Source organism: Bradyrhizobium sp. CCBAU 45321 (genome assembly GCF_028128975.1).
Classification (GTDB): Bacteria; Pseudomonadota; Alphaproteobacteria; order Rhizobiales; family Xanthobacteraceae; genus Bradyrhizobium; species Bradyrhizobium yuanmingense.
This window is the reverse complement of the sequence record NZ_LFKZ01000124.1, coordinates 113,343-221,786: the sequence shown is the minus strand read 5'-3', so window position 1 is coordinate 221,786 and position 108,444 is coordinate 113,343. Positions and strand designations below refer to the sequence as shown.

Annotated in this window: 116 protein-coding genes, 1 tRNA gene, 2 pseudogenes and 1 riboswitch (2 of these 120 running past the window's edge); of the genes and pseudogenes, 62 read left to right on the top strand and 57 right to left on the bottom strand. The window is 65.0% G+C overall.

Annotated features, from left to right (window positions below):
* The 6 genes from ACM43_RS21295 to ACM43_RS21270 form a co-directional block, all read left to right on the top strand.
* Positions 1-508, top strand: the end of a protein-coding gene (locus ACM43_RS21295; protein WP_036028320.1) for an MFS transporter. Its footprint begins 746 nt before the window's first position; the window shows 508 of its 1,254 coding nt (coding positions 747-1,254); its start codon lies beyond the left edge, outside the window; it ends in the stop codon at positions 506-508.
* 42 nt (positions 509-550) lie between these two features.
* On the top strand, positions 551-1,537 hold the full coding sequence (gene acuI / locus ACM43_RS21290) for an acrylyl-CoA reductase (NADPH) (protein ID WP_271542651.1): 987 nt from the start codon (positions 551-553) through the stop codon (positions 1,535-1,537).
* Positions 1,538-1,651: 114 nt separating this feature from the next.
* Complete coding sequence (locus tag ACM43_RS21285) at positions 1,652-2,239, top strand: hypothetical protein (RefSeq protein WP_036003601.1); 588 nt, start codon at positions 1,652-1,654, stop codon at positions 2,237-2,239.
* Between the two features lie 163 nt (positions 2,240-2,402).
* Complete coding sequence (locus ACM43_RS21280) at positions 2,403-2,648, top strand: DUF6894 family protein (RefSeq protein WP_157286918.1); 246 nt, start codon at positions 2,403-2,405, stop codon at positions 2,646-2,648.
* Positions 2,649-2,848: 200 nt separating this feature from the next.
* Positions 2,849-4,585 carry a methyl-accepting chemotaxis protein gene (locus ACM43_RS21275; protein ID WP_271542648.1) on the top strand — a complete coding sequence of 579 codons (1,737 nt, stop codon included), beginning with the start codon at positions 2,849-2,851 and terminating at the stop codon, positions 4,583-4,585.
* A gap of 263 nt (positions 4,586-4,848) precedes the next feature.
* Positions 4,849-6,537, top strand: a complete 1,689-nt coding sequence (locus ACM43_RS21270) for a methyl-accepting chemotaxis protein (protein ID WP_271542646.1) — start codon at positions 4,849-4,851, stop codon at positions 6,535-6,537.
* Between the two features lie 70 nt (positions 6,538-6,607).
* Here the strand turns inward: ACM43_RS21270 and ACM43_RS21265 are convergent, their stop codons facing one another.
* The 6 genes from ACM43_RS21265 to ygfZ form a co-directional block, all read right to left on the bottom strand.
* Positions 6,608-9,319: a DUF2339 domain-containing protein gene (locus ACM43_RS21265; protein ID WP_271542644.1), complete on the bottom strand. Its 2,712-nt coding sequence runs from the start codon at positions 9,317-9,319 to the stop codon at positions 6,608-6,610.
* 130 nt (positions 9,320-9,449) lie between these two features.
* Positions 9,450-10,418, bottom strand: a complete 969-nt coding sequence (locus tag ACM43_RS21260; protein ID WP_271542642.1) for an NUDIX hydrolase — start codon at positions 10,416-10,418, stop codon at positions 9,450-9,452.
* 226 nt (positions 10,419-10,644) lie between these two features.
* Positions 10,645-11,151, bottom strand: a complete 507-nt coding sequence (locus tag ACM43_RS21255) for a tyrosine phosphatase family protein (protein ID WP_036038271.1) — start codon at positions 11,149-11,151, stop codon at positions 10,645-10,647.
* A gap of 129 nt (positions 11,152-11,280) precedes the next feature.
* On the bottom strand, positions 11,281-11,895 hold the full coding sequence (locus ACM43_RS21250) for an HD family hydrolase (protein WP_271542640.1): 615 nt from the start codon (positions 11,893-11,895) through the stop codon (positions 11,281-11,283).
* Positions 11,892-12,518: a DNA-3-methyladenine glycosylase I gene (locus ACM43_RS21245; protein WP_036003631.1), complete on the bottom strand. Its 627-nt coding sequence runs from the start codon at positions 12,516-12,518 to the stop codon at positions 11,892-11,894. Before ACM43_RS21245 ends, ACM43_RS21250 begins: the two co-directional genes overlap by 4 nt.
* Positions 12,515-13,390 (bottom strand): CAF17-like 4Fe-4S cluster assembly/insertion protein YgfZ, encoded by an 876-nt coding sequence (gene ygfZ / locus ACM43_RS21240; protein ID WP_271542637.1) that lies wholly within the window; start codon positions 13,388-13,390, stop codon positions 12,515-12,517. Before ygfZ ends, ACM43_RS21245 begins: the two co-directional genes overlap by 4 nt.
* Positions 13,391-13,486: 96 nt before the next feature.
* Here ygfZ and ACM43_RS21235 point away from each other — a divergent pair, with 96 nt between their 5' ends.
* The 5 genes from ACM43_RS21235 to ACM43_RS21215 all read left to right on the top strand — a co-directional run bounded on the left by ACM43_RS21235 (position 13,487) and on the right by ACM43_RS21215 (position 17,752).
* The gene (locus ACM43_RS21235) at positions 13,487-14,821 is read left to right on the top strand and encodes a dihydroorotase (protein ID WP_271542635.1); all 1,335 of its coding nucleotides are present in this window, start codon (positions 13,487-13,489) and stop codon (positions 14,819-14,821) included.
* A 141-nt stretch (positions 14,822-14,962) separates the two neighbouring features.
* Entirely contained in the window at positions 14,963-15,832 is an 870-nt protein-coding gene (locus ACM43_RS21230) for a sulfurtransferase (RefSeq protein ID WP_271542633.1), read from the top strand.
* A 279-nt stretch (positions 15,833-16,111) separates the two neighbouring features.
* The gene (locus ACM43_RS21225) at positions 16,112-16,801 is read left to right on the top strand and encodes an RNA polymerase sigma factor (RefSeq protein WP_271542631.1); all 690 of its coding nucleotides are present in this window, start codon (positions 16,112-16,114) and stop codon (positions 16,799-16,801) included.
* Positions 16,802-16,888: 87 nt separating this feature from the next.
* Complete coding sequence (locus tag ACM43_RS21220) at positions 16,889-17,422, top strand: DUF4142 domain-containing protein (RefSeq protein ID WP_271542629.1); 534 nt, start codon at positions 16,889-16,891, stop codon at positions 17,420-17,422.
* 9 nt (positions 17,423-17,431) lie between these two features.
* Positions 17,432-17,752 carry a cupredoxin domain-containing protein gene (locus ACM43_RS21215; RefSeq protein ID WP_157286906.1) on the top strand — a complete coding sequence of 107 codons (321 nt, stop codon included), beginning with the start codon at positions 17,432-17,434 and terminating at the stop codon, positions 17,750-17,752.
* Between the two features lie 181 nt (positions 17,753-17,933).
* Here ACM43_RS21215 and ACM43_RS21210 read toward each other — a convergent pair whose 3' ends face one another.
* The 4 genes from ACM43_RS21210 to ACM43_RS21195 form a co-directional block, all read right to left on the bottom strand.
* On the bottom strand, positions 17,934-18,200 hold the full coding sequence (locus tag ACM43_RS21210) for a hypothetical protein (protein ID WP_025034564.1): 267 nt from the start codon (positions 18,198-18,200) through the stop codon (positions 17,934-17,936).
* A 266-nt stretch (positions 18,201-18,466) separates the two neighbouring features.
* Positions 18,467-18,844, bottom strand: coding sequence for a TIGR02301 family protein (locus ACM43_RS21205; RefSeq protein ID WP_036003646.1), 378 nt, complete (start codon positions 18,842-18,844; stop codon positions 18,467-18,469).
* A 45-nt stretch (positions 18,845-18,889) separates the two neighbouring features.
* Complete coding sequence (locus tag ACM43_RS21200) at positions 18,890-19,324, bottom strand: NUDIX hydrolase (RefSeq protein ID WP_271542626.1); 435 nt, start codon at positions 19,322-19,324, stop codon at positions 18,890-18,892.
* Between the two features lie 9 nt (positions 19,325-19,333).
* Positions 19,334-19,843 (bottom strand): hypothetical protein, encoded by a 510-nt coding sequence (locus ACM43_RS21195; protein ID WP_271542624.1) that lies wholly within the window; start codon positions 19,841-19,843, stop codon positions 19,334-19,336.
* A gap of 63 nt (positions 19,844-19,906) precedes the next feature.
* On the opposite strand from ACM43_RS21195, the gene ACM43_RS21190 reads away from it, so the two are divergent.
* Complete coding sequence (locus ACM43_RS21190) at positions 19,907-20,671, top strand: SOS response-associated peptidase (protein ID WP_271542622.1); 765 nt, start codon at positions 19,907-19,909, stop codon at positions 20,669-20,671.
* A 115-nt stretch (positions 20,672-20,786) separates the two neighbouring features.
* On the opposite strand, the gene ACM43_RS21185 is transcribed toward ACM43_RS21190, so the two are convergent.
* The 6 genes from ACM43_RS21185 to ACM43_RS21160 all read right to left on the bottom strand — a co-directional run bounded on the left by ACM43_RS21185 (position 20,787) and on the right by ACM43_RS21160 (position 26,894).
* Positions 20,787-21,980 (bottom strand): CaiB/BaiF CoA transferase family protein, encoded by a 1,194-nt coding sequence (locus ACM43_RS21185; RefSeq protein WP_271542620.1) that lies wholly within the window; start codon positions 21,978-21,980, stop codon positions 20,787-20,789.
* A 35-nt stretch (positions 21,981-22,015) separates the two neighbouring features.
* The gene (locus ACM43_RS21180; RefSeq protein WP_271542618.1) at positions 22,016-22,945 is read right to left on the bottom strand and encodes a glycine reductase; all 930 of its coding nucleotides are present in this window, start codon (positions 22,943-22,945) and stop codon (positions 22,016-22,018) included.
* A gap of 289 nt (positions 22,946-23,234) precedes the next feature.
* A complete protein-coding gene (locus ACM43_RS21175) occupies positions 23,235-23,816 on the bottom strand; it encodes an NUDIX domain-containing protein (protein ID WP_271542616.1) in 582 nt (193 codons plus the stop codon).
* A gap of 183 nt (positions 23,817-23,999) precedes the next feature.
* A complete protein-coding gene (locus tag ACM43_RS21170; RefSeq protein ID WP_271542614.1) occupies positions 24,000-24,446 on the bottom strand; it encodes a GNAT family acetyltransferase in 447 nt (148 codons plus the stop codon).
* Entirely contained in the window at positions 24,443-25,870 is a 1,428-nt protein-coding gene (locus ACM43_RS21165; protein ID WP_271542613.1) for an FAD-binding oxidoreductase, read from the bottom strand. Before ACM43_RS21165 ends, ACM43_RS21170 begins: the two co-directional genes overlap by 4 nt.
* A gap of 16 nt (positions 25,871-25,886) precedes the next feature.
* Positions 25,887-26,894, bottom strand: a complete 1,008-nt coding sequence (locus ACM43_RS21160; protein WP_271542611.1) for an L-threonylcarbamoyladenylate synthase — start codon at positions 26,892-26,894, stop codon at positions 25,887-25,889.
* Between the two features lie 50 nt (positions 26,895-26,944).
* Here ACM43_RS21160 and ACM43_RS21155 point away from each other — a divergent pair.
* Positions 26,945-27,021 (top strand) — tRNA-Pro (locus tag ACM43_RS21155).
* A gap of 275 nt (positions 27,022-27,296) precedes the next feature.
* Here ACM43_RS21155 and ACM43_RS21150 read toward each other — a convergent pair.
* The 3 genes from ACM43_RS21150 to ACM43_RS21140 are packed head-to-tail and all read right to left on the bottom strand — an operon-like array spanning position 27,297 to position 30,030.
* Positions 27,297-28,427: a DSD1 family PLP-dependent enzyme gene (locus ACM43_RS21150; protein WP_271542609.1), complete on the bottom strand. Its 1,131-nt coding sequence runs from the start codon at positions 28,425-28,427 to the stop codon at positions 27,297-27,299.
* A 2-nt stretch (positions 28,428-28,429) separates the two neighbouring features.
* Positions 28,430-29,389 carry a tripartite tricarboxylate transporter substrate-binding protein gene (locus ACM43_RS21145; protein ID WP_271542607.1) on the bottom strand — a complete coding sequence of 320 codons (960 nt, stop codon included), beginning with the start codon at positions 29,387-29,389 and terminating at the stop codon, positions 28,430-28,432.
* A gap of 11 nt (positions 29,390-29,400) precedes the next feature.
* Positions 29,401-30,030, bottom strand: a complete 630-nt coding sequence (locus ACM43_RS21140; protein ID WP_271542605.1) for an HAD-IA family hydrolase — start codon at positions 30,028-30,030, stop codon at positions 29,401-29,403.
* Positions 30,031-30,101: 71 nt separating this feature from the next.
* Here ACM43_RS21140 and ACM43_RS21135 point away from each other — a divergent pair, with 71 nt between their 5' ends.
* A complete protein-coding gene (locus ACM43_RS21135) occupies positions 30,102-31,013 on the top strand; it encodes a LysR family transcriptional regulator (RefSeq protein ID WP_271542604.1) in 912 nt (303 codons plus the stop codon).
* A 140-nt stretch (positions 31,014-31,153) separates the two neighbouring features.
* Here ACM43_RS21135 and ACM43_RS21130 read toward each other — a convergent pair whose 3' ends face one another.
* From ACM43_RS21130 to ACM43_RS21120, 3 genes are all read right to left on the bottom strand, one after another.
* Positions 31,154-31,453: a hypothetical protein gene (locus tag ACM43_RS21130; RefSeq protein WP_271542602.1), complete on the bottom strand. Its 300-nt coding sequence runs from the start codon at positions 31,451-31,453 to the stop codon at positions 31,154-31,156.
* A gap of 156 nt (positions 31,454-31,609) precedes the next feature.
* Positions 31,610-31,936: a hypothetical protein gene (locus tag ACM43_RS21125; RefSeq protein WP_157286989.1), complete on the bottom strand. Its 327-nt coding sequence runs from the start codon at positions 31,934-31,936 to the stop codon at positions 31,610-31,612.
* Between the two features lie 103 nt (positions 31,937-32,039).
* Positions 32,040-32,393, bottom strand: a complete 354-nt coding sequence (locus tag ACM43_RS21120; protein WP_271542600.1) for a hypothetical protein — start codon at positions 32,391-32,393, stop codon at positions 32,040-32,042.
* A gap of 127 nt (positions 32,394-32,520) precedes the next feature.
* On the opposite strand from ACM43_RS21120, the gene ACM43_RS21115 reads away from it, so the two are divergent.
* From ACM43_RS21115 to ACM43_RS21095, 5 genes are all read left to right on the top strand, one after another.
* Positions 32,521-33,480: an N-carbamoyl-D-amino-acid hydrolase gene (locus ACM43_RS21115; RefSeq protein ID WP_271542598.1), complete on the top strand. Its 960-nt coding sequence runs from the start codon at positions 32,521-32,523 to the stop codon at positions 33,478-33,480.
* 77 nt (positions 33,481-33,557) lie between these two features.
* Positions 33,558-34,178 carry a TetR/AcrR family transcriptional regulator gene (locus ACM43_RS21110; protein ID WP_404546287.1) on the top strand — a complete coding sequence of 207 codons (621 nt, stop codon included), beginning with the start codon at positions 33,558-33,560 and terminating at the stop codon, positions 34,176-34,178.
* Positions 34,179-34,260: 82 nt separating this feature from the next.
* On the top strand, positions 34,261-35,454 hold the full coding sequence (locus tag ACM43_RS21105; RefSeq protein WP_271542594.1) for an MFS transporter: 1,194 nt from the start codon (positions 34,261-34,263) through the stop codon (positions 35,452-35,454).
* Between the two features lie 122 nt (positions 35,455-35,576).
* The gene (locus ACM43_RS21100) at positions 35,577-35,996 is read left to right on the top strand and encodes a DUF4118 domain-containing protein (RefSeq protein ID WP_157286987.1); all 420 of its coding nucleotides are present in this window, start codon (positions 35,577-35,579) and stop codon (positions 35,994-35,996) included.
* A gap of 129 nt (positions 35,997-36,125) precedes the next feature.
* On the top strand, positions 36,126-36,323 hold the full coding sequence (locus tag ACM43_RS21095; protein WP_157286986.1) for a hypothetical protein: 198 nt from the start codon (positions 36,126-36,128) through the stop codon (positions 36,321-36,323).
* Between the two features lie 235 nt (positions 36,324-36,558).
* Here ACM43_RS21095 and ACM43_RS21090 read toward each other — a convergent pair whose 3' ends face one another.
* Positions 36,559-37,536: a LysR family transcriptional regulator gene (locus tag ACM43_RS21090; protein WP_036038207.1), complete on the bottom strand. Its 978-nt coding sequence runs from the start codon at positions 37,534-37,536 to the stop codon at positions 36,559-36,561.
* A gap of 118 nt (positions 37,537-37,654) precedes the next feature.
* Here ACM43_RS21090 and ACM43_RS21085 point away from each other — a divergent pair, with 118 nt between their 5' ends.
* From ACM43_RS21085 to ACM43_RS21040, 10 genes and pseudogenes are all read left to right on the top strand, one after another.
* Positions 37,655-38,692 (top strand): class 1 fructose-bisphosphatase, encoded by a 1,038-nt coding sequence (locus ACM43_RS21085; protein WP_271542590.1) that lies wholly within the window; start codon positions 37,655-37,657, stop codon positions 38,690-38,692.
* Positions 38,693-38,703: 11 nt separating this feature from the next.
* Positions 38,704-39,579: a phosphoribulokinase gene (locus ACM43_RS21080; protein WP_036003856.1), complete on the top strand. Its 876-nt coding sequence runs from the start codon at positions 38,704-38,706 to the stop codon at positions 39,577-39,579.
* Positions 39,580-39,595: 16 nt separating this feature from the next.
* Positions 39,596-41,614 carry a transketolase gene (tkt, locus tag ACM43_RS21075; RefSeq protein ID WP_271542588.1) on the top strand — a complete coding sequence of 673 codons (2,019 nt, stop codon included), beginning with the start codon at positions 39,596-39,598 and terminating at the stop codon, positions 41,612-41,614.
* A gap of 12 nt (positions 41,615-41,626) precedes the next feature.
* A complete protein-coding gene (gene fba / locus ACM43_RS21070) occupies positions 41,627-42,712 on the top strand; it encodes a class II fructose-bisphosphate aldolase (protein ID WP_271542586.1) in 1,086 nt (361 codons plus the stop codon).
* 38 nt (positions 42,713-42,750) lie between these two features.
* On the top strand, positions 42,751-44,211 hold the full coding sequence (locus tag ACM43_RS21065; RefSeq protein ID WP_271542584.1) for a form I ribulose bisphosphate carboxylase large subunit: 1,461 nt from the start codon (positions 42,751-42,753) through the stop codon (positions 44,209-44,211).
* Between the two features lie 11 nt (positions 44,212-44,222).
* The gene (locus ACM43_RS21060) at positions 44,223-44,630 is read left to right on the top strand and encodes a ribulose bisphosphate carboxylase small subunit (protein ID WP_271542582.1); all 408 of its coding nucleotides are present in this window, start codon (positions 44,223-44,225) and stop codon (positions 44,628-44,630) included.
* Between the two features lie 100 nt (positions 44,631-44,730).
* Positions 44,731-45,663 carry a CbbX protein gene (gene cbbX, locus ACM43_RS21055; protein WP_271542580.1) on the top strand — a complete coding sequence of 311 codons (933 nt, stop codon included), beginning with the start codon at positions 44,731-44,733 and terminating at the stop codon, positions 45,661-45,663.
* Positions 45,660-46,397 carry a ribulose-phosphate 3-epimerase gene (rpe, locus tag ACM43_RS21050; protein WP_271542578.1) on the top strand — a complete coding sequence of 246 codons (738 nt, stop codon included), beginning with the start codon at positions 45,660-45,662 and terminating at the stop codon, positions 46,395-46,397. The genes cbbX and rpe overlap by 4 nt, the downstream gene beginning before the upstream one ends.
* Positions 46,398-46,555: 158 nt before the next feature.
* Positions 46,556-47,113: pseudogene (locus tag ACM43_RS21045) on the top strand (EAL domain-containing protein); the annotation flags it as partial.
* 168 nt (positions 47,114-47,281) lie between these two features.
* Positions 47,282-47,494, top strand: a complete 213-nt coding sequence (locus ACM43_RS21040; protein WP_271542576.1) for a hypothetical protein — start codon at positions 47,282-47,284, stop codon at positions 47,492-47,494.
* Positions 47,495-47,512: 18 nt separating this feature from the next.
* Here ACM43_RS21040 and ACM43_RS21035 read toward each other — a convergent pair whose 3' ends face one another.
* Complete coding sequence (locus tag ACM43_RS21035; protein WP_271542575.1) at positions 47,513-48,349, bottom strand: universal stress protein; 837 nt, start codon at positions 48,347-48,349, stop codon at positions 47,513-47,515.
* 205 nt (positions 48,350-48,554) lie between these two features.
* Between ACM43_RS21035 and ACM43_RS21030 the strand changes: the two genes are divergently transcribed.
* Together ACM43_RS21030 and ACM43_RS21025 are read left to right on the top strand one after the other, a co-directional pair.
* Entirely contained in the window at positions 48,555-50,102 is a 1,548-nt protein-coding gene (locus ACM43_RS21030; RefSeq protein ID WP_271542573.1) for a Do family serine endopeptidase, read from the top strand.
* A 254-nt stretch (positions 50,103-50,356) separates the two neighbouring features.
* Entirely contained in the window at positions 50,357-50,734 is a 378-nt protein-coding gene (locus tag ACM43_RS21025) for a hypothetical protein (protein ID WP_157286975.1), read from the top strand.
* Positions 50,735-50,740: 6 nt separating this feature from the next.
* Here the strand turns inward: ACM43_RS21025 and ACM43_RS21020 are convergent, their stop codons facing one another.
* Positions 50,741-51,049, bottom strand: coding sequence for a DUF6496 domain-containing protein (locus ACM43_RS21020; protein ID WP_271542570.1), 309 nt, complete (start codon positions 51,047-51,049; stop codon positions 50,741-50,743).
* Positions 51,050-51,139: 90 nt separating this feature from the next.
* Positions 51,140-51,334, bottom strand: a complete 195-nt coding sequence (locus ACM43_RS21015) for a DUF3072 domain-containing protein (protein ID WP_271542569.1) — start codon at positions 51,332-51,334, stop codon at positions 51,140-51,142.
* A 115-nt stretch (positions 51,335-51,449) separates the two neighbouring features.
* Between ACM43_RS21015 and ACM43_RS21010 the strand changes: the two genes are divergently transcribed.
* On the top strand, positions 51,450-51,671 hold the full coding sequence (locus ACM43_RS21010) for a hypothetical protein (protein WP_271542567.1): 222 nt from the start codon (positions 51,450-51,452) through the stop codon (positions 51,669-51,671).
* Between the two features lie 183 nt (positions 51,672-51,854).
* Here ACM43_RS21010 and ACM43_RS21005 read toward each other — a convergent pair whose 3' ends face one another.
* Positions 51,855-52,112, bottom strand: a complete 258-nt coding sequence (locus tag ACM43_RS21005) for a hypothetical protein (RefSeq protein WP_271542565.1) — start codon at positions 52,110-52,112, stop codon at positions 51,855-51,857.
* 160 nt (positions 52,113-52,272) lie between these two features.
* On the opposite strand from ACM43_RS21005, the gene ACM43_RS21000 reads away from it, so the two are divergent.
* A complete protein-coding gene (locus ACM43_RS21000; RefSeq protein ID WP_271542563.1) occupies positions 52,273-52,494 on the top strand; it encodes a hypothetical protein in 222 nt (73 codons plus the stop codon).
* Here the strand turns inward: ACM43_RS21000 and ACM43_RS20995 are convergent.
* On the bottom strand, positions 52,491-53,978 hold the full coding sequence (locus ACM43_RS20995) for an HWE histidine kinase domain-containing protein (protein ID WP_271542561.1): 1,488 nt from the start codon (positions 53,976-53,978) through the stop codon (positions 52,491-52,493). The genes ACM43_RS21000 and ACM43_RS20995 overlap by 4 nt on opposite strands.
* Positions 53,979-53,991: 13 nt before the next feature.
* Positions 53,992-60,285: a HAMP domain-containing protein gene (locus ACM43_RS20990; protein ID WP_271542560.1), complete on the bottom strand. Its 6,294-nt coding sequence runs from the start codon at positions 60,283-60,285 to the stop codon at positions 53,992-53,994.
* Positions 60,286-60,569: 284 nt separating this feature from the next.
* Between ACM43_RS20990 and ACM43_RS20985 the strand changes: the two genes are divergently transcribed.
* Entirely contained in the window at positions 60,570-60,863 is a 294-nt protein-coding gene (locus ACM43_RS20985; RefSeq protein WP_271542558.1) for a hypothetical protein, read from the top strand.
* Positions 60,864-60,865: 2 nt separating this feature from the next.
* Here the strand turns inward: ACM43_RS20985 and ACM43_RS20980 are convergent, their stop codons facing one another.
* Entirely contained in the window at positions 60,866-61,378 is a 513-nt protein-coding gene (locus ACM43_RS20980) for a DUF4142 domain-containing protein (protein ID WP_271542556.1), read from the bottom strand.
* 95 nt (positions 61,379-61,473) lie between these two features.
* On the opposite strand from ACM43_RS20980, the gene ACM43_RS20975 reads away from it, so the two are divergent.
* The 3 genes from ACM43_RS20975 to ACM43_RS20965 all read left to right on the top strand — a co-directional run bounded on the left by ACM43_RS20975 (position 61,474) and on the right by ACM43_RS20965 (position 62,185).
* On the top strand, positions 61,474-61,668 hold the full coding sequence (locus tag ACM43_RS20975) for a hypothetical protein (RefSeq protein WP_074447527.1): 195 nt from the start codon (positions 61,474-61,476) through the stop codon (positions 61,666-61,668).
* 113 nt (positions 61,669-61,781) lie between these two features.
* A complete protein-coding gene (locus tag ACM43_RS20970; RefSeq protein ID WP_271542554.1) occupies positions 61,782-61,910 on the top strand; it encodes a hypothetical protein in 129 nt (42 codons plus the stop codon).
* A gap of 71 nt (positions 61,911-61,981) precedes the next feature.
* A complete protein-coding gene (locus tag ACM43_RS20965) occupies positions 61,982-62,185 on the top strand; it encodes a hypothetical protein (RefSeq protein ID WP_036038118.1) in 204 nt (67 codons plus the stop codon).
* A 147-nt stretch (positions 62,186-62,332) separates the two neighbouring features.
* Here the strand turns inward: ACM43_RS20965 and ACM43_RS20960 are convergent, their stop codons facing one another.
* Positions 62,333-62,578: a hypothetical protein gene (locus ACM43_RS20960; RefSeq protein ID WP_271542552.1), complete on the bottom strand. Its 246-nt coding sequence runs from the start codon at positions 62,576-62,578 to the stop codon at positions 62,333-62,335.
* A gap of 169 nt (positions 62,579-62,747) precedes the next feature.
* On the opposite strand from ACM43_RS20960, the gene ACM43_RS20955 reads away from it, so the two are divergent.
* Complete coding sequence (locus ACM43_RS20955) at positions 62,748-62,915, top strand: hypothetical protein (protein WP_271542546.1); 168 nt, start codon at positions 62,748-62,750, stop codon at positions 62,913-62,915.
* Between the two features lie 95 nt (positions 62,916-63,010).
* Here ACM43_RS20955 and ACM43_RS20950 read toward each other — a convergent pair whose 3' ends face one another.
* The 6 genes from ACM43_RS20950 to ACM43_RS20925 form a co-directional block, all read right to left on the bottom strand.
* Complete coding sequence (locus ACM43_RS20950) at positions 63,011-63,499, bottom strand: DUF3147 family protein (RefSeq protein ID WP_157286965.1); 489 nt, start codon at positions 63,497-63,499, stop codon at positions 63,011-63,013.
* Complete coding sequence (locus ACM43_RS20945; protein ID WP_271542545.1) at positions 63,499-63,846, bottom strand: DUF3147 family protein; 348 nt, start codon at positions 63,844-63,846, stop codon at positions 63,499-63,501. The genes ACM43_RS20950 and ACM43_RS20945 overlap by 1 nt, the downstream gene beginning before the upstream one ends.
* Entirely contained in the window at positions 63,843-64,430 is a 588-nt protein-coding gene (locus ACM43_RS20940) for a phosphatase PAP2 family protein (RefSeq protein ID WP_271542544.1), read from the bottom strand. The genes ACM43_RS20945 and ACM43_RS20940 overlap by 4 nt, the downstream gene beginning before the upstream one ends.
* A 160-nt stretch (positions 64,431-64,590) precedes the next feature.
* Entirely contained in the window at positions 64,591-65,145 is a 555-nt protein-coding gene (locus ACM43_RS20935; RefSeq protein ID WP_271542542.1) for a DUF4142 domain-containing protein, read from the bottom strand.
* Between the two features lie 87 nt (positions 65,146-65,232).
* Complete coding sequence (locus ACM43_RS20930) at positions 65,233-65,460, bottom strand: hypothetical protein (RefSeq protein ID WP_157286961.1); 228 nt, start codon at positions 65,458-65,460, stop codon at positions 65,233-65,235.
* 8 nt (positions 65,461-65,468) lie between these two features.
* Positions 65,469-67,256 carry a thiamine pyrophosphate-requiring protein gene (locus ACM43_RS20925; RefSeq protein WP_271542540.1) on the bottom strand — a complete coding sequence of 596 codons (1,788 nt, stop codon included), beginning with the start codon at positions 67,254-67,256 and terminating at the stop codon, positions 65,469-65,471.
* A 146-nt stretch (positions 67,257-67,402) separates the two neighbouring features.
* On the opposite strand from ACM43_RS20925, the gene ACM43_RS20920 reads away from it, so the two are divergent.
* Complete coding sequence (locus ACM43_RS20920; protein ID WP_157287000.1) at positions 67,403-67,777, top strand: PRC-barrel domain-containing protein; 375 nt, start codon at positions 67,403-67,405, stop codon at positions 67,775-67,777.
* A 24-nt stretch (positions 67,778-67,801) separates the two neighbouring features.
* On the opposite strand, the gene ACM43_RS20915 is transcribed toward ACM43_RS20920, so the two are convergent.
* The gene (locus ACM43_RS20915; RefSeq protein ID WP_271542538.1) at positions 67,802-68,266 is read right to left on the bottom strand and encodes a winged helix-turn-helix transcriptional regulator; all 465 of its coding nucleotides are present in this window, start codon (positions 68,264-68,266) and stop codon (positions 67,802-67,804) included.
* 172 nt (positions 68,267-68,438) lie between these two features.
* Here ACM43_RS20915 and ACM43_RS20910 point away from each other — a divergent pair, with 172 nt between their 5' ends.
* From ACM43_RS20910 to ACM43_RS20890, 5 genes and pseudogenes are all read left to right on the top strand, one after another.
* Entirely contained in the window at positions 68,439-69,176 is a 738-nt protein-coding gene (locus ACM43_RS20910; RefSeq protein WP_271542536.1) for an SDR family oxidoreductase, read from the top strand.
* 62 nt (positions 69,177-69,238) lie between these two features.
* Positions 69,239-70,240, top strand: coding sequence for an NAD(P)H-dependent flavin oxidoreductase (locus ACM43_RS20905; protein ID WP_271542534.1), 1,002 nt, complete (start codon positions 69,239-69,241; stop codon positions 70,238-70,240).
* A gap of 109 nt (positions 70,241-70,349) precedes the next feature.
* Complete coding sequence (locus ACM43_RS20900; protein WP_271542532.1) at positions 70,350-70,769, top strand: hypothetical protein; 420 nt, start codon at positions 70,350-70,352, stop codon at positions 70,767-70,769.
* 112 nt (positions 70,770-70,881) lie between these two features.
* A pseudogene (locus ACM43_RS20895) lies at positions 70,882-72,447 on the top strand (alkaline phosphatase D family protein).
* Between the two features lie 259 nt (positions 72,448-72,706).
* A complete protein-coding gene (locus ACM43_RS20890) occupies positions 72,707-73,525 on the top strand; it encodes an aldo/keto reductase (RefSeq protein WP_271542530.1) in 819 nt (272 codons plus the stop codon).
* 60 nt (positions 73,526-73,585) lie between these two features.
* On the opposite strand, the gene ACM43_RS20885 is transcribed toward ACM43_RS20890, so the two are convergent.
* On the bottom strand, positions 73,586-73,825 hold the full coding sequence (locus tag ACM43_RS20885) for a hypothetical protein (RefSeq protein WP_157286955.1): 240 nt from the start codon (positions 73,823-73,825) through the stop codon (positions 73,586-73,588).
* A 102-nt stretch (positions 73,826-73,927) separates the two neighbouring features.
* Positions 73,928-74,380 carry a hypothetical protein gene (locus ACM43_RS20880; protein ID WP_198399976.1) on the bottom strand — a complete coding sequence of 151 codons (453 nt, stop codon included), beginning with the start codon at positions 74,378-74,380 and terminating at the stop codon, positions 73,928-73,930.
* A 159-nt stretch (positions 74,381-74,539) separates the two neighbouring features.
* Between ACM43_RS20880 and ACM43_RS20875 the strand changes: the two genes are divergently transcribed.
* Positions 74,540-74,812: a helix-turn-helix domain-containing protein gene (locus tag ACM43_RS20875; protein ID WP_036031024.1), complete on the top strand. Its 273-nt coding sequence runs from the start codon at positions 74,540-74,542 to the stop codon at positions 74,810-74,812.
* A 20-nt stretch (positions 74,813-74,832) separates the two neighbouring features.
* On the opposite strand, the gene ACM43_RS20870 is transcribed toward ACM43_RS20875, so the two are convergent.
* Both ACM43_RS20870 and ACM43_RS20865 read right to left on the bottom strand, forming a co-directional pair.
* Positions 74,833-76,065: an aminotransferase-like domain-containing protein gene (locus ACM43_RS20870; RefSeq protein ID WP_271542525.1), complete on the bottom strand. Its 1,233-nt coding sequence runs from the start codon at positions 76,063-76,065 to the stop codon at positions 74,833-74,835.
* A 52-nt stretch (positions 76,066-76,117) separates the two neighbouring features.
* Positions 76,118-76,645: a DUF3124 domain-containing protein gene (locus ACM43_RS20865; protein WP_271542523.1), complete on the bottom strand. Its 528-nt coding sequence runs from the start codon at positions 76,643-76,645 to the stop codon at positions 76,118-76,120.
* Positions 76,646-76,712: 67 nt separating this feature from the next.
* Here ACM43_RS20865 and ACM43_RS20860 point away from each other — a divergent pair, with 67 nt between their 5' ends.
* The 4 genes from ACM43_RS20860 (at position 76,713) to ACM43_RS20845 (ending at position 82,139) form a co-directional block, all read left to right on the top strand.
* Positions 76,713-78,443 (top strand): cation:proton antiporter, encoded by a 1,731-nt coding sequence (locus tag ACM43_RS20860; protein ID WP_271542521.1) that lies wholly within the window; start codon positions 76,713-76,715, stop codon positions 78,441-78,443.
* A 188-nt stretch (positions 78,444-78,631) separates the two neighbouring features.
* Positions 78,632-79,708: a 3,4-dihydroxy-2-butanone-4-phosphate synthase gene (ribB, locus tag ACM43_RS20855; RefSeq protein WP_036004011.1), complete on the top strand. Its 1,077-nt coding sequence runs from the start codon at positions 78,632-78,634 to the stop codon at positions 79,706-79,708.
* Positions 79,709-79,843: 135 nt separating this feature from the next.
* Positions 79,844-81,058, top strand: coding sequence for an acyl-CoA dehydrogenase (locus ACM43_RS20850; RefSeq protein WP_036004014.1), 1,215 nt, complete (start codon positions 79,844-79,846; stop codon positions 81,056-81,058).
* Between the two features lie 163 nt (positions 81,059-81,221).
* Entirely contained in the window at positions 81,222-82,139 is a 918-nt protein-coding gene (locus ACM43_RS20845; RefSeq protein WP_271542516.1) for an MBL fold metallo-hydrolase, read from the top strand.
* 70 nt (positions 82,140-82,209) lie between these two features.
* On the opposite strand, the gene ACM43_RS20840 is transcribed toward ACM43_RS20845, so the two are convergent.
* A complete protein-coding gene (locus tag ACM43_RS20840) occupies positions 82,210-83,064 on the bottom strand; it encodes a DUF1499 domain-containing protein (RefSeq protein ID WP_271542514.1) in 855 nt (284 codons plus the stop codon).
* A 273-nt stretch (positions 83,065-83,337) separates the two neighbouring features.
* Positions 83,338-84,966, bottom strand: coding sequence for a fatty-acid--CoA ligase (locus ACM43_RS20835; protein WP_271542512.1), 1,629 nt, complete (start codon positions 84,964-84,966; stop codon positions 83,338-83,340).
* Between the two features lie 65 nt (positions 84,967-85,031).
* Here ACM43_RS20835 and ACM43_RS20830 point away from each other — a divergent pair, with 65 nt between their 5' ends.
* Positions 85,032-86,129, top strand: coding sequence for an extensin family protein (locus ACM43_RS20830; RefSeq protein WP_271542510.1), 1,098 nt, complete (start codon positions 85,032-85,034; stop codon positions 86,127-86,129).
* Positions 86,130-86,165: 36 nt separating this feature from the next.
* Here the strand turns inward: ACM43_RS20830 and ACM43_RS20825 are convergent, their stop codons facing one another.
* Positions 86,166-86,846, bottom strand: coding sequence for a L,D-transpeptidase (locus ACM43_RS20825; protein WP_157284789.1), 681 nt, complete (start codon positions 86,844-86,846; stop codon positions 86,166-86,168).
* A gap of 339 nt (positions 86,847-87,185) precedes the next feature.
* Here ACM43_RS20825 and ACM43_RS20820 point away from each other — a divergent pair, with 339 nt between their 5' ends.
* Both ACM43_RS20820 and ACM43_RS20815 read left to right on the top strand, forming a co-directional pair.
* On the top strand, positions 87,186-88,163 hold the full coding sequence (locus ACM43_RS20820; protein ID WP_109144626.1) for a magnesium transporter CorA family protein: 978 nt from the start codon (positions 87,186-87,188) through the stop codon (positions 88,161-88,163).
* A 204-nt stretch (positions 88,164-88,367) separates the two neighbouring features.
* The gene (locus ACM43_RS20815) at positions 88,368-88,586 is read left to right on the top strand and encodes a hypothetical protein (protein WP_271542507.1); all 219 of its coding nucleotides are present in this window, start codon (positions 88,368-88,370) and stop codon (positions 88,584-88,586) included.
* Positions 88,587-88,763: 177 nt separating this feature from the next.
* Here the strand turns inward: ACM43_RS20815 and ACM43_RS20810 are convergent, their stop codons facing one another.
* Entirely contained in the window at positions 88,764-89,516 is a 753-nt protein-coding gene (locus ACM43_RS20810; protein ID WP_271542505.1) for an SDR family NAD(P)-dependent oxidoreductase, read from the bottom strand.
* Positions 89,517-89,542: 26 nt separating this feature from the next.
* A complete protein-coding gene (pdxH, locus tag ACM43_RS20805; RefSeq protein WP_271542503.1) occupies positions 89,543-90,184 on the bottom strand; it encodes a pyridoxamine 5'-phosphate oxidase in 642 nt (213 codons plus the stop codon).
* 113 nt (positions 90,185-90,297) lie between these two features.
* Here pdxH and ACM43_RS20800 point away from each other — a divergent pair, with 113 nt between their 5' ends.
* Together ACM43_RS20800 and ACM43_RS20795 are read left to right on the top strand one after the other, a co-directional pair.
* Positions 90,298-90,705 (top strand): RT0821/Lpp0805 family surface protein, encoded by a 408-nt coding sequence (locus tag ACM43_RS20800; protein ID WP_036004044.1) that lies wholly within the window; start codon positions 90,298-90,300, stop codon positions 90,703-90,705.
* A gap of 166 nt (positions 90,706-90,871) precedes the next feature.
* On the top strand, positions 90,872-91,828 hold the full coding sequence (locus ACM43_RS20795) for a J domain-containing protein (RefSeq protein WP_271542501.1): 957 nt from the start codon (positions 90,872-90,874) through the stop codon (positions 91,826-91,828).
* Between the two features lie 317 nt (positions 91,829-92,145).
* Here the strand turns inward: ACM43_RS20795 and ACM43_RS20790 are convergent, their stop codons facing one another.
* Together ACM43_RS20790 and ACM43_RS20785 are read right to left on the bottom strand one after the other, a co-directional pair.
* Complete coding sequence (locus ACM43_RS20790) at positions 92,146-92,916, bottom strand: anti-sigma factor family protein (protein WP_157284796.1); 771 nt, start codon at positions 92,914-92,916, stop codon at positions 92,146-92,148.
* A gap of 106 nt (positions 92,917-93,022) precedes the next feature.
* The gene (locus ACM43_RS20785; protein WP_157284797.1) at positions 93,023-93,511 is read right to left on the bottom strand and encodes an RNA polymerase sigma factor; all 489 of its coding nucleotides are present in this window, start codon (positions 93,509-93,511) and stop codon (positions 93,023-93,025) included.
* Between the two features lie 170 nt (positions 93,512-93,681).
* Between ACM43_RS20785 and fabI the strand changes: the two genes are divergently transcribed.
* The 5 genes from fabI to ACM43_RS20760 all read left to right on the top strand — a co-directional run bounded on the left by fabI (position 93,682) and on the right by ACM43_RS20760 (position 98,095).
* On the top strand, positions 93,682-94,497 hold the full coding sequence (fabI, locus tag ACM43_RS20780; RefSeq protein ID WP_018648668.1) for an enoyl-ACP reductase FabI: 816 nt from the start codon (positions 93,682-93,684) through the stop codon (positions 94,495-94,497).
* A 12-nt stretch (positions 94,498-94,509) separates the two neighbouring features.
* Positions 94,510-95,109, top strand: a complete 600-nt coding sequence (locus tag ACM43_RS20775; protein WP_271542494.1) for a histidine phosphatase family protein — start codon at positions 94,510-94,512, stop codon at positions 95,107-95,109.
* A 205-nt stretch (positions 95,110-95,314) separates the two neighbouring features.
* Positions 95,315-96,403, top strand: coding sequence for a chorismate synthase (aroC, locus tag ACM43_RS20770; protein ID WP_271542492.1), 1,089 nt, complete (start codon positions 95,315-95,317; stop codon positions 96,401-96,403).
* Between the two features lie 62 nt (positions 96,404-96,465).
* Positions 96,466-97,656 (top strand): adenylate/guanylate cyclase domain-containing protein, encoded by a 1,191-nt coding sequence (locus tag ACM43_RS20765; RefSeq protein WP_271542490.1) that lies wholly within the window; start codon positions 96,466-96,468, stop codon positions 97,654-97,656.
* A 40-nt stretch (positions 97,657-97,696) separates the two neighbouring features.
* Positions 97,697-98,095 carry a hypothetical protein gene (locus ACM43_RS20760; protein ID WP_271542488.1) on the top strand — a complete coding sequence of 133 codons (399 nt, stop codon included), beginning with the start codon at positions 97,697-97,699 and terminating at the stop codon, positions 98,093-98,095.
* A gap of 53 nt (positions 98,096-98,148) precedes the next feature.
* Here ACM43_RS20760 and clpS read toward each other — a convergent pair whose 3' ends face one another.
* The 3 genes from clpS to ACM43_RS20745 form a co-directional block, all read right to left on the bottom strand.
* A complete protein-coding gene (clpS, locus tag ACM43_RS20755; protein WP_036004073.1) occupies positions 98,149-98,454 on the bottom strand; it encodes an ATP-dependent Clp protease adapter ClpS in 306 nt (101 codons plus the stop codon).
* A 141-nt stretch (positions 98,455-98,595) separates the two neighbouring features.
* A complete protein-coding gene (gene crcB / locus ACM43_RS20750) occupies positions 98,596-98,979 on the bottom strand; it encodes a fluoride efflux transporter CrcB (RefSeq protein ID WP_271542485.1) in 384 nt (127 codons plus the stop codon).
* Between the two features lie 28 nt (positions 98,980-99,007).
* Complete coding sequence (locus tag ACM43_RS20745; protein WP_271542483.1) at positions 99,008-100,210, bottom strand: MFS transporter; 1,203 nt, start codon at positions 100,208-100,210, stop codon at positions 99,008-99,010.
* Positions 100,211-100,328: 118 nt separating this feature from the next.
* Positions 100,329-100,405: riboswitch (Fluoride riboswitch) on the bottom strand.
* A 219-nt stretch (positions 100,406-100,624) separates the two neighbouring features.
* On the opposite strand from ACM43_RS20745, the gene ACM43_RS20740 reads away from it, so the two are divergent.
* Both ACM43_RS20740 and ACM43_RS20735 read left to right on the top strand, forming a co-directional pair.
* A complete protein-coding gene (locus tag ACM43_RS20740) occupies positions 100,625-101,488 on the top strand; it encodes a DUF1194 domain-containing protein (protein WP_271542481.1) in 864 nt (287 codons plus the stop codon).
* Positions 101,489-101,683: 195 nt separating this feature from the next.
* Complete coding sequence (locus tag ACM43_RS20735) at positions 101,684-102,319, top strand: hypothetical protein (protein ID WP_193760406.1); 636 nt, start codon at positions 101,684-101,686, stop codon at positions 102,317-102,319.
* Positions 102,320-102,323: 4 nt separating this feature from the next.
* On the opposite strand, the gene ACM43_RS20730 is transcribed toward ACM43_RS20735, so the two are convergent.
* Positions 102,324-103,169: a nucleotidyltransferase domain-containing protein gene (locus ACM43_RS20730; RefSeq protein ID WP_271542479.1), complete on the bottom strand. Its 846-nt coding sequence runs from the start codon at positions 103,167-103,169 to the stop codon at positions 102,324-102,326.
* Positions 103,170-103,279: 110 nt separating this feature from the next.
* Between ACM43_RS20730 and ACM43_RS20725 the strand changes: the two genes are divergently transcribed.
* Entirely contained in the window at positions 103,280-103,879 is a 600-nt protein-coding gene (locus tag ACM43_RS20725) for a hypothetical protein (RefSeq protein ID WP_271542477.1), read from the top strand.
* Here ACM43_RS20725 and ACM43_RS20720 read toward each other — a convergent pair.
* From ACM43_RS20720 to dxs, 4 genes are all read right to left on the bottom strand, one after another.
* Positions 103,876-105,123 carry a class I SAM-dependent RNA methyltransferase gene (locus tag ACM43_RS20720; protein WP_271542475.1) on the bottom strand — a complete coding sequence of 416 codons (1,248 nt, stop codon included), beginning with the start codon at positions 105,121-105,123 and terminating at the stop codon, positions 103,876-103,878. The genes ACM43_RS20725 and ACM43_RS20720 overlap by 4 nt on opposite strands.
* The gene (locus ACM43_RS20715) at positions 105,116-105,850 is read right to left on the bottom strand and encodes a TlyA family RNA methyltransferase (protein ID WP_271542473.1); all 735 of its coding nucleotides are present in this window, start codon (positions 105,848-105,850) and stop codon (positions 105,116-105,118) included. The genes ACM43_RS20720 and ACM43_RS20715 overlap by 8 nt, the downstream gene beginning before the upstream one ends.
* 27 nt (positions 105,851-105,877) lie before the next feature.
* Positions 105,878-106,432, bottom strand: coding sequence for a nucleoside 2-deoxyribosyltransferase (locus ACM43_RS20710; RefSeq protein WP_271542471.1), 555 nt, complete (start codon positions 106,430-106,432; stop codon positions 105,878-105,880).
* Between the two features lie 217 nt (positions 106,433-106,649).
* Positions 106,650-108,444: the 3' portion of a 1-deoxy-D-xylulose-5-phosphate synthase gene (gene dxs, locus ACM43_RS20705; protein WP_271542469.1), read on the bottom strand. It continues 134 nt past the right edge of the window; only the last 1,795 of its 1,929 coding nucleotides appear in the window; its start codon lies off the right edge, out of view; its stop codon occupies positions 106,650-106,652.

The window sequence follows — 108,444 nt, the reverse complement described above, 5'->3', positions numbered from 1 at the left end:
GCATCTGCCGGCGTTCCTGGTCGATCGCGGTATCACCGCACAAACCGGCGGCTGGGTGATCGCGGCGATCGGCCTGTTCAACATCATCGGATCGCTGAGCGTGGGGTATCTCCAGAACTATCTTCCCAAGCGCTACATCCTCTCGGCCATCTACTTCACGCGCGCGCTGGCGATCCTCGCTTTCATCTCGTTCCCGATCACGCCGTTCTCGGCGATCGCGTTCGGCGCGATCTCCGGCTTGACCTGGCTGTCGACGGTGCCGCCGACCTCGGCGCTGGTGGCGCTGATGTTCGGAACGCGCTGGCTCGCGACGCTCTACGGCTTTGCCTTCGTCAGCCATCAGGTCGGCGGCTTCCTCGGCGTCTGGCTCGGGGGCATCGTGTTCGAAAAGTTCGGGTCCTACACGCCGATCTGGTGGCTCTCGATCCTGTTCGGCGTGCTCTCGGCGCTGATCAATCTTCCGATCGTGGAGAAACCCGTTCAGCGGGCGGTTGCGCAGCCTGCCTGATCGGCTAAACATCCCCGACAAACAAAGTCAGGGAGTTCAGTCGTGGCCACATTCAAGGCGATCAGGATCGACAAGGCGGACAAGGGTACCACCGCGCAGCTCGCGCAGTTCGACGAAGCCGAGCTGATGGAGGGCGATGTCACCGTCCGCGTCGAATGGTCGACGCTGAACTACAAGGACGGCCTTGCGCTCACCGGCAAGGCGCCGGTGGTGCGTCGCTTCCCGATGATCGCCGGCATCGATTTTGCCGGCACGGTCGAAGCCTCCTCGCATCCGCAGTGGAAGGCGGGCGACAAGGTCGTTTGCACCGGCTGGGGCATGGGCGAGACCCATCTCGGCGCCTATGCCGAGAAGGCGCGGGTGAAGGGCGACTGGCTGGTCGCTCTTCCGCAAGGGCTATCGGCGCGCGACGCCATGGCGATCGGCACCGCCGGCTTCACCGCGATGCTCTCGGTGCTGGCGCTGGAGAAGCATGGCATCTCGCCGAAGAGCGGCCCGGTCGTGGTGACGGGCGCTGCCGGCGGCGTCGGCTCGGTCGCGATCGCCGTGCTCTCGAAGCTCGGCTACCACGTCATCGCTTCGACCGGGCGGGCCTCCGAGGCCGACTACCTGAAGCAGCTGGGGGCTGCCGAGATCATCGACCGCAACGAATTGTCGGCGCCGGCAAAGCCCCTCGCCAAGGAGCGCTGGGCCGGCGGCGTCGACAGCGTCGGCTCGACCACCCTCGCCAACCTGCTTTCGATGACGAAATATGGTGGAGCGATCGCGGCCTGCGGCCTGGCGGCCGGCATGGACCTGCCGTCCTCGGTGGCGCCGTTTATTTTGCGCGGAGTGTGCCTTCTCGGCATCGATTCGGTGATGTGCCCGATCGAGCCCAGGAAAGCCGCCTGGCAGCGCTTGGCCTCCGACCTGGATCGGACAAAACTAACTGAAATTACTGAGGAAATCTCGCTCGACGAGGTTCAGGGCTGGGGCGCGAAAATCCTCGCCGGCCAGGTTCGCGGCCGCGTCGTGGTAAAAATTGTCTGACGGCGTTCAGACTTTACCAACCAAGCTGCTTCAATCTCGCCATGGTTCGTATGGTAAGCAGCGGGTAAAGAGATAAAGGCATCGCCCGCTGCGGGGGTTGGTTCGGAGTTGAGCATGCTTGCGCGTATTGTGTTGGGGGCTGTCACGGCGGCAGCGACGTTTGCGCCGGCCATCGCTGGAAGCATGAACGCCGACGAGGCGCGCCGCTTCGTGGCCGGCAAGGTGTTCGCCTTCACCTGTTTCGACGGCACCCGCGGTGCAGGCCGCATCCTCGACGATCTCGGCGCCGCCGGTGCGGTGCAATTCTCGGGCTCGGGCCCGGTCAAGCACCTCCGACTTCCCGGCAATACGCTCCAGATTCGCGGCCAGAACGTTTGCGCCTCGATCAAGGGCATTCCGTTCGAGCCCTGTTTCAACCTCGAAAAGACCGACGATCGCAGCTTCCGCGGTTCGGTGTCGGGCATGGGCTTCGCCTATTGCGACTTCCGTCACCAGGGCGGCAACCAAATGCTGATGGCGCGCGCTGCGGCGCGGCCGCGCTCGCTGCACAAGCCGGAGCACACCGGCACGGTTGCCGCATCGAACACCGAGGTAGCCGCGCGCGTCGAGACGCCGCGTGTCGAGGGCAGCCGGCTCGAGCCGGTGAAGTCCGAGCCGGCGAAGAACGAGGGACCGCTGGAGCTGCGCCGCTCCACGCAGTGAGCTCGCCTGCGCGGGACAACCCGCGCCATTGATCGTCGAAGGCATGATCGAACACCAAGCCGCCTGCGCCGTAGTCATACGGACGGCGGCTTTCATGCCTTGGTAGCTGTTCGGGCCGCAGTTTGCGCGTGGCCGGGGGGCGGTCCCACGCAAAGGTTCAACGATGTCGCTCTATTTCTTCCGCATCAGCACCGGCCGTTATTCCGGCGCCGCCGACCTGCCGTACGAGTTCGAGGATCGCGCAGCCGCCTGGACCGAGATGACCGAGGTGTGCGCCAATCTGCTCAGCGGTATCGCGCGCAGCCTGAAGCCGAACGCCGAATGGTGCATGGAGCTGCTCGACGAGGACAAGCAGCCGGTCTTTCGAATCAGCCTCGTCGGCGAGGCCATCGGATGTAAAGCGTCCTAGCTCCGACTTGAAGCTGCAATTTACAACTATGACGGGATCATTTCCTTTCGCGCTCAATCATTTAGCGTGCAAAGTCAGTATTTCTGCGAGGGATTTCGTTAACCAAATCGGAATGTGAGAAGCTCACTTTTTGGGCAATGGCGCAGTCAGGGGAAGCCGACAATGACTCGGCTGCGCGTTCCTTCGGGGGAAGCATGCCCATGTTGAGCCTAGTTCAGAATCTGAGGATCGGGACCAAGCTGGCGATTGCGTCGGCGCTCGGTGTGCTCCTGGTTGGGGCCATGATTGCAAGCCAGATGCTCGGCAATGCGGACATTCGCGAGAGCAGCCAGAGCGCGCTTGCGCAGCAGCAGATCGCGCGCGACGCAGTCAAGGCCGAGGCTGCGGTTCGCGGCATGCAGCTCGCGGTACGAGACCTTCGCCTTGCCAATAGCCAGGCTGACATTCAGAAGGCCGTCCAGAACCTGGGCGACCAGCAAAAATCGACGAACGCGCTGGTCGATGGAATGCTGAAGCTTTCTCACGAGGTGGAGAACCGCGCTCGGATGGAGAAACTGAGATCGCTGGCTGCGAATTACGAAAAGGCCGCGCAGCAGATCGCCGGCGTGCGCGGCGAAGCCCTGGCCGCCAGCGGTGCAGACGGAGCGGCCCGCGCTGCGAAGCTCAATGAAGACGTCGTTCGCATCGCGCGCGAGGTGACCCTGCCGATTGCCGGCGAGCTCGACGTGCTGATCGGCCAGATCGCCGACTACGCAAGGCACAAATCCGAGGAAAAGAATGCCGCGGCCGCGGCACAAATGAGATCGAGCGAGCAGCTTGCGATCCTGGTCGGCGCACTCGCCATGCTCGTCCTCGTCGGCTCCTGGCTGATGTCGTTCCTGACCATCGGGCGGCCGATCCGTGCACTCACGGTCGCCATGGACAAGCTCGCCGGCGGCGATTTCTCCGTGGTTCTGCCCGGTCTCGGCCGCAAGGACGAGGTCGGCGGCGTCGCGGCGGCCGTTGAAAAGTTCAAGGTCGTGTCGGAGCAGAAGGCGCGCGAGGACGCCGAAGCCAAGATCAGGCAGGACCAGATTGCGGCCGCGCAGCGCAAGGCCGAGATGCACAAGCTGGCTGACAGCTTCGAAGCCGCGATCGGTGAGATCGTCGATACCGTGTCCTCGGCCGCGACCGAGCTGGAAGCTTCCGCCTCGACGCTGACCGCGACCGCGGCGCGCGGCCAGGAGCTCACGACCATGGTTGCTGCCGCTTCCGAGGAAGCGTCCACCAACGTGCAGTCGGTCGCGTCGGCGACCGAAGAGCTGTCGTCGTCGATCACCGAGATCAGCCGGCAGGTGCAGGAATCCGCCCGCGTCGCCGGCGATGCGGTGAACCAGGCTCGCACCACGACCGATCGCGTCGGGGAGCTCTCCGCTGCTGCGGCGCGGATCGGCGACGTGGTCGAGCTGATCAACACCATCGCCGGCCAGACCAACCTCCTGGCGCTCAATGCAACCATCGAGGCCGCGCGCGCCGGCGAGGCAGGCCGCGGCTTTGCCGTCGTCGCTTCGGAGGTCAAGGCGCTTGCCGAGCAGACGGCGAAGGCGACCGGCGAGATCGGCCAGCAGATCGCCAGCATCCAGACCGCCACCGAGCATTCGGTCGGCGCGATCAAGGACATCAGCCACACCATCGAGAAGCTGTCGGAGATCTCCTCGACCATCGCAGCCGCGGTGGAAGAGCAGGGCGCCGCAACGCAGGAGATCTCCCGCAACGTGCAGCAGGCGGCGACGGGCACCCATCAGGTGTCGTCCAACATCACCGACGTGCAGCGCGGCGCGAGCGAGACCGGTTCGGCATCCTCGCAGGTGTTGGGGGCCGCGCAATCGCTGTCCGGCGACAGCAACCGGCTGAAGCTCGAAGTCGGAAAGTTCCTCGATACCGTGCGCGCGGCCTGACACGTGCCTTTTCGCGAGCGTCCGCATCGTAACGGGAGATGCCGGTGCGGCTGCAACAAAGAGTTGCAGCGAAACCACGATCGCTGCGCACGAGCCGTATTTTTACGTAGCCTCCTGTTAACGCCTGTTTGCGATTATGCGCGCAATCCTTCGGGAAAAGAACCAGCCAGCATTGTTGAACTGACCTTCGCCCGGGTCGTCCGTTGTGACGTCTGCGGCGCAGGTGATGTGCGCGTTGCCGGGTAATCATCGGGATTGTCGTGATGTCGAAGTTGTCGATCGTCTTCAAGCTGCTGACCGTGCTGTCGGTCCTCGTGCTCTCGCTCGCCGGCGTCGGCGTGATGGCGATCGGCACGATGCAGAACATCAACGCCCACACCGTCGAGATCGCGGAGAGCTGGTTGCCGAGCGTGCGAGCCCTCGGCTCGATGCGCGCCGACATCAACGAGCTGCGCGTCGCGCTGCGCCTGCACCTGATGCAGGACACCGCCGAAGGCAAGGAGGCCGCCGAAAAGCGCCTCGCCAATTTGCGCGAGCGCATCGAGAAGACCCGCAAGGTCTACGAACCGCTGATCAATGCGGCCGAGGAGCGCGCGCTCTACCAGCAATGGTCCAAGGCGTGGGCCGAGTACCTGAATGGTGTGCAGGACGTCATGGCGCTGTCCCGCAAGAGCGTTGGGCGCTTCCCGACCGACGCCAACGAGATGTTGCAGACCAAGGTGGCAAAGATGGCCCAGGCGGCCGATCCGCTGCTTCAGAAGGGCATCGAACTCAACAACAGCGGTGCCGAGCTGGAGACGAAGCAGGCGGCGGAGAGCTACGCGGCGGTCTTCCGCGTGCTGGTCGGCGTCATCGTCGCGGCTGTCGTGATCGCGATCGCCGCCGCCTATTACCTCGTGCGCGACGTTTCTCGCGGCATTGCCTCGATCATCCGTCCGATGCAGTCGCTCGGCGAAGGCGACCTCTCGGCCGAGGTGCCGCATCGCGGCGAGAAGACCGAGATCGGCTCGATGGCGGATGCACTCCAGATTTTCAAGGAGGCGCTGATCGCCAAGAAGGCCGCCGACGAAGCGGCGGCGCGCGAAGCCGAGGCCAAGATCGAACGCGGCCGCCGCGTCGATGCCATCACCCGCAATTTCGAGGTCATGATCGGCGAGGTCGTCGAGACCGTATCGTCGGCTTCGACCGAGCTCGAGGCGTCTGCGGCAACGCTGAGCGGCACAGCGCAGCGCGGCCAGGAGCTCGCAACCGTCGTTGCGGCTGCATCGGAGGAAGCTTCCACCAACGTCCAGGCGGTGGCCTCTGCTTCCGAGGAGCTGTCGTCCTCCATCACCGAAATCAGCCGCCGCGTGCAGGATTCGGCGCGGATGGCGGCGGAAGCGGTCGAGCAGGCGGCGCGGACCAACGAGCGCGTCAACGCGCTGTCTCAGGCGGCCGCCCGCATCGGCGACGTCGTCGAGCTCATCAACACCATCGCGGGCCAAACCAACCTGCTCGCGCTGAACGCGACCATCGAGGCGGCGCGCGCAGGCGAAGCCGGCCGCGGCTTTGCCGTCGTCGCCTCCGAAGTCAAGGCACTGGCCGAGCAGACCGCGAAAGCGACCGGCGAAATCGGGGCGCAGGTCTCGGGCATCCAGGCGGCGACGCAAGAATCCGTCAACGCCATCCAGGAGATCGGCGGCACCATCGAGCGGCTGTCGGAGGTGTCCGCGGCGATCGCCGCCGCCGTCGAGGAGCAGGGCGCGGCCACGCAGGAGATCTCGCGCAACGTTCAGCAGGCCTCGCTCGGCACGCAGGAAGTGTCGTCCAACATCACCAACGTGCAGCGCGGTGCGATCGAGACCGGCTCGGCCTCGAGTGAAGTGCTGTCGGCGGCGAAGTCGCTGGCGACCGACAGCACCCGCCTGAAGGTCGAGGTCGCGCAGTTCCTGGAATCGGTCCGCGCGGCTTAGAGGCACCCGCTCGATCGTTGTTGACCTCTCCCCGCTGGGGAGAGGTGGAGTGCCCGCCCGACGATCCAGTCTAGCTGCCCGTCTGCGGCGCGGCCGGCGGCGGTGCGATCTGCCGCCGGAACAGGATACGCTGGTAGAGCCAGCCGATCGCGACCAGCACGACGCCGAGGCACATGAACGAGAGCGCCCGATAGACGCCCGTCAGCGTCCACACGTCGACGGCGAACGCCTTGAAGATCGTCAGCGCGATGACGGCGGCAGAAGCCAGCCGCGCACGCTCCGAATTGACCAGGATACCGACGCCGAGCAGCGCCACGCCGAAGGCGAGCCAGCCGATCGAATAGGTGTATTGCTCGGCACTCGTGGTGCCGCCGTAGAGCAGGACCGGGCCGTGATAGAAACGGCGGATCTCCAGCGTCACATAGGTGAGCGCGAACACCAGGGCACCACCCGCAATCGTGTTTGCATATGCGACACTGCGGTGTCCTGCGACCGCGTAGGAGAGCAGCAGCATCAGCACGGCCGGCAACGCATAGCCAAGCAGCAGCAGATTGAACACGAGGCCGCCGACATTGACGCTGGAGAGCAGCAGCGGGTTCTCCAGGATCAGGAGACCGATCACGCTGATGAGGCCGGCGATCGCCGTCAGCACGACCGCGCCGACATTGTGCACGATGCTGTGGGTGCGCAGCCGAAGGCGCTCCAGGCCGATTGCCATGGCGAGCGTGACACAGACTTGCAGCGCGAACTCGAGCAGTGAGGGGGCCGCGGTCATGCGACCGCCAGTCGCGAAGTGCCGGATCTCCATGAAAGCGAGCAGGGCCGTGAACAGGATGGCGGCGGTCTCGACCACGCGCAGCGGCGCATCGTCGGCGCGGCGGCGCAGGAAGATGCTCGCGCCCCAGAACGAGGCGGCCGGCAGGCCATAGCCCCACAACAGCCAGTTGAAGATCGGCGTGGTGCCGACGGCATCGCCGACGATGCGCGGATCATAGACGATGCGCGCGGTGACGATCGCAGCGAAGATGGCAGCCAACCGCCGCAGCACCGGAATCGGCCGCTGCAACGAGATCCAGGCGGTGCCGAGCGACATCAGCGCGAGCGCGATGGTGAGCCAGCCCTTCTCCAGGGCGAAGGTCAGCGCCAGCGCCAGCGCGCCGAGTGTACCGGTCGCGAACAGCGCGACCGAGGTTGCAACGCCGGGCCGCTCTTCGCGGCGCATCAGCGCTTCGGTCGCAGCGCCAAAGGCCGCAGCGAGCAGCACGGCAAGGATCGCAAACGGGATCGAGCGGTCGAGATGGGCAATGCGCGCATAGAGCGCAACCAGGATGGCGATGGGCGTTGCGACGCCCGCCGCAGACCACACCACGGGAATGATCGCCGAGTTCGAGCGGCCTTGCGCGAAAAAGCCCGTGACGCCGAAGCCGGCGGCGAAGATCGCGGCCGTCACCAGATGCAGCGTCACCGCGCTGTCGGTCGCGACCGGGCCGACGCCCGGCATCGGGCCGCCCGGCAGCACCAGCATGTCGGGGTTAGCGCGCACCGCCCATTCGGCAAACACGATGAAAACGGTCGCCGCGGCCGCGCCCAGCGCGCCGGTCGCCGCCGGTGCGCGCCAGGCGACGAACAGCGTGCCGCCGACGAGGAGCGTGAACGCGATCAGCGCGAGATCCGCATGCGCGCTCGACAGCACGACCAGCATCGCGCCGAACAAATAGGCGCCGAGCGCGCCCGATGAGACCGGCTCGATTTCGCCGTCCTCCATGCTGGGTCCGAACATGAAGCCGCAGACGACGAGCAGTGCGGCGAGCACGAAGCCGGCGATGGCATGGAAGGCGTGCGGCGCGACCTGCACCTGTTCGATATCGAGACCCGGGAATATCCAGAGCACCGCGAAGGCAATGGTCGTGACCGCAAGCCAGCGCCATAGCCTGATGCGGGCGAGCCCGAAACTCGCGGCCGTCACGACCGCAAGATAGATGTAGAGCGCCCAATAATCCGGCTTGCCCGAGGAGACGAGGATCGGCGTCACGAAGGCGCCGACGACGCCGAGCCCGGCGAGCGCGGGGCCGTGCAGGAGCGCTGCGGCCAGCGTGCCCATCGCAACGATGCCGAGCAGCACGAAGGCTGTCGCAGGCACGAGGAAGTCGTAGAGCGCGTACGCCGCGTAGATGGTCGCGAACGCCACCGCCGTGCCAGCCGCGGTGAGGATCGCGGGAATGTTGGCGATAGGCAGCGCCGCGATGCTCGAGATGCTCTCCTTGCGCCGCGTCCATTCGCCGGCGCCGAGCAGCGCAGCGGCGAACAGGCCGCCGAGGAACACGCGCACGCCGGGGCCGAGCAGACCGGCCTCGATCGAATAGCGCACCATGAAGAAGCCGCCGAGCGCGAGCGCCAGGCCGCCGATCCACACCACCCAGCGCGTGCCGAGCCGCTCCTCCAAGCCGGGTGCGGGCGCCGGCAGCGGCGGCGGTGCGCCGGGCTCCGTGTCGGCCTCGAGCGGGGGAGAGGAAGCATCCTCGGTTAGGGGCGGAGGCGGCGTCTCGGGTTCGGGCGCAAGCGGCGGCGGCTCTGGGGCGGCCGTTGTGGTGGCGGCTGCGGGCGCCTGCTCCCAAACAGGCATCAACGGCGGCGGCTGGACCGGACGTTGCGCGGAAAACATCTCTTCAAGCGAGTTCAGCCGCCGGCGCAGCTCGGTCGCCTGGTTGGAGGACTTGATCGCGATCAGGAAGGCGATGATCGCAATGATCAGCGCGAAGACGTCAAACGGGCCGTCGAACATGAAGCCTCCAGGCAACCGGCGGGGCAGGGGCCGGTCGCGCATATCAGGATCTTAATTTCTTGAGCATGATCTTACCGGAAAACCGCTACGCACTTTGCGCTAACGCGGCCGTTCGGGTCCGGATCATGCTCTAGCGCCGGGAGCGTACGCGCAAGCCCGGCGCGGGCCGCTCCTGGAGCACCTCGCGGCGGAAGCGGTAGAGCGCTGCCGGCCGTCCGCCCGTCTGTGTCGACATCACCCCGGTCGGTTCGACCAGGGCCTCCATTTCGACCAGGCGGCGGAAGTTCTGCTTGTGCAGGTGCCGGCCGGAGATCGCCTCCACCGTATGCTGCAGTTCAGTGAGTGTGAATTCAGCCGGCAAAAGTTCAAAGACGACAGGACGATACTTCAACTTTGCGCGCAGCCGCGCGATTGCCGTGGCGAGAATCCGGCGGTGGTCGAACCGCATCGAGGTCCCGAGCGGGGGAAGCGTCTTGCGCGCCAGTGCCGCAGGACGTCCGTCGCGGCGGGCCTCCTCGATCAGCCCGGCCTCGTAGAGCAGCTCGTAGCGGTCGAGCACGCGCTCCTCGTCCCAGGGCGCGCCGTCGAGACCGAAATAGAACCGCACGCGATCCTTCCGCGGCAGCGCGCGAACAGTCTCCGGCGTCTCCGCCTCGGCCCATTCGCTCAGCGCAGGGATGATGTCGCGGGCGATCATCGCCGGCGGCTGCTCGCGCCAGTCTTCCCAGGGGAAGAAGCGATACCAGGGCGCGAAGCTCGCCGTGTTGGTCGCGAGCTCGCCGCCCGCAGGGCGCGTCAGCGCGAGATAGCCGATCGAAACGATATGGGCGCCGGTGTCGCCGGCCTCGGCATGACGGCCGCGGTCGCCGAACGTGTAGAGCTGCTCGACATAGCCGAGCCGCAGCCCCGCCTGTTGCTCGACCCAGGCGCGCAGGCCGATCTCGAACGTGCGATGGCTCACCGCGTCGAACGGACCGAACGGCAGGCCGGCAAGCCCGTCGGCACCGTGTGCGGTCAGGATCAGCGGCTCGTGGTTCTCGATCGCGACGATAGCGGCGGTGAGGCCGATTTCGATTGGCGTCAGCAGCGTCTCGCTCATACGGCTGCCGTGTCGTTGAATTGAACGGAATGCCGCATGGTTAAGACGGCCCATCCGCGGACTCGGTGCACCTTTCCCGCTTGCGGGAGAGGTCGCGTCGCATCGACAGATGCGAGGCGGGAGAGGGCTCTATCCTCTGGGGGAGTCTTCGTCGCCGAGATACCCTCTCCCCAACCCTCTCCCGCAGGCGGGAGAGGGGGCGCACCTCCATCGTGACAACCAGCTGTCATTCGAGCTCGATCGCGAAGGGGCGGCCTTCCACCATCATCGCGCCGGGGCCCATCTCGTCGAGCGCGCGCAGCATGCGGCCGTTGCGTCCGAGCGCATGATCGGCGAGGCTGACGATGCGCCGGTTCGGCGAGGCGATCGGCGAGGCCGCGCGAATCTTCCTGGCGATCTCGATCTCGTCGCGATTCGGATTAAGCGCGCAAACGGCCGCGAACGCACTGGCAGTGGAGCGGCTGATCCCGGCATAGCAATGCACCACCAGCGGGGCGCTGCGGTCCCAGCCGCGCACGAAGTTGAGCACCTGCTCGATATGCGTCTCCGACGGCGCGACGAAGCCGTCCATCTCCTCAGTGATGTCGTCCATCGACACTTTGAGATGGTTGGCCGGGAGCACCGACACGGGACGCGCCACCTGCTCGACATTGGCCATCACGGTCAGCACGTGGCTGGCCTTGGTGAGGCGGACGGTTTCGGGAAGCGCGGCGAGGGAACAGACGTGGATCATGGCGAACCTTTTTCTTGATTATAGCCGCGGCCGTTGGGTGGGCAAAGCGAGGCGTGCCCACCACTTTTGTCGCAAACGCGAAGTGATGGTGGGCACGGCGCAAGAGCGCCTTTGCCCACCTTACAAGACTCACGCAAACACGGCGCCAAACCGCTCCAGAAACTGCTTCTCGGCCCGCGCCGCGGTCCAGGGCGTCAGATAGTCGCGTCGGACGCTGTCGGAGAGACCCGGATCCTTGCCGAACAGGCGCCGCGCTTCGCTCGCGCTGAAGCCGGCGAGCTCGGTTGCCTCGAGATAGGCCGCGCCGCGATCGGCGGCCTTGATGGCCTGCGTGATGTCATCAGGCAAGACCGGCGGCAAACCGAAGCGGATATGGATGGCGCCGAGCAGCCGCTTCTCGACGACCTTGTAGTGACCGTCGAGCACGGCCTTGAACGGCGAGATCATGTCGCCGATCACATATTCCGGCGCATCATGCAGCAGGGCCGCGAGCCGGACGCGCTGGTCGACGCGGGGTATCTCATGGCGCAGCACGGTCTCTACCAGCAGCGTATGCTGTGCGACCGAAAATATGTGCGCTCCGAGGGTCTGCCCGTTCCAGCGCGCCACCCGCGCCAGGCCGTGCGCGATGTCGCCGATCTCGATGTCGAGCGGGGAAGGATCGAGCAGATCGAGCCGCCGGCCCGACAGCATGCGCTGCCAGGCGCGGACCTCTTCGTTGCGCGCTGCCTTCTTCGCCGTCATTTGGCCTTGAGGCGCAGCTTGCGCTGGGTCTTGCTGCAGGTCGCATGACAGTGGCAGTCGACCAGGTGGTCGTTGACCATGCCGGTCGCCTGCATGAAGGCGTAGACGATGGTCGGGCCGACGAATTTGAAGCCGCGCGAGGACAGCTCCTTGGAGATCTGCACCGACAGCGGCGTCGAGGCCGGCACGCTTGCCGTGGTCTTGAACTGGTTGACCTTCGGCCGTCCGTCCATGAAGTCCCACAGCAGCTTCGAGAAGCCCGGGCCCTTCTCCATGATGTCGAGATAGGACTTTGCGCTCAGGATCGCGCCTTCGATCTTGGCCTTGTTGCGCACGATGCCGGCATCGTTCATCAGCGCGTGAACCTTCTTGGGCGTGTAGCGCGCGATCTTCTCCGGCTGGAAATCGTCGAAGGCTTTGCGGAAATTGTCGCGCTTGCGCAGGATCGTGATCCAGGACAGGCCGGCCTGGAAACCGTCCAGCATCAGCTTCTCGTATAGCGCGCGGTCGTCGTATTCCGGCACGCCCCATTCGGTGTCGTGATAGGCGACATAAAGCGGATCTTCGCCCGGCCAGGGGCAGCGGGTCAGGCCATCGGGATGCAGGCGGGCCGCGCGGCTCATGCGATGGGCTGCTTGGCTGGAATGCGAACGACGTCTGGTTCAGCCAGCGTCAAAGCCAGCCCCCCAGCGGTGAGCGGCTGGCCTGCATCGAGTGCATCGGCGACCCGATCGATGCGCACCAGCGCGATGCCCTTGCCGCCGGCCGTCGAGCCGATGGTGCCGACCGGCTTGTCGCCGGCGAGAATGGTTGTGCCAGGCTCGGGCGAGGCGTCCTCGAGCAGCACCTTCACGCTGCGCGTGCGCGCGGTGCCGCGATGCTGCATGCGCGAGACGACCTCCTGGCCGACATAGCAGCCCTTGTCGAAATCGACGCCGGCGAGGCGATCCATGTTGGTCTCATGCGGGAACGCATCGCTGTACATGAAATCGAGCCCGCCGCGCGGCACGCCGAGCGCAATGCGGTGCGCCTCGTACTCGGCTGCATCGACCAGCTCGGCGCCAATGAGATCGGACAGTTTCTGCTTGAGATCTTCCGGGACCAGGATGCGGTAGCCGAGCCCCTCAGCCCGCGGATCGGCAAAGGCAAGGTCAGGCTGCGCCGCCGGCTCGCCGTCCCACGCCGCGAGCACGCCGAGGTCGAGCTTGTCCACGGTGACCTTGGCGCGCAGCTTGTAGAATTTCAGCTTGGTGGCGAGGGTGTCCGCCAGCGCTTTCGGGCAGTCGATCAGGAACCCGCCGCCGTGGCCCGCGGGCGCTTCCGTGATCAGGAAATCCACGATGATCTTGCCCTGCGGCGTCAGCAATGCGCCGAATCGCCCCAGACCAGGCTTCAGCCTGTCCAGGTCGGTGGTGACGAGGCCATTGAGGAAGCTGCGTGCATCCTCACCCGCGACTTTGATCACGCCCCGGTCGGGAAGAAACGCCGATTTCATGCGAAAATCTCTTGCGACATGTTGCTCCGGAACGTAAGCCCGCAACGCATAAACGACAAGACCTCGAGCCCTGCGCTTGGGGATGAGAGAGGCCCAATGACCCAGCATTTCGATGTGATCCTCAAGGGCGGCACCGTAGTCAACCAGGACGGCGAGGGCGTCCGCGATATCGGCATCACGGGCGGTCGCATCGCCGAGCTCGGTCCGCTATCGCAAGACTCAGCCGCCGAGGTGATCGACTGCAAGGGCCTGCACGTCCTGCCCGGCGTGATGGACACGCAGGTGCATTTCCGCGAGCCCGGGCTGACGCACAAGGAAGACCTCGAGACCGGCTCGCGCAGCGCCGTGATGGGCGGCGTCACCGCCGTGTTCGAGATGCCCAACACCTCGCCGCTGACCGTGACGGAGGCCGAATTCACCGACAAGGTGAAGCGCGCCCATCACCGCATGCATTGCGATTTCGCCTTCTTCATCGGCGGCACCCGCGAGAACGTCCAGGTCCTGCCGGTGCTGGAGCGCGCACCCGGCTGCGCTGGCGTCAAGGTGTTCATCGGCTCGTCCACCGGTGCGCTGCTGGTCGAGGACGACGAGAGCCTGCGCCGCATCTTCCAGGTGATCCGCCGCCGCGCCGCCTTCCACGCCGAGGACGAATACCGCCTCAACGAGCGCAAATCGCTGCGCATCGAGGGCGATGCGCGCTCGCATCCGGTCTGGCGCGACGAGACCGCGGCGCTGTTGGCGACGCAGCGCCTGGTCAAGCTTGCACACGAGACCGGCAAGCGTATCCACGTGCTGCACATCTCGACCAAGGAGGAGATCGAGTTCCTGCGCGACCATAAGGGCGTCGCCTCCTGCGAGGCGACGCCGCACCATCTGACGCTGGTCGCGCCGGAATGCTACGAGCGGCTCGGCACGCTGGCGCAGATGAACCCGCCGGTGCGCGGCGCCGATCATCGCGCCGGCATCTGGCGCGGCATCGAGCAGGGCATCATCGACGTGCTCGGCTCCGATCACGCTCCGCATACGCTGGAGGAGAAGCAGAAGATATACCCGGCTTCGCCCTCAGGCATGACCGGCGTGCAGACGCTGGTGCCTGTTATGCTCGATCACGTTAATGCGGGTCGGCTCTCGCTGGCGCGCTTCGTCGACCTCACCAGCGCCGGCCCTGCGCGCCTCTACAACATGGCCTGCAAGGGCCGCATCGCCGCCGGCTACGACGCCGACTTCACCATCGTCGATCTCAAGCGCAGCGAGACCATTACCAACAAATGGGTGGCGTCCAAGGCCGGCTGGACGCCGTATGATGGCGTTCGCGTCACCGGCTGGCCGGTCGGCACCTTCATTCGCGGCCGCCGCGTGATGTGGCAGGGCGAGCTGGTGACGGCCGCGCAGGGCGAGCCGGTGCGGTTTCTGGAGACGCTGAAGGCGTAGGGGCGGCAAGCTCGTCATTGCGAGGAGCGAAGCTACGAAGCAATCCAGAATCGTTCCTTGGTGGCAGCCTGGATTGCTTCGCTTCGCTCGCAATGACGAGAGGAGAGGTCTACATTTCATTTCGAACGGGAGTGTAGTCCGATGTCCCAGCCATCATCTCTCATCACCACCGAACAGCTTGCCGCTCGCCTCGGCGATCCCGACCTGCGCCTCTACGACTGCACGACCTATCTTGAGCCCGCGCCGGAAGGCGGCGTCGTGCCTTATCGCGCAGTTCCCGGTGACAAGACGTTCGCCGCCGGCCACATCCCGGGCGCCGATTTCCTCGACCTGCAAGGTGAGTTCTCGGACACCTCGTCGCAACACTTCTTCATGATGCCCGATGTCTCCCAGCTGGAGGCCGCCTTCGGCCGCCACGGCCTCGATGCGGGCAAAACAATCGTGCTCTACAGCATCGGGACGATGATGTGGGCGACACGGTTCTGGTGGATGCTGCGCGCCCTCGGCATCGATGCCCACGTGCTCGACGGCGGCTTCGACAAATGGCAGCAGGAGGGGCGGCCGGTCGAGACGGGCGCGCCGAAGGGCTATCCAGCGACGACCTTCAAGGGGGCACCGCGCGCAGGCTGCTTCGTCGACAAGGAAGCCGTGCTGGCGAAGATCGGCGATCCCGCAACCGTCATCGTCAACGCGCTCGGGCCGCAGTTTCACCGCGGCCTCGAGCCGAGCCGCTATGGCCGTCCGGGCCGCGTTCCCGGCAGCGTCAACGTTCCCGCAGCCACACTCGTGAATGCCGACAAGACGGTGACGAATCTTGCGGATGCGCAAGCGAAGTTCGCCGCCCAGGGCGTCACGCGCGAAAAGAACGTGATTCTTTATTGCGGCGGCGGCATCTCGGCGACGATCGACCTCCTGCTGCTGACGCAGCTCGGCTACGACAAGCTGACGCTCTACGACGCTTCGATGGGCGAATGGGCGAGGAATCCGGCGCTGCCGATCGAGACGGATTAGGTTTGCTGACCCTTCCCTCAGTGAAAGATCCCATTTGTCCTGCACAAGAGGTCGTCATGCCCGGGCTTGTCCCGGGCATCCACGTTCTTTCATGCTGGCGGCAAGACGTGGATGGCCGGGACAAGCCCGGCCATGACGATGTGGAGACTATCGTGGCCAACGCGCACTGCTCATATGCGATAGCCCTTCCTCCAGCAGAGGGTAAGATCAGGGCAAGAAATCTCGGAACCTTTGCCCTGGGCCTGCATCCAATGTCCGAAGCCAAGGGAGCTAACCGCCATGCCATGGACCCCAGGCCTGACCGCCCGCGTCAAGACTTCGGAAGCTGCGCTGGTGGACCGCGCGCGGCGCCGCGACGAGGCCGCATTGCGCGAGATTATGCAGGCCAATAACCGCCGGCTCTTCAGGCTCGCCCGCGGCATCCTGCGCAGCGACAGCGACGCGGAGGACGTGGTGCAGGAGACCTATGTCCGCGCCTTCACGCACCTCGATGGATTTCTTGGCGAATCGGCGCTGTCGACGTGGCTATCGCGCATTGCCATCAACGAAGCGCTCGGACGCACACGCGGTCGCAAGCCGCAGGTCGAGCTGGGATCGGTGCCGGAGGCAACGCTCGAAGCGCAAATCATCCAGTTTCCGCTTTCGTCCGCCGCAACTGATCCGGAAAAGTCCATGGCCCAACGCGAGATCCAGCGTGTCGTCGAACGCGCGGTCGATGAACTGCCTGAGACCTTCCGCATGGTCTTCATTGCGCGGGTGATGGAAGGGATGAGCGTGGAGGAGACCGCCCAGCTGCTCGGCATCAAGCCCGAGACCGTGAAGACGCGGTTGCACCGTGCGCGTACGATGCTGCGCGAGAACGTCGAGAAGAAGATCGGTCCGGTCGTGATGGATGCGTTTCCGTTCGCCGGTGAGCGTTGCGAGCGCCTGACGGAGGCCGTGCTCAGGCGCCTTCGCATCGGGGCGTAATTTTTTCGGGAACGTTCGCGCGAAATTGGCATCCAACCTGTGCAAGCAACAGTCCGGAACGTTTCCGGCCCACAGGAGTGTCAAGCCATGTTGATCCGATGGAGCGCGGCGGCCGTTGCGGCGATGATGTTGTCGAGTCCCGTTTTGCTGCAAGGCGCCAGCGCAGCCGACAAGCCCACCGATCCCCAGATCGCGCATATCGCCTACACCGCGGGCGTGATCGACATCAACGCCGCCAAGCAGGCGCAGAAGAAGGCCAAGAACAAGGACGTCAAGGCGTTCGCCGAAGACATGCTGCGCGACCACGAAGCAGTCAACAAGCAGGCCCTCGCGCTCGTCAAGAAACTGAACGTCACGCCGGAGGACAACGACACCAGCAAGGCGCTCTCGAAGCAGGCGGCAGACAAGCTGGCCGAGCTCGAGAAGCTCGATGGCGTGGCGTTCGACAAGGCCTACGTCGCCAACGAGGTCGCCTACCACAAGGCAGTCAACGGCGCCTTGGAGACGCAACTCATTCCGTCTGCGAGCAATGCCGAGCTGAGGAGCCTGCTGCAGACCGGGCTGAAGATCTTCCAAGGCCATCAGCAGCACGCCGAGCATGTTGCGGCCGAGCTGAAATAGGAGCCTCGCATGATGCCGGGACGTCTCGCTTCGATCGCGCTTGCGCTCGTCCTCCTGTCGACGATCGTCCCGGCACGCGCCGCGACGATCGAGATTACGATGGACAATCTCGTGATTGCTCCGGCTGAAGTATCGGCGAAGATCGGCGATACCATCACCTGGGTCAACAAGGACGTCTTCGCCCACACCGCCACCGCCAGGAACGGCGATTTCGACGTGATGCTGCCGCCGATGCAATCGGCGACGTCAGTTCTGAAGAAGGCTGGAATGGTCGAGTATTACTGCCGCTATCATCCCAACATGAAAGCGACGCTCAAGATCGAGCCGTGACCGAGGGAGAGAGCGCGTTCCCGACTCTGTCGGGAACATCTCCCGGTCATCGCGAGATTAATGCTTGTCCGCCGGCAACGGCTTCCATGCGATAAGAGCGGCAGACTTCGCGACCTCTTTCGCAGAGTCATTCATCCGTCAACTGGCCCCGCCCGGGTGGCGGGGTCATTTTCGGGAAGGCTTACTGCCTGGAGATGCCGACCGAGAATTCGCCGTTGCGGATGCGGCCGGGAAAGCCCTCGACGAACTTCGCCACCGCGTCCTCGCCATAAGTGCCGACGAGCTCGGCGAGGGCCGCGAACAGGCTCGCCTGCGCCAGGCAGTCGCCGTCGACGCCGTCATGACGCGCCTCGGCCCAGGCCTCGTTGAGATAGCTCAGTGCGGCCTGTTTCTGCTCGTGATCGGGCAGCGGCGCGCGGGCGGGGGCGTAGGAAATCGGCTGGCTCATGAAACTCGGTCAGGCTGGGGCGCGATCCACGGCGATGCGCTGTGCGAGAGGTGTAGCACGGGCGTTAACGACCGCTAGGCCACATCTTTAAGAACGGTTAACGGCTGTGAACAAAGTCGATGACAGGGTTCCAGTCACGCACATGCGTCGACCGCGCCGTCGTTCCGGGGCGCGCCTCGCGCAAGCCCGGAATCCATCGGGCATCAGAGACGGTGGATGAATGGATTCCGGGCTCTCGCTTCGCGAGCCCCGGAATGACGGGGTAGCTAGTTCGCGTAGCGCGCCGTGAGATCGCGCGAGATCTTCGAGCCTTCCTCGATGTAGCGGCGGATCGCCACCATCGCGGCCGGCGTGCAGCTGCGATAGGTCTGCTGAAAACCGTTATAGCCGCGATTGAAGCCGGCGATCATGCGGGTGCGGCGCTCGCCGGAGGGGGTCTCGGCATCGATCAGCGCCTGCATCTCGTTGCGCCATTTGTTACCCTCATTGGCCCCGCAGATGCCGCGGAGATAGTGCAGGCCGCCGAGGATCTCGGCCAGCCGCTGCAGTTCGCCGTCAAACGGCGCCGCCACGTCCTGGGCCCTCGCAGGCACGGAGGCGCAGGCGAGAATCAGGACAAAAATGGCCAGAAATCGCGACGACATCGGCGGCTGTATGCCCCCTCGGGACGGCTGGCGCAAGGCGGGCCGTCAGGCCCCAAGCAGCCGGTGAGCGGACTGGATGACCTCCTCCAGCCCCCCGGTCAGCTTGAGGTCGCCGAGGCTTGCCAGGGCGCCAGGGGCGATCCAGCGGTAATCGTCGAGTTCGTCGTTCAGCGCCGGCTCCCGGGCCGTCCAGCGCGCGGCAAAGGACATGATCAGGTAATGGCCGGCGCCGGTCGCGGCCGGCAGCACCTCGCGCCAGCCGGCGAGGCCAATGATCTCGATGCGAAGGCCGGTTTCCTCGTCGACCTCGCGGCTCAGGGCCTGATGCAGCGATTCGCCGAACTCGACCCGGCCACCCGGCAGCGAATAGAAGCCCTTGGCCGGCGAGCGGGCGCGGCGGACCAGCAGCACCTTGCCGTCGCGGAAGATCGCCGCGCTGACCGCAAGCTGGGGATGGGCAGGATGGACGATTGCGGCCAATCGCGTCACCTATCCGGATGAATTCGCCATGATGGTGTCGACGTCGGCCTCCGCGCCACCATTGATGATGCCGCCGCAGGCTGCGATCAGCGGCTTGACCCAAAGCGTGGCCTGCTCGGCGAGGCGGACGCGCGTCGTGTCCTTCTCGACCTCGCGCATGGCCGAGCCGACCGCGGTCAGGATCGAGGTCATGGTATCCGTCAAGTGGTCGAACTGGGCACGCACGTTGGGATCGGCTTTCTCATAGGCTTCGATCGCCAAATCCCGCGCCTTGAAATTCGACGCCGTGAAATGCTCGGCATAAGACAGCGGCGTCCAGGTCAGGAAGTCTTCGGCGCATTCCGGCATATCCGGCACTATTTCGAGCAGCATCACGGCTTCATTGAAATGGTTGAGATAGTCGGTGGCAAGCCCGGTCCGCGGATTGATGTTGGCCACGCGCAGCCGCTCGGCCCAGGCGGTCGCCTCAGGGCCCGTCTGTACATGCGTCCGCGCGGGTTGGGAGGCCGTTGAGCTCATCTGCCGCAGTGTTAACGTTCGGGGTTAAAAGGACCTGAACGGACCCTATATAGGCCTCCAAGGATGTGTGGACGCTTCGTCATAACTTCGGCCCCCGCGGCTTTGCGGCAACTGTTCGGCTATGTCGAGCAGCCGAATTTCCCGCCCCGGTACAATGTCGCCCCGACGCAACCGATTCCGGTGGTGCTGCTCGAGAACGGCGCCCGCCATTTCCGCCTGATGCGTTGGGGCTTGTTGCCCGGCTGGGTCAAGGATTCCCGTGGGTTCACGCTCCTGATCAACGCCCGCTCCGAGACGGTGCTGGACAAGCCTGCGTTCAAGAATGCGATTCGCCGCCGGCGCGGCCTGATCCCGGCCGACGGCTATTACGAATGGAAGACGGAAGGCGGCCGCAAGCAGCCGTTCTTCATCCACCGTGCCGACGGCGAGCCGCTCGGCTTTGCCGCTGTGTTCGAGACCTGGGTCGGTCCGAACGGCGAGGAACTCGACACGGTCGCGATCGTCACCGCCGCGGCGGGCGAGGATCTCGCCGCGCTGCATGACCGCGTGCCCGTCACCATCAGCCCGCGCGACTTCGAGCGCTGGCTCGACAGCAAGGGCGACGAGATCGACGCGATCCTGCCCTTGATGAAGCCTCCGCGCGCCGGCGAATTCGCCTGGCACCCAGTCTCCACCCGCGTCAACCGCGTCGCCAATGACGACGAGCAGCTCGTGCTGCCGATCAGCGCGGAGGAGATCGAGGCGGAGGCCGAGGCGGCGAAGCCGAAGAAGCCGACGCGGAAGGTTGCGGCAGCGTCATCAGATGACGGGCAGGGGTCGTTGTTCTAGGTGCGGTGCCGTAGGGTGGGGAAAAGGCGCAACGCGCCGTGCCCACCATCTCTCTGGTCGTCCGCTGCGCGATGGTGGGCACGCTTCGCTTTGCCCACCGTACAGCAGCGGTGTTCTAAACAATCTCCCGCGCCCGCAGCCCCGCGATCTCTGCCGCATCGAACCCCAACTCGCCCAGCACCGCATCCGTATCCGCGCCCAGCTCCGGCGCCATGCGATCCAGCCTGCCGCCGCCATGGGCGAGCTTGAAGCCGCTGCCGGCAAAGCGCAGGCGGCCGTATTCCGTGTCCAGCTCCTGGATCGCGCCGCGCGCCTTGATTTGCGGATGGTCAATGACCTCTTCGACCTTCCAGATGCTGGCGCAGGGCGCGCCGGCGTCCTCCAGAATTGTCTCCCATTCGCGTGCCGGCCGTTTTGCCAGCGCTTGCTCGATGATGGCGCGCAGCGCGCCCTCGTTCTCGTTGCGGGCGAACCAGTCCGCAAAGCGCGGATCTGACAGCGTGTCCTCGCGGCCGAGCGCAGCCATCAATGCGCGGTACTGCTTCTCGTTGTTGACGGCGAGCAGGATATGGCCGTCGCCGCACTTGAACAAATTTGCCGTGGTCCGGCGGCTCACTGCCTGGTTGCCCGACAGCTGCTGCCGATGGCCGGCGACAGACCAGTCCGCAATCTGGCCGGAAAGAAACGCCAGCGTCGCCTCCAGCATGGAGACGTCGATCAGCTGCCCCTTGCCGGTGCGGTCGCGCTGATACAGCGCGCTCGAGACACCAAAAGCAGCGGTGGCGCCCGAGAGCACGTCGCACACGGCAAAGCCCGCGCGCGTCGGCCCCGTCTCGGGGTGGCCGGTGATCGCCATGATGCCCGATAGCGCCTGCATCTTGCCGTCATAGCCGGGCCGCAGGCGGTCCGGGCCCGTCTGGCCGAAGCCCGACACCGCGCAATAGATCAGCTTCGGGTTGACGGCCGACAGCGCCTCGTAGCCGATGCCGAGCTTGTCCATCACGCCGGGGCGGAAATTCTCCATGACCACGTCGACGCGGCCTGCGAGCTTCTTCACGATCGCGATCGCCTCCGGCTTCTGCAGATCGAGCGTCAGGCTGCGCTTGTTGCCGTTGACCGCCTGGAATGCCGGCGCCAGACCGCGCTCGGCCCATTCGCGGCTGAGCGGCGTGCGGCGCATGTCCTCGCCCTCGCGCCGCTCGACCTTGATGACGTCCGCGCCCAGCAGTGCGAGCTGATAGCTCGCATAGGGGCCGGCCAGCACTTGCGTGAAATCCAGGATCTTCACGCCCTCGAACGGTCGCGTCACGTCGCTCTCCCTCGGCTTATTGTTGTTGGAGGACGTCAGGCGGCGCGGTTGCCGCGCGCAATCTCCTTCTGCTTGTCGAAATCGGCGCGGCGCCGCGCCAGCTCTTCGGGCGAGAGCTGCGCGACATTGTTGTAGTCGAGCTTCCAGGAGGCGTCCTCGCTCCAGCGCAGCGGCGATTGCATCGTGGTCTGCGGACCGCTCGCGCTCTCCAGCAGTCGGAGCGCCAGCTCGAGCGTCTGCGCCTGCGAGGCGATGTCGTGCGGCTTGCCGGCGGAATTGCCGAGCGGGAAGTCGGAGAACAGGAAGCGCGGCACGGCCGCGTGCTCGACGATGTCCTTGGCGCAGCCCATGATCACGGTCGGGATGCCATTGCGCTCCAGGTGCCGCGCCACCAGCGCCGTGGTCTGGTGGCAGACCGGGCAGTTCGGCACCAGCACCGCGACGTCCACCTTGTCCGCGAGGCAGCGCGCCAGGATCTCCGGCGCGTCGGTGTCGAGCGTGACGCGATGGCTGCGGTTGGTCGGCGCGCCGAAGAAGCGCGGCGCGACTTCGCCGATGCGGCCGGCGGCGGATGCCTTCAACAGCTGCGGTAGCGGAAACCAGGTGCCGCTGTCGGTGGCCGACGTGTGCTTGCGGTCATAGCCGATGTGCGAGATGCGCAGATCGTGCTCTTTCGACGTGTCGCCGTCATAGACCTGATAAAACTTCGCGCTGCCATTATACGCCGCGCCCGGCCCCTGGTCGCCCTTGGCCGGATCGTAGGGCGCCGCGGTGGTGATGATGGTAACGCGCGACTGAGCCAGCGGTTTCTTCAGCGGCTGGAACGGCGCCTCGGTGTAATGCGCCCAGCGGTACGGCGTGGTGTAGCCGATCGCCGCGTAATAATCGCGGGTGCGCTGCATATAGGGGACGGGGGAATCGTAGTCGGGCGCAAAGCCGAATTCGTCGTCGCGCGGAGCAGACATGGCGCGTCTCCTGGTTCTTGGTTGGGGCCAGACTAGAGATAGTTGCGGGGTTGCTCAACGGGGGAGGGAGAATGCAGGACAGAATTGCAGTTGAGGATAGCGCGGCGCGGACGGTGCCTCTTACCCTCCCCTGGAGGGGGAGGGTCGATCGCGCGTAGCGCGAGCGGGGTGGGGAGATCTCTCCACTCGGGCACTGTTGGAGGTGGAGAGACCGTCACCCCACCCCGGCTCACATTTCGCTGCGCTCAATGTGAGCCGACCTTCCCCCTCCAGGGGAGGGTAAGCACACCTACCTGAACACATGCAGCGCCACATACTGCAGCAGCATGATCGCCTTGGCGTCGATGATGCGGCCGTCGGCGATCATCGCGAGGGCCTCGTCGATGGACAACTCCAGCACCTCGATGTCCTCGCCCTCGTGTTCGAGGCCGCCCCCATCGCTCACCCGCATCTCGGGCTCGTATTCGGCGACGAAGAAATGCAGCTTCTCGGTGATGGCGCCGGGGCTCATGAAGGCCTCGAACACCTTGTGGACGTGGTGCAGGCGATAGCCGGTCTCTTCCTCTGCCTCGGCCCGGATGCGCTCCTCGGGCTCGGCGTTGTCGAGCACACCGGCGGCCGCCTCGATCAAGAGGTCGTCGTAACCGCGGATGAAGGCCGGCAGGCGGAACTGGCGCACCAGGATCACGGTCCGTCGCGCAAGATTATACGGCAGCACGGCGGCGGCATTGTCGCGCTCATAGGTCTCGCGGTGCTGGGTCTGCCACTCGCCGTTGGCGCGCCGGTACTCGAACGTTGTGGTCTTCAGCGTGGTCCAGCCGTCCGAGAGCACGTGGACGTCCTTGATGCGGACGCGGTCGGAAATGGTCATGAGGTCTCTCTCTTCTTCACCTCTCCCCGCTTGCGGGGAGAGGTCGGATCGCCCTTGCGATCCGGGTGAGGGGGTACAGATCCGTCGACGGTCCCACGTGCGGAGAGAGGCCCCTCACCCCAACCCTCTCCCCGTAAGAACGGGGCGAGGGGGCGCAGTTGCGTTCGCGGCCGCATCCCGAACTCAATTGCTTGGCGTTGTCGCGCGGCCGTCGAGCCACTTCTGGAACATCACGGATGTCGACAGTTCGAAACCCAGCGAGCCATAGAACGCGTTGGCCTGCGCGTTCTCGCGCCGGACCAGAAGCTGCAGCTTCGAAATCCCGGCGCTTCGCAGCCAGTCCTCGGCCGCCGCCATGATAATGCGGCCATGGCCACGCTTCTGACAGCTGGGATCGACGGCGACGTAATAGACCCAGCCGCGATGGCCGTCATGGCCGACCATCACGGTGGCGACGATCGCGCCATTGTCGCGGCCGAGCAGCACGGTGGAATTGTCGCGCCGCCGCGCCAGTGCGATGTCGGCATGCGGATCGTTCCAGGGCCGCGTCAGGCCGCAGCGCTGCCACAGCGCGACCACGGCCTCGACATCGGGGTCGGTGATCGCATCGATCGCAAGGGAAGAGCTCACAGCACCTTCCCCGGATTCATGATGCCGAGCGGATCGAGCATGGCCTTGATGGAACGCATCAGCTCGATCGCGGTCTTGTCCTTCACTTGCGGAAGCTCGTCGCGCTTGAGCACGCCGATGCCGTGCTCGGCGGAGATCGAGCCGCCCATGCGCAGCACGATCTCGAAAACCACCGCGTTCACATCATGCCAGCGCGCCAGAAAGTCGGCGGTGTCGGCGCCGATTGGCTGGCTGACGTTGTAGTGCAGATTGCCGTCGCCGAGATGGCCGAACGGCACCGGCCGCGCGCCGGGGATCAGGTTCACCACGGCCGCATCGGCTTCCGCGATGAATTCGGGCACGGCCGCAACCGGGACGGAGATGTCGTGCTTGATCGAGCCGCCTTCCGGCTTCTGCGCCGCCGACATCTCGTCGCGCAGCTTCCAGAACGCGCCGCGCTGGGCGAGGCTCGCCGCGATCACGGCGTCGTCGACGATCTCCTCCTCCATGGCACGGCCGAGGATCATCTCCAGCGGCGTGCGGGCATCCTCGCTCGGCGATGACAATTCCATCAGCACGTACCAGGGATGCTTCTCTGCGAGCGGATCGCGCACGTCGATGCCGTGGCGGACCGAGAAATCCACCGCCAGCTCCGACAGCAGCTCGAAGCTCGTCAGCGCGTTGGCGGCTTCGCCTTGCGCGATGGTGAGCAGCTTCAGCGCCGCCGCCGGCGATTTCAGCCCGACGAAGGCGGTTTCGATCGCCCGTGGCTTCGGAAACAGTTTCAGCGTCGCCGCGGTGATGATGCCGAGCGTGCCTTCGGCGCCGATGAAGAGGTTGTGCAGATTGTAACCGGTGTTGTCCTTCTTCAGCTTCGACAGCGAATTGAGCACGCGCCCGTCGGCGAGCACCACTTCCAGGCCCAGCGCCATCTCGCGCGCGACGCCATAGGCGAGCGCCGCGGTGCCGCCGGCATTGGTCGAGAGATTGCCGCCGATGGTGCAACTGCCTTCGGCCCCTAACGACAGCGGAAACAGCCGGTCGACCTCGGAGGCCTTGGCTTGCGCGATCTGCAGCACCACGCCGGCCTCACACGTCATGGTGTTGGAGGCGGTATCAACTTCGCGGATCTTGTCGAGCCGGCGCAGCGACACCACCACCTCGCCATTGTGCGGCGTCTGGCCGCCGACGAGCCCGGTGTTGCCGCCCTGCGGCACCAGCGCGATGTTGTGCGCGGAGGCGAGCTTGCAGATCGCGGAAACCTCCGCCGTCGAGCCCGGGCGCAGCACCAGCGGTGAGCGGCCGTGGAACAGATTGCGCTCCTCGGTGACGTAAGGCTCGATATCAGTCGGGTCGGTGATGGCGTGGCGGTCGCCGACGATCTTGCGGAATTGCTCGATCAATTCGGGCGCAAGCGGCGGGGTGGCAGGCTTGTTGATGTTCATGTCCTCGTCTCTTGCTTCAACGCGCCACCGCGGCGCGGCGCAGCCGGTCGTTGATCGCCTCGCCCAGACCATCTTCGGGAATCGGCATCACCGCAATCGCCCGCGGCGCTTTCGCGTCGAGGCTGCGAAGATAGCCGAACAGATTGGCGGCGGCTTCATCGAGATCGGCGGTGGGCGACAAATTCATGACGGCCGAGGCGGCGTCAAGCCCGGGCAGGCGCTCCGGGCCGAACGCCAGCAGCGCATCGCCCGGCGCGACCTCGCGTGCGTTGAGCCGCACAAGGGCGCGCGGCGCGTAATGCGAGGCCAGCATGCCCGGGGCCAGCGGCTGGCTGTCGTCGCTGTCAGCCTCCACCGGCGGCCGCGCCAGCTTCGCGCCCAGCACAGCCTCGATCCGCTCGCGCGATAGCCCGCCGGGACGAAGCAGCATCGGCGCGTCGAAGCAGCCGATGATCGTCGATTCCACGCCGACCATAACAGGTCCGGCGTCGATGATCAGGTCGATCCGCCCGGCAAGGTCGCTCTCGACATGGGCGGCCAGCGTCGGCGAGACGTGGCCGGAGATGTTGGCCGAGGGCGCCACCACGGCGCCGCCGAAGGCGCGCAGGATCGCCTGCGCGACGGGATGGGCGGGGATGCGGATCGCCACCGTGTCGAGGCCGGCCGTGGCGAGATCCGCCACCGGGCAGTCCTCGGTCTTGGGCACCACCAGCGTCAGCGGCCCCGGCCAGAACGCCTCCGCGAGCGCCAGCGCGCGCGCATCGAACCGCCCGATCCGCCGCGCGGCTTTGAGGTCCGCGACATGCGCGATCAGCGGATTGAACGCCGGCCGGCCCTTGGCGGCGTAGAGATGGGCGATCGCGACCGCATTGGCAGCATCCGCCCCGAGCCCATAAACCGTCTCGGTCGGGAATGCGACCAGCCCGCCGGCCGCAAGTCGCCGGGCGGCGGCTTCCGCGCCGGCCTCGCCGGCCGGCAATATCAGCGTTTCGACACCCGTTTTCACAGGGATAAAATTCCTCATCTCGGCCGCTTGCAGTGCGTCAAGCCCGACGCTATAAGCCGCCTTCTTGTCGGAGTGTGGCTCAGCCCGGTAGAGCACTGCGTTCGGGACGCAGGGGTCGCAGGTTCGAATCCTGCCACTCCGACCATTCTTCCAAGTACTTATAGTTTCTATGTTTTTCCTGCGCAATGAAATGCGCAATGATTTCAGGCACGGCAGCCATGCCTGTCGCTCCCAAGGCTTATGCCAAGGGCGTCGAGGAGCAGATAAGGCGAACGCCTGCCGCCTCTTCATCCGGATGGTGAAGGCCGTCGTTGGCTTCCAACTTCTCTACGCTCATTCCAAGCCTGCGCGCGGCCTCCCTATCGACACCCGCTTGGGGCCAGGTCGCTGCCACTGCGTGAGGATTCTAGGCAGGCAATGTCACCAGCCATTAAACCTCTGCCATCTTTCAATGCCGTTGTCCGTGGCGGCATAATATTCGGAGAATTGAGCTCCGGTCGCACAGGCGTGATTCGGGAGTATTCGAAGTCGTGTGCCAATCGGAAAGCAATTTTCAAGAGAGATGACAGAACCGTCTCTTACGGCAAGGATTCCGTGTTCCTGATTTGCTGCGATCATCACCAAGTCTTCCTTGAGGGGGCGCCCCCCTAAATCGCATGCGATCCCGTATCCGTAATCATGGCGCTGACGAGCAGTGCCGCGGTCTCGGCTCATCGCCATCCATCCGGCATCGACGATAATCCAGCCTTTCTCCGACTGATGGCCGACCACGGTCGTCAGCACGGAAAGGGCAATATCGTCGAACGCGCAGACGCCGACATTCGTCATGAATAGATCGAAGAACACGTACACGCCGCAGCGCACTTCCGTAACGCCGTCCAAGGCGCGGGCGGACAGCGCTGTCGGGGTCGATCCGACGCTCACGACCGGGCACCGAAGGCCGGCAGCGCGAAGCCGTTCGGCCGCGCGAACGCTCAAGGCACGCTCCTGCTCCGCCAAGCGCTCCAGGGCCCCGGGCTCGTCGAGCTCATAGGAGTTTCCGGCATGAGTCAGCACGCCGCGAAGTGTGGCGCCGCCGGTGTGAAGAATGCGACCGATCTCGATGAGACGCTCATCCTCGGGGCCTACACCCGATCGGTGCCCGTCAGTGTCGACCTCGAGCAGGACGTGGAAAGGATCGCTATGGGACTGCGCCTCGACGACGGCCTGCGCAGCCTCGACCGAGTCGACCAGAATCTTGAGGCGGCAGCCCCGATCACGCAGTCGCTGAGCCCGGCCGAGCCGGTGCGGCGCGATGCAGACGGCGTAGAGGATGTCGTCGTAGCCCGCAGCAAAAAACTCCTCGGCTTCGCGCAGGGTCGAGACGGTGATGCCGTTCGAGCCCGCGGCGCGCTGCCTGTCCGCAACAGCGAAGCATTTGGTCGTCTTGACGTGGGGACGGAAACTGACGCCCAAGGCGCTCATCCGGTCCTGCATGCGGGCGATATTACGCTGCATGCGCACGACGTCGACGATGGCAGCGGGCGTTTCGATGTCGGAGAAAGATGTCATGCTTAGTCCAGATATTCGCCCTTGGCGCGCAGCACTGGCACGTCGTGCTCCAGCCCTTCGGCGATCAGCGCGCTGACGGCGCCGGGCTCGAGATCCGCTCCCCGTGGCAGTTCGACACCAACCGCCGTCATTTGCCGCACGACATCCGGGTCGGCAAGTGCTGCGCGCAAGGCGTCGTTTAGTTTCTGACGCACCGGAACGGGCGTTCCCCTCCGCACGAAGATCGCGTTCCAGGAGCGGAGTTTCACGCCCGGAAAGCCGGCCGCTGCCGCAGTGGATATTTGAGGCGCCTGCGGCAGGGGTTGATCACTCAGCGCCGCGATTGCCTTGATCGTTCCGCCGAGCACTTGAGGTAGCGCCGTGGTGGTCTGGTCACACATGAAGTCGACGTGACCACCCATGAGGTCGTTCATCGCTGGGGCAACGCCGCGATAGGGAACATGGGTGATGTTCAGTTTCAGGTTTGACAGCAGCAGAACGCAGGCATAGTGCGAAATCGATCCGACGCCAGCGCTGCCATAGGTGAGTTTATCGCGGTTGGCACGGGCATAGGTGACGAACTCATGTAGATTGGATGCCGGCAGGTCCGACTTCGCGACAAGAAGTGTGGAAGCCATCCCTGCGAGCCCCACAGGCTCGAAGTCGGCGGTTGGGTCGTAAGGAAGGCGCTTGTAGAACGCGACATTGGCGACATGTGTGCCGATGGTGCCAAACCCGAGCGAATATCCATCCGCAGGCGCCTTTAGCAATTTGGTTAGGCCGATGGTGCCGCTGGCGCCGCCAACATTTTCCACGATGATCGATTGCTTCAAGTGGGCGGCCATGGCTTGAGCCACCGCCCGGCCAAGTGCATCGCTCGGGCCACCGGCGGGAAACGGAACGATCAGCGTCAATTGCCTCTCGGGAAACTCCTGAGCCGTTGCCGCAGAGATGTTCAATCCGACTGCGAAGATGGCGGCCAACGTGCGAGATATCATGAAAAGTCCTCCAGCCACGGAACGAGGTCGTCGAGGTTCGGAGATTCTTTCTCGGCTGCCGGCGCGCCCTCCGGACGAGCCAAGCCCACGCGATTGTGCCAGTAGGTGCGCAGCCCGACGGCTGAGGTGCCGATGAGGTCGTAGCCGGAGCCTGCGACAAACGCTGCGTCCGCGGCCGACACGCCCAGCATGTCCAACGCAAGACGATAGGGGCGGGTGTCGGGCTTATAGAAGCCGGCCTCTTCCGCGGTGATCACGACATCCCATTGTGTGCGGAGGCGGGCGGCGGCCATTCGTCCAAGGCGCGTCGAGCAATTGGTCACGACTGCCAGGCGCGCGCGTCCTGCCAACTGGTCTAGCGCAGCCTGCGCCCCGCTCCAGACCGGGAGGGACATCCAATTTGCTTCGAGGGCGTCTGCCGTCGACGGCGCGAGACCGGTTGCGCGCGCAGCCTGGCGGACCAGACTCTCATACGGAACATACCTCCCGCAACCATACGTCAGGCGGAGATACTCGGCCCTCCAGGCTCGGCCCGATGTTTCGGATCCGGCGGCGGCATTCCAGACGCTCCAAGAATCGAGGAGCGCCGTGAGAAGATCGAAAAGAACGGCGCGGGGCATGGTCATTGTCAAACTTCTATCACTTTCGTGATCAGTTGTATTTAAGTATGATTGTCTCTTCCATTCAGGAAAATTGAATGATTGCGCTTGAGGATTTTCGGTTCGTGGTCGCCCTGAGCCGAACCGGCTCGCTAAGCGGGGCAGCGAGGGCGCTCGATGTCACGCCGCCGGCGCTTTCCATGCGATTGAAAAAACTGGAGGCCGTTCTCGGGATCAATCTTGTCGTCCGCAACTCCCGAGGGCTGCGCTTCACGCCGGAAGGCGAACAACTCGTTCATGAAGCCCAGTCTCTGTTGGCGCGCATCGATGATCTCGGGAACAGTCTCAGCGGCGGCGTATTTGCCGGCCCCCTAAGGGTTGTCGCGCCGTTCGGCTTTGGCAGGATTCATGTCGCGCCCGTCATGGCGGCATTCATTCGCGACTACCCACAGGTGCGTGCAACGCTGGATCTTTCCGAAACGCCGTGGAACAGCAATGTCGAAGCTGACGTCGTCATCCATATTGGGACAGTCCGGGATTCCTCGTGGATCGCTCATCTTCTTGCCCGCAACGCGCGCTGGGTGTGCGCCAGTCCCGACTATCTTCGACGACGCGGAACGCCGTCACATCCTCGCGACCTGGCGCAGCATGCATGTCTCTCCGTTCGCGAAAACGAAGAGGACGTGACGCTGTGGCGCTACAAGAGCAGCCACGCATCATCCAGGCGATCAGAAGCGCTTCGAATAACTCCGGCACTCACGAGCAACAATGGTGAGGTCGTTCGCGAGTGGGCTATTGCAGGGTTGGGCATCGCACTCAGGTCCGAATGGGACGTGGCGCCATCCGTTAAGAGGGGCGAGCTGCGTCGGCTGTTTCGTGAATATGAATTCGAAGGCGCCGATATTCTGGCTTTGGTACCAACGCGTCGCGGGGTCTCAGCTCGTGTTTCGCATTTTGTTGAAAGCCTCAAAGCCCGCTTTCAACCGAGGCCGCCTTGGCGAAGTATTTGACGTGCATGCCACTCGGCAGCGGGACAACCGGCAATGTCCGCTATGGGCGTGGCAGGGCGGGTCATGGCCCAGAGCCGAACCGGGCAGGACAGCGGCGCGGCCGTGCGACCGCGCCGCTGTGACGCTGTTATGTGGAGGCCCTAGTCCTCGTAGGGTGCGTAGGCTGACGTGCCCCAGCGAGGCCCTTCATAGCCGTAACCAGGACCCCAATATCCGTAGGTGTTGGTGGGGTGCCAACTGCTGCCGATGCGCTGGCATTGGCCGACGCCGGCCATCAACTGGCCGCCGCTCATGGCGGGCCCAGCGGCGCCGACTGCTTCTCCAGCTGGTGGGGTGCACGGGCCGGGACCGCGTCCCGCAGCGAGGCTGGGGCTTGCAGTTGCGAGCGGCAAAATCGCGGCCAGAGTTGCGGCGACGCTCACGAGTTTCGTACGTGTCATGGTTGTCTCCATGTTCGGGTTCAACGGGAGATCAATCCCTCCTGCTTCGAGACGTTCCGCGCGGAACGGTCGCGATTTCGCGAGCAAGAAGGTTTCCTCCGGTTTCACGGAACGCCGCGATTTCCATTCACGTGAGCGCGTCATCGCGAGCCCGCATCATCTGCGAGCCACCAGCACACCGACCAGAAAGGCCACGAGCAGCGACGGCAGCGGGGCGTCGCGCACCATGCCGCGGACGATGTCTTGCCAGTGCTGCTCCGGGACCAGTTTCGGCGATCGCACCCTAGGCGCGGGATCGATGCTCCATTGTGATGCGAGTTCGGCGATCTCGCTTTGCGCGAGGCGCACGCCGTCGCGGACGCGAAAGATCGCCGCATCGGACCGCTCGCGCGGCGCGAGCAGCATCAAGGTTTCGACGGCGGTGCGCAGCGTCATCTCGCCGTAGCCTTGCAGCCTTACCTGCTCCTCGGGGTCGGACGTCATGCGAAATCCCTCGCAGCGCCAATTCTTCATGACGCGAAGTGCTTTGCATGGAAATGGCCGCCGCCGAGCTTGGTTCCCTGCGCGGCGCGAATCGGCGGGCCGACTATTTCCGCAGCAGCTCGCTCAAGGCCGCCGTCGCTTCGGCGCAGCGGATGTCGTCGATCTCCCGCGACAGGCTGAGCGCGCTCGATCTCAGCTCCTCGAGCTTCCAGCTGTCCGGATGCTGGTTTTCGAGCTGACCGAGACGCTTGTTCAGATCGTCCAGTCTCGATTGAAGCTGCCCGATGCTGGCGGCCCCATTCACTTTCCAAACGCGTTGTGCACGCATCGTCGTTCCCCTGATAGTCTCACGGCCTTGTGAGAGCGGTTCATGGCCGGAATGGGAGTTTGTTTTGTCCGGCTTCAGACGGTGGGGAACCGTTGCAGATCGGCAACGAAGTTCTTGTTTGGTGCTCACCCAGCGCCGCACGATGATACCCGCAGGGACGGAATTTGATTGTGCCCTCAGTAGGGGGCGCCGAGGCGGCCTGTGCGCGCGATGATAGGCTCGGGCCGGACGCACTCGAAAAAGATGAGGATGACGCGTGACGAGAATTGTGACCATTGCAGCCGGCCAGCTCGGACCGATCGCGAGGAGCGAGACCAGGACCGCGGTGGTGGCGCGGCTGATGGCGTTGATGCGCGAGGCGCGGGCCTGCGGCTGCGACCTGATCGTCTATCCCGAGCTGGCCCTGACCACGTTCTTTCCGCGCTGGTACTTCGAGGATCAGGCCGAGATCGACAGCTTCTTCGAGCGCGAGATGCCGGGTCCCGAGACGCAGGCGCTGTTCGATCTCGCCCGCGAGCTCGGCATCGGCTTCTGCCTCGGCTATGCCGAGCTGACGCTCGAGGCCGGGATTGTCAGGCGCTACAACACGTCCATCCTCGTCGACAAGAGTGGCGCGATCGTCCTGAAATATCGCAAGGTGCATCTGCCCGGCCATGCAGAGCACGAACCGTGGCGCGAATTCCAGCATCTGGAGAAGCGCTATTTCGAGCCCGGCAGCGGCTTCGGCGTGGTCGATGCCTTCGGCGGGGTGATGGGCATGGCGATCTGCAACGACCGCCGCTGGAGCGAGACCTATCGCGTGATGGGCCTGCAGGGCGTCGAGATGGTGCTGATCGGCTACAACACGCCCGTGCACAATCCGCCCGCGCCGGAGCATGACGATCTCTCGCTGTTCCACAATCATCTGGTGATGCAGGCCGGCGCCTATCAGAATGGCACATTCGTGGTCGGGGTCGCCAAGGCCGGTGTGGAGGAGGGCGTCGACCACATCGGCGGCAGCTGCATCATCGCGCCCTCGGGCGAGATCATTGCGGCCTGCACGACAAAGGGCGACGAGATCGCGCTGGCGCGCTGCGATCTCGATCTCTGCAGTTGCTACAAGCGCACCACCTTCAATTTCGACGTGCACCGCCAGCCGCGCGCCTACGGCGTGATCGTCGAGCGGAAGGGCGTGACGATCATGGCGGATGGGACGCCGGTGCCGCGCAGGGGGTGACGCTCTCTCCTTCGTCATTGATTCCCTTCACGACCACGTGTGTTTATTTGGAAACGTTCATTCCCTATTATCCCGCAATGCAAAAGACCGCCCGCCGCTCCCGGCCTGCCGCCCGTCTGCCCGGCCGTCCCCGGGAATTCGACATGGACACCGCGCTCGACCGCGCCGTGCGTGTGTTTCGCGAGCGCGGCTATCATGCCACCTCGATCGGGGACCTCACTGCGGCGATGCGGCTCGCGACGGGAAGCATCTACAAGGCGTTTCGCGACAAGCATGCGGTGTTTCTCGCCGCCTTCGAGCGCTACACGGCCCTGCGCCAACAGCAGACCCGCAGCGCGGCGGCGCGTGGTGCAAACGGTCGCGAGCAAATCCGCAACGTGCTGCTGTCCTATGTCGAGCACTCCCGGGGAATCGAGGGGCGGCGCGGCTGCCTCGTGGTCGGCAGCGCGGTCGAACTGTCCGCGCTCGATCCGGTCGTGGGTGCCCGCGTCAGCACACAGCTCGCGAGCAACGAGAGCTTCATCGCCGGCCTCATCCGCGCCGGACAGGCCGATGGCTCGATCCCCCGCCATGTCCTAGCCGACGACACCGCGCGGCTGATGCTCTGCATCACGCAGGGAATGCGCGTCGTCGGCAAGGCGCGTCTGCCGCTCGACGCAGGGCGTCTCGTCGGCGCCGCAATGAAGCTGCTCGCCTGAATTTTTTGTCAGAATAGGGAATGACCATTCCCTATACCCTACCTAATGGCCATTCCCTGCGCCTTACCTGGAGTCCATGCGAATGACGATGAATGCCACGATCGAGACCGCACCCGGGCCGGATGCGGTATCGCAGCGTCTTACCTTCGTGCTTGCCGCGGCCTGCGGCATGGTCGCCGCCAACATCTATTATGCGCAGCCGCTGATCGCCCCGATCAGCGCCGCGCTCGGCCTGTCGCATGCAGCTAGCGGGCTGATCGTGACGATGACGCAGATCGGCTACGGCACCGGGCTGCTGCTGATCGTGCCGCTCGGCGATCTCGTCGAGAACCGCGCGCTGATCTGCTCGGTGATCATGCTCGGCGCCGCGGCGCTGCTCGCCGCGGCGTTCGCAACCCATGCGCTGCCGTTCCTGCTCGCCGCACTGTTCATCGGCCTCGGCTCGGTCGCGGTGCAGATCATCATCCCCTATGCGGCGCATCTGGCGCCTGAAGCCATCCGCGGCCGCGTCGTCGGCAACGTCTCGACCGGCCTGATGCTCGGCATCATGCTGGCGCGTCCGGTGTCGAGCTTCGTCACCGCCTTGCTGTCGTGGCACGCAGTGTTCTTCGCCTCCGCTGCGCTGATGATCGTGCTCGCAGCCGTGCTCCGGATGACGCTGCCGAAGCGCAAGCCGGTCACGCGGATGCATTACGGCCAATTGCTGCTGTCGATGCCGGATCTGGTGCGGGCCACGCCGCTGCTGCGGCGCCGCGCGCTCTACCAGGCGAGCCTGTTCGGCGCCTTCACCCTGTTCTGGACGGTGGCGCCGCTCCAGCTCGCCGGCGAGTTCGGCTTCTCCCAGCGCGGCATCGCGCTGTTCGCGCTGGCCGGCGTCGCCGGCGTGTTCGCAGCACCGATCGCCGGGCGCCTCGCGGACCGCGGCCATAGCCGGATCGCGACGCTGGTCGCGATGCTGCTCACGGCCGTCGGCTTCCTCGTGACCTCCATCGGCGCTCCCGGCTCGATGCTGAACCTCGCCTGTCTGGTGGTGGCCGCGATTGCAATCGATGTCGGCGTCCAGGGCAATGTGGTGCTGGGCTTCCGTGCCATCTTCGCGCTCGGGCACGAGCACCGCAGTCGCCTCAATGGTCTCTACATGGCGACGTTCTTCGCCGCCGGCGCGGTCGGCTCGGCGGTCGGAGCCTGGGCGTTCGCACAGGGCGGCTGGACGCTCGCATCGGCCATTGGCCTTGCTTTGCCTGTCGCGGGGTTGCTCTACGCGCTGACCGAGTAGCGGCCGCCGCCGGAACGGTGCGGCCGACCTCGCGATGACGCAATTTCCATCTCGCGGACTGGTTGCGGTTGTAGTACTTTCGTCGCAACGCACCTGGTTAACGGGCGGCAGGGGGGATGCTGATGAAACGTGCGGGGCTGTTTGGCGCACGGCGGGTACGGCCATGGTCGTGGCGGGCGTTTCTGCTCGGACTAGCCGTCGTCGCGGTGTCGGCCGTGGTTCAGGGCATCTGCGTCCTGCTCGGCGCAAAGTTCTATTTCGCAGCGTTCCTGCCCGGCCTGTTTGTGCTTGCGCTGATGGCGGGTGCACCGGCGGCGGCATTCGCCGCGCTGCTCACCGTGCCGCTGGTGTGGTGGGCGTTCATCCCGCCCTTCTTCGAGCTCAATGCGCTGACCAGCGCGCATGCCGATTCCATCAACCTGTTCTGTCTTCTTGCCGTCCTCCTGATCGGCCTTGCCGATCTCTGCCGCGCGACGATGACGATCGTCAGAAGCGGCGGGCTGAAGCCTTCGGGCGAGAGCGCGGCAACGAATCCGCAATAAATCGAGCCGCGCGCGTTGCGCCCGAGCAACAGTCCGGCAACCATCCGCGAACTTGCCGCGCGCCGCTAACTTTTCGAAAAAGATTTGGCCGCAGTTTCTCCCGCGGGAATGACGAGGGAGTTTTCGGACATGAACGGTCACGCCATCCTGGAGAACGTGCGCCGCTACCGCGGCATCGCATCGCTCTATCGCCAGACCGCAGCGTTCCGCCCGGGCCAGAGCTGGTCGCTGCTGGAGCAGGCGAGCGAGTGGGAGGCGCGGGCGCTGTCGGAGCTGGAAGCCTATTTCGCCTCGCGCACGGACCACGCCGCCCCGCTCGCGGCCTGATCGCCGGCCATCGGCGCGCCCCTGAACCGGCTCGCCGAAGGCGCGACCGCCACGGGCAACTACGGAGTTGTCTCCGCATCCTTCTGTGCTAGCAACGGCCGAGACATTCTGCACGTCGGCCGGGGCACGCGATGACCACCTTCAACCGCATCTTCACGACGGAGCGCCTGCTCCAGATCATCGTGGTGCTGGCGGCGACGCTCGCCATGAAGCTGATGAGCTGAGCGAAGCCCGGCTATCGTCCGCCTAGCTCGGGCAAATCAGGCAGATAGTTCGAGCCTTCCGAGCCGAGAAAATCGAACATCGCCTGCGCGGGCGGCAACAGCACCTTGTCGCTGCGGCGGATCACGTACCATTGCCGCACGATCGGCAGGCCCGCGACGTCGAGCACGACGAGCCGGCCCTCGGCGAGCTCATGCGCCACGGTGTGAGCCGAGATGAAGGCGATGCCGAGCCCGGCGATGACCGCCTGCTTGATGGTCTCGTTGCTGCTCATCTCCATGCCGATGATCGGCTCGAGATCCGATTTCTGGAACATGCCCTCCATCAGCGTCCGCGTGCCCGAGCCGGGCTCGCGGGTGAGGAAGGTCTCGTGCACGAGATCGGTCAGGCTGAGGCCGGAATCCTTCTCCAGCCAATGGCCCTTGCGCGCGACGATGATGTGCGGGTTGCGCCCGAGCTGGCGGACGTCGACGGTGACGTCGGCCGGTGGCCGACCCATTACCGCGAAGTCGAGGTCGTAGCCGTGCATGGCCTCGCGGATCTCCTCGCGATTGCCGATGGTGAGCTTGATCTCGATCTTGGGGTAGCGCTTGGAAAACGCCGCGATCGCATGCGGCACGAAATATTTCGCGGTCGAGACCGCGCCCAGATGCACGGTGCCCCCGGTCCGCCCCGCGAGCAGGTCGAGCGCGCCCTGGCAATCGGTGATCGCGGCTTCGACCCGTTCGGCCAGCGCCAGCACCTCCCTGCCGGCTTCCGTCAGGAGCATGCCGTCGCCGGTTCGCTGCACCAGAGGCAGGCCGGCCAGGTCCTGCAGCTGCCGCAGCTGCTGGGTCACGGCCGGCTGGGTCAGCCCGAGATGGCTCGACGCCGCCGTCACGCTGCCTTTGGCCGAGAGCGCCGCGAGCGAGCGCAGTTGCCGGATCGTCAGATGCCGGAGCTGGGCCGCTGCATGGCCGGCGCCATTATAAGAAAATTCTTTGAGGCTCATTATGATTAGAAATTTTCCTTATTAAGCGGCCCCTGTCAATCTCCTGATGCCGGCACTGACTGCGACCTGCCTCCACCGGGAGGGAATGGATGCGGCACCGGCAAAGGGATGGACGCAGATGACCGGGCAACTCAGGCTGGACGACCACCTTCAACGGTATTCCGAGACCGCGCCGTATGCGCTGGCCGTGGCAGCCGCGGTCGATGCTATCGCGGCCGGGGCGATCGAGATTGCCGATCTCATCGCCAGCGGCGATCTCGCCGACGCCTCGGGCCTGACCACCGGGCGCAACAGCGACGGCGATCTCCAACGCGACCTCGACGTCCAGGCGGACGCGATCCTGCGCCGCTGCCTCGGCCGGCTGCCGATCGCGGCGCTGGCGTCGGAAGAGATGCGCGAGGCCCAGATCGTCGATCGTCAGGGGCGAATCTGCATCGCGATCGATCCGCTCGATGGCTCCTCCAACATCGACATCAACATGACCGTCGGCACGATCTTCTCGATCTTGCCGGCCCCCGATGATCTCTCACTCGCCTTTCAGCAGCGCGGCTCGGCGCAGCTCGCGGCGGGCTTCGTCACCTACGGTCCGCAGACCTCGCTGGTGCTGACGCTCGGCGACGGCGTCGACATCTTCACGCTCGATCGCAAGGCGGGCTGCTTCCGCTTCGCGCGCAGCGGCGTGCAGATCGCCGAAGCCTGCGAGGAGTTCGCGATCAACGCCTCGAACCGCCGGCATTGGGATCCGCCGGTGCGCGCCTTCATCGACGAATGCCTCGCCGGCGTCGACGGGCCCGCCAACCACGATTTCAACATGCGCTGGATCGGGTCGCTGGTCGCGGAGGCTTATCGCATCCTCACCCGTGGCGGCGTGTTTCTCTACCCTTCCGATGCGCGGCCCGGCTACGGCGACGGCCGTCTGCGCCTGACCTACGAGGCGCACCCGATGGCGATGATCATCGAGCAGGCCGGCGGCTCGGCCTCGACCGGGCGCGAGCGCATCCTCGATCTGTCGGCGCAAAACCTGCACCAGCGCGTGCCGCTGATCATGGGCTCGAGCAACGAGGTGCGGCGCGCCGAGGAGCTGCACTGCGACCCGCTGCTGGTCGCCAGCGTCTCGGCGCCGCTGTTCGCGCGGCGCGGATTCTTCCGGCTCTGAGCGAGGCGCCGATGTCCAGAAAGCATCCGATCATTTCCATCACCGGTTCCTCCGGCGCCGGCACCACCTCCGTCAAGAAGACCTTCGAGCAGATCTTTTTCCGCGAGAAGGTCAACGCCGTCTACATCGAGGGCGACGCCTTCCACCGCTACGACCGTGCCGAGATGCGTGCGCAGATGGCGAAGGAGGCCGAGCGCGGCAACAAGCATTTCAGCCATTTCAGCCCCGAGACCAATTTGTTCGAGGAGCTGGAGCGCGCCTTCCGCGACTACGGCGAGACCGGCACCGCGGTGACGCGGCACTACGTCCACGACGCCGAGGAATCGGCGCTGCATGGCGCGGCACCAGGCACCTTCACCGACTGGAAGCAGCTGCCGGAGGATTCGGACCTGCTGTTCTACGAGGGCCTGCACGGCGCCGTGGTCACCGATAAGGTGAACGTCGCGCGCTATGCCGACCTCAAGATCGGCGTCGTGCCCGTCATCAATCTCGAATGGATCCAGAAGCTGCACCGCGACCGCAGCGCACGCGGCTATTCGACCGAGGCCGTCACCGACACCATCCTGCGGCGGATGCCCGACTACATCCACTACATCTGTCCGCAATTCACCGAGACCGACATCAACTTCCAGCGCGTCCCGACCGTGGACACCTCCAATCCATTCATCGCGCGCTGGATCCCGACGCCGGACGAATCGATGGTGGTGATCCGCTTCAAGAATCCGCGCGGTATCGACTTCCCCTATCTGCTCTCGATGCTGCCGCAGAGCTGGATGTCGCGCGCCAATTCGATCGTGTGCCCGGGCGCGAAGCTGGACCTGGCCATGCAGCTGATCCTGACGCCGCTGATCATGCAGCTGATCGAGCGCAAGCGCAGCCTGAAGTGAACAGGGAGAGACTCCGATGAACATCTCCGTCCATGCCGAAGCCGACCTCAATGCGGTCACGCACAACGATCTCGCCAATGCCGTCCGCTTCCTCGCGGTCGATGCCATCGAGGCAGCGCAGTCAGGCCATCCCGGGCTGCCCATGGGCATGGCTGATGTCGCGACTGTGCTGTTCTCGCGTTTCCTGAAATTCGACTCCGCGCACCCCAATTGGCCTGACCGCGACCGCTTCGTGCTGTCGGCGGGGCATGGCTCGATGCTGCTCTATGCGCTGTTGCATCTCACCGGCGGCGATATCAGCCTCGACGACATCAAGGCCTTTCGCCAGTGGGGCTCGAAGACGCCGGGTCATCCTGAATATGGCCACACGGCTGGTGTCGAGACCACGACGGGACCGCTGGGCCAGGGCATTGCGACCGCGGTCGGCATGGCGCTCGCCGAGCGGATGGCGAATGCGCGGCATGGCGATGGGCTCGTCGATCACTTCACCTATGTCATCGCGGGCGATGGCTGCCTGATGGAAGGCCTCAGCCAGGAGGCGATCTCGCTGGCCGGTCATCTCGGGCTCGGCCGGCTGATCGTGCTGTTCGACGACAACGGCATCTCCATCGACGGTCCGACCTCGCTGGCGACATCGGACGACCAGCTCGCGCGCTTCGCCGCCTCCGGTTGGTCGGTGCGCCGCGTCGACGGGCATGATCCCGCAGCGGTGGCGCAGGCGATAGCGGAGGAGCGGGAGACCGCAAAGCCGTCGCTGATCGCCTGTCGCACAATCATCGGCTATGGCGCGCCTGATAGACAGGGCACCGAGAAAGTGCATGGCGCGCCGCTCGGCACCGAGCAGACGGCAGCGGCGCGGCGGACGCTGGGTTGGGACTATCAGCCTTTCGTGGTGCCGATCCCGGTGCTCAAGGCGTGGCGGATGATCGGGCAGCGCGGGCAGGTCGACCGCCTCGCCTGGCTCGATCGCTACGAAGGAGCGACGCCGGAGCAGCGCGACCTGTTCGTCGAGGGCAAAGCCGTGACTCTGCCCGCCGCCTATGCGCTGGCCGCGGCGAAATTGCGTGAGCACTTTGCATCCGAGCGGCCGAAGCTGGCGACGCGGCAGGCCTCGCAACAGGTGCTCGAGGGAATCGCGGGAACAATTCCCGGCCTGGTCGGCGGCTCCGCGGACCTCACCCATTCGAACCTGACGCATGCCAAGGCGCAGGCGCCGGTCAAGAGCGGTGCGTTCGCCGGCGACTACATCCATTATGGCATTCGCGAGCACGGTATGGCCGCGGCGATGAACGGCCTCGCGTTGCATGGCGGCTTCATCCCCTATGGCGGCACGTTCTTGGCGTTCTCCGATTACAGCCGGCCGGCGATCCGCCTGGCGGCCTTGATGCGGCTGCGCGTCATCCATGTCATGACCCACGACTCCATCGGGCTCGGCGAGGACGGCCCGACGCATCAGCCGGTCGAGCATCTCGCGGCGTTGCGCGTCCTTCCCAACCTGCTCGTGTTCCGCCCCGCCGATGCGGTGGAGACGCTGGAAGCCTGGGATTGCGCGCTCGCGGCGGAGCATCGCCCCTCAGTGCTATGCCTGTCGCGGCAGGCCCTGCCGACCTTCCGCAGCGATGCGCGCGGCAGAAACCACGTAGCGAACGGAGCCTATCTCGTCATCTCGCCGGATGGTGGCCGCGACGTGACGCTCATCGCAACCGGCTCGGAAGTTTCGATGGCGCTGGAAGCCGCACGCTTGCTCGCGACCGAACACGTTCGCGCCGCAGTGGTCTCGGCGCCGTGTTTCGCACTGTTCGAGGAGCAGCCGGAGGATTACCGCGCCTCGGTGCTCGGCACCGCGCCGCGTGTCGGTGTCGAGGCCGCTGTCGCCGGCGACTGGCATCGCTGGATCGGCACCGACGGTGAGTTCGTCGGCATGCGCGGCTTCGGCGCCTCGGCCCCGGCGTCGGTGCTGTACCGCGAATTCGGCATCACGCCGCAAAGCATTGCGGAAGCGGCCCGCCGGGCGATCGCCCGCAAGAGCCAATAAGGAGGACGCCCCTTGGCCCGTATTACTCTCCGCCAATTGCTCGATCACGCTGCCAGCCACGGCTACGCCGTGCCGGCGTTCAACATCAACAACATGGAGCAGGGCATCGCCATCATGCAGGCGGCGGCTGCGGTCGATGCGCCGGTCATCATCCAGGCCTCGCGCGGCGCGCGCAGCTATGCCGGCGATCTCATGCTTTCGCACATGATCGACGCGCTGGAGCGGACTTATCCGGACATTCCGCTCTGCATGCACCAGGACCACGGCAATGACGAGGCGACCTGCGCGTCCGCCATCGCCCACGGGTTTACCTCGGTCATGATGGACGGCTCGCTCAAGGCCGATGCCAAGACGGCGGCCGACTATGATTACAACGTCGCGATCACGCGCCGCGTCGTCGATCTCGCCCATTGGGTCGGCGCTTCCGTCGAAGGCGAGCTCGGCGTGCTCGGCTCGCTCGAGCACGGCGGCGGCGAACAGGAGGATGGCCACGGCGTCGAGGGCAAGGTCGGCCACGACCAGCTCTTGACCGATCCGGATCAGGCCGTCGACTTCGTTCGCGCGACCAAGGTCGATGCGCTCGCGATCGCGATGGGCACCTCGCACGGTGCCTACAAGTTCAGCCGCAAGCCGGATGGCGATATCCTGGCGATGCGGGTGGTCGAGGAGATCCACGGCCGGCTGCCGAACACGCATCTGGTCATGCATGGCTCCTCCTCGGTGCCGCAGCCGCTGCAGGACATGTTCAACCAGTTCGGTGGCGAGATGCCGCAGACCTGGGGCGTGCCGGTCGAGGAGATCGTTCGCGGCATCCGCAGCGGCGTGCGCAAGGTCAATATCGACACCGATTGCCGGCTGGCGATGACCGCGGTGTTCCGCAAGGTGGCGGCGGAAACGCGCTCCGAATTCGATCCGCGCAAGTTTCTCAAGCCGGCGATGGACGCAATGCGCGAATTGTGCCGCGAGCGGTTCGAGCAGTTCGGTACCGCAGGCCACGCCAGCAAGATCAAGGTCATTCCGATGAGCGAGATGGCGCGGCGCTATCGCGCCGGCGAGCTCGACCCGCGCATCGATGCCCGCGAGCCGGTTGCCGCCTAACCAATCAGAAAGAGCAGAGAAAAGAGCAGGAGAGAGACATGAACGCACATGCAGGCACGGTCCGCGGCAAGGAGCGCTATCGCTCCGGCGTGATGGAATACAAGCGCATGGGCTATTGGGAGCCCGACTACACGCCAAAGGACACCGACGTCATCGCGCTGTTCCGCGTCACGCCGCAAGACGGCGTCGACCCGATCGAGGCCTCAGCCGCTGTGGCAGGCGAATCCTCGACCGCGACCTGGACGGTGGTGTGGACCGATCGCCTGACCGCGGCCGAGAAGTATCGCGCCAAGTGTTATCGCGTCGATCCCGTTCCGGGCTCGCCGGGCTCGTATTTCGCCTACATCGCCTATGATCTCGACCTGTTCGAGCCGGGCTCGATCGCCAACCTCTCGGCCTCGATCATCGGCAACGTGTTCGGCTTCAAGCCGCTGAAGGCGCTGCGGCTCGAGGACATGCGCTTTCCCGTCGCCTATGTGAAGACCTTCCAGGGACCGGCGACCGGCATCGTGGTGGAGCGCGAGCGGCTCGATAAGTTCGGCCGGCCGCTGCTCGGCGCGACCGTGAAGCCGAAGCTCGGTCTGTCCGGCCGCAATTACGGCCGCGTGGTCTATGAGGCGCTGAAGGGCGGGCTCGATTTCACCAAGGACGACGAGAACATCAACTCGCAGCCCTTCATGCATTGGCGCGATCGCTTCCTCTATTGCATGGAGGCGGTGAACCGCGCGCAGGCCGCTTCCGGCGAGGTGAAAGGGACCTACCTCAACGTCACCGCGGCCACCATGGAGGACATGTACGAGCGTGCGGAGTTCGCCAAGGAGCTTGGCTCGGTGATCGTGATGATCGACCTCGTGATCGGCTACACTGCGATCCAGTCGATGGCCAAGTGGGCGCGGCGCAACGACATGATCCTGCATCTGCATCGCGCCGGCCACTCCACCTATACGCGGCAGAAGAGCCATGGCGTGTCGTTCCGCGTCATCGCGAAATGGATGCGGCTTGCCGGTGTCGACCACATCCACGCCGGCACGGTGGTGGGCAAGCTCGAAGGCGATCCCAACACCACGCGCGGCTATTACGACGTCTGCCGCGAGGACTTCAATCCGACCAAGCTCGAGCATGGCCTGTTCTTCGACCAGTCCTGGGCGAGCCTCAACAAGATGATGCCGGTAGCCTCCGGCGGCATCCATGCCGGGCAGATGCACCAGCTGCTCGACCTGTTAGGCGAGGACGTCGTGCTGCAGTTCGGCGGTGGCACCATCGGCCATCCCATGGGCATTGCGGCCGGCGCGACCGCCAACCGCGTGGCGCTGGAAGCGATGATCCTCGCCCGCAACGAGGGCCGCGACTATGTCCACGAGGGCCCGGAGATCCTGGACAAGGCGGCCCAGACCTGCACGCCGCTGAAGGCTGCGCTCGAGGTCTGGAAGGACGTCACCTTCAACTATCAATCCACCGACACGCCGGACTTCGTGCCGACCGCGCTGGAAACCGTCTGAGGAGATTTGAGATGAAGATCACCCAGGGCTGCTTCTCGTACCTGCCGGATCTGACCAACGAGCAGATCACCAGCCAGGTGCAGTATTGCCTCGCCAATGGCTGGGCGGTGAACATCGAGTTCACCGACGATCCGCATCCCCGCAACACTTATTGGGAGATGTGGGGCCTGCCGATGTTCGATCTCCAGGACGCCGCCGGCGTAATGATGGAGCTCGCCGAGTGCCGCAGGGTCTATGGTAACAGCTACATCCGCATCAGCGGCTTCGATGCCAGCCACGGCTGGGAATCGGTGCGGATCTCCTTCCTCGTCAACCGGCCGAAGCAAGAGACGGAGTTCGAGCTGGTGCGGCAGGAGTTCGGCGGCCGTGCGGTCCGCTACACCACGGTTCGAAAGCCGGCGGCGCACGCGCCAGCTTGAGTCATCCGCTTCCGCGCGGAGCTCTCCCTGCTTCGCATCCTTGGCGGACAACTGCTTCGCCGCCTTGCTCGCGGCGAAGCTCTTTTCTTCGAGGGTAGTCATGCTTGATGTCCCCCACGCAACTACGACCGAACACAGCGAGACCCATTTCGATCTCCGCAAAGAGGCTGAAGCGGCCGGGATCACCGAGACGCTGCAACAGCTCGATCGGGAGCTGATCGGGCTCAAGCCGGTCAAGAACCGCGTGCGCCAGATCGCCTCGCTGTTGCTGATCGAGCGCATCCGGCAGCGTGCGGGCCTGGCTTCCGCGCCGCCGACGCTGCACATGTCGTTCACCGGCAATCCTGGAACAGGCAAGACCACCGTCGCTCTGCGCATGGCCAGGATCCTGCACGGCCTCGGCTTCGTGCGTCGCGGGCAGGTGATCTCGGTGACGCGCGACGATCTGGTCGGCCAGTACATCGGCCACACCGCGCCGAAGACCAAGGAGATCCTGAAGAAGGCAATGGGCGGCGTGCTGTTCATCGACGAGGCCTATTACCTGCATCGTCCCGACAACGAACGCGACTATGGTCAGGAATCGATCGAGATCCTGCTCCAGGTGATGGAGAACCAGCGCGAGGACCTCGTCGTGATCCTCGCCGGCTACGGCGAGCGGATGACGAGTTTCTTTGGCTCAAACCCCGGCTTCCGCTCGCGCATCGCCCACCACATCGAATTCCCTGACTACGCGGAGGCCGAGCTGCTCGTCATCGCCGAGCTGATGCTGAAGGAGCGTGGCTATCGCTTCTCGGCTGCGGCGCGAGAGGCGTTCGAGAAGTACATCGCGCTGCGTCGGACCCAGCCGTTCTTCTCCAACGCGCGCTCGATCCGCAACGCCGTCGACCGCATCCGCCTGCGGCAGGCCGATCGGCTGGTGTCCGATCTCAATCGCATGCTCGATGTCGCCGACCTCGAAACCATCGATGCCATGGACGTGCTCGCGAGCCGGGTGTTCAGCGGCGGTGCGGATGCGCGGAGTGCAGTGCCATGACGAAGGAGATCATGATCGCTCCCTCGATCCTCGCCGCGGATTTCGCGCGCCTCGGCGAAGAGGTCGCCGCGATCGACGCCGCTGGGGCCGACTGGATCCATTGCGACGTCATGGACGGACATTTCGTGCCGAACATCAGCTTCGGTGCCGACGTCATCAAGGCGATACGGCCGATGACGAGGAAAGTCTTCGATGTGCATCTGATGATTGCGCCGGCCGATTCCTACCTCGAGACCTTTGCCAAGGCCGGGGCTGATGTGATCACGGTGCATGCGGAAGCCGGCCCGCATCTCGACCGCTCGCTCCAGGCGATCCGAGCGCTCGGCCGCAAGGCTGGCGTCAGCCTTTGTCCGTCGACGCCGGAAGCGGTGATCGAGTATTTGCTCGATCGTATCGATCTCGTGCTGGTGATGACGGTCAATCCGGGTTTTGGCGGCCAATCCTTCATCACATCGCAGATCGACAAGATCAGGCGGATCAGGACCATGATCGGCGAGCGGCCGATCCGGCTGGAGGTCGACGGCGGTATCACGCGCGATAATGCCGCGGCCGTGGCTGCAGCGGGCGCCGACACGCTGGTCGCCGGCTCCGCCGTGTTTCGCGGCAAGGGCGCTGGCGAATATGCCGCTAATATCGCGGCTATTCGAATCGCCGCGGAGATCGGCCGGGCTCCGAGGCTGCAAGATAGTTCCTCGCCCACGAAGCGGGCAGAAGAAAGTGCGCTCATCCGGTAGATTACGGATCAGTTGCGGACCGCTGCTGGGGTCCCAGTGCGCCAAGAGAAGAATCGATGAACGACCGCGCAATGCTAAGCCTCTCAATTTGCGGTTTGGGAACGCTATGAGAGCGCGGATGCAGAACGACGGTAATTGTGGGCATGAAGCCTGCACGCCGCGAGGCGTGCCGCGAGGCGGCATCCTGGCCGCGGCCGTTGCAGGTCGCGGTCAATCTGTCGCCGGTCCAGTTCCAGGTGGGCGATCTCGAGCGCTCGATCCACCAGATTCTGTTGGAGACGGGGCTGACGCCGACGCGGCTCGAGGTCGAGATCACGGAGGGCGTGCTGATCGGCGATTTCACCCGCGCGCTCAACCTGCTGCGGCGGCTGAAGGCGCTCGGCATCCGCATCGCCATGGACGATTTCGGCACCGGCTATTCCTCGCTGTCCTATCTGCAGTCGTTCCCGTTCGACAAGATCAAGATCGACCGCAGTTTCATCTCCAACCTGGAGGCGACGCCGAAATCGGCCGAGATTGTCCGCGCCGTCCTGAGCCTGGCGCACGCGCTGAAGATCCCGGTCATTGCCGAGGGAGTGGAGACGGAAGCCCAGCGTGCTTTCCTGGCGCGCGAGGCCTGCGAGGAGATGCAAGGCTATCTCGTCGGCCGGCCTGATCTGATCGAACGCTATCTCGACTTGGTCGGCGTCGCCGTGGAGCGCCGCCTCTCCGCCTAGCGTTGGGCACACAGTTCCAAACCGACGTTTGGAACTAAAATCCTTACCGGCACTTCTCGAAAATCAACTTGGTTCAGGCGCGTTGTGTGCGCAGCAAATGTTTTGCATAAACGCCATCGGCCTGACGCAAATCAGGGCAATAAGCCCGTGAACGCGAGGGAGGGTCTCATGGAGAACGTACGTCGCTACCGGGCGCTGGCGTCCCTCTGCCGTCAGCAGGCGGCCTACCGGCCGCTCCAGAACTGGGAACTCCTCGGCCAGGCCGAACATTTCGAACATCTCGCCGAAATCGAGCTCAAGGCGCATTTCGACGCGTGCAATGTGCATCGCGAGAAGGACGCCGCCGCGTCGGCGCCGTGGGAGGCTCCCGTCGCGGCGTGACGGCGCCAAGGCGGCTCATCAATGCGACATCAGCGTCGAGACCGTCATGGCTTCCAGCATGGCGCGGGTGACACCCCCGAGAACGCGTTCCTGCAACCGCGAATGGCCGTAGCCGCCCATCACCAGGAGATCGAGACTCTCGTCGGCCGCCAGCGACAGAATGATCGGCTGAATGTCGGCGCGCGTGGCGGTCAGGCTGACCGTGCGGGTGGACAATCCGCGCCGGCCGAGATGTCTGGCCAAGCCGCTCGCTGAAGCTTCGCCGGAGACGTCGTCGGTCTCGTTGACGGTGATGATCACGATCTCTTCGGCGCGCGCCAGGAACGGAGCTGCGTCGCGCATGGCGCGGGCGGCAACGCGACTGCCGTCCCAGCAGATGCCGATCCGCTTCGCCTTGAAGGCTCCCCGGAAGGTGTAGGGCAGGAACAGCACCGGGCCGCCCGCCCGGAACAGGATCTCGCTCGGCACGTCGTTGTCGAACGAGCCCTGCGCCGGATCGGGCTGGAGCACCACGTTGAGATCGTGCAGCCGTGCCATCTCGCCGAGCGAGCCGGCGGCATCCGCGGGGATCGCGCCGAGTGCGTGGCAGGTATAGGAGATGCCGGCGTTCGCCGCCTCGCTCTTGAATACCGCGAGCGCCGCCTCGGCCCGCTCCACGGCGCGCTCGCGCTCCAGCTCGAACACGGCCGCCACCGCCGCGCCGCCTTCCATGACGTAAGCTGTACTGGTGGCGACATAGCCGACCGCGACCGCGTCGAGATGCGCGTTGAGCTTCGCCGCGAGCGAGACCGAGCCCTCGATCGCGGGACGCATGGGACGTTCGGTGGGAATGTGGACGAGAATGTCTTTGTACATGGCGCGCCTCCGCTGAGCATCATCCGATGGTCGCAGTTTCTCCCTGCGCGAAGGCGACGCGTTGAGCTGTATCAAACGTCCGGATTGCCTGCTGCGCCCGCTCATCCATTCTTTGCCGAGATTTAATCGGACGGACGGGACGTCGTAAGGTGGCAGCGACCATGTTGAGGGCAAGGCGACACCTGCTCAACATGGACATTTCGACATGAACGATCGCGTCAATTCCGACATCAACACTTCTCGCAAGATCTTGCGGCCGCGGCGGCTCGCGCTGCTCGGCACCGTGGCCGCGCTGGGCGTGGCCGCCCTGGCCGTTGCGCCAGGCGCCACGCCGTACGGCATCAACTCCTTGATTGCGCCGGCTCAGGCGGCCGAAGCTGCCGCGACGCCGCCCGGCTTCGGCGATCTCGTCAGCAGGGTCAAACCCGCTGTGATCTCGGTGCGGGTCAAAATCGATCAGGACAACGACAAGAGCGCGATGCTGCAGCAGAACCGGATGGATTCGGACGAGGACACGCCGTTCGACCAGTTCTCGCGACAGTTCGGTTTCCGCTTTCCGGGCGGCGCGAACGGCATGCCACGCCAGCGCCACCAGATGATCACGGGCGAAGGCTCCGGCTTTTTCATCTCCGCCGACGGCTATGCCGTGACCAACAATCACGTCGTCGATCGCGCCGAGTCCGTGCAGGTGACGATGGACGACGGCACGACCTACACCGCGAAAGTGGTCGGCACCGATCCGAAGACCGATCTCGCGCTGATCAAGGTCGACGGCAAGAAGGACTTTCCGTTCGTCAAATTCTCCGACCAGAAGCCGCGCATCGGCGACTGGGTGGTCGCGGTCGGCAATCCCTTCGGTCTTGGCGGCACCGTGACCGCCGGCATCGTCTCGGCCAGCGGCCGCGACATCGGCAACGGTCCCTATGACGACTTCATCCAGATCGACGCGCCGATCAACAAGGGTAATTCCGGCGGCCCGGCCTTCGACATGAACGGCAACGTGATCGGCGTGAACACTGCGATCTTCTCGCCCTCGGGCGGCTCGGTCGGCATCGGCTTCGATATCCCGGCTTCGACCGCCAAGCTCGTCGTCACGCAATTGAAGGACAAGGGCGCGGTCACCCGGGGCTGGCTCGGCGTGCAGGTGCAGCCGGTGACGTCGGATATTGCCGACAGCCTCGGGCTCAAGGAGGCGCGCGGCGCGATCGTCGACAATCCGCAGGATGGCAGCCCGGCGGCGAAGGCCGGCATCCAGGCGGGCGATGTCATCACCGCCGTCAACGGCACCACGATCAAGGACTCCCGCGACCTCGCCCGCACCATCGCCGGCTTGGCGCCGGGCACGTCCGTGAAGCTCGATGTCTTCCGCAAGGGCGACAGCAAGACGATGACCCTGGTGCTCGGCGAACTGCCGAATGAGCGCCAGGCTAAAGGCAATGGCAATGCCGACGAGGGCAGGGGACAGTCGGGTGCCGGCACGCCGCGCCTCGGCCTCAGCCTGGCGCCCGCAGGTGACGTCCAGGGCGCAGGCCAGAACGGCGTCGTCGTCACCGAGGTTGATCCGCAAGGCCCGGCCGCGCAACGGGGCATCCGGACCGGCGACGTCATCCTCAATGTCGGCGGCAAGGCTGTCAGCAATGTCGGCGAGGTCCGCTCCGAGCTGGCGCAGGCCAAATCATCGGGCAAGCGCAGCGTGCTGCTTCAGGTCAGAAGCGCGGAGGCCACCCGCTTCGTTGCGGTGCCACTCGCATAGCGCGAACTCGACCCTCACAAATCCAGGAAGGCGGCCTTCGGGCCGCCTTTTGCACACACGTCACGTCCGCACCAGGCCGGTCACATTCTCGTTAACGGCAGGGATGATGACCTGGTGCGTCCGAAAAAGCCGTGTTCGCTGATCACACTCGCAAGACACCTCAGTGCTCTGCGGCAACGCCGCCGCCGACCGGGGTCGCAAGCGTGGAACTTCGAGCCTCCCGGCGCTTTGTGGAACTCGCCGGTGGTTCACAAATGATCGGTGCCGACATGGATCGATTGAAGCTCTCGCTCAGGAGCGCGCTGCTGGTGGCGCCATTGGTGCTCGCAGGTGGAAACGCGCTCGGGCGCGACGACGGCCGCTACGCGAATTCCCCTCTCAAGCCATGGTTCGACAATTTGCGCAGCCATCTCGGTCCGTGCTGCTCGGATGCCGACGGTTTCGCCCTCGCCGATCTCGACTGGGAGTCGCACAACGGGCGCTACCGTGTCCGCATCGACGGGCAGTGGATCGACGTGCCGGACGAGGCCGTCATCACCGAGCCGAACCGCGCCGGCCGCACCATGGTGTGGCCGGTCAAGACTGCGTTCGGGATTTCGATCCGCTGCTTTATGCCGGGGAGCATGATCTGAGACCGGTCAGCGCGACCGCTTGGATGATTTGCGCTTCGATGATTTCTTGTTGGATGATTTCTTGGACGACGTCCTCGACGATTTCTTGGACGTCGTCTTGGCGCTCTTGCGCTTTGAAGCCTTCTTCGGGACCTTCTTGCCCTTCTTGCGTGCCTTCGACAGTCCGATCGCGATGGCCTGCTTGCGGTTCTTGACGCGGCCGCCGCGCCCGCCACGGCCGCTCTTCGCGGTGCCCTTCTTGTAGCGCCGCATCTCGGTGGCGACATCGCTGCCCGAGCTGCGTGAGTAGCGGCGCTTTTTTGCCTTGCGTGCCATGCATATTCTCCCTCGGCGGGGAGAACCATTCTGCACAGCCATGGTTCCGGGAGCGTGGAACGGCGCAGGCCTAAAGCGCGATGCGATGCTCTAGAAGGAGTTTGCCAGCTCGATCTCCGCTTCCAGCACCCGGATGCGCCGGGCGGCCTCGCTGAAGGACAGATCCCGCGCATATTGGCCGGGCTGGTAGGCCTCTTCGCTGAGCCGCTTCAGCTTGAGGCCCTGCGCCCGCGTCATCTGCTCGCCCAGGAAAAATCTGGCGTCGTATTTACCTTGAACCTGCATTTGGCTTCTCCGTCCTGAAATCGTGACTTGACTATATGTTCTTATTTTGTTCTAACAAGGCATGGACAACAGAATTAATGAAATTCGACGTAAAATCAGAGCCTTGAGGCTCGAGATGGCCGACGTCGAGGCGTCGGTGCGCGACCTCGTCGAGCGCGACCGCGACTGCACGGAAAGGGCCCTGGCGCAGATGGACCTGCGCCGGAGGATCAACCTCCTGATTGCCGAATGGAAGGCGGCCGGCGGCAGCGACGTTCTGCCTGACGTCCGCAACCGCGTGCGCCTTCGTCCCGTGAAGACTGCCGGCAATCCCGCGCGCGCACCCGAGCGCCGCTGAGATGGTTGGCCCCGGATCCTGAAGGCCGAGTGCCACCAAAGGCAGAGGACAAAGGACCCCCCGCAATGGCGGGCCCCTTACGTCTTCATGCGGCAGGAACTCCCTGGGTTAAAATGACGCGGGTAGCAAAACCGCGCGCTCAACAGGAGTTCCCAGCGAGCTGTTCCGATGCGTCATGACACTTCAAGTTTGCTTGTCCTCGGCCAGGATGAACACGGCGCCGGTAAGCGTCGCGCCAATCGCGAAGGTCGTCACCAAGGTAAGGGCGAAGACCATCGTGGCCTGGCTTCCGCCGTTGTTCAGCAGGTTGGCGACGGCTGGATTGGACAGGACCAGGGCGAGGCTGAAGGTGAGGCCGAGCGCGGCGCCCATCATTGCATGCGTCATCAGCTTGATCAGGCCGCTGGCAGAGACCAGCTCGGACGGCTTCTTGGTGCGCATGGGCGGGCATCCCGAACTGCCACGCCAACGCGCTCGTGATTTCCCGGTTCCGTTCCACTGAGGGAATCGTCATCGCCCGCTTCATCCGGCGTTCATGCCGGGCTTGCCAAGATGGACGCCAGCAAAACGGGGAACATCGGGCATAACGGGGAACATCGATATGGGTAAGGTCGTCTTTCTTTACCGCTCGCTGGCCTATCGCAATGCAGCCGCGGACATCCTGCGCAAGGCGCGCAAGCTTCCACTTGGCGCGGAGCGGAGCGCGGCTCGCCGCTACGCGAGGGCGCTGCGCGATCTCGCCCGAACGGAAGCCTGGCTCGAAGGGCGCGTCGCGCGCGATCCACGCACGGCTCAGCGCATGAGCAGCGCAGCGTCCGGCTAACCGGATGCGCGTTGCAATTCGGCAGACCCGGCGGTGTCGAACTTGCCAGGTGCAGCCGTCGCCGTCTTGCGTGTCAACGGCACCTCCAGGCGGCACAACAGGCCCTCGGCGCGCCAATCGAATCGCGCCTGTCCGCCAAGCTGGGACTCGATGCTCGCAAGCAGGCTTCGCGTGCCGAAGCCGCGCGATTTCGGGGTCTTGACCAGGGGACCGCCGGATTCCTCCCAGCTCAGCGTGAGCAGTTCCTCGTCGACCTGCCAATCGATCGCGAGCCGCCCGGATCGCGTGGATAGCGCGCCGTACTTGGCCGAGTTGGTGAAGAGCTCGTGCAATGCGAGCGCCAGCGTCTGGGCCGTCGCCGGCAGCAGCTGAACTTCGGGCCCCGCCAATTTGATCTGGTCGCCGAGCGAATAGGGCGCAAGCTCCTCGTCGATCAGTCTGGAGAGCTCGGCGCCTTGCCAGCTCGACAGCGACAGGATGGTGTGCACGCGCGCCAGCGCATTGATACGCCCCTCGACGGCGTTGACATAGGCCTTGACCTCGTCGGCCCGGGTGAGGCGCACGATCGACTGCGCCAGCGCCAGCGCGTTCTTCGCGCGATGATCGACCTCCCGCGCCAGCAGGTTCTGCCGCTCCTCGGCGCGCTTGCGCTCGGTGATGTCGACGGTCACGCCGCTGACGCGCACCACGCGCCCGCTCTCGTCCGTGGTCGCGGCCGCCGTGCCGACGCACCAGCGTACCTCGCCGTCGGGCCGCAGGATGCGGAACTCCGTCTCGTAGGCGCGCGTACCCTTGTTGAACTCGGCGATCGCCTTGCGCAACTGATCGACGTCGTCGGGATGCAGCAGGGCCTGAACGCTGGCCGGAGTGACCTCGAAATCATCGGGGCTGACGCCGAAGATGCGGTATTGCCCCTCGTCCCACATCCAATCGCCGCTGATCCAGTCCCAGTCCCATGACCCCATCTTGCCGGCCGCGATCGCCATGCTGCGCCGCTGCTCGCTCTCGCGCAGCTTCGCGGTGGACGCCTCCAGTTCCGCGGTGCGTGCGCGGACGCGGTCCTCGAGCTCGTGGTTCAGCCGTTCGAGCTCGCGCGTCTTGCGGTAGAGCTCGGCAAACACCTTGATCTTGGCGCGCAGCACCTCCGGCACGACCGGCACCGGCACGTAATCGACCGCGCCCATCTCGTAGCCTCGCAGCCGGTCGATGTCGCTGACCTGGATGGCCGAGATGAAGATCATCGCGGTCTTCTGAAAGCGCGGATGCTCGCGGATCATCGCGGCGAGCTCGAAGCCGTCGAGCTCGGGCATGCAGACGTCGACCAGGATCACTGCGATCTCGGTCTTGAGCAGCACCTCCAGCGCTTCGCGGCCCGAGGAGGCGATCACGAGGTTCTCGCCGAGGTCCTTCAGGATCACCTCGTAGGCGAGGAGCTTGGCCGGCTGATCGTCGACGAGCAGGATGTTGACCTTTTCCTGGTCCATGCGCGGGTCCAACTCAGCGATGCAGCCACATGCGGATCGCAAGCAGCAATTGGTCGGTGTTGACCGGCTTGGCGAGGTAGTCAGACGCGCCGGCTTCGAGGCACTTCTCGCGGTCGCCCTTCATCGCCTTGGCGGTCAACGCGATGATCGGCAGACGGGCGAAGGCCGGGTTCTCGCGGATCACGCCGATGGTCTGATAGCCATCCATCTGCGGCATCATGATGTCCATCAGCACGATCGCGATCTCCGGATTGGATTCGACCAGCGTCACCGCCTCACTGCCGGTCGTGGCCGTCAGCACCTTCATGCCGCGTCGTTCCAGCACGCTTGAGAGCGCGAAGATATTGCGGGCATCGTCGTCGACGAGCAGGGCGGTCTTGCCGATCAGGTCCTCGTCGGAACTGTTCAGCTTCTCCAGCATGCGCTGCTTCTCGATCGGCAGCTCCGTGATCACGCGGTGCAGGAACAACGCGGTCTCGTCGAGCAGGCGCTCGGGCGATTCCACGCCCTTGACCACGATGCTGCGTGCCATGGTGTGAAGCTCGGCATCCTCCTCGGCGGAAAGCTCGCGGCCGGTGAACACCACGACGGGGATGTTCGACAGCGCCTCGTCGTTGCGGATCTGATCGAGCACCTCGAAGCCGCTCATGTCGGGCAGCCTAAGGTCGAGCACCACGCAATCGCAGGGTTGCTCGCGCAACGTCGTGAGCGCGCCGGCCCCGGTATCCGTGGCCAGGATCTCGATGTCGTCGTGGTGCAGCAGCTCGCGGATCGAGAGCCGCTCGGCCTCGTTGTCCTCGACGATCAAGAGCCGCTTGCGCCGCGGCCGCGCATATTCCTTGATCTGCGTCAGCGCGGCCGAGACGCCCTCGGTCGTCGTCGGCTTGTTGACGAAGGAGAAGGCGCCGCGCGCCAGCGCATGCTGGCGGTCCTCGTCGAGCGTGATGATCTGGACCGGGATGTGGCGGGTGAGCGGATTGTGCTTGAGCTGGCTCAACACGGTCCAGCCCAGCATGTCGGGCAGGAACACGTCGAGGGAGACGGCCGTCGGCTGGTATTGCTTGGCGAGCTCGAGGGCCTCGGCGCCGCGCGCGGCGACCAGGACCTTGAAGCCCTTGTCGCGGGCCAGATCGACCAGCACGCGGGCATAATGCGGGTCGTCCTCGACGATCAGGAGAATGGTGTCGCCGGGCTCGAGGTTGAGGCGGTCGTCGGGCAGCTGCTCGATAACGCGCTGCTGGTCGGGCGCAGCAGGCTGCAGCGCCGGCGGCTGGCCGTATTGCTGTGACGCCGGCGCCCGCGGCGCGAGGGTCGGGCCGGAATATTTCAAGGGCAGATAGAGCGTGAAGGTCGAGCCCTTGCCCGGCGCGCTGCGCAGGTGGATCTCGCCGCCGAGCAGGCTGGCAAGCTCGCGGCTGATCGCAAGGCCGAGGCCGGTGCCGCCATATTTGCGGCTCGTGCCGGCATCGGCCTGCTGGAACGCCTCGAAGATCAGCTTCTGCTTCTCCAGGGGAATGCCGATGCCGGTGTCGGACACTTCGAAGGCGATCACGGCCGGCGCCGAGTTCAGCACCGGATGATCCGTCCCCCAGCCGCCGATTGCGCCGGCGACCTTCAGGCGCACTTCGCCGTCGGCGGTGAACTTGAAGGCGTTGGAGAGCAGATTCTTCAGAACCTGTTGCAGCCGCTTGGAGTCGGTCACAATGCTGCGCGGCAGGTTCGGATCGACGTCGATCTTGAACGACAGATTGCGGTTGTCCGCCTCGTGCCGGAACGGCCGGCCGACGGTCTCGAGCAGGTTCGCGGTCAGGATTTCCTCGGCGTCGACCGTCACGGTGCCGGACTCGATCTTGGAGAGATCGAGAATGTCGCTGATGAGGTTGAGCAGGTCGGTGCCGGCACCATGGATGGTGCGGGCGAACTCGACCTGCTTGGCCGAGAGGTTGCCATCGGGGTTGTCGCTGAGCTGCTGTCCGAGGATCAGGATCGAGTTCAGCGGCGTACGCAGCTCGTGGCTCATATTGGCGAGGAACTCGGACTTGTACTTCGACGTCAGCGCGAGCTCGGTCGCCTTCTCCTCGAGCGCGCGGCGGGCCTGCTCGATCTCCTGGTTCTTGCGCTCGACCTCGACGTTGCGTTCGGCGAGCTGCTGCGCCTTCTGCTCGAGCTGGTCGTTGGTCTGCTGCAATTCGCGTTGCTGGGTCTGCAGCTCGCCGGCGAGCTGCTGCGACTGCTTGAGCAGGCCTTCGGTCTGCATCGTGGCCTCGATCGAATTGAGCACGATGCCGATGGAGTCGGTGAGCTGCTCCAGGAACGTCATCTGCGACGTCGTGAAGGAGATGAGCGAGGCGAGCTCGATCACGGCCTTGACCTGGCCCTCGAACAGCACCGGCAGCACGACGAGGTTTTTCGGCGCGACGCGAAACAGCGCCGAGTTGATCGGCACCACGTCCGACGGAATGTCGGAGACGACGCGCGGCCGCTTGTCGAAGGCGCATTGGCCGATCAGGCCTTCGCCGAACTGCAGCACCGGCTGATAGGGGTAGACGCCGTCGCTGGCGTAGGAGGCGAGCAGCAGGAGCTGGGGATCGTTCTCGTTCTCGACCTGGTAGATCACGCCGGTGTGGGCGTTCACCAGCGGCGACAATTCGGTGAGCAGCAGGCGGCCGACGGTGGTGAGGTCGCGCTGGCCCTGGAGCATGTTGGTGAACTTGGCGAGGTTGGTCTTCAGCCAGTCCTGCTCGGTGTTCAGCTCCGTCGTGAGACGGAGGTTGGTGATCATCGTGTTGATGTTGTCCTTCAGCTCCGCCACTTCGCCGCGGGCGTCGACCTGGATCGACCGCGTCAGGTCGCCCTTGGTCACGGCGGTCGCGACTTCCGCGATCGCGCGCACCTGCGAGGTCAGGTTGGCCGCGAGCAGGTTGACGTTGCCGGTGAGATCCTTCCAGGTGCCGGCAGCGCCGGGCACGTTGGCCTGACCGCCGAGCCGGCCTTCGACGCCGACCTCGCGCGCCACCGAGGTCACCTGATCGGCGAAGGTCGCGAGCGTCTCGGTCATGTTGTTGATGGTGTCGGCGAGCGCCGCGACTTCGCCCTTCGATTTCACCGTGAGGTTCTGCTTCAGATCGCCGTTGGCGACCGCGGTCACCACCTTGACGATGCCGCGCACCTGCTCGGTCAGGTTCGCCGCCATGAAGTTGACGGTGTCGGTGAGGTCCTTCCACGTGCCGGCGACGCCGGGCACCTGGGCCTGGCCGCCGAGCTTTCCTTCCGTGCCGACCTCGCGCGCGACGCGCGTCACTTCGCCGGCGAATGCGTTGAGCTGGTCCACCATGGTGTTGATGGTGTTCTTCAGCTCCAGGATTTCGCCCTTCACATCCACAGTGATCTTGCGCGAGAGGTCGCCGCGCGCCACCGCGGTCGTCACCTCGGCGATGTTGCGGACCTGGGTGGTGAGGTTCGCAGCCAAGAGGTTGACGTTGTCCGTGAGATCCTTCCAGGTGCCGCCGACGCCGGGCACCACGGCCTGACCGCCGAGCCGTCCCTCGGTGCCGACCTCGCGCGCCACGCGCGTGACTTCGGCGGCGAAGGAGCGGAGCTGCTCGACCATGGTGTTCAGCGTGTCCTTCAGGAGAAGGATCTCGCCGCGTACGTCCACCGTGATCTTCTTCGACAGGTCGCCGCCGGCGATGGCGGTTGCGACCTCGGCGATGTTGCGGACCTGCGCCGTCAGGTTGGAGGCCATGAAGTTGACGTTGTCGGTGAGGTCCTTCCAGGTGCCGGCGACGCCGGGCACCTCGGCCTGGCCGCCGAGCTTGCCTTCGGTGCCGACCTCGCGCGCCACGCGCGTGACTTCGCCGGCAAAGCCGTTGAGCTGGTCCACCATGGTGTTGATGGTGTTCTTCAGCTCGAGGATTTCGCCCTTCACGTCGACGGTGATCTTGCGCGAGAGGTCGCCGCGCGCCACCGCGGTCGTCACCTCGGCGATGTTGCGGACCTGGGCGGTGAGGTTACCCGCCATCGAGTTGACGGAGTCCGTCAAGTCCTTCCAGGTGCCGGCGACGCCGGGCACGTTGGCCTGACCGCCGAGGCGGCCTTCGGTGCCGACCTCGCGCGCCACGCGCGTCACCTCGCCCGCGAAGCGGTTGAGCTGGTCGACCATCGTGTTCAGCGTGTCCTTGAGCTGAAGGATCTCGCCGCGCACGTCCACGGTGATCTTGCGCGACAGGTCGCCGCCGGCGATGGCGGTGGCAACTTCCGCGATGTTGCGGACCTGGGCGGTGAGGTTGCCCGCCATCGAGTTCACGGAGTCGGTCAGGTCCTTCCAGGTGCCGGCGACGCCGGGCACGTCGGCCTGGCCGCCGAGCTTGCCGTCGGTGCCGACCTCGCGCGCCACGCGCGTGACTTCGCCGGCGAAGGCGTTGAGCTGGTCGACCATGGTGTTGAGCGTTTCCTTCAGCTGAAGGATCTCGCCCGAGACGTTCACCGTGATCTTCTTGGACAAGTCGCCCTTCGCCACCGCGGTTGCGACCTCGGCGATGTTGCGGACCTGGCCGGTGAGGTTCGAGGCCATCGAGTTGACGCTGTCGGTGAGGTCCTTCCACGTGCCGCCGACGCCGCGCACCACCGCCTGACCGCCAAGCTTGCCTTCGGTGCCGACCTCGCGCGCCACGCGCGTGACTTCGCCGGCGAAGGCGTTGAGCTGGTCCACCATCGTGTTGATGGTGTCCTTCAACTCGAGGATCTCGCCGCGCACGTCCACGGTGATCTTCTTCGAGAGGTCGCCGCCGGCGACTGCGGTGGTCACCTCGGCGATGTTGCGGACCTGCGCGGTCAGGTTCGAGGCCATCGAGTTGACGCTCTCGGTGAGGTCCTTCCAGGTGCCGGCGACGCCGAGCACGTTGGCCTGGCCGCCGAGCCGGCCCTCGGTGCCGACCTCGCGGGCGACGCGCGTGACTTCGCCGGCGAAGGCGTTGAGCTGGTCGACCATGGTGTTGAGCGTCTCCTTCAGCTGAAGGATCTCGCCCGAGACGTTCACCGTGATCTTCTTCGACAAGTCGCCGCTGGCGATGGCGGTCGCGACGTCGGCGATGTTGCGGACCTGCGCGGTCAGGTTGGAGGCCATGAAGTTGACGTTGTCGGTGAGGTCCTTCCAGGTGCCGGCGACGCCGGGCACCTGGGCCTGGCCGCCGAGCTTGCCCTCGGTGCCGACCTCGCGCGCCACGCGCGTGACTTCCGAGGCGAACGAGTTGAGCTGGTCCACCATGGTGTTGATGGTGTCCTTCAGCTCCAGGATCTCGCCGCGCACGTCCACGGTGATCTTGCGCGAGAGGTCGCCGCGCGCCACGGCGGTGGTGACGTTGGCGATGTTGCGGACCTGTGCGGTCAGGTTGCCGCACATCGCGTTGACGGAGTCGGTCAGGTCTTTCCAGGTGCCGGCGACGCCGGGCACGATGGCCTGGCCGCCCAGCTTGCCGTCGGTGCCGACCTCGCGCGCCACGCGCGTCACTTCGGAGGCGAAGGAGCGCAGCTGGTCCACCATCGTATTGATGGCTTCCTTGAGCTGGAGGATCTCGCCGCGGACGTCGACCGTGATCTTCTTGGAGAGGTCGCCGTTGGCGACCGCGATCGTCACCTCGGCGATGTTGCGAACCTGGTTGGTCAGGTTGTTCGCCATCGAGTTGACGCTCTCGGTGAGGTCCTTCCAGACGCCGGTCACCTCCGGCACCTGGGCCTGGCCGCCGAGCTTGCCTTCGGTGCCGACCTCGCGCGCCACGCGCGTCACCTCCGAGGTGAACACGCCGAGCTGCTTGATCATGGTGTTGACGATCGTCGCCGACTGCAAGAACTCGCCGCGGAGCGGACGGCCGTCGACGTCGAGCTTGACGGTCTGCAGCAGGTCGCCTTGGGCGACAGCGGCAACCGCGCGTGTCACCTCGCGCGTCGGCCACAACAAGTCGTCGATCAGCGTGTTGACCGAACCTTCCATGTCGGCCCAGGAGCCCGACGCAAGGCCGAATTTCACGCGCTGGCGGGTCTTGCCTTCGCGTCCCACCACCTGGCCCACCAGCTCGAGCTGCTGCGCCATGCGCTGGTTGGCGGCGATAATTTCGTTAAAAGTGTCGGCGATCTTGCCGTCGATACCGAGATAGTCGCCGCTCATGCGCACCGAAAAGTCACCGCTGCGCATCGCCTGGAGGGCGAGCAGCAGTTCCGCTCGGGAATCTGACTCGGAGGTACCGTTGATTTTTGGCTTTGGGACGCGACGACCGGAGCGTGATGCAGTTCCGGAATCGAGGTCGCTCATACTGTTTCCCCCGCAGGCGTCGGCCGAATCTGAGGCAAGACGCGTTCGACGAAATAAGAGCGTCAGCCAAATTCGAAATCAAGCGCCAACGTACGGCGCAAGGAAATGGAACCCGCTTTGCTCAGCCCGACCGAGTTAACGACGGACCGGCCGGTTTGTTCCACACCCCCTCGAAAGGAAAAAGGCCGCAGGGGCGGGTCGTCAACGCGTCCGTCGTCCGCAGCCCTGCTTCGGAACGGAGCGCCGAGCCTGACGGTTAGCCAGGGCAGACCGGGAGAACGGACATGAAGGCAGCAATTGTCGCCATCGCCATCACGGCGCTTGCCGCGGGGTCGGCTCTGGCGCAGGGCGGTGCGCCAAGCGGGCGCGGCTCCGTGACGGGCGACCCCGCCGCAAGCTCCGCCAACCCGCAGGCGGACACGCCGACCACCGGAGCGGCCACCCGCTCGAATCCAAGCGGAAGCGGCACGTCCTCGTCCGGCGGCAAGGACGACAACGGCGATGCGGGTCGCGATAAGATGCCGGAGAGCGACCGCACCGTGCGGCCGCAGAGCCAGCAACACCGGAACGACAAGTAGAGTTATTTGTCCGCCATGGTGCGCTCGGCGTCGCTGACCTGCGCGCGAAGCAGCGGAAGCTGTTCGCGCGCGAACGCTGCGAGCGCCGCATTGTCGGGCGCCGTCAGATAGCGCTCGAGCAGGCCGATGATCGATTCATACTCGGGAATTTGTGCGGCATAGAAACTTCTGACGTAGGCCGGACCATCCGACATTTCGGGCTCGACGAGGCTCGCGCTCAAGGATGTTGCCCTGCCGACATGCAGTTCCGCGCCGATGGCCTCCTGGACCTCTTTTAGTCGCTTGTCGCGCTTAGCCGCTTCCTCGGCGCGCAGGGCGGCGAGGTTCTTGACCTCGGCGTTGCCCTTGAGGTCGGTGTTCTCGAGCAGCCCCTGTTGAAACCGGCTGAAATTGTAGGCACCGCTGATCACCTCGATCGCGGAGGGCGCCCTTGCGCCGGGCTTTCGTTCGCCAAGGCTGTCGGCAAGCGCCGAGGTGCTGATCAATGCCAGAATGATTGCGGCGACAACTCGCATTGATCTTCAATGACGAACCGCGTGCGAAAGTTCCCCTACCATTACGATCCGGTAAGCGGGTTGCGGCGCAAGAGTTCCGTCCCCACGTCCTTTATATGAAACAGTCTGACGTCTTCAGAGACAACGCCGACAATTGTCTTCAGCTTGCCGAGCGCGCTGACGGACAGCCCGCCCATAAGCGCTATTCGCGCATGGCCGACGCCTGGACGGCACTCGCCAACGAGCAGGATTGGCTCGACGGCGAAATTTCGCCCGTTCCCGTCCATGCAGCTCCAAAGCGGAACGGGTGAGCTCGTCTTTAAAAATCTGCATGTGAGACCGCTCACGGAAGGCGCACAACTGATTTGGGATCATCCGGGAAGGTCGATCGCGGAGGTTTCCAATTGCAGAAGGAGGTTTGACGATGGCTCCACGTCTGGCTCTTCTCTCCCTCATTCTCGCCTTTGGCGTCTCCGTCGCGTTCGCGACGGTGACGACGGTGCGACAGGTGCATCTCGAGAGCGCATCTGCCGTCCATGCTGTGCGCAGCTGATTGCGGCAGCGGAACATTCGACGCCGCAATGCGTAAGCGCTCCGACACATCAGCAGAAGCGAGAGCGCATCATGGCCCATTCCGACCAAGGCATCGTCAAGGACAAGCGTGGGGAGGAGCAGCCCCGCGACAAGGAACGTGCGCAATCCGTGCACAAGGCGGATCCGAAAGGCTCGCCGTCGCGTGAAGCGACGCGCGATCCCAAGCTGAACGACAACATCAAGACGCCGGGTTCCGGCGCCATGCCGGACGGCTCGAGCGACGCCACGGGCTAAGCGCTCACCAGGAACGAATTCGCGCAGGAAGAGTCGCCGGGTTGCTTCCGGTAGTCATGCCCCCGGTGCGCCGGAAGCAATCTCCAAGGACGGCCCTGGCACCCACCGTGCCGGGGTCGTTTGCTTTTGAGCGGGGCTTTCCGTGCGTCATCCGCCGCCGCTCTCCGGATCCCCCTGAGTATGTCCTTCAGGCCCGCGGCCGAATACGCCGAAGCTGCTTGACTTCACGCCGGCAGCGGCATCGACGCCCACAGCGGCCAGTCCGAACTTCAGGAGTTCGCGGACTGCTGCCGCCCGCGTCGGCATGCGGTGCTTGAACCGGAAATCGTCAATGGCGGCCAACTCTTCCGGCGAGAGCATGACCTGGAGGCGCTCGGCGCGAAGGTCGTTCATGGCGATCACGCAAATTGAGTAGGTTGAGTAGCTTACTCAACGAACCAGCTTGATGAGAGTTCCGCGAAAGCCGACGAAGTCCGCAAGTGAGTAGGAAATCAAATGAAATCAATAATTTATTGTAACGCATGCCGCCGTAGGGCATTGTTCCCGGAAGGGAGGAGAAACCATGACGGACGAAGTCAGGTTACCTCGCAAGCTTTCCGAAGAACCCGCAGCGCCCGAGCCGGTGCGGCCAAGCCAGCAGAAGATCATCGATGAGGTCGAGCGCTGGGCCAACAGCCCGGGCCTCCAGCCGCCGCAATCGCGGCCTTCGACGGGAGCGAAAGCGAGCTAGGGCATGATCCGGAAAAGTGCGAAGCGGTTTTCCGCAAAGATCATGCGTAAACAACAATCTAAAGCGATGACGATTCATCCAAATCTCATCGCACTTTAAGGCTTTGCGAAGCGAGAGCCCGTTGCCGACGGCGAATGGCCTGATCGACGCGATTTGTGGGAGACACTGCGAAGCTTGCGTCTGAGCCACCAGGCCGACACGGACACGATGGCCCAGACCGTCAGCGCGGCTAAAAAAGCGAGCGCGACGCTTGCCCCGACAATTAAATGGAAGATAGCGGCGAACGCGGCGAGGCCGATGCTGCCGAGCGCGGCGCCGACAGCATCGAGGGCCGCGGCCTTCTGTCCGCGACGCCGCCCGCTCAGGCCGGCCTTCTCCTTGGCGTGACGCTCGTGACTTTCGATCAGCGTCGCGCTGGCGCAGAAGATGGCCGGAAGAGCAAGAAAGAGCCCGCCGACGGACAGGCCGAACTTCGAACCGATAACGCCCGCGAGCACCGTCGCACCGCCGCCGAGCACGAAGCGAATGGCGTACTCGTACCACCGCGTCTGTTTCAGCGCCGATGTCGATAGCTTCACCAGCATCAGGCGGCACCTCCCAGGCCGGCGAGCAGGCCGAAGGCGACAACGAGCCATGCGGCAAAGGCGAGGATCGTGGCTGGAAGCGCGCCGAAACGGAACCTCATCAGGAGGTGGCAGACGACGACGCTGTAGCAGGCGAGCGCGATGGCGCCATAGATCATCGTCCAGCTCTGGGCCGCAGCATATTGCGGGCCGTGCTGGACCACTGCGATGCCGAGGGTGGCCAGCGCCACCGACGGTGCGGCGCCGAGCAGCCCGGCAAAGCTCTTCGGCCGCAGCATGTCACCGACGATCGTGAAGACGGATACGATCAGGCCGCCGGCGACGAAGCGCACGAGATATTCAGTCATGGCTGTCCCCCCGAGCCCTTGCGCTGCCGCTGCCGTGACTTCGCCATCGTGAACGGCCGGAACAGGCGCTCAATGATGATGCCGAGCGTGAAACCTGCCACGACGTCGCTGGCCCAGTGCGCGAGCAGCGCGACGCGCGTCAGGGACAGCGCTACCGCAAAGGAGCGCGCCAGGCTGCGCGGGGCCGGCGGCAACAGGCCTGCGGCCGAGGCAAGGGCGCCCATATGCACGGCGTGACCTGAGGGAAATGCATCGCGCGCTCGCCCCGAAAAGGGAACGCCGCGCCTATGGCCGCTCACCGTCAGCCGGTCCGGCCTCGTCTGATCGAACACGGATTTCAAGACATGTGGCAACACGGCCGTCACCAGCGACACGATCAGGACGTGATCGGCAACGGGACGCTGCTGCGGATGCCGAAGGCGGGTGTAGAGCCATCCCACTGCCGCGAGCGCAACCAGGACATGCTCGTCGGCGCCCCAGGTCATGGCCTGGGCGGCATGCTCGAGCCCCGAGTTGGTATTGTGCGCGATCTCGTTGGCGATCGCCGTATCGATCCGGGTGGGTTTGACTGTTACAAGGGCCATCGGTCCGTCGGCGACTGTTCCTCCATGACAGTTTTGTAAAGCCCTGGAACAAAGAAGGTTCCTGGCTCAACCGGCAGGCACCGCACAGCGGCAGCGCGATGACGTTCTCATCGCGCGCCAGGAAAGGACGCCGGAGGGCCGGCGTCCTTTCAGCAATGCGTTACTTGCTGGATTGGCCGACGCTCGGCGCCCTGCCGAGGTTCTTGGCCATGTCGAGGTGGTGCTTCAACGCCGGGAGCGTCTTGCCGGCCCAATCCTTGAGCTCGGCATTGTCGCCGCCCTTGGCGTAGCGCTCGAACAGCGACACGGCATCTTCATGCGCGCTGACCTGATAGGAATTGTAGTCCGAGCTGAAATCCTTGCCGCTTGCATTCTTGAGTTTGTCGATCTTGCTCTGATGCGAGCTGTCGAGCGCCGTCGGCAGCTTGGCCTGCACCTTGCCATTGCCGACCAGTCCCTTGAGCTCGTTGCTCGTCTTGGTGTGATCGGTGATCATCTGCTGCGCGAAGGCTTTCTCTTCCGCGTTGCCCTTCTGCTGGGCGAGCTTGCTCGATTCGATCTCGAACATGTCGCTGATCGCGACCTGCGTCACGAAGTCCGCGGTCGCAGGCGCAACGCCGAGCGCCGAATTCACGCCGGTCTTTTCGCCGAGCGACTGGGCGAGGGCGGGGCCTGCGAGAACCATGCAGGCAAGAGCGATGATTGTGCGTTTCATGGTCAAATCCTTCCGAAAAGGTCGCGTGGCCGCTTGCCGGCGACGTGCGGCGACCAACACGCCGCGGGGGCCCGAGGTTCCTAACGGCTAATCCGCGCGATTCCGTCCGGTGCGCGGATTGATGGGATCTGTCGGCTTGCGTCGAAGCCGTTCGGGCAGGAACGGTTCGGCCGCCGTGGCGGTCGCGTCGGCCCGTACATCCGCGTGGTGCTGCGCCTGCTCGTGGGAGGTGCGGTTGTCATTGATCCGGCGCTTGACATCGAGACCGTCGACCGGATCGTTGACGCCGTGCCTGATGTCGCGGAAATCACTCATGGCTCGCCTCATTGCTTTCCTGGCAGGATCGATTCCAGCACCTGCCGCGCTGCTCCCTTGATCATCCCGCTCTCGTTCGGGTCGCCCTTCATCAGGGCGAGCGAGAAGTTCTTCGCCTGCTGCAAGGTGATGTGTGGCGGCAGCGGCGGCACCTCGGGATCGGTTTTCACTTCCAGCACGACGGGCATCTCGCTTGTTAGCGCCTGCTCCCAGGCCGAGCCGAGCAGCTGTGGGCTGTCGACGAAGATGCCGCACAGGCCGATCAGTTCGGCGAAGCGCGAATAGGAGACGTCGGGAATGCGCTGTGACGCCTCGAACTTGGGATCACCGTTGATGATGCGTTGCTCCCAGGTCACCTGATTGAGGTCCTCGTTGTTGAAGACGCAGACGATGAACCGCGGGTCCTTCCAGTCGCGCCAATACTTCGCCGCGGTGATCAGCTCGGCCATGTTGTTCATCTGCATGGCGCCATCGCCGACGAGTGCAATCACGGGGCGGTCCGGATGGGCGTATTTGGCCGCGAGCGCGTAAGGCACCGCAGCGCCCATCGAGGCGAGCCCGCCGGAGAGCGAGGCCGTCATGCCGCGCCGCATCTTCAGGTCGCGGGCGAACCAGTTGGCGCATGAGCCGGAATCGCTGGTGATGATGGCGCGGTCCGGCAGGCGCGGTGACAATTCCCAGGCGACGAGCTGCGGATTGACGGGCGCGGCGGGCTGATGCGCGCGGCCATCCAATGTCTTCCACCACGTCGCAACGTCGTCCTGGATGCCCTGGCGCCAGGCCCCGTCGCTCTTGGGTTTCAGCCGCGGCAACAATGCCCGCAGCGTCTCGGCCGCATCTCCGACGAGGCCGACTTCCATGGGAAAGCGGATCGACATCATGCTGGCGTCGATGTCGATCTGCACGCCGCGCGCGCTGCCTTCCTTCGGCAGGAATTCTGCGTAAGGAAAGGTCGAGCCCACCATCAGCAGCGTGTCGCATTCCATCATCATGTTGTAGCTGGGCTCGGTGCCGAGCAGGCCGATCGAGCCGGTGACCCATGGCAGGTCGTCGGGCAGCGCGGCCTTGCCGAGCAGCGCCTTGGCGCAGCCGGCCGACAGGCGGTCGGCGACCGCGATGATCTCGTCGGTGGCGTGAAGCGCGCCGGCGCCGACGAGCATTGCGACCTTCTTGCCGGCATTGAGGATATCAGCGGCGCGGTCGAGATCGACGTCGTGTGGGATGATTCTAGGGGCGCTGTATCCGACGCCCGAGTGCAGCGTGCCGTGCGCGCGGGGCGGGTCCTCGTAAGCCTCCTCCTGCAGGTCGTTGGGCAAGATGATGACGGTAGGAGTCCGCCGCGCCAGTGCGATCCGCACCGACCGATCAATCAGGTGTCGCACCTGCGCGGGCGAGGAGGCCTGCATGACGTAGGCGCCCGCGACGTCCTTGAACATGGAGAGGAGGTCGAGTTCCTGCTGATATTGGCCGCCGAGGGCGTTGCGCGACTGCTGGCCGACAATCGCCAGCACCGGCTGGTGATCGAGTAGCGCGTCGTACAGCCCGGTGACGAGATGCGATGCGCCGGGACCGGAGGTCGCAATGCAAACGCCGAGCTGACCTGAGAATTTTGCGTAAGCGGTTGCCATGAAGGCCGCCATTTCCTCGTGCCGCGCCTGCACGAAGCCGATCTTGCCGCCCGCCCGGTTCATCGCACCGAACACGCCGTTGATGCCGTCGCCGGGATAGCCAAAGATGTGGCGCACGCCCCATTGGTACAGGCGCCCAATGATGAAGTCGGAGACGGTCTGGGACATCGCGGGCGGCTCTCTCTGTTGCGGCCTCGGTAGCCTCAGAGAACCGGCTCTTGGTGGTGATGTTCCCAAAGCTTTTGCGGAATACCCGCCGGAACGATCACTCACCCCTTCCGGTTGATTGATAAATGGCTGAGTGGAGAATGACGATGCTGAATCAGGGCGAACTGGACCGTAACGAGATGGGCCGGCTGATCGGAAGCGACAAGGTCGAGGGAACCGCGGTCTACGGTGCCGATCGCAACAAGATCGGTTCAATCGAACGGGTCATGATCGACAAGATCAGCGGCAAGGTCTCATATGCGGTGCTTGGTTTCGGCGGCTTTCTCGGCCTCGGCAATGATCACTATCCGTTGCCCTGGCAGTCGCTGAAGTACGACACCGAGCTCGGCGGTTACGTGACTGCGATCACCGCCAAGGATCTGGAAGGCGCGCCGAAATACGGTGAGAAGACCGACTGGAACTGGAGTGACGACGCCGCCGTGCGCGGCATCAACTCCTATTACGGTGTTCCCTTCGCTTGAGCTTTGAGAGGCGCGGCGCCTCGCTCACCCCGCCGCTTCTCTCCGCCCCGGGCCCGCATGCACATGCACCTGCTTGGCATGCAGCACCTCGCCGCATTCCGAGCACACCATTACGGGATCGAACAGCTTGCCGCAGCTCTTGTGCTCGTGCAGCAGCGGGCGGCCGCGCTCGTCGCCCATATGGGTGTCACCCCAATGCACCATCGCCATGATGATCGGGTAGAGGTCGAGCCCCTTCTGGGTGAGGATGTATTCGTAGCGCTTCGGCGCCTCGGAATAGGGGACGCGGCGCAGGATGCCGAAGCGGACCAGCTTCTTCAGCCGCTCCGAGAGCAGATGGCGTGTGATCTGGAGCGAGGACTGAAACGCCTCGAACCGCCTGACCCGCAAGAAGCACTCGCGCAGGATCAGCAGCGTCCAGCGGTCGCCAATCGCGGCGACGGTGCGCGCAAGCGAGCAGGGCTCTTCCTCCAGCGTGTCCCATTTCATGATGCGGTTCCTCAAGTCGTCAGTCTGAAAAAGGAACTAAGTTGATCGATCAGGGAGATTTTCACTAGAAACTAACATTCAGCTGCTCAGTTTGACAGTTCTATTATTGAACTATAGCCTCCGGCACACAAACGCCGCGCGCTCGCAGCGCGGCCCATGGGAGGAGGCGGTCTTGTCCAAGCGAAACGCGACTGCGGCCGTCATCGGGGCCGGCGATTTCATCGGCGCCGAGATCGCCAAGAAGTTTGCCGCCGAAGGGTTCTCGATTTTCGCCGGCCGCCGCAATGGCGATAAGCTCGCGCCGCTGGTGCAAGAGATCGAAGCCGCCGGTGCTGACATCCACGCCCGCTCGCTCGACGCGCGGAAGGAGGATGAGGTCATCGCCTTCCTCAATGACGCCGACAAGCATGCACCGCTCGAAGTCTGCATCTTCAACGTCGGCGCCAACGTCAATTTCCCGATCCTCGACACCACCGAGCGCGTGTTTCGGAAAGTGTGGGAGATGGCCTGCTATTCCGGCTTCCTCGCCGGGCGCGAGGCCGCGCGGCTGATGCTGCCGCGCGGCGGCGGCAACATCTTCTTCACGGGTGCGACCGCGAGCTTGCGCGGCGGCAGCGGCTATGCCGCCTTCGCCAGCGCCAAGTTCGGCCTGCGCGCGGTCGCGCAGGCGATGGCGCGCGAGCTCGGGCCGAAGAACATCCACGTCGCCCATCTCATCATCGATTCCGGCGTCGACACCGAATGGGTGCGCCAGCGCCGGCTCGAGGCGCTCGGGCCGAATGCGCTCGATAATCCCGACCTCCTGATGCCGCCGTCCTCGGTCGCGAACGCCTATTGGCAGCTTTACCAGCAGCCGAAGAGCGCCTGGACTTTCGAGATGGAGATCCGCCCCTTCGGAGAGAAATGGTGACCGCGGCGAGAAAGTCCGGCTAGACTGAGCTCAACATCAAGCAAATTCCGGGAGGATTTTCAGTGAAGACCGCGATCACCGAACTGTTCGGCATCGAGCACCCGATCATCCAGGGCGGCATGCATTTCGTCGGCTTCGCCGAGCTGGCCGCTGCCGTCTCCAATGCCGGCGGGCTCGGCATCATCACCGGTCTCACGCAGAAGACGCCCGAGCTGCTCGCCAAGGAGATCGCGCGCTGCCGCGACATGACGGACAAGCCGTTCGGCGTCAACCTCACCTTCCTGCCGGCCTTCTCGGCGCCGCCTTATCCAGAATACATCGCGGCCATCGCCGAGGGCGGCATCAAGGCCGTGGAGACCGCGGGCCGCAGCCCGGAAGCCTACATGCCGGCGCTGAAGGCCGCCGGCATCAAGGTCATCCACAAATGCACATCGGTGCGCCACTCGCTGAAGGCCGAGCGCATCGGCTGCGACGCCGTCAGCGTCGACGGCTTCGAGTGCGGCGGCCATCCCGGCGAGGACGACATTCCCAACATGATCCTGCTGCCGCGTGCGGCGGAGGAGTTGAAAATCCCATTCGTCGCCTCCGGCGGCATGGCCGATGGTCGCAGCCTGGTCGCGGCGCTCTCGCTGGGCGCGGCGGGCATGAACATGGGCACGCGCTTCATCGCCACCAAGGAAGCGCCGGTGCACCAGAACGTGAAGGACGCGCTGGTCGCGGCCACCGAGCTCGACACCCGCCTGATCATGCGGGCGTTGCGCAATACCGAGCGCGTCCTGAAGAACGCCAATGTCGACCGCCTGCTCGAGATCGAGCGCGAAAAGGGCGCCAAGCTCACGATCGACGACATCCACGACCAGGTCGCGGGCGTCTATCCCAGGATCATGCTGGACGGCCAGATGGATGCCGGCGCCTGGAGCTGCGGCATGGTCGCGGGCCTGATCCACGACATCCCGTCCTGCAAGGAGCTGATCGATCGCATCATGGCCGAGGCTGAAACCATCATCCGCAGCCGCCTGATGGGGTTCCTGGACGGGACGGACGCTGCGCGAAAGGTCGCCTGACACCGCCAAACTTCTTAACCACGGCGGCATCTGACCGCTGGAATTACGCGCGGCGCCTCCTAGATAGGGGTAAATTGCCCCTTTCATAAATCGATTTCAGGAGGCGTCCGTGGTCCTGAAAAGCGTTCCCTTCGCAATTGCCTTTGCCCTCGTGGTCGCAGGGGCCGGTGTTGCGCGCGCCGACGACTACAAGCCGGGCGAATATCTCGGCCTCGATCTATCCAAGGCGGTGCTGTCGCCGAAACGTCTCGGGCCGGAGACGCACTTCGCGCCGGTCGCACTCGAAGCGCGTGGCGGCAACGAGGCACAGGCGCGCGCTGAGCCCGTCGACGTGCCGAAGAAGGTTGCCGCCGAACGCGTTCGTGTGGCCGAGCCGAAGGGCACGCATGCGGCGAGCAGCCAGCCGCGGGGCGCGGCCCGCGCCAAGCTCGCGCACCGCCGCGGCAACCCGCTCGATGCGCAGGCACTGGACACCCGCATCCAGACCTGGCCATGCCGCTCCGGCGGCATCTGCAACTGGAAGCGGTGATCACAGGCGTCATCCCCGCGTCGCAAAACCGTAGGCGCGGAGTCAAGAAACCGTAAGCTGGGAGTCAAGGAGCGCAGGCACCTTCCGTCGAGATTCGACGAAGGTCTCCTGAATGGCAACGCTCCGCGCCTCGCGCGCATGGACCCGGCGGCAGTTTCTGGTCCGCTCCGCTTCCAGTCTCGCCATCGCCGCGCTCGCGAAGCCTCATTTGAGCCGCGCGGCCGATCGGCCGCAGATCGCAGGCGGCATCCAGTCCGGCGATGTCTCCGGCGGCTCCGCGGTGATCTGGGCGCGCGCCGATCGGCCCGCGCGGATGCAGGTGGAATGCTCTACGGTCGAGAGCTTCAAGACCATCATCGCCTCGGCCTCCGGCGATGCGCTGCCCGCCGCCGATCTCACTGCAAAACTCCTGCTGGCGGATCTGCCGCCCGGGCAGGACATCTTCTACCGCGTCCGCTTCGACGACATCGCCACCGGTCTCCTCGGTGAAAGCCGCATCGGCCATTTCCGCACCGCGCCGGCAGCGCGTCAGTCGATCTCGTTTCTGTGGTCCGGCGACACCGCCGGGCAGGGCTGGGGCATCGACGTCTCCCGCGGCGGCTATCGCAGCTATCGCACCATGCTCGACAACAATCCGGATTTCTTCATTCACTGTGGCGATCACATCTACGCGGACTGCACGATCCCTTCCGAGCAGAAGCTGCCGAACGGCGACACCTGGCGCAACATCGTCACCGAAGAGAAATCGGAGGTGGCGCACACCCTGGCGCAGTTCCGCGGCAACTACAAATACAACCATCTCGACGAGCACTTCCGCGCCTTCCATGCGCAGGTGCCGATGTTCGCGCAGTGGGACGATCACGAGGTGACCAACGACTGGTCGCCGATCGGGACCTATGACGAGTCCGGACACGAGGACGACGGCACCCCGCGCCTGGTCGCGCGAGCCCGCCGGGCCTTCTTCGACTTCATGCCGATCCGCGACATCGGCGCGCGGCACGGCCGCGTCTATCGCAAGATCGCCTACGGCCCGCTGCTCGACGTCTTCATGATCGACATGCGCAGCTACCGCGACGAGAGCTGGAACAAGGGCGATGATCACCGCGGCTGGATCCTGGGCGCCGAGCAGCTCGCCTGGCTCAAGCGCGAGCTCGCCGCTTCGCGCGCGACCTGGAAGGTGATCGCGGCCGATTTGCCGATCGGCCTGATCAGCCTGGATGCCGTTGCGCTCGGCGATGGGCCGCCCGACCGGCGCTAGCACGAGATCGCGGATCTGCTCGCCTCGATTAAACGTGCCGGCATCCGCAACATCGTCTGGCTCACCGCCGACATGCACTACACCGCCGCGCACTATTACGATCCGAGCAAGGCGCAATTTAGGGATTTCGAGCCGTTCTGGGAGTTCGTCTCCGGCCCGTTGCATGCCGGCAGCTGGGGACCGGGCGAGCTCGACGACACCTTCGGCCCGGCCGCGATGTACCAGCATGGCTGCAGCGCCGCGCAGGGCGAGAATCTCGCGCCCTGCTTCGGCCTGCAGTTCTTCGGGCGGGTCGACATCGACGGCCACAGCGGCGTGATGACGGTGACCCTGAAGGACGTCGACAATCGCGACCTCTGGTCGGTCGACATCGTACCGCAGCCGCAGGTGCATCCTTCGCTGGTGGCGCAGCATTGGTGAGGTTGCGGCGCGCCAGTCGTCATGCCCGGGCTTGTCCCGGGCATCCACGTTCTTCGTGCCGCGTGGCAATGCGTGGAGGGCCGGGACAAGCCCGGCCATGACAATGGAGAGGCATTGCTAACCCGATCTTGATTGGCCGCCGTGCTCCTCCCGCGCTAGGGTGGGGGGTCCCGCCACTTCTTCTCCATCACTCGAAAAGTCTGCTCACGCGACATCGCCGCGCGCATCCGGTGGGCTGAATTGCTCAGGAGCCTGTTGCATGGATCATTTGAAAACACAGGGCATCAGCATGCCCAAGCTCGGCCTCGGCACCTTTCGCATGCAGGGCGATGCCTGCCGTGCCGCGGTCGAGAGCGCGCTTTCGATCGGCTATCGCCACATCGACACGGCCGAGATGTACGCCAACGAGGAGGCGATCGGTGCGGCCATCGCCGCGTCCGGCGTGCCGCGCGGTGAGCTGCACGTCACCACGAAAGTCTGGCACGAGAACCTCAGCCCCGATGCGATCCGCCGCGCTTTCGACGCCAGCCTTAGGAAGCTCCGGCTCGACCATGTCGACCTCTATCTCGTGCATTGGCCGTCGAAAGCCGCGAACTGGGGCGCGGTGTTCGAGACCCTGATGAAGCTTAAGGAGGAGGGGCGCACGCGCGCCATCGGCGTTGCCAATTTCACCACCGCGCTGCTCAAGGTCGCGGTAGAGGAGATCAAGGCGCCGATCGCCTGCAACCAGGTCGAATATCACGCCATGCTCGATCAATCGAAGGTGCTGGCCTATCTCCAAGCGCGGTCGATCCCGCTGGTTGCCTATTGTCCGCTGGCGCAAGGGCGTTTCGCGAGCGATCCGGTGCTGGCCGACATCGGCGCCCGGCACGATGCCACCGCCGCGCAGGTCGCGTTGAAATGGCTGCTCGACCAGGACGGCGTCGCCGCGATCCCGAAGGCCTCGCGTCGCGAGAGCCAGCAGGCCAATCTCGACGCGCTGAAGATCACGCTCGACGATGCCGACCGCATAAAAATCGCCGCGCTGGCGAAGGACAGACGTTGCGTCAATCCCGGCTTCGCACCGGCATGGGATTAGCTGCAATGACAAGCAATAGAAATGGCCCCGTGAGGGGCCATTTCCATGTTGCGTTGCGCATTAGTCCCAGTGGTGGTGATGGCGATGGCTGCGCTTGATGACGACAACCTTGTCGCCGCGATGGTGGCGATGCCAGCCATGGCGATGTCCGCGGAATTCGGCGCGGGCGCCGTACGGGCCGTGGTGATGATGATGATAGCCGCCGCTGCGCTTGATCACCACCGTCTCCGCACTTGCGAGTGTCGGCGCCGCGATCACGAGCGCACCGAGAGCCGCAACCACATAACCAAGCTTTTTCATGATGTCCTCCTCCAAACGAATGCACATCTAAACCGCAGATTTGCGCGAACGTTCCGGAGGAGCGGGAAGAGAATTCTGAACGGATGTTCAGACGAAGGCGTGCTAATCGCAGCGCTGCTGCGCGGGCGTCGGCGCACCGCTGGCGACGTATTTGCCGTTCCTTATCGTGTACTCGCCGCGCTCGCTGCGATTGTAGATCGCGCGCAGGCTGCCGTCCTTCTGCAACAGCAACCCGAACTCGCGGGCCTGATGCAACGAGGGGAAGTACACCATGACATTGAGCAGGCCCTCGGCATTGACCGTGGCGGACACCACCTCGTTCTCGTCCCTGGCCTCGCCGAAATTGCGCCGGTACATCACCCGGCCGTCTTTCCGGATTTCGTAAGTCAAGCGCGCGCCCTGGTCGCGGTCGGGCCTACCCGAGCAATCGACCGCCCACGAGCCGAGCAGGCCCCATTGCTCCACGGTCACGGCCAGCGTCTCGGCACCAGCCGTGGGGGTGAACGCGACCCACAGCACCGCAGCCGCGATCCAGCGGCCCGAACAACGCATCATGTCCTGAAAAACCCCGCCTCGAACAATTCCAAAGTCTAGCATCCCGCGCGCGACCCCGCCACGGAAGCCGCCGATCGCCCGCGAATTTGATCCGCGTCAATGAGGTAGGGCGTTTGGAAGGTAAGATGGCGTTTCCCGAAGGCGAACGTGGATAGAGCAATGCTGAATCAAGTCATGGATTTTGCGGGCGAAGTGCTGCCGGGGAGCTGTGCCGTACCGCCTTATTCCGAGGCCGCATTTCTGAGCGAGTTGGGCGATCGCCTGCGGTCCTCCCGCATGCGCTGCGATCTGTCGCGCCGGGAGCTCGCCCGCCGCTCGGGGATCTCCGAGCGCTACATCGCCCAGATCGAGGCCGGCAAAGGCAACGTCTCCATCGTCCTGTTGCTGCGGCTGGCTTCCGCGATTCACGGCAGTCAGCCACAGGCGGCGTGAGGAGACGTCCGGACCGGGCCTCAGGCTCGCTTCTCCACATTGGCGCTGCGGGCGGGCACGCCGAACTCCTTGCGGCAGACCTCAGCTAGCACGGCGACGCCATCGCGGATCTGCTGATGCGTGGGGCTGGCAAAGCACAGCCGCAGCCGCGAGGCGGAATGGCCCTTGCTGGTCGACCATTCCGGCCCCGGATTGATCGAGACGCCGGCGGCGAGCGCGGCCTGATACAGCTTCAGCGTATCGACCTGGTCGGGCAGCTTGACCCAGAGGAAGATGCCGCCCTTGGGCTCCTCGAACTCAGCGGCGGTCCCGAACTGCTCGTTGAGGGCTTCCATCAGCGTGTCGAGCTTGCTGCGCAGCGCCTTGGTCAGGGTCGGCACGTGGGTTGAAAAGTGCGGCTTGCAGTAAGTGGCGAGCACCATCTGCTCCAGCGCACCGGAGCCCGCATCCGTCTTCAGCGCGAGCATCCGTGACATCACCTCCCAGGGCGCCACGACGAAGCCGACGCGCAGCGCCGGCGCGATCGACTTGGAAAACGAGCCGATATGAATCACGCCGCCGCTCTCGCTCATCGCGTAGATCGCGGGCGGCCGCTGCCCCGACCAGATGAGGTCGGCATAGCAATCGTCCTCGAAGATGGGCACGCCATATTCGGTCGCGAGCCGCACCAGCTCGGTGCGGCGGCTCTCGGGCATGATGCTGCCGGTCGGGTTCTGCACCGTCGGAATGGTGTAGATGTATTTCGGCCGGATGCCGCGGCGCTTCAGGTCGGCCAGCGTGGAGGCCAGCAGGTCCATGCGCATGCCGTCCTGGTCGAGCGGAATGCCGACGATGTTGACGCCGAGCCGCGCCAGGCGTGTCAGGGAGCCCTGATAGCTCTCCTGCTCGAAAATCACGGTGTCGCCGCGCGACAGCAGGGTGGCGTTGACGAGGTCGAGCGCCTGGAGCGAGCCGGAGACGATCAGGAGGTCGTCGACCGTGCAGCTGATGCCGGCGTCGCGCTTGAGTTTCGTCACCAGGAATTCGCGCAACGGCAGGTAGCCCTGCGGACCATGCGCCAGACCGTAGGTGGCGAGCGAGCGGCCCTCGCGCCGCAGCACCGTGTCGGCCGCTTCGATCAGCTCGTCGAGCGGCACCTGTTCGGAATCGTTGTTGCCGCCGACGAAGCTGTATTTGGCAAGGCCCGTCCAGCGCGCAGACGGGGCCGGCAGCCCTGCTGGAAACAGGGGCGCGAAATCGAAGCTGGACGTCATGGGAGCGTTCCTCGTTTTGTTCTTGTTGAGCGTCGGCTTTGCACCGGCCGCCTTACTTCTTGCCGGCCGTCCTGGTCGGACGGCCCTGACTGATGAAAGCGTAATGCGCGTTGGCGATGCCGCCAACCATTAAGGCTTCGACCACGGATTCTGCGATCTCGCCCGTGGCGGCCCAGTCGACCAGAAAATTGGCGCCGGTCCCGCCGCGCACGTCGTCGGTTGGTATGAAGATCGAGACGGTGGCGAGCGGCCTCAACGCCACCGGCGTCTTCAGAAAGCTCTCGACCTGCTTGCCTGCGGTGTCGAAATAGGCGATGCGTTTGATGACCGGCGGCTGGGTCTCGGAGGCGTTGTGTACGCTCAGCGTCACCGAGAAGTCGACACGCAGCTTGCCCTGGCTCAGCGCGACGCTGGAATAGGCGGGCACGTAGAAACCGCCGGAGACGGCGAGGTCCTCCTTCGGCGGCGTGGTGAGCGAATCGGCAAAGTTTTGTTCGATACTGATCTTGGATTGCGCGGCGGCGGGCACGGCAAAGGCGAAGGGAGCGAGCAGCATGGCTGCGAAGAGCCCATTCCGCATGTGACGAATTGCTCGCTTGCCGCACCGCAACCCGCCTCTAGGGTGCGGCAAAACGGACCAATTTGGCATGCATGAGCTCATTCGCGATATCACACTCTCTATTCTGTTCGCCTGGATGCTGGGGCTTCTCGCCCATTTCTCCCGGCAACCGCTGATCCTGGCCTACCTTATCGCCGGCTTCTGCATAGGTCCATTCGGTGCCGGCTGGGTCCATTCGCAGGAATCGATCAGCGTCATCTCCGAGCTCGGCCTGATCTTCATGCTGTTCATGATCGGGCTCGAGATCGACCTGAAGAAGATCGTTCGGGCCGGGCGGGTGATCCTGTTCGCGGCGGGCAGCCAGCTGCTGGGCGGCTGTCTGCTCGGGCTTTTGTTCTTCGTCGGCATCGGCCTGTCGCTCGGCGGCGGGCATTTCGATGCGGTCTATCTCTGCGTCGCCTGCGCGCTGTCGAGCACGGTCATCATCGTCAAGGTGCTCTACGAGAAGCGCGAGCTCGATACGCTGCCGGGCCGCATCACCCTCGGCATCCTCGTGCTCCAAGACATCTTCGTCATCCTGTTCCTGGCGGTGCAGCCGAGTCTGGCCAATCTGCAGGTCAGCGTCATCCTGCTCTCGATCGGCCGCGTCGCGGTGCTGGTCACGGCCGCGCTGCTGGTCAGCCGCTACGTGCTGCCGCGCCTGTTCCACCAGATCGCCCGGCGGCCCGAGCTGATCCTGCTCGGTGCGCTCGCCTGGTGCTTTCTCGTCGCCGAGACCGCGTATCAACTGTCGCTGTCGCGCGAGATGGGTGCGCTGATCGCCGGCGTCTCGCTCTCGACCTTCCCCTATGCGCTCGATGTCACCGCCAAGGTCACCACGCTGCGCGACTTCTTCATCACGCTGTTCTTCGTCGCGCTCGGCATGACCATTCCTGTGCCCGGCCTCTCGGTGATCAGCCTCGCCTTGATGATCGCGGCGTTCACGGTGGTGAGCCGCCTCGTCACCACCTTCATTCCGCTCTACCTGATGAAGCAGGGCCTCCGCGCCAGCCTGTTGCCGGCGCTCAACCTCGCGCAAATCTCCGAATTCTCGCTGGTGGTGATCCAGACCGGCGTCGCGGACCGCCACATCGCTGCCGAGACGGCGAATGCGGCTTCGTTCGCCTTCGTGGTGCTGGCGGTGCTCTCGACCTTCGTGATGACCCGCAGCGACGAGATCACCCGTTGGGCGATCGGCCCCTTGAAGCGGATCGGCCTGCGCGATCTCGACCATGGCAACGGCCATGCCGAGGAGGGCCACGAGGGCGGCCATGGCGAGGCCCGCCGCATCGTCATCCTCGGCTTTTTCCGTGCGGCAAGCGCGCTGCTGGCCGAGATCGAACGGCAGGCACCGGTGCTGCTCGAGCAGATCACCGTGGTCGATTTCAACCCCAATGTGTACCAGACCCTGCTTTCACGTGGTCTGCACGTGATCTATGGCGACATCAGCAGCGCCGACACGCTGCTCCATGCCGGCGTCGGCAAGTCCGAGATGATCATCCTCAGCGTGCCGGATTCGCTGCTGAAGGGCGCCACCAACGAGAAGCTGGTCCGTCACGTCCGCGCGCTCAATCCGACCGCCCTGATCGTCGCCACGGCCGACCTGTTGGCCGACGTCGGCGCGCTCTACGAGGCCGGCGCCAGCTACGTCACCGTGACCCGACTCAGCGATGCACATGAGCTGTTTACCGTGATCGAAGCCGCCCAGGCCGGCCTGCTCGCGGACAAGCGCGCCGAGCTCGATCAGCGCCTCGGCGAGCGCCGCGAGGTGCTGCCCTGACGGCGTAGGGCCGCCTTCCTTGCAGCCTTCCTTGCGGGCAATCTGCGCCTATATCGCTGGTATGCCCGGTGCAAGCCTGAAACCCATCGGCAGGCCCGCCCTCGGGCATATGTGGTTGCGCTGGGGAGACTAGCGCCCCGACCCAAGTCCGGCTAAGCCTCCCGGCCATAACCGATAGAGATTGGGAAATGCCCGATAGCGTTCAGGAAGTCTTGCAGGCCTTTGCCCGGGGTGAGCTCGTGGTCGTCACCGACGACGAGGACCGCGAGGGCGAGGGCGATCTGATCGTCGCCGCCTCGCTCTGCACCGCCGAGAAGATGGCCTTCATCATCCGCCATACCTCCGGCATCGTCTGCGCGCCCGTGACGACCGAGGACGCGCGCCGGCTGCGGCTCGATCCGATGGTCGCCCACAACGATTCCGCGCACACCACCGCGTTCACGGTCTCGATCGACTACAAGCCCGACGGCGGCACCGGCATCTCCGCCGAGGAGCGCGCCTCGTGCTGCCGTGCGCTCGCCAATCCCAATGTCGGCGCCAACGACTTCGCCCGGCCCGGCCACATCTTTCCGCTGATCGCCAAGGACGGCGGCGTGCTGCTGCGCTCCGGCCACACCGAGGCCGCCGTCGACCTCTGCAAGCTGTCCGGCCTGCCGCCGGTCGGCGTCATCAGCGAGCTCATGAACGACGACGGCAGCGTGATGAAGGGCGAGCAGGTCGCGCAATTCGCGGTCAGGCACAAGCTCAAGCACGTCACCATCGCGGACATGATCGCCTACCGCCAGGCGCGCGAGAAGCTGATCGAGCGGGTCTCGACCTTCGTCACCGACAGCCCGATCGGTCCCTTGCAGGGCTATGCCTACCGTTCACCGTTCGATTCCATCGCTCACGTCGCCTTCGTCTACAACGGGGTCGGCGACGGCAAGAACGTGCTGACGCGCTTCCACAAGCCGAACATCGTCAAGGACACTTTCACCGGCCACAAGCGCATGGCCGCCGTGCTCGAGCATTTCAAGAAGACCGGCCGCGGCGTGCTGGTCTACCTGCGCGACGGCGCGGCCGGCGTGCCCGTTTCGCCGCTGCCGGACGAGACGTCGACGGAGGCCGACCGCAACCGCCAGTGGCGCGAGGTCGGCGTCGGCGCGCAGATCCTGCGCGACCTCGGCGTGACTTCGATCCGGCATCTCACCTCGTCGGTGCACGACTACAAGGGCCTGTCGGGCTTCGGCATCGAGATCGTCGCCAACGAGCAGCTCGAAAGCTGACACGCATTGTCTTTCCCGGTCGCGCTGAAAGCGCCACCCCGGAACGACCGAAGCCAGGATGCAATTGAACTTGTTGCCGCGGCGCTTTACTTTGTCGGGCAATTATCGACGGAACCAGACGCGAAAGGACGTTTCATGAGCGTGCGCCCTCAGGCCAAGGACAAGCCGGCTGCGGCTTCTTTCCAGTGGGACGATCCGTTCCTGCTCGACGAGCAGCTCACCGAAGACGAGCGCATGGTGCGCGACACCGCCCGCGCCTATGCGCAGGACAAGCTGCTGCCGCGCGTCTCCAAGGCCTATCTCGAGGAGAAGACCGACCGTGAGATCTTCAACGAGATGGGCGAGCTCGGCCTGATCGGCATCACGCTGCCGGAAGAATATGGCTGCGCCAATGCGAGCTACGTCGCCTATGGCCTCGTCGCGCGCGAGATCGAGCGGGTCGATTCCGGCTATCGCTCGATGAACTCGGTGCAGTCCTCGCTGGTGATGTACCCGATCTACGCCTATGGCGACGAGAACCAGCGCAAGAAGTACCTGCCCAAGCTCGCCAGCGGCGAGTGGGTCGGCTGCTTCGGCCTGACCGAGCCCGACGCCGGCTCTGATCCGGCCGGCATGAAGACCCGTGCCGAGAAGGTGTCGGACGGCTATCGCCTCACCGGCAGCAAGATGTGGATCTCGAACGCGCCGATCGCCGACGTCTTCGTGGTCTGGGCCAAGTCGGCCGCGCACGACAACCAGATCCGCGGCTTCGTGCTGGAGAAGGGCATGAAGGGCCTGTCCGCGCCGAAGATCGGCGGCAAGCTCTCGCTGCGCGCCTCCATCACCGGTGAGGTCGTGATGGACGGCGTCGTGGTCCCGGAGGACGCCCTGCTGCCCAACGTCTCCGGCCTCAAGGGCCCGTTCGGCTGCCTCAATCGCGCCCGCTACGGCATCTCCTGGGGTGCGCTTGGCGCCGCCGAGGACTGCATGCATCGCGCCCGCCAATACACGCTCGACCGCAAGCAGTTCGGCAAGCCGCTCGCCGCGACCCAGCTGGTGCAGAAGAAGCTCGCCGACATGGAGACCGAGATCGCCCTCGGCCTGCAGGGCTCGCTTCGCGTCGGCCGCCTGATGGACGAGGGCAAGTTCGCGCCCGAGATGATCTCGATCATGAAGCGCAACAATTGCGGCAAGGCCCTCGACATCGCCCGCACCGCCCGCGACATGCACGGCGGCAACGGCATCTCGATCGAGTATCACGTGATGCGCCACGTCCATAATCTCGAGACGGTCAACACCTACGAGGGCACCCACGACGTCCACGCCCTGATCCTGGGCCGCGCGATCACGGGCATTCAGGCGTTCTTCTAGTCACTGTGTTTTTCCGCCGCGGCTAGCTTGCTCAACTGTCATCGCCCGCGCAGGCGGGCGATCCAGTATCCCAGAGACTTCGCTTTTGTCACTGGCGCTGCGGCGTACTGGATACCCCGCCTTCGCGGGGTATGACGGCGAAGAGTGTGGCACAGGAAGTCCCATGTCCGACAACGACGACGTCCCGTTCAACCGCAACTTTCCGCTGAAGCCCGGCATCGTCGAGGAGGTCCGCCCCGGCGTGCGGCGCGTGCTCTGCAACAATCCGAGCCCGTTCACCTTCACGGGCACGGTCAGCTACATCGTCGGCAAGGGCAATGTCGCGATCATCGATCCCGGTCCAGACGATGCGGCGCATGCGGCGGCGCTGCTCGATGCCGTGCGTGGCGAGACCGTTACGCACATCTTCGTCACCCACACCCATCGCGACCATTCGCCGAACACCGCGCGGATCAAGCAGGCGACGGGAGCGCCGGTCTATGCCGAAGGCCCGCATCGCGCCTCGCGGCCGCGATTCGAGAGCGAGAAGCACAATCCGGAATCGGGCGCCGACCGCGATTTTACCCCGGACGTCAATCTCGCACACGGCGACGTCGTGGAAGGCAACGGCTGGCGGCTCGAGGCCGTCGCGACGCCCGGCCACACCGCCAATCATCTGGCATTCGCCTGGCCCGAGCGGAAGTTCAACTTTGTCGGCGATCACGTGATGGGCTGGTCGACCTCGATCGTGGCACCACCGGACGGCTCGATGATCGACTACATGGACTCGCTCGACCGGCTCGCCGCCCGCGAGGAGGATCTCTATTTCTCTGGCCATGGCCCCGAGATTCCCGAAGGCCAGCGCTTCGTGCGCTTCCTGATCCGCCACCGCAAGGCACGCGAGGCCTCGATCCTGCACCGCCTCGCCAAGGGCGAGACCGACATCCCGACCATGGTCCGCGCGATCTATATCGGTATCGATCCGCGCCTGACGACAGCTGCCGGCTATTCCGTGCTGGCGCATTTGGAAGATCTGGTCGCCCGCGGCGTGGTGGCGACGGATGGCGATCCCGTGATCGGCGGGACCTATCGGATGGCCTAGGGGCGAATAGCGAATGGGGAATAGCGAATGGGCGGCTCCATTCGCTATTCGCTACTCCCCATTCGCCAAGTCACTTCTTCACCGTCTTCGCCGGCGCCTTGGGCGGCGTCACCGGCGTCTTCTTCACCGGCTTGAGTGCATCGGCGTCGGCGGCGGTGTTGAGGTCGTCGATGAATGTCTTGACGCGTGCGGCGTTGCTGCCGAGGTCGCTGTCGAAATTGCGCGACGCAGAGCGGATATCGACGCGGGAATCATCGCCATCCGGCACGACCCTGATCGAAACGTCCTCGCGGAAACCCATGATCGGCGTGCGCGCCACCGCCTCGATGCGGCCGATGCGGCGCGGCGGCTGCGGTGCGCGCTCGTCGATCACGATCCATTTGCGCTTGTGGACGAGCTGAAGCGCGATCGCATAGGCGCGGTCGGCCGAGATCTCGAGCTCGACGGGCTCGATCTCGGGATAGAAATGGCGCTGCTGCTCCGCCGAATAGAGGCCGGCATAGACCGCGGTGTTGGTGCCCTCGCCGGTGCGCAGGCGCGCCAGCGCATCGAAGCGCGGCGGATCGATCGGGTCGGTGGTGATGTCGTAGATCGACGGCAGCTTGCGATATTGAACGGCCAGATAGGCGGGATAGGCGAGGATCGCCCCGTCGATCAGGAAGGCGAGCAGGATGCGCGCCATGCCGCGCGAGCCGTTCTGCCAGATTGCGGCAAAGCCGGCGAGCCCGAACAGGATCGAGAGGCCGGCGATCGCGAGCCCGCCGATGAACGTCGCCAGCGCCGGCTTGGGCTCCAGGAAATCGAAACGGACGACGATGATCGACACCACCACCGCCAGAACCGCGAACACGGCCAGATTGCGCGCCCAGCTCGCGAGGCTGGACACGGGCTCCGACTGGTAGGGAGCGGAAAACCTGCGGGCCATCGGGTGAGCTCTGCCGGGGTTGGCGATGCCGGCCGATCTGGCGCGACGATGCGCCGTTGAGACCACGGCCGAGGGGCAAATTCAAGGGTCGATCACCCTCTTACCCTCCCCTGGAGGGGGAGGGTCGGCTCACATGGAGCGCAGCGAAGTGTGAGACGGGGTGGGGTGACGATCTCTCCACATCCGACACTGCCCGAGCGGAGAGATCACCCCACCCCGCTCGCGCTGCGCGCGATCGACCCTCCCCCTCCAGGGGAGGGTGAGCACCACTGCCTACGCCGCAGCGTTCGGGAACCGGTAATCCCTAAACTGGTCGCGCAGCGCCGTCTTCAGGATCTTGCCGGTGGCGGTGTGCGGAATGCCGTCGACGAAAGCGACGTCGTCGGGCATCCACCATTTGGCGATCTTGCCCTCCATGAACTTGAGGATGTCCTCGCGCGTGGCCTGCTGGCCCTGCTTGAGCTGCACGATCAGCAGCGGCCGCTCGTCCCATTTGGGGTGGAATACGCCGATCACGGCGGCTTCCGCCACGGCGGGGTGGCCGACCGCGAGGTTTTCGAGGTCGATCGAGGAGATCCACTCGCCGCCGGACTTGATCACGTCCTTGGAGCGGTCGGTGATCCGCATATAGCCGTCCTCGTCGATGGTCGAGACGTCGCCGGTGTCGAAGAAGCCGTCCTCGTCGAGGATGTTGCTGTCGACGCGGTAATAGGCCTTGGCGACGGCGGGACCGGAGACCTTGAGGCGGCCGAAGGTCTTGCCGTCCCAGGGCAGTTCCTTGCCGGCATCGTCGGTGATCTTCATCTGCACGGCGAACGGCGCATAACCCTGCATCTGCAGCACGTCGAGCCTGGCATCGCCGGTCGCATTCTGGAACGGCGGCTTCAGCGCCGCGACGGTGCCGATCGGGCTCATCTCGGTCATGCCCCAGGCGTGGCGGACGTTCGAGCCCATGTCGAGGAAGGCCTTGATCATCGAGCGCGGCATTGCCGAGCCGCCGCAGATCACCATCTTCAGATCCGGCAGTTTGAGATTGTTGGCGGTCATGTGCTGGAGCAGCATCAGCCACACCGTCGGCACGCCGGCGGTGTGCGTCACCTTCTCGGTCGAGAGCAGTTCGTAGACCGAGGCGCCGTCGAGCTTGGCGCCCGGCATCACCAGCTTGGTGCCCTGCGAGGGCGCGGAGAAGGCGATGCCCCAGCTGTTGGCATGGAACAGCGGAACGACCGGCAGCATTGTCTCGGACGCACTGGTGCCGAGCGCGTCGACGTTGTTGGCCATCAGCGCGTGCAGCACGTTGGAGCGATGCGAATACAGCACACCCTTGGGATCGCCGGTCGTGCCGGAGGTGTAGCACATCGCCGCCGCCGTGTTCTCGTCAAAGTCCTTCCATTTGAATTTGCCGTCGGCCTGCGCAATCCAGTCCTCGTAGGCGACCGCGTTCTTCAGCGTGGTCTCCGGCATGTGAGCCTTGTCGGTGAGCACGATGTAGCGCTCCACGCTGGGCAGCTTGTCCGCGATCTTCTCCAGGATCGGAATGAAGGTGAGATCGGTCATCACGACGCGATCCTGCGCATGATTGATGATCCAGGCGATCTGTTCGGGGAAAAGGCGCGGATTGACGGTATGGCAGATGGCGCCGATCCCCATGATGCCGTACCAGACCTCCAGATGGCGCCAGGTGTTCCAGGCGATCGTTGCGACACGATCGCCGAGCTTGATGCCGTCGCGCTCCAGCATCTGCGAGACCTTGAGCGCGCGCTTGTGGATCTCGGCGTAGTTGGTGCGATGGATCGGTCCCTCGACCGAGCGTGTGACCACCTCCTGCTTGCCATGAATCCTGGCGGCGTGTTCGATGATCCGGTGGCAGAGCAGGGGCCAATCTTGCATCAAACCAAGCATTCCGACGTTCCTCCGAGAAGTCGCTGGGCGCGTTATCGCTCTCAGCGTTGGGCCAAAGAATTGCCATGAGTTTTAGCCTGCCGGACTTTCGTCGCAAATGGTCTTGTCGCGGCTATATGTCCGCCGGCGCGGCAATGGTTACCGCTGCGGCGGGGCTGTTGCTGCTCGCCGAAAGGGCAGAGGCGCGGAAATATCCTGCGCCGCTCGATATCTTCAACCTTGGAGCACCGAAACCCCGCGCAACCGTTCGCGCCGCGAGGATTCCGCTGCCGAAGCCGCGTCCCGAGGAGGCCCCCAAAGCGTCGGATGAGGGGGCGGCGCAGGCAGACGGCAAGCCGTCCCCCGACAAGCCGTCCCCCGACAAGCCAAGCGCGGACAAGCCCGCCGAAGCCGCGCCGCCGCCCGAGAAGCAGGCCTCGGCCTGCCGGCTGGCGCTGACCGAGGAGATCGCGATCGCGCCGTCCATTCCGGATATCCGCGGTCCGGGTGCCTGTGGCGGCGAGGATCTGGTGCGGCTGGAGGCCATCGTGCTGCCGGACAAGCGCAAGGTGACGGTCAAGCCGGCGGCCATCCTCCGCTGCACCATGGCGTCCGCGCTCGCCGATTGGGTGCGCAAGGACATGGCGCCGCTGGCGACCAGCCTCGGCTCCGCCGTCAGCGAGCTCGACAATTTCGACAGCTTCGAGTGCCGCGGCCGCAACCGCGTGGCCGGCGCGATGCTGTCCGAGCACGGCAAGGCCAATGCCATCGACATCCGCGCCGTCAAGCTCGCCAATGGGCAGTCGATCGGCCTGACCGACCGCACCACCTCGCGCGAGGTGCGCGAGCGCGTGCTGCACTCGGTCTGCACTCGCTTTTCCACCGTGCTCGGCCCGGGTTCGGACTGGTACCACGAGGACCACATCCATCTCGATCTCGTGCAACGGCGCAACGATTACCGGATTTGCCAGTGGAACGTGTGGGATCCGCTGCCTCAGGTCGCACCGCTGCTGCCGGCGGAACGTCCCGAGGAGGCACCGCCGCGCGAGGTCGCGGCCAAGCCCGAGGCAAAGGAGGGCGCCGACGACGGTGGGGCGGAGACGCCTCCTGCGCCTGCCAACAAGCCGGCGGCGGATGGCAACAAAGCCAGATCACACCAGCCGGCAACAAAAAAGCGCCGGTGAAACCGGCGCCTTTGAAAAGCCTCGGGCAAGGCCTGCTTAGTAGGGTGAGCTGGAACCGCCCTGGAGCGCGAGGCGCGGCTTGTAGGGCGAATCGCCGTGCTTGGGCTCGAGCACCACGACGAGGGTGCCGAGCTTGACGCGATCATAGAGATCGATCGCGTCCTCGTTGGTCAGGCGGATGCAGCCTGACGAGATCGAGGCGCCGATATATTCCGGCTGGTTGGTGCCGTGGATGCGGAACAGCGTGTCCTTGCCCCCAGAATGAAGGTACAGGGCGCGGGAGCCCATCGGATTGTCCGGTCCGGGTGCGACATAGGTCGGCACGCCCAAGCGCGAGATTTCGCCGGGGGTGGGGTGCCAGGCCGGCCACTCGGTCTTGCTGGCCACCTTGGCGATGCCCGACCAGGCCATAGCTTCTTCGCCGACGGTGATGCCGTAGCGGATCGCTTTGCCGCCCTCCAGCACGTAATAGAGGTAATGGTTGTCGGAATCGACCACGATCGAGCCCGGCGCTTCCTTGCGGTGGAATTCGACAATGGCGCGGCGGAACGGTTCTGCGACCGCGGTATTCTCGTATTTCACCTTGGCAAGGAGCTCTTTATCCTTAGGCTTGAACGCCTTGGTGTCCGTCGCCTCGTAGCGCGTGGTGGCCTGCATGCAGCCCGACAGCAGCAGGCCAGCGGCCAAAATCCCAAAAATAATTCTCAGCGACGACATGGTTTGGTTCCAATCAAAACAATACCGTGCGGAAGGGACCTGAGCGTAGCGCTCAAGTTCCTCGACTCCGTTAAGCCCATTATGGTTGAAATCTGCCACAATTCCAGCGCTGAAGCCGTTTTCCAGGGCTGTAAGACCGCAGCTGTGGCTTTTCTGCCGCAAATTTGGGGATGTCGTGCGGGTTTTTTTGGTAAGACGCGCCAGACTGTTCCTCCGGCGCCACAGTTAAGCCTTGGGGCCGCCGCGGATCTAAACGCTCCGTTAATGTTGTTGTCATCGTGAACCTGTCAGAATCGCGCTAAGGGCTGTCGTTCTGTCGCAGGATCTCTGGAGCTTTTGATGTTTTCGGTGTTCGTTCCCTCCGAGACCTCCCTCAAGAAGGCGGTTGTCGAGGATCTCACAGCGCTGCCGGAGAACGCAGTCTGGATCGACCTCGTCAACCCCTCGGCTGCCGAGGACAAGGCGGTCGAGCGGCTGGCGGGCATCGCCATCCCGACCCGGGAAGACATGCAGGAGATCGAGATCTCCAGTCGCCTCTATATGGAGAACGGCGCGCGCTACATGACCGCGACGCTGATGTGCCACTCCGATACCGACATGCCCCGGACCACGGCGGTGACCTTCATCCTCGGCGACCACCGCCTGGTGACGGTCCGCTACGACCTGCCCAAGCCCTTTGCGCTGGTCGAGGCCAAGCTCGCCCGCTCCTGCACGCCCTCGATCACCGGCGAGATGGTGCTGATGGAGCTCCTGGACGCCGTGATCGACCGCTGCGCCGACATTCTGGAGCGCTGCGGCGCCGAGATCGACCAGGTCTCCCACGAGATCTTCGAGCCGGAGAGCGAGCGCCACGGCCACGCCAAGCGATATTCCCAGATCCTGATCTCGATCGGCCGCAAGGGCGATTTGACCTCGAAGGTTCGCGAGAGCCTGGTGTCGATCGGCCGCGTCGTGACGTTCCTGTCCGCCGTGGTCGAGGGCGTGAAGTGGTCGAAGGACATGCGCGAGCAGCTCAAGACCATGCAGCGCGACGTCGCCTCGCTGACCGATCACGCCTCCTATCTCTCCAGCAAGATCACCTTCGTGCTCGACGCCATGCTCGGCGTCGTCAATCTCGAGCAGAACAACATCATCAAGCTGTTTTCGGTCATGGCCGTTGTCCTGATGCCGCCGACTCTGATCGCCTCGATCTACGGCATGAACTTCAAGGTGATGCCGGAACTCGAATGGGTGCACGGCTATCCGATGGCGCTGGTGATGATGCTGATCGCCGCCATCGTCCCGTACTGGATCTTCAAGTGGAAGAAGTGGCTGTAGGATCGTGCGCGAGCAAAGATACCTACCGAGACCTTACGCCGCTCGCATAGACACGATGAATCGTGTCGCAGAATCGATCGGGATTGCGGCGACGCGGTGACGCGTGTGTCATGCCGCAATTCCTCCGGTAAAATTTGAGCGGTGGGCTGAACGTTTGCGCGAAACTTGTCTGCGATAAGCAGGGCGTAGCCGCGAGGAACAGCCATGGTTGAGAAACACATAACGTCGCCCCGCAACGTCATCGATCTGGCGAACTACCGTCAGGCGATGACGAGCGGCAAGGCGCCGTCGATGTCGGCACGCATGTGCCGGCACTGTGGTGCTCCGCTGCTCGATGGTGAGAACGACGACGACTGCTCGACTGCATTCAGCACGGCCGCTCCGCGGCCGCGCAAGCGGTCACGTCGGATTCGACTCGATTGAGGAACGGAAGGTAAGGGCGATCCAGGCCTTGCGGCGGCGTTGTCTGGATCGCCTTGCTTCCCTGAGCGGCCATTTCCACTTCCGTCATTGCGAGGAGCGAAGCGACGAAGCAATCCGGACTGTCTCTGCGGAGGCAGTCTGGATTGCTTCGCTTTCGCTCGCAATGACAGTGCCCGTCTACACGTGCTGGCCGCCGTTGATGTGGATCTCGGCGCCGTTGACGTAGGAGCTGGTGTCCGTGCACAGCACGTAGATGATCTTTGCCACTTCGTCGGGCGTGCCGAGGCGGTGCATCGGGATCTGCTGCTCCACGATTTTGTCGGTGCCCGGCGACAGGATCGAGGTGTCGATCTCGCCCGGCGCGATCGCGTTGACGCGCACGCCGACGCGGCCGAAGTCCGAGGCCATTTCGCGTGTCAGCGAAGCCAATGCGGCCTTCGAGGTGGCATAGGCGGCGCCGGCGAAGGGGTGCACGCGCGAGCCCGCGATCGAGGTGACGTTCACCACCGAGCCCTTTGCCGCCTTCAATTCCTCGATCAGCCCGCGCGCCATCATGATCGGCGCGAAGAAGTTGACGTGGAAGACGTGCGTCCAGGTCTCGAGGTCGGTGTCGACCGAGCCGAGCCGGGAGCCGCCCGGGCCCTTTGGCGAGATCGCGGCGTTGTTGACCAGGGCATGCAGCATGCCGCCCTCGAGCCGGTTGCGGATCTCCGAGATCGCGCGCGCGGTGTCCTGGGGATCGCCGAGGTCGACCTGGATGTGGTCCTCCGGCCCGGCGTCCCAGGGGCAGTCCTCGGGGAAAGGGTGCCGCGAGCAGGTGATGACGCGCCAGCCGGCCGAGGAGAAACGGATCACGGTGGCGTGGCCGATGCCGCGGCTGGCTCCGGTCAGGAGCAGCGTACGGCGCGGCGCATTGGACGAATGCGGCATGGACATCTTTCAGGTCGGCCCAAAGCTTACGGATACATTCGCGTCTTGGACCACGGTTGGCCCGCGGCGTCACGGCGAAATTCGATGCGGTCGTGCAGGCGGAACGGGCGGTCGTGCCAGAACTCGATCCGCAACGGCGTGATGCGCCAGCCACTCCAGCCCGGCGGCCGCGGCACTTCGCCGATGACGTATTTGGCCGCGACCTTGGCGATGGCCTGCTCGAACGCGAAGCGGCTCTCCAGCTCTTGCGATTGCTTGCTCGCCCAGGCGCCGATCTGGGCCTGCTTCGGTCGGGTCGCGAAATAAGCGTCGGCCTCGGCGTCGGTCACCGGCGTCACGTTGCCGCGGATGCGGACCTGACGGCGCAGCGACTTCCAGTGAAAAAGTAACGCTGCCTTAGGATTTGCGGCGAGTTCGCGGCCCTTCTGGCTGGCGATATGGCTGTAGAAGACGAAACCCTCGGTATCGAAGCCCTTCATCAGCACCATGCGCACATCAGGCAGCCCGTCGGGATCGACCGTTGCGAGCGCCATGGCGTTCGGATCGTTCGGCTCGCTCTTGACCGCTTCGTTCAGCCAGGCCTCGAACAACGCAAATGGCTCGTCGGCGGCGGTGAAATCACCGGATGTTAAGGGTGTCTGGTGTTTCATCGAGGTCGTGTCGGTCATGTCCGGAGTCCGAGTTGCGTCCCGCGGCCCAAAACGCGTTGTTGTCCGCTACCGCCCTATATAGGGCATGGGGACGCGTTGGCCTATCGGCGATCCGGCCGTCCGGCTTCGTCATGACGATGATTCTGATCGGGCTTGGTGCCGGCGGCTGCAGCTTTTCCCGCAACGACGGCAGCGCCTATGCCAAGGCCGAGGACAGCGACCTCACCGGCTCGATCGCGCGGCCGGCGAAGGACGCTCCCCCGACCGAGACCGATCTCGCCTTCACCCGCAATGCCGCCTCCGACGTCCTCAGCAAGGGCGACAAGGATTCCAGCCAGCATTGGGAGAATCCGGAGACCGGGGCGCGCGGCTCGGTGACGCCCATCGCCCAGTCCTACGCCGCCGAGGACGGGCGCAAATGCCGCGACTTCCTGGCGAGCTACGTCAACGGCAATACCGAAAGCTGGCTCCAGGGCGCCGGCTGCCAAAGCGGCCGTGGCCGTTGGGAGATTCATACGCTAAAGCCGTGGCGGAGCTGAGCATGATCCGGAAACGTGGGAACCGGTTTTCCGATCAGACCATGCTCCAAAGATAGAGCTTCAGCTCGCGTTCCTAGTTGCAAAAATGCCACTCTCTTCCCACATCACCCGCAGGTGGGGCGGGGAGCCCTTTGAACAATTCGATTTCTTGAAGGAGACGTGACGAATGCGCGACCCCTATGAGGTCTTGGGGGTGCCGCGGAGCGCCAGCGCTGCCGCGATCAAGAGCGCCTATCGCAAGCTGGCCAAGAAGCACCATCCTGACAGCAACAAGGGTGATCCGAAGGCTGCCGAACGCTTCGCCGAGATCAACTCGGCCAACGAGATCCTCGGCGACGAGGACAAGCGCAAGCAGTTTGACCGCGGCGAGATCGACGCCGAGGGCAAGCCGCGCTTCCAGGGTTTTCCGGGCGGCGGCGGTCCTCGCGGCCGCGCGGGCCCTGGCGGATTCGAAAGCTATACGTTCCGAAGCGGCGGTGCGGGCGGCCCGGGCGGCGGCGCGTTCGAGGACATCCTCAACAGCATGTTCGGCGGCGGGATGCGCGGCGCGCGGCCCGGAGCCGGCGCCCAGTTCGAGTTCGACACTGGCGGCATCGGGCTCGATCTCGACGTCAACGTCGCCATGAGCGTCTCGCTGGAAGAGGCGGTCAAGGGCGGCGAGAAGCGTGTCCGGCTGCCGACGGGCAAGGAGCTCAACGTCAAGATTCCGGCCGGGGTCACCGAGGGCCAGCAGATCAGGCTGCGGGGGCAGGGAGAAAGTGCGCAGGGCCATCCGCCCGGCGATCTCCTGATCACCATCAACATTGCACCGCACCCGTTCTTCAAGGTCGAAGGCGCAGACCTCAGGATCGACCTGCCGGTCACGCTCTACGAGGCGGTGCTCGGCGGCAAGGTCCGCGTGCCGACCCTCGGCAATGCCGTGGAGCTCTCGGTCCCCAAGAACACCTCCAGCGGTCGGACCTTCCGCCTCAAGGGCAAGGGCCTTCCGAAAGCCGGCGGAATCGGGGATCTCTTCGTCATCATCAGGATTATGCTACCGGACGGGAACGACGCCGAGCTTGAAGCATTGATGGAGAAGTGGCGGGACCAACACCCCTACAATCCACGTAGCGGTGTCGGTTAGGGCGAGAGCGAACTGAAGGGGTTCTCCTAAAGGACCACGGCATCGTTCTGGAGATGATGCCCATCATACGCCTGAGGCGTGGTAGCGCTTCATGGTTTCGACGTGTCGGCTGTCCGGCGGGGCAGCCGATAAAAAGGTGCGGCCTCGAGAGGGGGACCAGCGCGGTACCAAAAACCCCAATCGAGGCCGCCCGCGTCGATCGGCGGATCGAACGCCACTCATAATCGCGTGAACACCCGGTGCGATAATGAGACGCGTCGATGTCCTGATTCCAAATTTTCGATGACGGAATCTAGGCACAGCGCTTGTGCGGTTGTCTAGGTGCCATTTTTCTCTGCTTGGTCGTAGACGGCCTGCGCCACCTTGGTCAGCCGCTCGCGATCGCTGCTGCCGCTGACGACGTAGCCGACGCCGCGCTCGGACCAGAACAACGCGCCGTCCTTGTCCGTCTTGGCGTAGCGCATTTGCGTCGCACCATTCTCGGTCTTGGCGCTGTAGATCGTGTACCGCTCGCCCGAAGCGCCCTCGTACATCAGGAACGACGCCGGGCCGTTCGGTCCCGGCAGAAGCCGGCCGCCGACCAGCTTCAGCCCGCTCGCCTCCAGGTTCGGCGCGAACACGGTCCAGCCGCAGCGCCGGGTCAGCCAGGCCTGCAAGTGATCGCGCTCGTTGCCGCCGACCTCAACGGGGTGGCGGACCTCGACGACATAGAGGCGGTGGGCATCGAGTGCGTCCGCCGTAAAGCTCCGGAAGGTCGAGGGTGCGTTGGCGGCGCCATGCGCCACCCAGCCGGCGGTGCCGCCGGCGACGAAGGCGACCAGCACGGCCGCGGCGGCGCCATAAAACCATTGCCGCGGGCGGCGCTCCAGCCTCTCGAGCTCGAGCCGTGCGGGCACCCGTTCATGGGCAATCGAATCGTAACGCGCGTGCAGCATCTCGGCCATGGTCCGCCAGGACTGCACCCGCTCGGCGTCCTCGGGGTGGGCGGCAAGAAAGGCCTCGACGTCGGCGCGTCGCTCGGCCGGCAGCTCGCCGTCGACATAGGCGTGCAGTTCGTCCTCGGTCACTGGGATGTTGCGGTCGTTCATATCGGTCGTCTCTGGCTCTGCGGCCCAAAATGTCTTCTGCGAGTTAGCTTCGCGCAGCTCACTATCCGGCTGCGGGCGGAGATCGTTCGATGCATCGACCCGGCCATCATTTCACCCGCCTGAGCGCCGTACGCTCGCCCTCCAGCGAGGCTTTGACGTGGGCTCTTGCGCGCGCCAGGCGCGACATCACGGTGCCGATCGGCACGCCCTGGATGTCGGCAACCTCGCGGTAGCTCATGCCTTCCAGCATCACCAGCAGCAGCACCGAACGTTGCTCCTCGACGAGGGTGGTCAGCGCCTTCTCGATGTCGCGTCCTTCGGCCTCGGTCCCGCTTGCATCGGGGTTGTTATCCGTCAGCGGCATGAATTGCGGCCGCCTTGCCAGCGAGCGCCGTCGGTTTTTGTTGAGGTTGGTCAGGATCGTATAGAGCCAGCTCCTGACGTCGCCTCCGAGAAACAGCCGCTCCGAACGCAGCGCGCGTACCAACGTATCCTGGACCAGATCGTCGGCCGCATCGGCATCGCGTGTGAGCGCGCGGGCGTAGCGGCGCAACGCCGGGATCATGGCTTCCACACTCTGGCGAAACGCACTCATTGCGGTCCTGACATCCCTGGCGTTAGGCGCGCGCCTATAGCGATCATAACACCCAAGCGGAACGGCTATTCCGGCACTCGAAACAGCGTTAATGCGGATTAGGGCTGTACCGCGGGGGAGGGCTGGTGTACCTCCAGACCTCAACGAGAGTTCGACGGGACGTGCAAAAAATGGCGCAGAATTCGGGTCTGATGCAAGGAAAGCGCGGGGTCATCCTCGGCGTCGCCAACAACCGCTCGATCGCCTGGGGCATCGCCAAGGCATGCCACGCCGCGGGCGCCGAGCTCGCCTTCACCTATCAGGGCGATGCGCTGAAGAAGCGCGTCGAGCCGCTCGCCGCCGAGATCGGCGGCCTCGTGCTCGGCCATTGCGACGTCACCGATGCCGCGACCATCGATGCCGTCTTCGCTGTGCTGAAGGAGAAATGGGGCAAGATCGACTTCCTGGTGCATGCGATCGCCTATGGCGAGCAGCTCGACGGCCGCTACGTCGACACCACGCAGGAGAATTTTTCGAAGTCGATGCTGATCTCCTGCTATTCGTTCACGGCGGTGGCGCAGCGCGCCGAGAAGCTGATGACGGATGGCGGCTCGCTGATCACGCTCTCCTATTACGGCGCCGAGAAGTGGATGCCGCACTACAACGTCATGGGCGTGGCCAAGGCGGCGCTGGAAGCCAGCGTGCGCTATCTCGCTGCCGATCTCGGCGAGAAGAACATTCGCGTCAACGCGATCTCGGCAGGTCCCATCAAGACGCTGGCGGCGTCCGGCATCGGCGACTTCCGCTATATCCTGAAGTGGAACGAGACCAACGCGCCGATGCGGCGCAACGTCTCCACCGAAGACGTCGGCGGCAGCGCGCTGTATTTCCTCTCCGACCTCTCGCGCGGCGTCACCGGCGAGGTGCACCACGTCGATTCCGGCTATCACGTGCTCGGCATGAAGCGGCCGGATGCGCCTGATATCTCGCTTGGCGGGAAGGACTAGCCTCTAACTGAAATGCCCAAGCCTACGATCTACTATCTTCGCCACGGCGAGACCGAGTGGAATGCGCTCGGCAGGCTTCAGGGCACCAGGGACATTCCGCTGAACGCGCGCGGCCTCAGCCAGGCCGTGCAGGCTGGCGGCATTCTCGCCGACCTGTTCAAGCGCGACGGGCACGACAAGGCCGCGCTGGCTTACGTGTCGAGCCCGCTCGGCCGTGCGCGCCAGACCATGGAGCTCGCGCGCGGCAAGCTCGAATTGCCGCCTGCCGATTACGCGCTCGATGATCGTCTGCGCGAGATCGGCTACGGCACCTGGGAGGGGCTGACGCTAGCCGAGAGCGAGGCGAGGGATCCGGACATCTATGCCAGGCGTCTCGCCGACAAATGGACCGTGGGGCCTGCGGGTGGGGAGACCTACGCCGACGTGCAGGTCCGCGTGCGCGCCTGGTACGACCAACTCCTGACCGACACCGTCGCGGTGGCCCATGGCGGGACCTGCCGGGCCCTGATGGTGTCCCTGGGGCTGGAGACACCGGCAAGCGCCGCCGATCTCTATATCGAGCAGGGCGCCGTCTACGTGTTCCGCGACGGGCGGTTGGAGAAGTGTAGTTAGGGGCCGCCCCATCCCTACCGTCATGCCCGGGCTTGTCCCGGGCATCCACGGACTTTTTCGGTTTTGGTGTGCGCAAGAACGTGGATGGCCGGGACAAGCCCGGCCATGACGCTGTGGCAGGCATTTGACCGCCCCTTCAGATCGCGTTAGGTCACGGTGACATTCATCATAAACGTTGCAAGTCAACGTTACGCGGCAGTTCGGGATGTCCTTCAATACCTTCGGCCACATGTTCCGCGTCACCACCTTCGGCGAGAGCCATGGGGTGGCGATCGGCTGCGTGGTCGACGGCTGCCCGCCGATGATCCCGCTCACCGAGGCCGACATCCAGCGGGATCTCGACCGCCGCCGTCCCGGCCAGTCGCGCTTCACCACCCAGCGCCAGGAGCCGGACCAGGTGAAGATCCTGTCTGGCGTGATGGCCCATCCCGAGACTGGCGTTCAGGTGACGACGGGCACGCCGATCGGCCTTCTGATCGAGAACACCGACCAGCGCTCGAAGGACTATTCCGAGATCAAGGACAAGTTTCGTCCCGGTCACGCCGACTTCACCTATGAGGCGAAATACGGCCTGCGCGACTATCGCGGCGGCGGGCGCTCCTCGGCGCGCGAGACCGCGATGCGCGTTGCGGCCGGCGCCATCGCCCGGAAAGTGCTGCCCGACGTCAAGGTGCGGGGCGCCCTGGTGCAGATCGGCCCGCACAAGATCGACCGCGACAAGTGGGACTGGGACGAGGTCGCCAACAATCCGTTCTTCTGCCCGGACAAGGACAAGGCCGCGTTCTTCGAGACCTATCTCGACGGCATCCGCAAGAGCGGCTCCTCGATCGGTGCCGTGATCGAGGTCGTCGCCGAAGGCGTGCCGGCAGGTCTTGGTGCGCCGATCTACGCCAAGCTCGATTCCGATCTGGCGGGCGCGATGATGACCATCAACGCCGTGAAGGGCGTCGAGATCGGCGCCGGTTTTGGTGCGGCAGAACTGACTGGTGAGGAGAACGCCGACGAGATGCGTTCCGGCAATGACGGCACGCGCTTCCTCTCCAACCACGCCGGCGGCGTGCTGGGCGGCATCTCCACCGGACAGCCCGTGGTGGTGCGTTTCGCGGTGAAGCCGACCTCGTCGATCCTGCAGCCGCGTCTCACCGTCGATCGGCAAGGTACCGAGACCGAGATATTCACCAAGGGCCGCCACGACCCCTGCGTCGGCATCCGCGCCGTCCCCGTCGGCGAGGCCATGATGGCCTGCGTGCTGGCCGATCACTTCCTGCGCGATCGCGGGCAGGTGGGACGCTGAACTTGCGGTACTAGTCCACCGCGCAGCTTGACGGCTCCACAACTTCGTCCGCAAATGCGGCCATGAACAGCTCCGAGCTTCAGCGCATCTCCAACTGGCTGATTGACGGCACTTGGGCGGCTCAGGAGCCGGCCGTAGGGATTGCCGATTTCTGCGAACGTCTGGTCGCGGCCGGCCTGCCGCTGTGGCGGTTCGGCATCTTCATCCGTACGCTGCATCCCGAAGTTTTCGGCCGCAACTTCATCTGGCAGCAGGGCCAGGGAGTCGAAGTCGGCAGCGTCGATTTCGAGATCCTGGACACGCCCGAATTCGCCCGCAGCCCGCTGCGCGTCGTGTTCGAGCAGGGGATCGAGGTCAGGGGCCGCGCAAGCGATCCCGACAGCAAGCGATTTCCGTTCCTTGAGGACATGCGCGCCGAAGGCGCGACCGACTATGTCGCGGTGCCGGTGCCTTTTCTCGACGGCTCCATTCACGCGACGAGCTGGATTACGAAGCAGTCCGGCGGCTTCAGCGACGACGACATCGCGACGATTCGCTCCCTCGTGACGCCGCTCGCGCGCATCAGCGAGATCATCAGCCAGCGGCGCACCGCCGAGATGCTGCTCGACACCTATGTCGGCAACCGCGCCGGCGCGCGCGTTCTCGGCGGCCAGATCCGCCGCGGCCACCACGACACCATGCAGGCCGCGATCTGGTTGTCGGACCTGCGCGGCTTCACCGCGCTGTCGGACCGGCTGCCGCCCGAGACGGTTGTCCAGATCCTCAATCATTATTTCGACTGCCAGGTCACGGCGATCCGAAACCATGGCGGCGAGGTGCTGAAGTTCATGGGCGACGGCCTGCTCGCCGTGTTCCCGATCGACGAATATGTCGGCGATGCCGCCCATGTCTGCGCGCACGTGCTGGAGGCGGCGCGCGAATCCCGCGCCAGCGTCGAGGCGCTCGCCTTTCCGGTCGGCGCCGTCGTCGAGCGCTTCCGCTTTGGCGTCGCGCTGCATGTCGGCAACATCCTTTACGGCAATATCGGCGGCGGCAACCGCCTCGACTTCACCTGCATCGGCCCGGCGGTCAATCTCGCCGCAAGGCTGGAGAAGATCACGGGGCGCCTGGGGCGGACCGTCGTCGCCTCGGAAGGTTTTGCCAATGTCTGCCGCCATGATTGGCACCAGCTCGGCGAGTTTCCGATCGCGGGATTCTCCAAGGCGCAGCGTGTGTACGGGCTGGCGGATGAGACGTCGGTGGTGATGGCGTGAAAGTCGATCCGTGCTCTCGCATGTGAGACCATGGGCATCCTTGGCGCTCTCCCTGTGCCTGACTGGCTGCGGGTTCGTTCAAGACGAAGCGGTTGATGGGCCTTATCGTCTCGTCGCCCTCGACGTCGATGAAGATATGATGCTTTGCCGATCCATCGGCACCGATGCAGATTGTGTAGGCGATGGTCTGCCGGGGCCTACGGTGTTTCAGGCCGGCGCGAATGCCCGGTACATCGTGTTCGCTCGCCACCCGCGCAAGCGGGGAGAGCAACCGAACCGTTCGGTCACGGAGTTCTACTATATCGCACGAGAGGCGAATGAGCGGGACGTTTTGGTGCAGGTATCCGTGAGTGGCCCTTTCAATGAAGCTGAATGGCAGGAGGAGAAGCGAAGGCTGCAGCTTCCGGAGTTCAGCAAGGTCTTTGCCAAATTGAAGTAGCACGCGGCCAGATCATCTTGGCGCGCCTTGACCGCACTTCTAGGCTGTATGCCTCACTCCTCCGGCTCTGTCGTGAACAGCAGCGGATAGCCCTTGGCACGGCCGGCGTCGGTGGCGCGCGTTGCCTTGGTTTCGGCGACGTCCTTGGTGAATACGGCCACCACGCAGGCGCCCAGCTTGTGCGCGGTGATCATCACCTTATAGGCCTGATCCTCGGTCATGCGGAATTCGGCTTTCAGCACCATGGTGACGAATTCACGCGGCGTGTAGTCGTCGTTGATCAGGATGACCTTGTGGAGCTTCGGCCGCTCGACCTTGGTCCTGGTCCTGGTTTTCGGTTTGGTGACGGTATCGTTCATCGTGTCCCGAAACGCTCTGGCTCGGATGAGCCACCAGCCAACGCATCATACCGCAGGAGCGGGCAGCGCTCCAAGATACGCGGCCGCTCGCCACTATGCCGTCGCGGCTGGGCAGGAATGCACGACTTGCGCCTGCTCGAGTTACGGAAGCGCGCGAACGAGCTGTAATGCGGCGATCAGAGCGCCCACCGACAGCACGACCGACGCAATCATGTAGGCGGCGGATGCCCATGTCTGGCCGCGCTCGATCAGAAACCAGGCATCCAGCGAGAACGTCGAGAACGTCGTGTATCCGCCACAAATCCCGACCGTCAGAAACATCCGCGCGGCCTGCGGCAGGTTCCATTTGGTCGCGAACAGCGCGGTGAAAATGCCGATCAGGAACGATCCGGTGACGTTGACGATCAGCGTGCCCCACGGAAAATCCGTACCGAACGCGCGGCCCGACCCGATCGCAACGAGATAGCGTATGACCGCGCCGAGCGCTCCGCCGCCGGCGACAGCGAGAATGTATTGAATGTTCAATGTCTCGGTCCCCACTTCGCCATTTGCTTCACTTGCCCTCCGTGGCCAGACCCTTGCCGACGGCGAGCAGCCCCACCAGCGAAACCAGCGCGAATCCAAGCCCGGCAAGAAACGTTCCCGCCGGTCCATAGGCGTCCCACAGCGCACCCGCGATCACGCTCGCAGCCAGCAAGGCAAGCCCGGTGAACAGGTTGAAATAGCCGAAGGCGGTGCCGCGCAGGCTTGGCGGGGCGGCATCGGCGACCATGGCCGAGAGCAGGCCCTGCGTCAGTCCCATATGGAGTCCCCACAGCACGACTCCGAGCGCGAGGCCCGCAAGGCTCGGGAGCAGCGCCAGCGCGAGGTCGGCCGCGGCGAGGAAGACCAGGCCGAACGCGAGCAGGCCGGTCCGGTTGATCCGGTCCGACAGCACGCCGGCCGGATAGGCCGACAGTGCATAGGCGACGTTCATCAGCACCAGTACAGCCGGCACCCACATCACGTCGAGCCCGATGTTCTGTGCGCGCAAGATTAGGAAAGCCTCGCTGAAGCGCGCGAGCGTGAACACGACGCCCACGGCGACGACGCGCCAATAGACCGCTCCGAGCTGGCGCATTGCGGCGAGATTGAGCGGATTTTCGGCACGTTTCCGGCTCGGATCGGGATCCGGCTCCTTCACCGCGAACGCGATCAGCCCGAAGGACAGGAAGGCCGGCAGCACCGCCACCCAGAACACGAGGGTAAAATTGTCTGCCGTCCACCACATCAGGCCGATTGCCACGAGCGGCCCGACGAAGGCGCCGATCGTGTCGAGCGATTGCCGCAGGCCAAAACTCGCGCCGCGCAGGCCGACGGGGGCGATATCGGCGATCAGCGCATCGCGCGGCGCGCCGCGAATGCCCTTGCCGACGCGATCGATGAAGCGCGCCGCCACCAGCCATCCGACGCTGGGCGCGAGCGGGAACAGCGGCTTGGTGAAGGCGGCCAGCCCATAGCCGAGCGCGGCGAGCAGCTTGCGGCGGCCGAGCCAGTCCGACAGCGCACCGGAGAAGATCTTGGTGATCGAGGCGGTCGCCTCAGCAACACCCTCGATGAAGCCGACGGTGAGGGTGGAGGCGCCGAGCACGGTGACGAGATAGACCGGCAGCAGCGCGTGGATCATCTCGGAGGAGATGTCCATGAACATCGAGACGAAGCCGAGCACCCAGATCCCTCTGGGCAGCGTGGTCCGTACGGCATTCGGTGTCGTCATCGTCACGTCTTCGTGGTCCCCTCGCATTCGCCTGCCGGCCGCCAGCAGGCAACAAAAAACCCGCCATCGGCGGGTACGTCCATGCTCCCGCCAAAGGCAGAGGCCCAAGATTGCCTCTCCTCGAGCAGGAGTCATCAGCCCATGAGGTCATCGACCGCCGGGCGGTTGTCGGGGGACTCCATCCCCATCTGTGCGACCAACCTAGCATGGAAATCGTGCCGGACAAGTGGGCGGGGGGCGCGGGCCTCCGCCGTCAGCTGTCATTCCGGAAATGCGCAGCATCGAACCCGGGAACATGGCGGCAGACTCGCACAACGTGTGAATTCCTAACTCGAATGTGAAGCACAAGCGATCTTCGGCCTTTGCGGCAAGCCGATTGCATGTCACCATCGCGTCATACGACGGGAGACTGCGATGCGTTTGCTGTTCTCGATCGGGGCTGTGCTGGTGGCCGGCATGCTTGCCGGAGGGGATGTCGCGGGCATCGCGGCACCAGGACCCAAATTCGAATCGCCCAGAACTCAACCGCAGCGGCTTGCGGCCGACAAGGACGCGCAGAGCGTCGATGTCGAGCTGATCCTCGCGGTCGACGTGTCCTACTCGATGGACATGGACGAGCTCGCGATCCAGCGCGAGGGCTATGCGCAGGCGATCCAGTCGAAGGAGTTCCTGCAGGCGCTGAAGCTCGGCCCGAACGGCCGCATCGCAGTGACCTATTTCGAGTGGGCCGCCTCCAGCGACCAGAAGATCATCATTCCCTGGCGGCTGATCGATGGTCCGGAGACGGCGGACGCGGTTGCCGCCGAGATCATGAAGACGCCGATCCGGCGCGCTTCGCGCACCTCGATATCAGGCGCGATCAACTTCGCGATGCCGCTGTTCGACGAGGATCCCTATCGCGGCCTGCGCCGTGTCATCGACATTTCCGGCGACGGTCCGAACAACAATGGTGGCCCGGTCACGATGGCGCGTGACGCTGCGCTGGAGAAAGGCATCGTCATCAACGGCCTGCCGATCATGGTCAAGGAGCCGTCCTATTCGACCATGGATATCGACAATCTCGATCTTTATTACGAGGACTGCGTCATCGGAGGGCCGGGGTCGTTCGTCATCACGATCAAGGAGCGCGACAAGTTCAAGGAAGCGATCCGCACCAAGCTGCTGATGGAAATCGCCGGCCGCACGCCGGAGCGCCCGGTGATGCGCGTTGCCGACAAGGAGCCGCGCGTCAATTGCCTCATCGGCGAGAAGATCTGGTCCGACCGCTGGGGACGGTGAGGGGGCGGTTTTTTCCGGCGGCATCACGCCCACCAGTTCCGGCTGAGACCTTTTGCCCGCCCGAACCATGCGCGCGCTTAACGGCTCGTTAACGGCTGCGTGGCCCTAATCGCATCGTTACTGTTCGTTCCCGCCGGCATCCTGACCTGCCCAAACCAGCGAAAGCGGGTTTGTCAGGCCCGTCCGAGCAATCCAATGGCCATCGTCACATCGAGCACCAGCCAGATTTCGCCCGCCAACGAGCGGCTGTATCGCCAGAGCGCTCTGCTCGGTGACTGGAAGGGCAATTGGGTGGGCAACAACCAGCCCGTCGGCTTCAAGGTCGTCAACATCCGCGGGGCCCGGGCGCAGGTCGAGTACACCAACAACGGGCGCACCGAGCGCGGGTTTGCCGAGGTTAAGGGCACGCTCATCACCTTCGGCGGCGTCACGGTCGGCACCAAGGACGGCAAGAACATGGTGATGCTGTTCTCGTTCGGGGGCGTTGGCAAGCAGACCGCCAATCTGCAAAAGCAGGACCCGCCCGCGTCCGACAACCGCCTGATGGGAAGCTGGGGCGGCTATTCCAGCGAGAACGGCAAGAGCGCGAGCTTCAAGGTGCTGTCGGTCAATGGCAAGGAGGCCGAGGTCAGCGTCACCACCGACGGCGTCACCCGCAAGGGCACCGGCTTCGTCTACAAGAACGTCATCATGTTCGGACAGACGCAGATCGCAAGCGACGACGGGCAGAACGGCAAGATCATCTACCAGGTGGGCACCAAATCCTTCATGGTGCCGGTGACGAAATATCCGCCGGCGGATTCGTCGTCGTCGGTCGATAGGACGGCATAACACTTTACGGCGCTGTTCCGCCGGGGTGAGCCAGCGCCTTCAATTCTCGGTCGACCTGCCGCAGCATTGCGCAGGCCTGCGCGAAACCGCCATCAGCGACGAGTCGCCAGATTTCGTCGGCCTGCTCCACCAGGTGCGGAATCGTCAGCGGCAGGCCGGCTGCCTCCTGTAGCGCCCCCTTCTCGTTGATCAGATAGCGCTCGTTCACTGCGAACAGCACCTGCGCAATGCAGGCGAGCGACCTGTAGAGGCATCCCGCGACATGGGTCCGCTCGTTGCGTGCCGCCGCGAGCTCGGCATTCTCGATGCTGAACAGGACCTCCCATTGGAAGCGCCGGATCAGGGCGCTGCGCAGATCCTCCGGATAGGGAAGTGCGATCGATTTGAGCCGGGCGATCACGCCGCTCGGATCGTGCAGCGGCTGACAATATGCGATCTCGCCCATCCAGATGGTCGAGCAGAAACCATGCGGATGGCCGGGTTGGTAGGCCATGAGCACCTTACCGTACCGGCAGGCCGACATGACGCGTTCGACATCATCGAGGCAACGGTACAGCAGATCGACCTTCCGCCCCTCGACCGACAGCCAGGCTCCTCCGACGATCCACGATCCCCATTCGTTATATGTTGTCACGGTCGTGGCGCCTGGATCGTCGGCGATACTCTTCACCACCGTCAGCAGTCGATCCGTGTCGAGCGGAGCGGCGTTGGAGCGGTACAGTCCGATGTCATAGTCGGAGGAGGAATGGGCAGTGCCGCGCGCGCGTGAGCCCCCGAGCACCACGGCCTGGACGCCAGGTACCGCGGCAAGAACCGGTGTGAGGCGGGCGAGTAACGGATCGTGCGGCATCTGGTGAGGTTCCCCAAAAGTCCTGCGGGCGCGAGGACGACGCGGTCACTCCGCTGGCATTGATGATGGTCGAGGAGTATAGTTTTGCAGGGTTCTAGACGGTAGCCAGGATGTTCGACATTGCACGCTCATGCGCTCTTGCGGGTCTCGCCGTGCTCTGCCTCGGCGTGGCGTCGGTTCATGCGCAAGTCGCGCCGCTGCGATATTGGATTCCCGGTGGGCCTTTCGGCCTTGGGGGCGCTGCCGGCCTGAGCTCCGACACCTATGGCAACTTTGCGGGCTTCAACGCCGGAGAGGCCGATTGGCGCACGAGCTCTGCAAACGGGTTCTTCATCGGTCGCGAACGCGGCAATCTCGGATTGAGCGGCTTCAACCAGGCGGGCTCGCTCGGCAATTTCAGCGCGCTCTCTTATGACAGCACGCAATTCGGCTATCAGATGAAGACCGGCGGCGGTATGCCCGTCACCTTCTTTGCCGGCTTCGACACGCTGAAATACGGCAACGGCATCGGCAGCTCATTGGCGCCGCTCACCTCCGGCGCCGGGCCCGGCTATGGCGGGTTTGCGGGTGTCGAATTCAAGCCGACCTCAAATCTCAGCCTGTCGTTCGGCGTCGGCTACACCCAGCGGGATTCGGGCCGCATGGACAGCGATATCAGATCGAACATGCTGCCCGGCGAATCGCCGGCGCTGAGCGGCCTGCGGCGCTAGCGTCTAAACTCCGCCACCAGCTCGACATGCGGCGTGTGGCGGAACTGGTCGACCGGCACCACGGACTTCAGCCGATAGCCGCCGTCGATCAAGAGCCGTGCGTCGCGGGCAAAGGTCGCGGCGTTGCAGGACACCGCGATGACGACCGGCACCTTGCTCGCCGCAAGCTTCAGCGCCTGCGCCTGCGCGCCCTGGCGCGGCGGGTCGAACACCACGGCGTCGAAGTCCCGCAGCTCCTGCGGCACCAGCGGGCGGCGGAACAGATCGCGCAGCTCGCACTTGATCGGCTTCAGGCTAGGTGTGCGCGCAGCTTTCGCCAGCGCCGCGATGGCGCCGGCGTCACTGTCATAGGCGGTGACGCGCGCCTTCTCCGCGAGCCTGAGCGCAAACGGACCGACGCCGCAGAAGAGGTCGAGCACCTCCTTGGCCTTGCCGATGCGGTCCGTGACGAGTGCCGCGAGCGTCTCCTCGCCTGCCACCGTCGCCTGCAGGAACGAGCCCGGCGGCAGCGTCACCTCGGCGCGGCCCATCCTCACCGTCGGCGGCAGGCGTTGCAGCACCAGCTCGCCATGCCGGGTCAGCCGCGCCAGGCGGTGCTGCTCGGCGACGCGCGACAGCGCGGTGACCAGCGCCGTCGGCAGCGGGCCGGAGCCGCGCACGTCGACATCGAGGCCATTGGCGGTCGCGGTGACCTGGATATCCAATGGCTTGGTCACCGGCATCTTGGACGTCAGCGGCTCGGCGAGCGCCCAGGCGGCATCGAGTGCGCCCTCGAGCGCGGGATCGAGGATCGGACAACGATGGATCGGGATGACGTCGTGAGAGCTCGCAGCCGAGAAGCCGACCTTGAGGATAGCGTGTGTGCCGAACCGGCCGTGCAACGTGATGCGTCGGCGCCCGGCGCCGTGGGCGTCGACCAGCGGCGCCACCTCGCAATCGATGCCGGCCTGCGCCAGCGTTTCGATCACGATATTGCGCTTCCAGGCCCGATACGGCTCGGTCGCCCAATGCTGGATGGCGCAGCCGCCACACACGCCGAAATGCGGACAGAATGGCTCGATGCGTTCCGGGCTCGCGACCTCCACCGCCAGCAGCTTGCGGCGGTCGGGATGATGGCCCGCGACGTGATCGACCTCGACGGTCTCGCCGCCGAGCGTATAGGGCACATAGATTGCTTCGCCGGCATCGAGGCAGACGCCGTCGCCGCGATGGCCGACATGATCGATCGTGATGCGCTCAACCACGGCGCGCGCCCAGGAAGAATTCGATGTTGCCGTCGCCGCCCGTGATCGGCGAGGGAAATATGTCGATCTCGGTGCAGCCGAGCGACGCCGCAAAGGCCGCGATGTCGTCGCAGATCTCCCGGTGTATGGCGGCATCGCGGATGATGCCCTTCTTGTTGTGCTTCCTGTCAGCCTCGAATTGCGGCTTGATCAGCGCCAGCAGGCTCATCGGCGCGGCCGCAAGCGACAGCGCCACCGGCAGCACTGATTTCAGCGAGATGAAGCTGACGTCGATGACGACGACATCGGGGCGCGCCGGCAGGCGCTTGCCCTCATAGCTGCGGATGTCGGTCTCCTCCATCGATACGATCTTCGGATGATCGCGCAGCGAGGGATGCAGCTGGCTTGTGCCGACATCGATGGCGAACACCAGGCTCGCGCCGTTCGCCAGCAGCACCTCGGTGAAGCCGCCGGTGGAGGCGCCGACGTCAAGGCAGACATGGTCCTCGATCTCGATCGGGTACCGCTCCAGCGCCCCGGCGAGCTTGACGCCGCCGCGGGAGACGTAAGGGTGCGCCGGCTCGGCCTGGATCACCGCATCCTCGGCGATCGTCTCCGACGGCTTTGCGACCTGCTTGTCGTCGGCCGTGACGAGGCCGGCTTCGATGGCCGCGCGAGCTCGCGCCCGGCTCTCGAACAGGCCGCGCTCGACCAGCAATACATCCGCGCGCTTGCGGGCAGGGGGCATCGGATCTCCGACGGACGACTAAAAAGCTTATGTAGCGATCAATCGCGCGGCCGCCATCCGGACGCAAGTCTCGAACGCGGTGAGATCGTGCCAGACGTCGGTCGGCATAGCGGCCGGCGTCACCAGCGGGCAGCCGTGCAGCTCCAGCGCATGGATCATCATGAGGTTGTCGACGAGGCCGAAATCTTCGACCGCCAGCCCCTGTGCATCGACCAGCCGACCATCCTCGGACACGACGTCCATGAAGCGACTGAGGCGGTCGGCATAGGCGGCGCCGTCGTTGGAATAAGCCAGGCAGAATTTGCGGCGGCCGGCCATGTAGCCGAGCTCGTAGACGGTGCCGGGATCGGCGCCGGCGCCCCGGAACGGGGTGAGGTTGGCGATGATCGCGTCGGCATCGTCCATCATCGCCTCGTTGCCGCAAAAGATTTGCCGCGAGGCGTCACGCGCGGTGAGGTCGATCGCATTGTCGAGGGGATAAAGGCCGGTAAGTCCGTGCGCGGCGCAGATTTCGACCTTGCGCCGGCCGATCTCGACCGCATCCGGCAGGAACACGTCGGGGCCTGCCAGATAGATTTTCATCGCGCGACCGATTGAGAAGGCATCGGAGTTGCCGCGACGTCGGCGGTGCAAAACCTCTCCAAGGGGAGAGGTCGCGCCGAAGGCGCAGGTGAGGGGTTACGCTCTCACGTGGGACCTGAGCCCCTCAGCCGGATTGCACTGGACGATGCTTCGCATCGCCAGGAGCAATCCGACCTCTCCCTACGGGAGAGGTGGGGTTCAGCGTCTGCCGCGACAATCAAGCCAGCTTGACCGTCTCGGTTTTCACGTCCTTGCCGAGCGCCTCGAACACCTTGGCGACGATGCCCTTGGCGTCGAGGCCGGCGCGGGCGTACATCGCGGCCGGGGTGTCGTGGTCCTGGAACACGTCGGGCAGCACCATCGAGCGGAACTTGACCATGCCGCTGTCGAGCACGCCCTGGTCGGTCAGGTACTGCGCGACATGCGAGCCGAAGCCGCCGATCGAGCCTTCCTCGATCGTGATCAGGATCTCATGATCGCGCGCGAGCTTGAGCACCAGCTCGGTATCCAGAGGCTTCATGAAGCGCGCATCGGCGATCGTGGTCGACAGGCCGTGGGCGGCGAGCTCGTCGGCGGCCTTCTCGCATTCGGCGAGGCGCGTGCCGAAGGAGAGCAGGGCGATCTTGCTGCCCTGGCGGATCATGCGGCCCTTGCCGATCTCGAGCGGAATGCCGACCTCGGGCATCTCGATACCGCGGCCTTCGCCGCGCGGATAGCGCAGCGAGCTCGGACGGTCGTCGATCGCGACCTGGGTCGCCACCATGTGCACCAGCTCGGCTTCGTCCGCCGCCGCCATGATCACCATGTTGGGCAGGCAGCCGAGATAGGCGTTGTCGAACGAGCCGGCATGGGTCGCACCGTCGGCGCCGACGAGGCCGGCGCGATCGATGGCGAAGCGGACGGGCAGGCTCTGGATCGCGACGTCGTGGACGATCTGGTCGTAGCCGCGCTGCAGGAAAGTCGAGTAGATCGCGCAGAACGGCTTGTAGCCTTCGGTCGCAAGGCCCGCGGCAAAGGTCACCGCGTGCTGCTCGGCGATGCCGACGTCGAAGGTGCGGTCGGGGAAGGCCTTGTTGAAGATGTCGACGCCGGTGCCCGAGGGCATCGCCGCGGTGATGGCGACGATCTTGTCGTCCTTCTGCGCTTCCTTGACGAGGCTCTGGCCGAACACGTTCTGATAGGCCGGCGCGTTCGGCTTGGCCTTGGCTTGCGTGCCGGTCGCGACGTCGAACTTGACGACGGCGTGGTACTTGTCGGCGGAGGCTTCCGCGGGGCCGTAGCCCTTGCCCTTCTGCGTCACGACGTGGACCAGGATCGGGCCGGTCTCCATGTCGCGGACGTTCTTCAGCACGGGCAGCAGATGGTCGAGGTTGTGGCCGTCGATCGGGCCGACATAGTAGAAGCCGAGCTCCTCGAACAGCGTGCCGCCGTCCATCATGAAGCCGCGGGAATATTCCTCGACGCGATTGGCGCGGTTGGCGAGGATCTTGGGCAGGCGCTTGTTGATCTGCTTGGCTGCATCGCGCAGCGTGCGATAGGTCTTGCCGGAGTAGAGGCGCGACAGATAGGCGCTCATGGCGCCGACCGGCGGCGCGATCGACATGTCGTTGTCGTTGAGAATGACGATCAGGCGCGAGTTCATCGCACCGGCATTGTTCATGGCTTCATAGGCCATGCCGGCCGACATCGCGCCGTCACCGATCACGGCGATAACGTTGTTCTTGCCGCCGGAGAGGTCGCGCGCCACGGCCATGCCGAGGCCGGCGGAGATCGAGGTCGAGGAATGCGCCGCGCCGAACGGATCGTAGTCGCTCTCGCTGCGCTTGGTGAAGCCGGACAGGCCGCCGCCGGTGCGCAGCGTGCGGATGCGGTCGCGCCGGCCGGTGAGGATCTTGTGCGGATAGGCTTGGTGGCCGACATCCCAGATCAGCCGGTCGCGCGGCGTATCGAAGACGTAATGGATCGCGGTGGTGAGCTCGACCACGCCGAGGCCCGCGCCGAAGTGACCGCCG

Excerpts from the sequence above, each read along its gene's own strand:
- ACM43_RS20795 (WP_271542501.1), top strand. The coding sequence starts at position 90,872 with ATGCGCGACCCCTATGAGGTCTTGGGGGTGCCGCGGAGCGCCAGCGCT.
- ACM43_RS20825 (WP_157284789.1), bottom strand. The coding sequence starts at position 86,846 with ATGTCGTCGCTGAGAATTATTTTTGGGATTTTGGCCGCTGGCCTGCTG.
- ACM43_RS21085 (WP_271542590.1), top strand. The coding sequence starts at position 37,655 with ATGACCGGGCAACTCAGGCTGGACGACCACCTTCAACGGTATTCCGAG.
- ACM43_RS21150 (WP_271542609.1), bottom strand. The coding sequence starts at position 28,427 with ATGACATCTTTCTCCGACATCGAAACGCCCGCTGCCATCGTCGACGTC.
- ACM43_RS21245 (WP_036003631.1), bottom strand. The coding sequence starts at position 12,518 with ATGAGCCGCGCGGCCCGCCTGCATCCCGATGGCCTGACCCGCTGCCCC.
- ACM43_RS20890 (WP_271542530.1), top strand. The coding sequence starts at position 72,707 with ATGGATCATTTGAAAACACAGGGCATCAGCATGCCCAAGCTCGGCCTC.
- ACM43_RS21210 (WP_025034564.1), bottom strand. The coding sequence starts at position 18,200 with ATGAGCCAGCCGATTTCCTACGCCCCCGCCCGCGCGCCGCTGCCCGAT.
- ACM43_RS20745 (WP_271542483.1), bottom strand. The coding sequence starts at position 100,210 with ATGACGACACCGAATGCCGTACGGACCACGCTGCCCAGAGGGATCTGG.
- ACM43_RS20960 (WP_271542552.1), bottom strand. The coding sequence starts at position 62,578 with ATGAACGACCTTCGCGCCGAGCGCCTCCAGGTCATGCTCTCGCCGGAA.
- ACM43_RS20950 (WP_157286965.1), bottom strand. The coding sequence starts at position 63,499 with ATGCTGGTGAAGCTATCGACATCGGCGCTGAAACAGACGCGGTGGTAC.
- ACM43_RS21105 (WP_271542594.1), top strand. The coding sequence starts at position 34,261 with ATGACGATGAATGCCACGATCGAGACCGCACCCGGGCCGGATGCGGTA.
- cbbX (WP_271542580.1), top strand. The coding sequence starts at position 44,731 with ATGCTTGATGTCCCCCACGCAACTACGACCGAACACAGCGAGACCCAT.
- ACM43_RS21195 (WP_271542624.1), bottom strand. The coding sequence starts at position 19,843 with ATGAGCTCAACGGCCTCCCAACCCGCGCGGACGCATGTACAGACGGGC.
- ACM43_RS20775 (WP_271542494.1), top strand. The coding sequence starts at position 94,510 with ATGCCCAAGCCTACGATCTACTATCTTCGCCACGGCGAGACCGAGTGG.
- ACM43_RS21250 (WP_271542640.1), bottom strand. The coding sequence starts at position 11,895 with ATGACGGCGAAGAAGGCAGCGCGCAACGAAGAGGTCCGCGCCTGGCAG.
- ACM43_RS21180 (WP_271542618.1), bottom strand. The coding sequence starts at position 22,945 with ATGTCTGCTCCGCGCGACGACGAATTCGGCTTTGCGCCCGACTACGAT.
- ACM43_RS20725 (WP_271542477.1), top strand. The coding sequence starts at position 103,280 with ATGTTCGACATTGCACGCTCATGCGCTCTTGCGGGTCTCGCCGTGCTC.
- ACM43_RS20885 (WP_157286955.1), bottom strand. The coding sequence starts at position 73,825 with ATGAAAAAGCTTGGTTATGTGGTTGCGGCTCTCGGTGCGCTCGTGATC.
- ACM43_RS20985 (WP_271542558.1), top strand. The coding sequence starts at position 60,570 with ATGAAGGCAGCAATTGTCGCCATCGCCATCACGGCGCTTGCCGCGGGG.
- ACM43_RS20935 (WP_271542542.1), bottom strand. The coding sequence starts at position 65,145 with ATGAAACGCACAATCATCGCTCTTGCCTGCATGGTTCTCGCAGGCCCC.
- ACM43_RS21025 (WP_157286975.1), top strand. The coding sequence starts at position 50,357 with ATGATCGGTGCCGACATGGATCGATTGAAGCTCTCGCTCAGGAGCGCG.
- rpe (WP_271542578.1), top strand. The coding sequence starts at position 45,660 with ATGACGAAGGAGATCATGATCGCTCCCTCGATCCTCGCCGCGGATTTC.
- ACM43_RS20970 (WP_271542554.1), top strand. The coding sequence starts at position 61,782 with ATGGCTCCACGTCTGGCTCTTCTCTCCCTCATTCTCGCCTTTGGCGTC.
- ACM43_RS21280 (WP_157286918.1), top strand. The coding sequence starts at position 2,403 with ATGTCGCTCTATTTCTTCCGCATCAGCACCGGCCGTTATTCCGGCGCC.
- ACM43_RS21175 (WP_271542616.1), bottom strand. The coding sequence starts at position 23,816 with ATGACCATTTCCGACCGCGTCCGCATCAAGGACGTCCACGTGCTCTCG.
- ACM43_RS21220 (WP_271542629.1), top strand. The coding sequence starts at position 16,889 with ATGTTGATCCGATGGAGCGCGGCGGCCGTTGCGGCGATGATGTTGTCG.
- ACM43_RS20800 (WP_036004044.1), top strand. The coding sequence starts at position 90,298 with ATGACGATGATTCTGATCGGGCTTGGTGCCGGCGGCTGCAGCTTTTCC.
- ACM43_RS21235 (WP_271542635.1), top strand. The coding sequence starts at position 13,487 with ATGACCCAGCATTTCGATGTGATCCTCAAGGGCGGCACCGTAGTCAAC.
- ACM43_RS21090 (WP_036038207.1), bottom strand. The coding sequence starts at position 37,536 with ATGAGCCTCAAAGAATTTTCTTATAATGGCGCCGGCCATGCAGCGGCC.
- ACM43_RS20790 (WP_157284796.1), bottom strand. The coding sequence starts at position 92,916 with ATGAACGACCGCAACATCCCAGTGACCGAGGACGAACTGCACGCCTAT.
- ACM43_RS21065 (WP_271542584.1), top strand. The coding sequence starts at position 42,751 with ATGAACGCACATGCAGGCACGGTCCGCGGCAAGGAGCGCTATCGCTCC.
- ACM43_RS21035 (WP_271542575.1), bottom strand. The coding sequence starts at position 48,349 with ATGTACAAAGACATTCTCGTCCACATTCCCACCGAACGTCCCATGCGT.
- ACM43_RS21080 (WP_036003856.1), top strand. The coding sequence starts at position 38,704 with ATGTCCAGAAAGCATCCGATCATTTCCATCACCGGTTCCTCCGGCGCC.
- ACM43_RS21215 (WP_157286906.1), top strand. The coding sequence starts at position 17,432 with ATGATGCCGGGACGTCTCGCTTCGATCGCGCTTGCGCTCGTCCTCCTG.
- ACM43_RS20785 (WP_157284797.1), bottom strand. The coding sequence starts at position 93,511 with ATGAGTGCGTTTCGCCAGAGTGTGGAAGCCATGATCCCGGCGTTGCGC.
- ACM43_RS21140 (WP_271542605.1), bottom strand. The coding sequence starts at position 30,030 with ATGACCATGCCCCGCGCCGTTCTTTTCGATCTTCTCACGGCGCTCCTC.
- ACM43_RS20990 (WP_271542560.1), bottom strand. The coding sequence starts at position 60,285 with ATGAGCGACCTCGATTCCGGAACTGCATCACGCTCCGGTCGTCGCGTC.
- ACM43_RS20880 (WP_198399976.1), bottom strand. The coding sequence starts at position 74,380 with ATGATGCGTTGTTCGGGCCGCTGGATCGCGGCTGCGGTGCTGTGGGTC.
- ACM43_RS20850 (WP_036004014.1), top strand. The coding sequence starts at position 79,844 with ATGAGCGTGCGCCCTCAGGCCAAGGACAAGCCGGCTGCGGCTTCTTTC.
- ribB (WP_036004011.1), top strand. The coding sequence starts at position 78,632 with ATGCCCGATAGCGTTCAGGAAGTCTTGCAGGCCTTTGCCCGGGGTGAG.
- ACM43_RS20945 (WP_271542545.1), bottom strand. The coding sequence starts at position 63,846 with ATGACTGAATATCTCGTGCGCTTCGTCGCCGGCGGCCTGATCGTATCC.
- ACM43_RS20875 (WP_036031024.1), top strand. The coding sequence starts at position 74,540 with ATGCTGAATCAAGTCATGGATTTTGCGGGCGAAGTGCTGCCGGGGAGC.
- ACM43_RS21165 (WP_271542613.1), bottom strand. The coding sequence starts at position 25,870 with ATGAACATCAACAAGCCTGCCACCCCGCCGCTTGCGCCCGAATTGATC.
- ACM43_RS20865 (WP_271542523.1), bottom strand. The coding sequence starts at position 76,645 with ATGCGGAATGGGCTCTTCGCAGCCATGCTGCTCGCTCCCTTCGCCTTT.
- ACM43_RS20840 (WP_271542514.1), bottom strand. The coding sequence starts at position 83,064 with ATGGCCCGCAGGTTTTCCGCTCCCTACCAGTCGGAGCCCGTGTCCAGC.
- ACM43_RS21225 (WP_271542631.1), top strand. The coding sequence starts at position 16,112 with ATGCCATGGACCCCAGGCCTGACCGCCCGCGTCAAGACTTCGGAAGCT.
- ACM43_RS21095 (WP_157286986.1), top strand. The coding sequence starts at position 36,126 with ATGAACGGTCACGCCATCCTGGAGAACGTGCGCCGCTACCGCGGCATC.
- ACM43_RS20730 (WP_271542479.1), bottom strand. The coding sequence starts at position 103,169 with ATGCCGCACGATCCGTTACTCGCCCGCCTCACACCGGTTCTTGCCGCG.
- ACM43_RS21000 (WP_271542563.1), top strand. The coding sequence starts at position 52,273 with ATGGGTAAGGTCGTCTTTCTTTACCGCTCGCTGGCCTATCGCAATGCA.
- ACM43_RS20930 (WP_157286961.1), bottom strand. The coding sequence starts at position 65,460 with ATGAGTGATTTCCGCGACATCAGGCACGGCGTCAACGATCCGGTCGAC.
- pdxH (WP_271542503.1), bottom strand. The coding sequence starts at position 90,184 with ATGACCGACACGACCTCGATGAAACACCAGACACCCTTAACATCCGGT.
- ACM43_RS21160 (WP_271542611.1), bottom strand. The coding sequence starts at position 26,894 with ATGAGGAATTTTATCCCTGTGAAAACGGGTGTCGAAACGCTGATATTG.
- ACM43_RS20940 (WP_271542544.1), bottom strand. The coding sequence starts at position 64,430 with ATGGCCCTTGTAACAGTCAAACCCACCCGGATCGATACGGCGATCGCC.
- ACM43_RS21040 (WP_271542576.1), top strand. The coding sequence starts at position 47,282 with ATGGAGAACGTACGTCGCTACCGGGCGCTGGCGTCCCTCTGCCGTCAG.
- ACM43_RS20815 (WP_271542507.1), top strand. The coding sequence starts at position 88,368 with ATGGTTGAGAAACACATAACGTCGCCCCGCAACGTCATCGATCTGGCG.
- ACM43_RS21005 (WP_271542565.1), bottom strand. The coding sequence starts at position 52,112 with ATGCGCACCAAGAAGCCGTCCGAGCTGGTCTCTGCCAGCGGCCTGATC.
- ACM43_RS20735 (WP_193760406.1), top strand. The coding sequence starts at position 101,684 with ATGGCCATCGTCACATCGAGCACCAGCCAGATTTCGCCCGCCAACGAG.
- ACM43_RS21285 (WP_036003601.1), top strand. The coding sequence starts at position 1,652 with ATGCTTGCGCGTATTGTGTTGGGGGCTGTCACGGCGGCAGCGACGTTT.
- tkt (WP_271542588.1), top strand. The coding sequence starts at position 39,596 with ATGAACATCTCCGTCCATGCCGAAGCCGACCTCAATGCGGTCACGCAC.
- ACM43_RS20845 (WP_271542516.1), top strand. The coding sequence starts at position 81,222 with ATGTCCGACAACGACGACGTCCCGTTCAACCGCAACTTTCCGCTGAAG.
- ygfZ (WP_271542637.1), bottom strand. The coding sequence starts at position 13,390 with ATGAAATCGGCGTTTCTTCCCGACCGGGGCGTGATCAAAGTCGCGGGT.
- ACM43_RS21275 (WP_271542648.1), top strand. The coding sequence starts at position 2,849 with ATGTTGAGCCTAGTTCAGAATCTGAGGATCGGGACCAAGCTGGCGATT.
- ACM43_RS21230 (WP_271542633.1), top strand. The coding sequence starts at position 14,963 with ATGTCCCAGCCATCATCTCTCATCACCACCGAACAGCTTGCCGCTCGC.
- ACM43_RS20740 (WP_271542481.1), top strand. The coding sequence starts at position 100,625 with ATGCGTTTGCTGTTCTCGATCGGGGCTGTGCTGGTGGCCGGCATGCTT.
- aroC (WP_271542492.1), top strand. The coding sequence starts at position 95,315 with ATGTCCTTCAATACCTTCGGCCACATGTTCCGCGTCACCACCTTCGGC.
- clpS (WP_036004073.1), bottom strand. The coding sequence starts at position 98,454 with ATGAACGATACCGTCACCAAACCGAAAACCAGGACCAGGACCAAGGTC.
- ACM43_RS21270 (WP_271542646.1), top strand. The coding sequence starts at position 4,849 with ATGTCGAAGTTGTCGATCGTCTTCAAGCTGCTGACCGTGCTGTCGGTC.
- ACM43_RS21015 (WP_271542569.1), bottom strand. The coding sequence starts at position 51,334 with ATGCAGGTTCAAGGTAAATACGACGCCAGATTTTTCCTGGGCGAGCAG.
- ACM43_RS21265 (WP_271542644.1), bottom strand. The coding sequence starts at position 9,319 with ATGTTCGACGGCCCGTTTGACGTCTTCGCGCTGATCATTGCGATCATC.
- ACM43_RS20870 (WP_271542525.1), bottom strand. The coding sequence starts at position 76,065 with ATGACGTCCAGCTTCGATTTCGCGCCCCTGTTTCCAGCAGGGCTGCCG.
- ACM43_RS20835 (WP_271542512.1), bottom strand. The coding sequence starts at position 84,966 with ATGCTTGGTTTGATGCAAGATTGGCCCCTGCTCTGCCACCGGATCATC.
- ACM43_RS20925 (WP_271542540.1), bottom strand. The coding sequence starts at position 67,256 with ATGTCCCAGACCGTCTCCGACTTCATCATTGGGCGCCTGTACCAATGG.
- ACM43_RS21100 (WP_157286987.1), top strand. The coding sequence starts at position 35,577 with ATGAAACGTGCGGGGCTGTTTGGCGCACGGCGGGTACGGCCATGGTCG.
- fabI (WP_018648668.1), top strand. The coding sequence starts at position 93,682 with ATGGCGCAGAATTCGGGTCTGATGCAAGGAAAGCGCGGGGTCATCCTC.
- ACM43_RS20860 (WP_271542521.1), top strand. The coding sequence starts at position 76,713 with ATGCATGAGCTCATTCGCGATATCACACTCTCTATTCTGTTCGCCTGG.
- ACM43_RS21135 (WP_271542604.1), top strand. The coding sequence starts at position 30,102 with ATGATTGCGCTTGAGGATTTTCGGTTCGTGGTCGCCCTGAGCCGAACC.
- ACM43_RS20820 (WP_109144626.1), top strand. The coding sequence starts at position 87,186 with ATGTTTTCGGTGTTCGTTCCCTCCGAGACCTCCCTCAAGAAGGCGGTT.
- ACM43_RS20955 (WP_271542546.1), top strand. The coding sequence starts at position 62,748 with ATGACGGACGAAGTCAGGTTACCTCGCAAGCTTTCCGAAGAACCCGCA.
- ACM43_RS20965 (WP_036038118.1), top strand. The coding sequence starts at position 61,982 with ATGGCCCATTCCGACCAAGGCATCGTCAAGGACAAGCGTGGGGAGGAG.
- ACM43_RS20915 (WP_271542538.1), bottom strand. The coding sequence starts at position 68,266 with ATGAAATGGGACACGCTGGAGGAAGAGCCCTGCTCGCTTGCGCGCACC.
- ACM43_RS21130 (WP_271542602.1), bottom strand. The coding sequence starts at position 31,453 with ATGACACGTACGAAACTCGTGAGCGTCGCCGCAACTCTGGCCGCGATT.
- ACM43_RS20830 (WP_271542510.1), top strand. The coding sequence starts at position 85,032 with ATGAGTTTTAGCCTGCCGGACTTTCGTCGCAAATGGTCTTGTCGCGGC.
- ACM43_RS21110 (WP_404546287.1), top strand. The coding sequence starts at position 33,558 with ATGCAAAAGACCGCCCGCCGCTCCCGGCCTGCCGCCCGTCTGCCCGGC.
- ACM43_RS21205 (WP_036003646.1), bottom strand. The coding sequence starts at position 18,844 with ATGTCGTCGCGATTTCTGGCCATTTTTGTCCTGATTCTCGCCTGCGCC.
- ACM43_RS20765 (WP_271542490.1), top strand. The coding sequence starts at position 96,466 with ATGAACAGCTCCGAGCTTCAGCGCATCTCCAACTGGCTGATTGACGGC.
- ACM43_RS20995 (WP_271542561.1), bottom strand. The coding sequence starts at position 53,978 with ATGGACCAGGAAAAGGTCAACATCCTGCTCGTCGACGATCAGCCGGCC.
- ACM43_RS20710 (WP_271542471.1), bottom strand. The coding sequence starts at position 106,432 with ATGAAAATCTATCTGGCAGGCCCCGACGTGTTCCTGCCGGATGCGGTC.
- ACM43_RS20810 (WP_271542505.1), bottom strand. The coding sequence starts at position 89,516 with ATGCCGCATTCGTCCAATGCGCCGCGCCGTACGCTGCTCCTGACCGGA.
- ACM43_RS20715 (WP_271542473.1), bottom strand. The coding sequence starts at position 105,850 with ATGCCCCCTGCCCGCAAGCGCGCGGATGTATTGCTGGTCGAGCGCGGC.
- ACM43_RS21190 (WP_271542622.1), top strand. The coding sequence starts at position 19,907 with ATGTGTGGACGCTTCGTCATAACTTCGGCCCCCGCGGCTTTGCGGCAA.
- ACM43_RS21260 (WP_271542642.1), bottom strand. The coding sequence starts at position 10,418 with ATGAGCGAGACGCTGCTGACGCCAATCGAAATCGGCCTCACCGCCGCT.
- ACM43_RS21020 (WP_271542570.1), bottom strand. The coding sequence starts at position 51,049 with ATGGCACGCAAGGCAAAAAAGCGCCGCTACTCACGCAGCTCGGGCAGC.
- ACM43_RS21060 (WP_271542582.1), top strand. The coding sequence starts at position 44,223 with ATGAAGATCACCCAGGGCTGCTTCTCGTACCTGCCGGATCTGACCAAC.
- ACM43_RS21030 (WP_271542573.1), top strand. The coding sequence starts at position 48,555 with ATGAACGATCGCGTCAATTCCGACATCAACACTTCTCGCAAGATCTTG.
- ACM43_RS21255 (WP_036038271.1), bottom strand. The coding sequence starts at position 11,151 with ATGATCCACGTCTGTTCCCTCGCCGCGCTTCCCGAAACCGTCCGCCTC.
- ACM43_RS21010 (WP_271542567.1), top strand. The coding sequence starts at position 51,450 with ATGGCCGACGTCGAGGCGTCGGTGCGCGACCTCGTCGAGCGCGACCGC.
- ACM43_RS21125 (WP_157286989.1), bottom strand. The coding sequence starts at position 31,936 with ATGACGTCCGACCCCGAGGAGCAGGTAAGGCTGCAAGGCTACGGCGAG.
- ACM43_RS20980 (WP_271542556.1), bottom strand. The coding sequence starts at position 61,378 with ATGCGAGTTGTCGCCGCAATCATTCTGGCATTGATCAGCACCTCGGCG.
- ACM43_RS20975 (WP_074447527.1), top strand. The coding sequence starts at position 61,474 with ATGAAACAGTCTGACGTCTTCAGAGACAACGCCGACAATTGTCTTCAG.
- ACM43_RS20920 (WP_157287000.1), top strand. The coding sequence starts at position 67,403 with ATGCTGAATCAGGGCGAACTGGACCGTAACGAGATGGGCCGGCTGATC.